Source organism: Bacillus sp. FSL K6-0073, from assembly GCF_038006085.1.
Classification (GTDB): Bacteria; Bacillota; Bacilli; order Bacillales; family Bacillaceae_G; genus Bacillus_A; species Bacillus_A cereus.
This window is the reverse complement of sequence record NZ_JBBOUN010000001.1, coordinates 1,146,200-1,261,542: the sequence shown is the minus strand read 5'-3', so window position 1 is coordinate 1,261,542 and position 115,343 is coordinate 1,146,200. Positions and strand designations below refer to the sequence as shown.

Here is a 115,343-nt window from a genome sequence, read left to right as displayed (position 1 = left end):
TACACAAAGTCTTTAGCTGTTACAGGTTCCCCATTCGACCATTTCGCATCTCTTCTTAATTTAAATATGTATTTCTTCCCATCATCTAGCTTTTCGACATCTTCTGCAACTCCAGGCATTCTCTTTTGATCTTTGCCAATACGATATAAACCTTCCATCGTATTATTTAATGCTGTAGAAGATGCAGAGTCAGATGCTAGCGATGCATCCATTGACGGAATTTCAGATAACTCTGTTAAATTAAGAGTCTGCTTTCCGTTACTACTACTCGTAGCGTTTTCTTTCCCTTTTGCTTTTGCGTCATCTTTTTGGTAGCTACACGCACCCAGCAACATACTTGCAGTTAAAGTCGATGCAAGTAATAACGGTATCTTTTTCTTCATGTTGTGTTGCCTCCCCTAATTGCACTTCCTGTACCCTCACTTGTTAAAAAGTAGAATTGAAAGAATAATCTCCAAGTTTCTACAATTTTCATTATACATATAATATAACAATTGTGAATATAGTTTTTTGTTTTTTTGTTAAAATTTTTAATAAAATATTTATATTTTTAATTTTTCGTAAAGGGATACATTAACATTGCTACCATCATCTTAAAATCAGACCTTTAATTGCGTATAATTTTCAAAAAATTAATCCTAGTACTTATTATAGCTTTTATAGTATAATAATTCTAGTAATATTTTGACGGAGGGGAATATTTTGAATAAAGTTTTTTTTCATACTTGTATACTAATTTTTATAGCGATGATTGCTTCTAGTATTGGTGCATTCCTCATTTCATCTCAATTTTTGTTGAACTTTGTCAACATTTTGTTTTATATTGCACTGTTTTTTATTCTTATCGGCGGTTTTTTATACATATTTCAAAATGGTTTTTTCAATGTAACCATTTACGCATTCCAAAGAGTATTTGGTACGAACAAAAAGATTGACTCTTTAATTGAAGAAGTCGAGGAACCTACAGATAAGAAAGAACGTATTTATAAAACATATTCATTCAAATGGACATATCCAATTTGTATTACAGGTATCTTCCTTGGGTTGTTCTCGACCCTCATTAGCTTTACTATTTTGATGTAGTTTGCAAACACTATCCCATATGATATAATAATCAGCAAAACATTTTGTTATAAAACTTTAGTTCTTTCATATTAAAAGAGCTCAAGTAACAATAAATAAATTTATATGTATGCGATGATAAAGAAGAGTACATATTGAGGCAATTTCAGAGAGCTTGTGGTTGGTGTGAACAAGTAATTGTACAGTATGGAATGGGCTTTTGAGCACCAAACCGAACCGAAAGTAGTAGGCTTTGGCGTTATATCCTAACGTTATTATGGATTAGAGAGATTTCACAGTAGTGAAATAATTAGGGTGGTACCGCGGTCCATTCGTCCCTATAGTTTTTGGGATGAATGGGCTTTTTTGTTTGCCTTCTCTTCCCCCCATCACGCATTCAATTTTAGGAGGAATTACTTATGTCAGTTATCTTTTCTGGTATTCAGCCAAGTGGAACGATTACACTTGGAAACTATTTAGGCGCCATGAAGCAGTTTACAGAGCTTCAAAATGAACACGACTGTTATTTCTGTATTGTAAACCAACATGCGATTACAGTACCTCAAGATCCCGTCGGACTTCGTAAAAACATCCGCAGTCTTGCTGCACTTTATGTAGCATGCGGCATCGATCCTGAAAAAGCTACTTTATTTGTACAATCAGAAGTACCAGCACACGCTCAATTAGGATGGATCATGCAATCTGTTGCTTACGTTGGAGAATTAGAACGTATGACGCAATATAAAGATAAAGCTTCGGGTAGAGATTCAGTTCCAGCTGGATTACTTACGTATCCACCATTAATGGCTGCTGATATTTTACTTTACAACACTGAAATCGTACCAGTTGGTGATGACCAAAAGCAACATATGGAATTAACACGCGACCTAGCAGAGCGTTTCAACAAACGCTTCCGTGAAGTGTTCACAATTCCTGAAATTCGTATTCCAAAAGTAGGCGCTCGCGTTATGTCATTAACAGAACCTACGAAGAAAATGAGTAAATCTGATCCGAATCCAAAATCAATGATCAGTATGCTTGATGAACCAAAAACAATTGAAAAGAAAATTAAGAGTGCTGTTACTGACTCTGAAGGTATTGTGAAATTTGATAAAGAAAACAAACCTGGTATCTCTAACTTATTAACAATCTACTCTTCATTCTCTGGAAAAACAGTTGAAGAAATTGAAGCAATGTACGAAGGAAAAGGATACGGCGACTTCAAAGGCGACCTAGCGCAAGTAGTCGTAGAAGCAATTCGTCCAATCCAAGACAAATATAACGAACTAATCAACTCACCAGAACTAGACGAAATTCTAGACAAAGGTGCAGAAAAAGCAAACCGCGTTGCATTCAAACAACTACGCAAAGTAGAAAACGCAATGGGACTAAGCAGAAAACGTAGGTAACATATAAAGCGGAGGCAGCTCGTTCAGCTCTGACTGGCTAAGGTTCTTTCGCATAGAAGACGCTTTTTGTCTTCTTATGCGAAAGGTTCTTAGACACGAAGAGCTTGCTGCCGGAGCTGGATTTCTACAAAAAGCGGAGGCGACTGTTTAGCCCTGACGGCTAAGGTTCTTTCCCATAGAAGGTGCTTTTTACCTTCTCGTGGGGAAGGTTCTTAGACGCGAAGGGCTAGGAGCCGGAGCTGGATTACATATAAAGCGGAGACGGTTCGCTTAGAATGTGAGGAGGATGGAGCTCCTGACGTAGAGGCGCTTTTTGCCTCGCAGGAAGGCGCGAAGCCACCGAACATTCTTGCCGCTGGAGCTGGATTACATATAAAGCGGAAGCGGCTCGTTTAGAATGTGAGGAGGATGGAGCTCCTGACGTAGAGGCGCTTTTTGCCTCGCAGGAAGGCGCGAAGCCACCGAACATTCTTGCCGCTGGAGCTGGATTACATATAAAGCGGAAGCGGCTCGTTTAGAATGTGAGGAGGATGGAGCTCCTGACGTAGAGGCGCTTTTTGCCTCGCAGGAAGGCGCGAAGCCACCGAACATTCTTGCCGCTGGAGCTGGATTACATATAAAGCGGAAGCGGCTCGTTTAGAATGTGAGGAGGATGGAGCTCCTGACGTAGAGGCGCTTTTTGCCTCGCAGGAAGGCGCGAAGCCACCGAACATTCTTGCCGCTGGAGCTGGATTACATATAAAGCGGAAGCGGCTCGTTTAGAATGTGAGGAGGATGGAGCTCCTGACGTAGAGGCGCTTTTTGCCTCGCAGGAAGGCGCGAAGCCACCGAACATTCTTGCCGCTGGAGCTGGATTACTACAAAATTAAAAAACCGCCAATTGGCGGTTTTTTAATTTACCTTTTGCTCATTTTCCATTTCCCATAACTTTTCAAAAAATGGCTGTCCTTTTACGAGACGCTCGCATAATTGTTCATGCTTATCAGACCAGCCTGTTTTCGCTTCATCATACAGCTTAACCCAAATATCTTCAAATTCCATATGTTGAACCATTCCATATGCTGATGGATCCCACTCTGTGAACCAATAGCGAATTTCTGCTGTATTTTTCGTTGTATGTAATTGATCTAACGCCATAAATAATAATTGTTTTAGCTGTCTTTCTTTACGAGTCAAGCCATTCATAATGAAAGGCGATGGTGATAAAATGTGATGTTCTTTTTCTGTTTCTTCTACTTGGAACTCATACTTTTCTGCTTGTACGTTTTCTACCATCTCATATACCATCTGCTCTTGGCGTGGTATAAGTCTGCTTTTGCGAATTGGTACATTGTAGCCAATTGTGTCAATCGCAATAATCCCTTTTCCATCTGTAACAACAAAGCAATACTCTTGCTGCAAACGTTCATGATTTTTACGAATATAAGCCTTATGATGTACGTCTTCCAGCATTTTTTGCGGAAGCTCTAACAATTCGTTCTCGATGTAATGATATAATGTGGCATCTACTTTTAATAATGGCACTTGATCTAATAGCTCAATCGTATCATCTTTCCGCCATTCGTAAAAATGACAAACGTTATACCCATTTTCTTCACCTTCAAACCAATTTACCCATACATCATGTAGATATAACATTCACTACCCCTCACTTCACTACTGTTTGTACCAATCATTATGTTCATTTTTGCTTAACTTTATTCCACTTGAGGAAATATATTCTAATTATTATTTTTTCTTCTATTAATACTAAAAAAACAGGAAATAGAAATCCTGTTTTTTTATATATGAAATGTACTTGCTTTATTCAATATTTCTTTTGCATCTATAGATAATAAAGAAAGTGTATCTTCTCCTTCCAAAGTTACACAATCTTTGACAATATGAAATCCAAGCGCATAGCCAAGCATCTTCGGATAAGAGTGAAAGCCATTTAATAAGATGTCATGTTCCCTTGTTCCTCGTTTTATACTTATTCTTTCATGTACAATATTTTTCCAATAATAAATAGCCTCTTCCTTTGAAAGATACGCCGTCCACGGTGCATTGTTTTTTTCTGTATACCTTTCTGTTACTGCTTGTTCAGCTAGCCCTTCCATAATCATCGTATCAAGTAATGTATATTCTGTTTCTTTCGTCTCAATTTGATGTAACCTGCATATGTGATGATATTCATGCGCTAATAACACTTTTAATTCTTCTACCGAATTCCGTCCACATACGAATAAGAAAATAACATGACGCATAGATAATCCAGCCCTACCGTTATACTCTTCTTGTACAGTTCGATTATAGGAATCTGATAATAAAATAAAGACAGGGACATCTGGACCTTTTAACCAGTTTTTCAGTTTATCATACTCCAGGCTCAATTCTTTCCAAATTTCCTTTTCCTCTAATTCTTTAATTTCCTTTTCTCCGCGCATGATCGGGCGATACATCCCTTTTGAAATTAAAAAGCGATACAACCTTTCTTTTGGCAACGGAATATACTTCGTAAATTTCTCACAAAGTTTTTCTGGCCGCCCATAATATAAATGTAGCCATTCAGCTGTTTCAACAATCCCCATCTTTATCCCTCCTTTTTCTTATGTATATGCTACAGGAGAAAAAGGCGTAAAAATAAATAAGGAGTTTTTTCGCAATATATTGCGAAAAAACTCCTTATTTTATCTATTATTTATACGATTTAAATACTAACACTGCGTTATGACCACCAAATCCTAATGAGTTACTTAATACTGCATTTACTTCTTGGTGTCTCGCTTGATTCGGTACGTAATCTAAGTCACATTCTGGATCTGGTGTCTCATAGTTAATTGTTGGCGGAATTACTCCGTCTGTAATTGATTTAATAGAGAAAATCGCTTCAACAGCACCAGCTGCTCCTAATAAGTGACCTGTCATTGATTTCGTTGAGCTAATCGCTACTTTATACGCGTGCTCACCGAAAGTTTCTTTAATTGCCATCGTTTCATATTTTTCATTCGCATCCGTACTTGTACCATGCGCATTAATGTAATCAATATCTTCTAGCTGTAGGCCTGCATCAGCTAAAGCTTGACGCATTGCACGCACTCCGCCTTCACCACCAGGAGCAGGCATTGTAATATGGAACGCATCTCCAGTTGCACCATAACCAGCAATTTCCGCGTAAATGTGAGCACCACGCGCTAATGCGTGCTCTAATTCTTCAAGAATTAGAATACCTGAGCCTTCACCCATTACAAAACCGCTACGGTTTTTATCAAATGGACGGCAAGCCGTTGCTGGGTCTTCATTAAATGTTAATGCTTTCGCTGAGCTAAATCCTGCGAATGCCATACTTGTTAGCGGTGCTTCTGCTCCGCCTGTAATCATTGCATCAGCATCACCACGCTGAATTGCTTTAAATGCATCACCAATTGAGTTTGCACCAGATGCACAAGCCGTTACAGAACAAGTGTTAATTCCTTTTGCTCCTGTTGCGATTGATACTTGACCTGCTGCCATATCCGGAATCATCATCGGTACGAAGAATGGGCTCACGCGGCGTGGGCCTTTCTCAGTAAAAATCTTAAATTGTTCTTCGTATGTTTCCATACCGCCAATACCTGATCCAATCCATACACCAATTCGAGGTCCGTTTTCTTCTGTAATTTCAAGCTTTGCATCTGCAACTGCCATTTTCGCTGCTGCTACTGCATATTGTGTAAAGCGGTCCATACGGCGCGCTTCTTTTTTATCAATATATTTCTCGACTTCAAAGTCGTTAATTTCCGCTGCTACTTTTGCTGGAAATAGTTCTGGATCAATTCTTGTAAGTCGCCCGATTCCAGATACACCCTTTTTAATGTTTTCCCATGCTGTTTCAACATCTGTTCCGACCGGTGTAACAGCTCCTAGTCCTGTAATTACGACCCTCTTTTTTTCCATACAAAATACACTCCTTTTTTTCTCTCAGTCCTTATTTACCCCAACGAAGAGCGACTGCTCCCCATGTTAATCCGCCACCAAAACCAACAAGTATAATTAAATCACCATCTTGAATACGTCCATTTTGCAATTCCTCTACCATTGCAATTGGAATTGAAGAAGCTGATGTATTACCAAACTTTTCAATTGTCATACTCATTTTTTCTTGTGGTAAATTTAATCTCTCTCTTGCAGATTCCATAATACGAATATTCGCTTGATGCGGTACTAAGAAATCCACATCCTCTTTTGTAAGACCAGCCTTATCTAAAACGCGAAGACAAGATTCACCAAGTTGACGAACGGCAAATTTAAAGACTTCTCTGCCATTCATCATAACATACTCGTCTTGATATAGATGCTTACCGCCGCTTCCGTCTGCTCCTAATTCGAAAGATAGAACGCCTCTTCCTTCTGAAACTGCTCCCATTACGATAGCACCGGCTCCGTCTCCAAATAATACCGCTGTATTTCGATCATTCCAGTCTACAATTTTAGATAGCTTATCACTACCAACTACTAATACGTTTTTATAAGTCCCCGTTTGAATAAATTGCTGCGCTGTAATCATTCCGTACATAAAGCCAGCGCATGCTGCACCTACATCCATTGCAGCTGCATGTTTCGCTCCAATCGCTTCTTGAATGACACAAGCTACTGCTGGAAACGCACGATCTGGTGTTACTGTCGCCACTAAAATAAGATCGATATCTTCTCCGCTAACCCCTGCATCTTCAAGTGCTTTTTTTGCAGCCTCTACGGCCATATATGAAGTATCTATTGTATCATCGGCAATGCGTCTTTCTGCAATTCCCGTTCTCGTACGAATCCATTCATCGGATGTATCCATTATTTTTTCTAAATCGTGATTTGTGACTACTTTTTCTGGCACATATCTTCCGATCCCTAAAATGCCCACGTTCACATCGCAGCCCTCCGTTTTATATCAATTATTATGACTTGGTACTAATTTTAAAACATAAATGTATTTTTGTCTAGAATATATTTCGCATAAAACAGAAAGCTAACGCATTATTCACGTTATTTTTCATTAAAAGAAACAGAAACATACCTCTCAAATATAAAAAGACTCAAACCCTTCTGTTCACGGTTCGAGCCTCTCTTCCATCTAAAAAGATGTTTTTTATTCTTTATCTGCTTTTCTTCTAAACTAGAGAGTTCTCCTCACTACCTTTCCTTTATCCTCTTCATATCTCTAGTTTTCCCCCAGGCGAGAATAAAAAAGGCTCTGACCGCTTCTATCCACGGTTCGAGCCTCTCTTCCACCTTAAAAAGATGCTTTTTATTCTTTATCTGCTTTCCTTCTAAACTAGAGAGTTCTCCTCACTACTTTTCCTTTATCCTCTTCATATCTCTGGTTTTCCCCCAGGCGAGAATAAAAAAGGCCCTGACCGCTTCTATCCACGGTTCGGGCCTCTCTTCCATCTTAAAAAGATGCTTTTTATTCTTTATCTGCTTTCCCAAGCTCATAAGCTTCGTTCATAACTTTCATTAACAACTCTAACACCGGCTGTGCCTTCTCCATATCAAGTGCAATTCCATTATCATCTAAAATTGCCTTTGCTTCCGGTAAATGCTTCATTGCGATTTGTAAAAACTGCATGCTTTTTTCGTTCATATTATGCTCTTCCTCTCCATTAAAACTTTCACATACAATAGTGTAACACGCGTACTACCCTTCGTATAACTCTTTATATTTTTTCATGTGTGCCAGTTGCTTATTTAAACCGTATTCTAACGGAGTATTTCTTTTTATTGAAATTACTTCGATAGCCTCATCTCTTACTTCGTTATTATTTTTATTTACTTTATCATCCGCGCGTAAAAGATTCATACCTTTTTCCCATAATGACTGTTTACCACTAAGTAAATTGTATATACCAAGATGCGCCCCGTTCGTTCCATGTTCCCATAAGTATTCACATACATCTTCAACGTAAAGTAAATCATTCCCCTTTTCCTCAATCGTACAACGCCACTCTTTTTCAACTAATTCTGATAAAATAAGCTGATGAAACATCATAAAGGACGGTTGCCACGGTCCATATAATGTTGGAACTCGAAATACACTATATTGTAAATTCCCTTTTTTCAATCCTTCTTCTACTTTCAAAAATAGGCGCTTATTTTCGGATTCATCTGTACTGCCTACTTCAATAGAAGAAATTAAATTTAACTTCACTTTTTGTTCTTCACACATTCTTATAATTCGCTTTAAATATTGTAATATGACTCTTTCATTCCGAAATCCACTTTGCTGATTTGGCTCATATAAGCAAAAATAAACAGTATCGAATCTCTCTTCCTCAACCGATCTCCATCCATCTTCATCTCTTATCGAATAATACGTAAATAACGCATTTCGCCCAATTAATAATAACTTCTCTTCATTAATTTTGGTCATACTATCGAATTCATCAAAATCAAGACCATAGACTTCCACTTCTTCTGCAATCATTTTATTTACAAGGTGATAACCTACAAACGTAAGTGCACCTATTATCAGCACGCGTTCCATACCACCAACCCTTTCCCTCTGAAACAAATAGCTCCTCATTTATGTATATGGGAGCTTCATAATTCTTCTTCATATTTTTTAAAGAAATCAGTCGTTTGCCTAACCATTTTATATTTCACATCTTGCAGATGGAACAAGACAGAAGTATCACATTGATTTAGTTGCCTCATTTTCTCATATCTACGCAACTGCTGTTTTCTTCCTCTTTTTTCTTGTGTTGATACGAAAATTTTAACAGGTACACAAGATGGAAGAAGCGTAAATGATTTCTTATTTATTTTTGATTCTACTTCTTCTTCTTTGGCATCATACGCCAAACTTAATTCCTTCACGAGTCTCTTGTAAAAAAATTTATGCTCTTTCTCAAAACTTACATATTCCGGTAAATCTAAACACGGATTTAGCATAACAACAGAACGAATACATTCAGGATATTTGTTCATCATTTCAAGTGCTACAAGCGCTCCCATACCATCTGCCATAATGTGCATTTTCGCATTTAACGTCTCTTTTCTCAAAACAACATCATATAAACGTTTTGCCAGACGAACAGATTGATCGTTTCCCCAATGTCTTCCGTATAAATTAGAGGAAAAGACCGTGTAGCCTTGTTCAATAAGACCATGTAAAAAATAAGATTTACCCGCATGTTGTGTCCATAAACTTGTACCATTCTCAATAAAGTAGTTATAATCACCGAGGAGCATAACAGAAAATCCATTTGGCTTCTCCGGTAAATAAATGACACATGGTTCTTTTTCTAAGTAAAAAAAACGTTCCGTAATACTCATTTTTCCCCCGCCTTATTTTCTAAACATATAAAAGTACTCTTTTATAATGTATGAACGGAATGCAAATTTGCGTTGAAAAATCTACAAATATTTTTCTATATTCTTTTTTCAATTGTGTTACAATAAGGACAGATTGAACGAATAGAGGTGTAAAATATGCGTTTCATTTGGGCATTAATTTGGTCGTTCTTACTTGTACACATGATGAGCTATGTAATCGGCTCTATGACTGGCGGTACATACGACTTTAACCAAGCGTCTATTTTCTCAGTTGTTCTTGCTGTGTTAGTACTAGCAATTTCAGCTGCAATTCCAAACGAGCCAGTAGAACAACACTAAAAAAAGAGTCCGGATTTTATCCGAACTCTTTTTTATTTTTATTTCACATGAACGACTAATTCGTTATTTTCTACATCAACAACTACGTGACTATTATCAGTAATTGTTCCTGCAATTAATTCTCGTGCTAATTTCGTTTCCACTTGACGCTGTACGTATCGTTTTAATGGACGAGCTCCGTACATTGGGTCGAAACCAGCTTCTACAACAAATTCTTTTGCTGCATCTGATAATTCTACTGTAATGTGACGGTCAGCTAGACGACCTTGTAGTTCTTTTACAATTTTATCAACAATGCCTTTAATTTCATTCGTTGTAAGAGGTTTGAATAAAATAATTTCATCAACACGGTTTAAAAATTCAGGGCGGAAATGTCCTCTTAATTGCCCCATTACAAGGTCTCTTGATTCCTCTTTAATCGAACCATCTTCTTCTAATCCATCTAGTAAATGAGCAGATCCGATATTTGAAGTCATAATAATAACTGTATTTTTAAAATCCACTGTACGACCTTGCGAATCTGTAATGCGTCCATCATCTAACATTTGTAATAAAATGTTGAATACTTCTGGATGTGCTTTTTCAATTTCATCTAATAAAACAACGGAATATGGTTTACGTCTTACCGCTTCAGTTAATTGACCGCCTTCCTCATATCCTACATATCCAGGAGGTGCACCAATTAAGCGTGACACTGCGTGTTTCTCCATATACTCAGACATGTCAATGCGAATCATTTGCTCTTCACTATCAAATAAAGACTGGGCTAACGTTTTTGCAAGTTCTGTTTTACCAACACCTGTTGGTCCTAAGAAGATGAAAGAACCAATCGGGCGGTTCGGATCTTTAATACCAGCGCGAGCACGAAGAACTGCGTCTGACACTAGGCTTACTGCTTCCTCTTGTCCGATAACACGCTCTGATAAGATTTGCTCTAAGCGTAATAATTTCTCGCGTTCACCTTCCACGAGTTTCGCAACAGGAATACCAGTCCAGCGTGAAACAATATCTGCAATTTCTTCTTCACTTACTTCCTCACGTAATAAACGATTTTCTTGTTTATTATGCCCGCCCATTTCTTCCGCTTCTTTTAACTCTTTTTCAATTGCTGGAATTTTCCCGTGACGAAGTTCGGCTGCTTTATTTAAATCGTAATTACCTTCTGCTTCTTCTAATTCACGACGCAGACGTTCTAAATGTTCACGTAAGTCACGAACTTTGTGAATTTCTTCTTTTTCTTTCTCCCATTTCGCTCTCATACCACTTGCAACTTCTTTTAAATCCGATAATTCACGTTGCAATGTTTTTAGACGCTCTTGGCTACCACGATCCGTTTCTTTTCCAAGAGCCGCTTCTTCAATTTCCAGCTGCATAATGCGGCGCGTTACTTCATCTAATTCTGTCGGCATAGAATCAATTTCTGTACGAATTGTTGCACATGCTTCGTCAACAAGGTCAATTGCTTTATCAGGTAAGAAGCGATCTGAAATATATCGATCTGATAAAACTGACGCTGCTACAATCGCACGGTCATGAATATTTACACCGTGATAAATTTCAAAGCGTTCTTTTAATCCACGTAAAATTGAGATTGTATCTTCAACAGTTGGTTCTTCTGCTAATACTTGTTGGAAACGTCTTTCTAGCGCTGGATCTTTTTCAATATATTTGCGATATTCATCTAGTGTTGTGGCTCCAATACAATGCAGTTCACCACGTGCAAGCATCGGTTTTAACATATTTCCTGCATCCATGGCTCCTTCTGTTTTACCAGCTCCAACTATTGTATGAAGTTCATCAATGAATAATAAAATGCGGCCCTCACTCTTTTTAATTTCATTTAATACAGCTTGCAGACGCTCTTCGAACTCACCACGGAATTTCGCACCTGCTACGAGCGCACTCATATCTAACGCAAAAATCGTTCTATCTTTCAATCCTTCAGGTACATCTTTTTTCACAATACGCTGTGCTAGCCCTTCAACGATTGCTGTTTTACCAACACCTGGCTCCCCAATTAAAACAGGATTGTTTTTCGTTTTACGTGAAAGAATACGAATTACACGTCGTATTTCACTATCACGGCCGATTACAGGATCGATTTTCCCTGCTCTCACTTCCGCCACTAAATCACGGCCATATTTTTCTAACGCTTCATAAGTTGCTTCTGGATTTTGACTCGTCACTCTTTGATTCCCCCGAACTGTCATTAAAGACTGTAATAAGTTATCTTTCGTAATATACAATCTTGTAAATAATTGATTTATATCGCCTTTTTCTTCAGAAAAAGCAAGCAATACATGTTCTACTGAAATGTAATCATCCTGCAGTTTTTCTGCTTCTTTCCCTGCTCTTACAAGCAGTTGTTGCAGAGCGCTCGTTACATACAATTTTCCAACTTCTGCACCGCTCCCCGTTACAGAAGGTTTCTTTTTAATTAAACTTTCAGCACCTTGCTTTAATGCTTCTATATCAACATTCATTTTTTGAAATATACGTACTGCTAATCCATCTTGCTCTTCTAATAATGCAAGTAATAGATGAACAGTATCCACCTCTTGGTGATGATGAGATACCGCTAAAGATTGGGCACTCATAATCGCCTCTTGTGTTTTTGTTGTCATTTGATTTAAGTCCATCTTTACAGCCCTCCAAAAGTTTGACTTTCTTTGACCTTTTATTTGATTATACGCCAACTGACTTTTTTATACAATAATTTTGCCTATGTATTTTCAAACTTATTATTTGAAAAAGAAAAAGAGAGCATTCATTATACTGCTAAAAATACGGTAAATGAAATTACAATGTGTAACGACAAAAAAGCCGCAATAATGATTGCGGCTTCTGTTACGGTTTTCTTTTATATGTCCACTGGCGGTTATGATTCGTGTTATCCGGAAACTTTTCACCGGCAGTTAATTTCACCATTTGCGGATCTTTCACCATACTTCCCGTTTCACCAATTTCTACGTAAATGCCATCATTCGGCGCTTTTTGTCCAGAACGAAACCTGCGATTTTGTCCCATCTTCATTCTCCTTCCATGACGTCTTGCCTCATTAGTATATCCATTTTAAAAGAAAGCTTTTCTGTCATGTTTAGGAAACAGTACTACATCTCATTCTTGTACATATATATGAATGACACAAGCGTAAGCAGGGATTTCTTTCTTACTTGTAGAAAAAAAAAGAAACCAACCTACCCTAGGCTAGTTTCAAAGGAGAGTCAAACATATACGAGAAGATTACATGTTCATTATATGTCTCATCACACGAGCAATGTAACCCTTTTCACAATTTGTACATAATGAAAGAAACATTGTTTGAACTTTCTAAAAAGATGTTGACTTTTCTTAATTTCCAACGATAAATAGTAGACACCACAGCACTTTGAGACGTAAGATGGATATATAGTGAAATTTCCATCTATGGTGATTTCACCAAGTCTAACCTCTTATTTCTGCATATTAAAAACGGAAATACAGATAGATACAAAAAAATTATTATAAGAGGTGAAATTATGAACAAACAACATTTAATCGCATTAGACTTAGACGGCACTTTATTAACAGACAACAAAATAATTTCCACTCGAACGAAACATACAATTGCAAAAGCAAAGGAACAGGGACATATTGTTGTTATTTCAACAGGACGTCCATTCCGTGCTAGTTACGATTACTATAAAGAACTTGATCTTAACACACCTATCGTAAACTTTAACGGCGCTTACGTACATCATCCTCTTGATTCAAACTGGGGAACACATCACTCTCCTCTTGAGCTAGCAACAGCGCAAGAAATTGTCCGAGCTTGCTTTGATTTTGGCGTAAAAAATATATACGCGGAAGTAATGGACGATGTGTATGTTCGTGAAATTGATGAAGATAAAAAACATATTTTCGAATTCGGCTCTCCTAAGATTTTTACCGGAGACTTATTAAATATTTTAAACGATCATCCAACTTGCTTATTAATTGACGCACATGACGAGCATTCTACTGCAATTCGTCAACATTTAACGGATATGCATGCGGAAGTAATCGACCATAGAAAATGGGGCGCACCTTGGCCGATTATTGAAATTGTGAAAAGCGGATTAAATAAAGCAGTTGGATTACAAAAAATTTCTAGTCATTACAACATTCCACAAGAGCGAATTATCGCTTTCGGTGATGAAGATAATGATTTTGAAATGATTGAATTTGCTGGTCACGGCATCGCAATGGGAAATGCCATCCCTGAATTAAAATCACTCGCAAACCATACGACGTTAACGAACGAAGAAGATGGTATTGCTTTATATTTAGAAGAGGTTCTTGGGTTGTAATCTAAAAATTCCCTACTTATAGTTTCCTGCCAAATGTCCATACTATAAGTAGACGCATGAGACATTGCGTCGATTGTTTTCAGCTAAATAAAGGGGGTTTTTCGAATGGGTAAAAAGAACAAATCAAAACGTTTTATCCAACAAGGAGCCGATGCTGTTATGAAGCATGATGCAAGATTCCCGTACAGAGGTACATTAGCTGAGGCAGAAAAAGCAAGAAGTAACTCTTCTTTTGGAGGGGTTTAAATGGGGAACTTACTATTCCAACAAGCTAGAGATGCTGTTGAAAATGCCGTATCTTGTTCAAGCGGTACTGAGCAACAAGATCTCGTGTATAGAGCAAAAAATGCTTTGCAATCCGCTTACGCAAACTCTTCAACTGCTGAAAAAGTTCAGCTCCGTGAAATGCAAGAGCAATTGCAAAACATCACGAATTTACATTAAAAAAGAGGACCAACTTTGGTCCTCTTTAATCTTTCCGAAACAATCCGAACACCCCAACTGTTTGCAGTATATTTGTAAATGCACCTGGGTCCACTTGTTTAATAATCCTCTCTAATTCGTATAACTCGTAACGGGTAATAACCATCATTAACATTTCTTTATTTTCATTCGTATAAGCACCTGTTGCTGGTATCGTTGTAATCCCTCTTACTAATCGCGAGTGAATCGCCTTTCTTACGTCTGCCCCATTCTTCGTAACAATTAATGCTGTAATCTTTACATGACGAGTATGAATTGCATCAATAATTCTCGTTGATACATATAAAGTCACTAGCGTATACAACGCTTTTTCCCATCCATATACATAGCCAGCAGCGATAATGATAATTGCATTAAAAAAGAAAAAGTATGTACCGACAGGCTTATCTTTTATTTTTGATAAAATCATGGCGATAATATCTAATCCACCTGTAGAAGCACCCCACTTTAAAGCAATCCCTACTCCAATTGCCGAAATAATCCCGCCAAAAATCGCATTTAATATGATATCATTCGAAACCGCTCTAACAGGGATGATCTCTAGAAACAAAGTCATAAATATAACACAAAGAAAACTGAAAAAGGTGAAGGCCTTTCCAACCTTTTTCCACGCTAAAATAACGACAGGAATATTAAATAAGCTAAACAATACTCCCGTAGATATGTGAATCGATAAAAAATCACCTAATATTTGTGATAATAATTGAGACAATCCAGCAAAGCCGCTCGCATACACTTTTGCTGGCGTTAAAAATAAATTCATCCCAATCGCGTTTAATAAACCTGCGATGATTACAACGATTAACTTCTTTATAAGTTCAGTATAATTCAACTTCAAATCCATTTCGAATCCACCTTTACCCTTCATAAATGCACCGCTATACATAGTCTTTACGAAAAAGGAAATGATAAACGTACAACGTTTAGAAATGGAGTTGATACATATGCCACATACGAGTGATAACGACAAAAAAGCACGCGATAATAACGCAAAACGCACACAAAAAAATGAGCAAGAGCAAAAAAATATTCAGCAAGGTAAACGTGCATACTCTAAAAAGACCGATCACCTTTGATTCCATCGTACATCAACAATTATGTTGATGTACTTTTTTACATTTTAAAGGAAAAAAACATTAAAAATTCACTTCATGTTCACTTCTATATTCTACAATAGCGATAACATATTCGGATGAGGTGTTGGCATGAGAGGGAAACATATTTTCATTATTACTGCACTAATAAGTATATTGATGCTATCTGCTTGCGAACAAAAAAATGGCTCAGCTACAGTCGCTACAGCAACAGACTCGACCATTACAAAGGATAACTTCGAAAAACAATTGAAAGATCGTTACGGAAAAGACATGCTATACGAAATGATGGCACAAGACGTCATCACAAAAAAATATAAAGTATCTGATGAAGAGGTAAATAAAGAAGTAGAAAAAGTAAAAAAACAATATGGAGATCAATTCAAAAAAGTATTAGAAAATAATGGTTTAAAAGATGAAGAGGATTTTAAAAATCAAATTAAGTTCAAACTTGCTATGAATGAAGCAATTAAGAAAAGCATTACAGAGAAAGACGTAAAAGACCACTATAAGCCAGAAATTAAAGCGAGTCACATTTTAGTAAGTGACGAAAATGAAGCGAAAGAAATAAAGAGTAAACTAGATGCTGGTGCTTCATTTGAAGAATTAGCAAAACAAGAATCACAAGATCTACTATCAAAAGATAAAGGCGGAGACCTTGGATACTTCAATTCAGGTACAATGGCTCCTGAATTCGAAACGGCTGCCTACAAACTAAATGTTGGACAAATTAGCAACCCCGTAAAATCATCAAACGGTTATCACGTTATTAAATTAACTGATAAAAAAGATTTAAAACCTTACGATGAGGTAAAAAACTCTATTCGCAAAAACTTAGAGGAAGAACGTACTGCTGATCCTGTATTCAGCAAAAAATTGTTACAAGAGGAATTAAAAAAGGCAAATATTAAAATAAATGATAGTGATTTGAAAGATACATTTACTCTTGTTTCTCCGCAAGGAAATTAAAAAAGCACAACCTTATTTTTTTAGATAAGGTTGTGCTTTTTAATCTTTTATCTTATTTCTTAAAGTAAGTCCAACCTTCTTCTTGGTAAACCTTTTCTTCTTTCATCAACTTACCAAGTGCACGCTTAAATGCAGCTTTACTCATGTTAAAGCGTTCTTTAATATCTTCTGGATGGCTCTTATCCCAAAACGGCATTGCTCCGCCTCGTTCTTCCATATATGCATAAATTACTGCAGCATCGTCTTCCATTCCTTCTTCTTTACGAGGAAGAAGTGAAATGTTAATTGTACCGTCATCTTTTACGTCAATAATACGGCCTGTTACACGCTGACCGATGCGGACTTGTTCTTTTCTTTCTGTATGGTGTAAGAAAGCACGGAAATGTTCATCTGTTAAAACGAATGAACCTACTTGAAGCGAACGATATACACGTCCATTTACGTTTTTATTACGCATAGATGGCGTTGCATCTACGATAATTTCTTGCATATCACTGTCTCTTGCCGGAAGAGCAATTAAACGATCACGATTCGTTAATTTTAACGTACAATATAATTCGTCGCCTACTTCTGGCCATACTGGCATATAAATCGGGAACTCATCAGCTGGAATTAGTATATCTTTTGACACACCAATATCAACAAACACACCTAAACTAGGAATAACTTCTACAACCTTTACCCAGTTCCAATCATAAGTTGTAATAATTGGTTCCTTCATTGTTGCTGAAATACGATTTTGGTGATCAAGGTATAAGAATACATCAATCGTATCGCCTTCTTCAATTTCTCCAGCTACTTCGTTTTTATGTAGGAAAATTTCTTCTTCTTCATTCCCAACCATATATCCGATTTCCGTTTCGCGTAAAACAGTTACCTGTTCAATCGATCCTATTTGCAAATACATATTTTTTAATTCCCTTCTATATATATAAAATTATCTTTTTTATCATTCCAAACAAAAGTTAATTATAACATGATTTTTCCTATATTTGTCCAACTGCCCAAAATTCACTATAATAAAATGAGGTTACATGAATATAAGTACGAAAACACTTAAGTCTAGACTCGTTTTCAGATATACTTTAGTATGTACAGTACATAACAAGATTAGAAATTTATTTGGAGGTGCTAACTATGGCAAAAGATAGTTCTTTTGACATCGTTTCGAAAGTAGAATTACCTGAAGTAACAAACGCAATTAACATCGCATTAAAAGAAATCCAAAACCGATATGACTTTAAAGGAAGTAAAAGTGATATTAAATTAGAAAAAGAAGTACTTGTTTTAACTTCTGATGACGAGTTTAAATTAGAGCAAGTAAAAGACGTTCTTATCTCTAAACTTGTAAAACGTAACGTTCCAATTAAGAACTTAGATTACGGAAAAGTTGAAGCTGCAACTGGCAACACTGTTCGCCAACGCGCAACACTTCAACAAGGTATCGATAAAGATAACGCGAAAAAAATTAACAACATCATTAAAGAAATGAAATTAAAAGTAAAAACACAAGTACAAGATGATCAAGTACGTGTTACAGCAAAAAGCCGTGATGACTTACAAGCAGTAATCGCAGCTGTTCGTAGCGCTGATTTACCAATCGACGTACAGTTCATTAACTACCGCTAAAAAGAAAACTCCTCTTAATTAGAGGAGTTTTCTTTTTTGTCTTGTAGAGACAATATTACGAGAACAAACTATAGAAAAAGGTATATGCGGTGAAAATTGCTAAGTGAACAGGGTCTAACCATACGCATACTTTACAAGTGACCGTATGATTAAACTAGGCCTTATTGTAGAATTTGTTTTATACATGTATTTAGCAGACCTTATTGAAAATAAGAAAAAGACACCTCAAGACGTTTCCCCCTTCGATTTGAATTACTTTTCTTAGTAACTACACCCTAGACCAAAGTCATCTTAAAAATCGCTGTAACTCATAATTCCTCCCCCGCCAAAACGTAACAATTTATGAGTATAAGAATATTTCCCAACCTTTAATGTAATGTAAAATTAATAAGGAACTTAAAAAATGTTAATTAAAAAAGAGTTAGAAGTGGTTATATGAAGAAATTAATACTCTGGTTTTTATTGGCCACATTCTCCCTAAATACTGTAGGATGTTCTAATAATGCGAATTCACTAACGGATAAGTCTAACTGTATCAACAAAGCTTGGTACAAAAAAACTATGTCATGTAATCATTTAAAAAAACATTAAATAGTTAATGATAAAGGTCTAAAGAAAAGACACCCCAAAGTGCCTTCCTCCGACTTGAACCAATAATATTCGGATGGATTTAAAAAGAAGCATACATCGTTAATAAAGATGCAGACTTCAAAATAAAAAGTACACTAAGTAAACTCTTATTCAAAAATTTATATTAAACACTAATATTTTAGAAGAAAGTTTATAAGTTTAGAACCTACAGGGATTTTCCCTGTAGGTTCTATTATATTTCAAGTAATCCCCAAATGAATTATGAGTGGCTTTTTTCATTTTGGTTTTCAAAATATTTTTCTTTAACCATTTTTATCAGATTTTCTTTTTCTGTTAGTTCAAATATAAATAATGCTTTTTTCATGTTATTTGCAATATCTTCTTCATTCTGTTGTTTAAATCTTAATAAATTCCATCCCTTTAAATAGTAAAGTTCACCTAATAAGTATAAAGTATTTAGATTAATAGCTAATTTGATTCCTTTATCAATGTATTTTACCGCCTCTTCATATTGATAGGTCATACCTAAACATTTCGCTAAATTAAAAATGATTTTTAATTTAATCGCTTTATCTCTCGGAAAATCTAACTTATTAAAATTAGTTAAACACCTTCTTAATATAGTAATACTTTTATCATATTCTTTATTTTCCGCATAAAATATAGACATTGTCTGCATAATATCTATTTCTCTTTCTGATAAAAAATCAACATTGGTTAAAGTTAGTTTTAATGCATTATTTAAAAGCTTTAAAGCAGTTTTTATGGATCTGTTCGCCTCAAATATAGCAATTGCTTCATGCCATAGGAGAAATTGTTTATCTTCTTTTGCCTGGAAATTCTTTTCATCTTTCTCTTTTTTCACGATTTCATAAAGTTCATTATATTGTTTTTGCTTTAAGCAATCTTTTATTACGCATTTTACATTTTCTACATATTTTAGTTTTTTGTTTTGAGTTAATGCAAATATATTATTTGGGTCAATACCAAGTCTTTCTGATAATTGATATAACAATATACTAGATGGATAAATCACACCTTTTTCTATTTTGCTAATTTGACTTTGCGAACATATTCCATGACATAATTCGGATTGTGATATATTTTTTTTAATTCTAAGCTCTTTAATGGTAATACCCAAATCGTAAAACTCCATTTGCTCACCTACTATTTAGCACTATATTAGTATAAGAGTATTCTCTAACTTTTAATGTAATGTAAAATTAATATAGTTGCAATTATTGATTGTTTCAAAGGTCTTCCTCTATCCGTATGAACACAAAAACAGGTTAGAAAGAAGACTTTTTCTCCCTAACCTGAAATCCCCCTCTCATTAGAGAAGTTTTCATTTTCGCATCGTTTCTCTTAAGAAATTTCATATCAACAGAATAAACACTATTGCCCCGCCGAACAAACTTACATATACAATAAGAAGACATGAACATAGAGCCAGCAACTTCTCATCTACGCTTCCTTTTAACTGCAATTAAAAACGCAATAAATAATACATTCACCCCAACGATTAAGGAGATAAATAACCAATTCACACCTGTTTCTCCTTTAACTTTATACACGTTTGATTCTTCACGCTTTAAAACGAGATAAAATTTTCCGTTTTCCTCTCTTATAATTTCATCCTGCAACAATCCTCTTAACTCTTGTTTTTCACCAATTGCACTTGCAGGTAAGGAGACTTTTTGTGTTTCTTTCGTATTATTAATTGCTACTAAAGTTACTTCATCTTTATATTTTCGTTTTAGTATACTCATCCCGCTCTTATCATACAGAAGCTCAAACGTACCGCGTCGTAAAGACGGTCTCGCCTGCCTAAGTTCACCTAGTTTTGCTATGTGTTGCATAAACTTTTCGTCTGACTTAAAATCCATTAATCGTCTATTATCGGGTACACTTCCTCCATCTAATGCAATTTCAGTTCCGTAATAAAAATTCGGAATTCCAGGTGATGTTAACAAATAAGTAAGCGCCAGTTTTAAACGTGATGGCGGATAATACATATGTTCTTTTGCAATACGCGCATATCTTTTTGTTTCTTGATTATCTAAGAACGTAACAAATTCTCCTTCTTTTTTACTCACATCGTATAACGATTTCACCGATACATCCGCTTTAGAAAACGACTCTACTATTTTTTCGTTGTATTCGCTATCCTCCTTTGTCATAATACGAAAATCTTTCTTTATCACTTGCATATCTTTTTGCGCGTTATCCCAAAAGGAACGCGGCTTTTTTTCACTATGTATAACATAACTTCCGTCTAAATCAACTTCTTTTATCCACCATTTCATTGCGTCAATTACCTGTTGTTCGTTTTCTCCAAGCGGAAATTGAAATACAACTTTCATTCCTTTTGCATGAACTTCTTTTACAAGTTCTTTCACATCATTGTCTGTCCCGAAATGTTCATTTACCTTTTTATAATTTCGCACGTCTAATCCATCGTACTTTCCACTTTCAAAAAGCGGCGAAAGCATAACGGTAGTAAAACCCATTTCTTTTATGTAATCCAACCTTTTTATAATTCCTCTTATATCCCCTCCTTGATACCCTTCTAAATTACCAACTTCTAACTGTTTGTCATTTTTCGGTTCTCCATTATTGAAGCGATCAATCATAATGGAGTATATAACTTCATCTCGCCACTCTCTTTTTTCGTCTGCAAAAGTATGTATTGGTACAAACAAAACAACAGCTAAGCAAAAACAAATGAATAGTTTCCTAGTCCGTATTTTTCCCACACGCATCCCCCAAGTTTTTTAATTGTAAGAATATTATACCAATTATCCGAATGAAACGCATATGTCGATTTTAATCCTCACAAAATAATTCATGTTAGGTTTCATGACATCATTCATATAATTTTCTGAATTTTTAGTTGATTTTCAGTTTAATTTCGAATATGATATGAAACATAACAAATAGATGATATTTTTTCTAACATTACAGGAGGAGAGATCATGGATATGGGAGATACAGTTTTTATGTTTGTAACGACAGTAATGGTCATGTTGATGACACCAGGATTGGCACTTTTTTATGGAGGTATGGTTCGCAGCAAAAATGTACTCAGCACAACGATGCATAGTTATAGCGCAATGGCTATCGTTTCGATTCAATGGATTGTTATCGGCTATTCTTTATCATTCGGACCAGATTGGCACGGGCTTATCGGTACACTTGATTGGTTCGGTCTAAACGGAGTTACCTACGCACCAAATCCAGACTACTCATCTACTATTCCTCACAATTTATTCATGATGTTTCAACTCATGTTCGCCATTTTAACTCCAGCTTTAATTTCAGGTGCATTTGCTGAAAGAATGCGATTTTCTGCCTTTCTTATTTTTATCCTTCTATGGACAACGATCGTTTACAATCCTGTCGCTCATTGGGTATGGGGCGTTGGCGGGTGGCTAAGAGAACTTGGTGCACTAGACTTCGCTGGCGGAAACGTCGTTCACATCACTTCCGGAGTTGCTGGTCTTGTATTAGCTATTTTCCTTGGAAAACGAAAAAACATAAATGGTTCTTCTCCTCACCATTTGCCATTTACAATGTTAGGTGCAGGCTTATTATGGTTTGGCTGGTTCGGTTTTAACGTCGGCAGCGCATTATCCTTAAACGACGTAGCTTTAACTGCATTTATTAATACAAATATAGCCGCCGCTGCCGCCGCTCTAACTTGGATGCTTTCTGAATGGTTCTTCCAATCAAAACCGACCGCAATGGGAGCTGCTTGCGGAGTTGTTTCTGGTCTAGTCGCTATTACACCAGCTTGCGGGTTCGTTACACCTTTCTCCGCCCTTCTTATCGGAGCAATTGGTGGCATATTATGCTTTGGCGCCGTTTTCTTCTTAAAAACAAAATTTGGGTATGACGATACACTTGATGCCTTTGGATGCCACGGCATCGGAGGAACTTGGGGCGGTATTGCAACAGGACTATTTGCAACTACTACCGTAAACGGGGATGGTGCGAACGGATTGTTTTACGGAAACGCCGCGTTACTGTTTAAACAACTTATAGCGATTGGCGCAACATATGCATTCACAATCATCATGACGTATGCCATTATTAAAGCGATCAACTTCTTCCTCCCTGTTCGAGTAGATGAACATGAAGAACACATGGGTCTTGATATTTCAATGCATGGTGAGAAGGCTTATGAACATGCAGAGCGAGCAAACTAAAAAAGAGATGCAATCTATCGATAGTAGATTGCATCTCTTTTTAATATACTGTCAGGAATATATCGACGTTCCGACACAGGATACCTATTTACCAAAAAATTCCAACATGAAGAAGATGAAAAATACCCCGGCATAAATTTACACACAAAAAAGACGACCGAAGCCCGGTCGTCTTTTCCTATTTATTTCGGAGCATTTCCTACATATTGCGTAATATCAACATTTAATGCCTGCGCTAAACGCATACCGTATTCTTGATCTGCACGGAAGAAGTTACAAACAGCTAATAATTTTGTGCGTTCATTTACGTCTTTTAGATCATTTGTTAAGTTTGCAATTAAGTTATCTTGCTCTTCTTTAGAGAATGAACGGTAACGCTCACCTGCTTGTTTGAAGTCATTTGGTTTCTCAATTTTTTCACGAGATACATAGCCTTCTACTTTCATAGTTGAATCGCGGTAAGCTTTGTCTTCAACTGGATTCTCTGCATGACGACTCGGTTCGTAGTTGATTGTAGATGGGTTTTGATTCACTTGCATCGCACCATCACGTTGTTGATTCTGAACAGCTGCGTATGGGCAGTTTACAGGAATTTGTAAGTAATTTGCACCAAGACGATAACGCTGTGTATCTGGGTAAGAGAATAAACGACCTTGTAATAATTTATCTTCCGATGGCTCAATACCATTTACAGTTGCACTTGGAGAGAACGCTACTTGCTCTACTTCTGCAAAGAAGTTTTTCGGATTACGATTTAACGTCATTGTCCCTACTTCCATTAATGGGAAGCGATCTTCTGGCCATACTTTCGTTGGATCTAGTGGATCAAAGTCTAAAGAGTCCATTTCATCTAATTGCATAACTTGTACGTGTAAATCCCATTTTGGGTAATTTCCTTTTTCGATTGCATCGAACAAGTCACGAGTTGCATGATTGAAGTCTTTCCCTTGTACTTCTTGCACTTCTTTCGCATTTAAGTTACGTACACCTTGCTGTGGTTTCCAGTGGTATTTAATATAAACAATTTTGCCTTCTTCATTAATCCATTTAAATGAATGGACGCCGAAACCTTCCATTTCACGATAGCTTGCTGGTGTACCGTAATCAGAAAATACCCATGTCATCATATGTGTAGATTCTGGACTTAACGTCATGAAATCCCAATAACGATCTGGCGTTTGAATATTCGTATCAGGTGCTGGTTTTAAGGAATGTACCATATCAGGGAATTTAATTGCATCACGAATGAAGAAAACTGGTAAATGATTACCTACGATATCGTAGTTTCCTTCTTCTGTATAAAATTTAACAGCAAACCCACGTGGGTCACGTGCTGTTTCAGGAGAACCTTGACCATGAATAACCGTTGAAAAACGAACAAATACAGGCGTTTCAGTTCCTTCATTTTGTAAAAATGCTGCTTTCGTATATTGCTTCATACTATTTTTCGTTACGAATACACCGTGAGCACCTGCACCACGTGCATGCACAACACGCTCCGGAATACGTTCACGATCAAAGTGCGCAAGTTTTTCTACTAAATGATAGTCTTCTAATAATACTGGTCCACGACGACCAGCTGTACGAGAATTTTGGTTGTCTCCAACTGGAGCACCTTGGTTTGTTGTTAAGCGATTATTTGGATTCATCTAGGGGGATCCTCCTCTTTCTTTCGTAGTAATCATTATTTATTTAAAATTATTATAAATTAATTATTATTCAAAACTAAATCTTTGTCAACTATTTCCTTCACTTTTTTGGAAACAATTTCAGCCAAACAGTCGATAAATGCAGATTGTGCATTCGGCATATTTGGTCTGAAATATTTGGCATTTAATTCATCCGTTACAACTTTACATTCATAATCGTTGTCATATAAAACTTCTAAATGCTCCGCTACAAAACCAACTGGGCAATATACGAAAGATTCGTACCCATGCTCTTCATATAAATCTTTCGTTAAATCTTGCACATCTGGACCAATCCACGGATCTGGAGTATTCCCAGCACTTTGCCAACCGATTGTATAGTTTTGAATATTTGCAGCTTCTGCAATTAAATCTGCCGTATGCTTTAGTTGTTCTACATATGGGTCTCCTGTTGCAATAATTTTTTCTGGCAAACTATGCGCTGAAAAAATTACGACTGCTTTCTCTTTATTATCAATTTCTGTAAACGTCTCTTTTATTTGGTCTGCCCAATACGAAATAAATTTCGGTTTATCATACCATTGTTCAATTGGTTCAATAACAGGACCACCAATTTCTTGCGAAAGACGAATAGCACGGTCATTATACGCTTTAATGCTAAATGTAGAGTAATGTGGCGCTAATACGATACTAATCGCTTGCTCAATCCCATCACGCTTCATTTCTTCTACCGCATCTTCTATAAATGGTGCAATATGTTTTAAACCTAAGTAACAAGTAAATTCATACTCTGTAAATATGTTATTCATTGAATCTGTTAATTTATGCGCCTGTTCTTTCGTAATTTTTGCAAGCGGCGAAATTCCACCAATCGCTTTATAGCGCTCGATTAAATCTTGGAGTGCCTCTTTGGAAGGTTTACGACCGTGGCGAATATGTGTGTAGTACGCTTCTACATCATCTAATGATTCTGGCGTTCCATACGCCATTACGAGTAAACCTATTTTTTTCTTTGTCATCTATATAACACCTCAATTTTATAAATGAGAATCTTTTTCAAGAACGTTTGTTTCCAATTATAACAAACAATAATAAGTACGTAAAGATAATTATTCTAAATAAGTATTTTTTCTAATATGATTTTAAATTTCATTTGACAATTTCTTTAATAAAAAGCGACTTACATAAAAGTAAGTCGCTTTTCCCTTATTCCCTAATATTTACCCCATACTCTTTAAACCAAACGTGAATTTGTGCTAAATGAGCTAAAAGTTGAGGACCTGTCATTAATTGCCCGAACCAAGGTGATTGAAATGCACTGCCGCCAGACTGAATCAATCCGCTCAACTGCTCTTTATCAAATAGTTCGTGTAAAATTGAACCTTTATCTGTTAATAAATCTTGTAGCCATACTGTGACTGCTTTCGTATAGTGCGGATTATGCGTTTTCGGATAAGGACTCTTCTTTCTATATAAGATGTCATGTGGAAGCACATCTTCTAACGCTTTACGTAATAGACCTTTTTCGCGGTTTTTATACATTTTCATTTCCCAAGGAATATTCCACGCATATTCGACAAGACGATGATCCGCAAATGGAACACGTACTTCTAAGCTTGCCCCCATACTCATGCGGTCTTTTCTGTCTAATAATGTTGTCATAAACCATACCATATTTAAATAAAATAATTGGCGTCTTTTCGCTTCTAGCGGACTTTCTCCCTCTAAAATAGGAACTTCTTGAATCGACTCTTCATAGCGCCTTTGTACATATTGTTGTAAATTTAATTTATTTCTCCATTCTTTTTTTAGAAGTTGTTCACGCGCTTCTGTAGAGCGCATCCACGGAAATGCACTCGATTGTAGATCATCTTCTCTATAAAACCACGGATATCCACCAAATATTTCATCTGCACATTCTCCAGATAAGCCGACGACAAAATCTTGTTTAATTTCGCGGCAAAACCATAATAATGACGAATCGATATCTGCCATACCAGGCAAATCACGAACGAGTACCGCCTCCGTTAAATACTCTGCTAGTTTTTCATTCGAAATGACGCAACGATGATGGGTTGTTTGAAACGTCTCTGTCATCAAATTAATAAACGGAGCATCTGAATTTGGCTGAAACGCATTCGCTTTAAAGTATTTGTCATTATCTTCGTAATCAATTGAATACGTGTGTAATTGTCCTTTTCCTGATCTCTCGTATTCTTTCGCCGCAATAGCTGTAATAGCGCTCGAATCTACACCACCTGATAAAAAGGTACATAGTGGTACATCAGAAACAAGCTGTCTTGTAATGGCATCTTGTAGTAAAAAGCGCGTTTTCTCTACTGTTTCTTCAAAAGAGTCTTCATGTTTTTTACTTTCTACATTCCAATATCTCCATATACACAAACCGTTCTTTGAAAATGTCATCGCATGACCTGGACGTAATTCTTTTATACCAGCATAAATACCGTGGCCAGGCGTTCTTGACGGTCCGAGTCCGAATATTTCTGATAACCCTTCTAATGTTACTTCCGCCTTCACATCTGGATGCGACAATATCGCTTTTAACTCCGAACCAAATAGTAAGCGTCCGCTATCATATTTATAAAAAAGTGGCTTTACACCTAATCGATCTCTCGCAATAAATACTTGTTCTTTCTGTTCGTCCCATACTGCAAACGCATATATACCGTTTAAATGATCGACACATTCTTCTTTCCATTCAATATAAGAAGCTAATAATACTTCTGTATCAGAATGACCTTTGAACGTATACCCTCTTCTTAATAATTCCTTTCGAATGTCTTCTGTGTTATAAAGTTCACCGTTATAGCAAATGGCGTAATTCGTTTCATCTTTTAAACAAGTCATCGGCTGTTTACCGCCCTCAGGGTCTACAACGATTAACCGTTTATGCCCAAATGCGACATTTCCTTTAATCCAAACTTTATTATCATCCGGCCCCCGCTTCGCTAACGTCTCAGCCATCTTCGTAACAACATCTCTTTCTCCTTCTAATGAGCGTTTATAATCCACCCATCCTGTAATCCCGCACATATAAATCATCCTTCCATCTTATTTCTTTTCTTGAACGTGCAGTAATCCCCACCCTAAGAGTGCGGATCAAAAAATGAAAAACTTGACGATAACCTACTATCCACATATGGAATAGCATTCTCACTCAGTAAAACGTGTTTTATTGTATGCCCACCTATGTCTAGATGTGTCTAGTTATAAAGAACGCACGAACTGTCTATAACAGGAATAACTACTTTTCATAAAGGAGAAATCGTATATGATACAACGTAAACATATTTTATATAACCAGCCCCGTGCTCATACAGTCGGTAATGTAGAATATATAAACAATGAATGGGTATTCTTTGATGATGAAAATGATGAAGCGTTTCTATTAGAAGATATTGCCGAAGATGGGTTTGAAATTTTGTATAATAACAATTGGTTACCAGCCCGTTTCTATGAACAAGATGTATTACAAATCGCCAACGAGCAACACCATTTGCAAAATGGTGAAATGGTACGTATTCGAAAAAAGTTACTTCTTAGCTATAATGAATGGCTCGAGGAATTACCTGACTCTGTCTTCACATTATTAACTGAATCATTGCAATCACTTCACTACTCTTTATATGATTGCATGTATTGTCATAATTATTTATCTTTCTTACCGAAAGAGGAGTCACGCGAAGGAGTAAATATTCTTTTGTTTGATAACGAAGAAATGATCTGTACACTGCAACACCATTTCGTCCGTCACACTACGTCAAATAAAAATATGTTCCGTTTTACGAAAGTAAATGGAGAAGAGTTGCATATCGATGCGACATAAAAAATAAAAACCACCTTATCTCCCAAGTCTTTGAGATTATAAGGTGGTTTTATTTTTATTTGAATACGTACCAGCCAAGTGGCAATTTCAGTCCTAAGTATAATACTGCTACTAGCGCAACAATAAATAAGCCCCAAACCGCCCCTGTTGGTTTGTTTTTGCTCATTTTTACAAGAACCATTTCCATTCCGCCGATAACTAAAATACCAGCTAACATTTTCAGGCCGTACCACATGTGCATGCTACCTGTTGCTGTCTTCACAATACTCATGTACAACATGAAGCCTGTCACAATAATGATGATATACATTAGGCGAAGCCCCATATGTACACCTTTACCTTTTCTTCCTGCTGAATAAAGTGAATACGCAACGAAGAATAAAATTAAACCTAACGCCCATGCTGTAATATGCATATGTACCATCGTATCCCTTACCTCCTCTTTTCACACTTTTTCACTCTATATGATAACATGTTCATTTATTTTCAGGAAATGTTTCGCTTTTTTACATTTAAATGATATAATATTTAGAGTATTTACAAACTTCTTGTAATAACAAAAGGGGGAACAATCATGATTCAAACTAAGGATATTATCGAACTTACAGACACATATGGAGCAAATAACTATCACCCACTTCCAATCGTTATTTCTAAAGCAGAAGGTGTTTGGGTAGAAGATCCTGAAGGAAACCGCTATATGGACTTATTAAGTGCATATTCTGCAGTAAACCAAGGTCATCGTCACCCGAAAATTATTAACGCTTTAATTGACCAAGCAAATCGTGTTACGTTAACTTCTCGTGCTTTCCATAGCGATCAATTAGGTCCTTGGTACGAAAAAGTTGCGAAACTAACTAATAAAGAAATGGTACTTCCAATGAATACAGGTGCTGAAGCTGTTGAAACTGCAATTAAAACAGTTCGTCGCTGGGCTTATGATGTGAAGAAAGTAGAAGCAAACCGCGCTGAAATCATCGTTTGTGAAGATAACTTCCACGGACGTACAATGGGTTCTGTTTCTATGTCTTCAAACGAAGAGTACAAGCGTGGATTCGGTCCAATGCTTCCTGGCATCGTTGTAATTCCTTACGGTGATTTAGAAGCATTAAAAGCCGCAATTACACCAAACACAGCAGCATTCATTTTAGAGCCAATTCAAGGTGAAGCAGGAATTAACATCCCGCCAGCTGGTTACTTAAAAGAAGCTTTTGAAGTATGTAAAAAAGAAAACGTTTTATTCGTAGCAGATGAAATCCAAACAGGCTTAGGCCGTACTGGTAAAGTATTTGCTTGTGACTGGGACGATGTAACTCCTGACATGTACATACTTGGTAAAGCACTTGGTGGCGGCGTGTTCCCGATCTCTTGTGTTGCAGCAAACCGCGATATTTTAGGTGTATTTGAGCCAGGTTCTCACGGTTCTACATTCGGTGGTAACCCACTTGCATGTGCTGTTTCTATCGCAGCTCTTGAAGTGTTAGAAGAAGAAAAATTAACAGAGCGTTCTCTTCAATTAGGAGAAAAATTAGTTGGGCAATTAAAAGAGATTGACAACCCAATGATCACTGAAGTTCGCGGTAAAGGTTTATTCATCGGTATCGAATTAAACGAGCCAGCTCGTCCTTACTGTGAACAACTAAAAGCAGCTGGTCTACTATGTAAAGAAACACATGAAAACGTAATTCGTATCGCACCACCTCTAGTAATCTCTGAAGAAGATTTAGAGTGGGCATTCCAAAAAATTAAAGCTGTATTATCGTAATGATAGAGAGGTTGTCCGACATGTTGGGACAACCTCTTTCTTTTTATATTCATTTATATTCATTTATATTAAGATGAAATTTTAATTTTCTGTATTTTAAAATCGTAAAGGAGGTGCGATATGCTATTAAGATATGGTAAACATATTAACTATTTAGCTACATCTTTTATTTTAGTTACATTCTTTGGCTTCCTACTTTCCACAACATGGCTTACTCACTACTCAACTCCTACTACATTCACACTACTGAAAGCATCATTTTGGACTGCTGTTATTCTTACTATCATTGGTTTTGGACGAGAAAAAAGCGCACTTACGGTTATACTATTTGGCATTTGCACACTTGCATTCATTGGTCTTTACACTTTTTCCGTTATTGATTACCTCTATAACCCAAGGCCATAAAAAAGAGCTATCTTTTAACAAGATAGCTCTTTTCTTCACTTCACTACATTTCGCAAAGTACCAATTCCTTCTACTGTAATAACCACTTCATCACCAGCATGTAAAAACTTCGGTGGTGTGAAACCTTTTCCGACACCAGCCGGGGTTCCTGTTGCGATAATATCGCCTGGTTCTAAAGTCATTCCTTTACTTATCGTTGAAATAATTTCTTCTATTGAAAAAATCATTTTATTTGTGTTGGAAGTTTGCCTTACTTCTCCATTTACTACCGTTTCAATGTGTAATGCATTCGGCGCATTAACCACCGATTTATGAATTAAATACGGCCCCATCGGACAAAATGTATCGAAGCTTTTCCCAAGGAAAAACTGTTTATGTTTTCTTTGAATGTCTCGAGCTGTTACATCATTGATAATCGTATAACCAAAAACATGCTCAAGCGCTTTTTCTTTTTTAATTTGTTTCCCTCGCTTACCAATAACGATAGCTAATTCTCCTTCGTAATCTAGTTCGTCCGTTGCATGAGGGTGACCATTAATTTGCTCATTTATGCCAATAACTGTTGTTGGTGCTTTCGTAAAGATCATTATATTTTCTGGAATAGACTCTACTCCACCCATTTCTACCGCATGCTCACGATAGTTTTTTCCAACGCACAAAATATTCTTTCTTGGCCTTGGAATCGGTGCTAATATTTTCACCTCTGTTAACGGATAATACGCCGCTTCCCCGTTTTCTTTTGCCCAATTTACAATTTCACATACTTTCTCAAAGCATTCAGTCCCTCTTTCAATACACTCTAACATTGTAATAGGGATTGTAACCTTTTCCCCTTTTTGTCTTTGCGCTTCTCTTAAGTGTAATACCTTTTCTTCTTCTTCATCCACAATACCTACAAATACCTTTTCTTCTTTCTTCGCCGTTACAAAACGCAATATTTCCACTCTCCATCCTAAAACTCATGCCCTTTAATTGTATTCGCATCCTTAAGAAAAAAACCTTCTCATGCACGCTAATTTTTACAATATTCTTCTCATACCCTATTCGTTACCCTTTATCATTTGGCATAAAATGTAGAAATTTTACTTTTTTTAGCGAATGCATTTCTTTTTTATGAAGTTTTTGTATAATATGTACTACATATATACTAAAAATTTCATTTAGAGATGGAGCCGATTTCAATGTTTGAGCAAGCGATTGAAAAAAAACGTGAAAAAATGATTTATTTTGCTGAACGCTATGGAATGACTTCTCAAAAAACAGTGGATTGTAGCCAAGAACTGGACAGGCTCTTAAATGTAATTTGTCATGTACATACGGATTTACACCCTAATCAAACATTCAAAACACACACGCAATAATGCGTGTGTTTCTTTTATTTCAAAAAAATACACATTTTATTGGAAACGCCCATACAATAGTAGAAAAGAAAATTTTAAAAACGAAGGGTGTTTTGTATGCCAGCTATGGTCGGACATATTCGTATCGTCAATATTGGATCAAGTGGTATTTTTCATATTGGAGATGTATTTGCGATTAGGCCTATTAGTTACTCACGTGCTTTCGCCGGGGCCGGCTCTTTTAATGTTGGAGATAACGTTTCTGTCTACAATTATCAAAGTGCAACGACTGTCAACGATTCAGATGTCGTCGATCAAGCGATAATTGGTTCAACTTAAAGGGGGCGATTGTATTGAATTTTTACGTAAACCAAAGCATCATCATTAACAGCATTAAAATTGATAGCATTACAACCTCTTCTGTGTTCCAAATTGGTACTGCCGGAAGTATTAAAGCCCTATCTAAATTTTCAAATACGGGCGGATTTACGGAGCCGCTTCGCCCATTACAAGCGAAAGGACAAATTATTTCTATCAAACCATCAACTAGTTCTTCTTAAGACATCCTTGTCATAAATATATAGCAGGAATATTTTTACCCTCCCTATTGAAAAGGAGGTTTCACAAATGAATCAAGATATATATACTTACTTACACCAACTTCAACAAGCTCTTCAAACACAACAAGCAGCCATCCTGAATTTAGAAGATCAAGTGCGCCAACTCCAAGAAGAGCTTAACGAATTAAAAAATCGCCCCTCCTCTTCTGTAGGAAAAGTGGAATACAAATTCGATCAATTAAAAGTCGAAAATTTAAATGGTACTTTAAATATTGGTTTAAACCCATTTTCAGCAAAAGGACAACAAATTGAAGACCTTCAAGTGGATACAGAAACATTGAAGGTAAACCCTGAAACCGAAACAAACCCAGACTTTTATCAAGGTATCCTCCAAGAAATGCATCGATACTTAGATGAAGAAGCATATAATCGTATTCTCCATTTTGAACAAGAAGAGCGAACACCGCTTGATGAAATGTATCGACAAATGATGGTGGATGACATAAAAAAACAGATGGAGCATCGACTCCCTTATTATTTATCACAAGCGCAATCATATGAAGGTATTTCAACAGATCCAGATTATTTACGAGATATCATTATTCAGGCAATGAAACAAGATATTGACAAAGCCTTTCTCTCCTTTATTCAGCACATACCGGGAAATTACCGAAAGGAGTAAGTATGTATGAACCTTAACGTTGTAAACCGTGAGTTAAAAGTCGGACAGATTAAAATGAACGGTGTATCGTCGTCCGCACTCTTTTTAATTGGAGATGCAAATCTCCTCATTCTATCTTCTATTCTCGATACACCATTTGAAACAGTTACAGAGGGTCCATTTGTACCATTAGTAACAGATGTCCCTCCTACTCCAGGTTAAGGAGACTGAGAAATTATGTTGCATCATGTGTCTATTGTCCAAAATGTTTCTATTATTTCTTTAGGGATTGCTGCTGTATTTCAAGTTGGAGATGCAAACCAAATGGAATTAAAAAGTAGAGCTATTGCCGTCCACCGTGAAATTCCTTTTTATATACGGGGAGAAGGTCGCTTTGATGCTTTTGAAATCTTTACAGATGAACACATTACAATTCCAAAACGAACGACAGATGTAAAATTAAACATTGTAAATGAATGCCCTTTTATTGAAGTTAATAACGTTGAATTACGCACACTTTTAAATTCTGGTTGCTTTCAAATTGGAAATGTTGATTATGGTTTTAATAACTCTCGTATTATACAAATCCGCCAATATATTACGGATGAACCTTCCGCACAATAATTCATATAGTAATTAAAAAGCTTAGTAAAGTAGGTGGATGGTATGCCTTCGGTTGTAGGAAATCTCGTCGTGCAAAACAGTAACGGCTCTTTCAACTTAGGAGATTTTTATAACGTATCTCCGAAAGAAAACACGAAAGCCTATAACGGATCTGGAGCTTCCAATGTTGGGTTTGTCGTGAATACGTTTAACGGTGTTAGTGCAACGAATACATTTGATTCTGATGTGGCAGATCAAGATCAGATTGGAACAGCGTAAAAAAAGTAGGAGAATATCTCCTACTTTTTTCTTTTATCTAATTCAAAATTATTAAAATAAAATTTTAATAAGCAAGAGCTTTACTGTCCACAAATAGTGGTATAAACAAGTAAGTAGTGAAGAGGCACTATTTCATTTTATTTAAATGATAACCCGCTCTCCTCCAAAGCCTTCCTAAGCTTCGGCAAAGACGCAGGCCCCATACCATGCAGTTTTGAAATTTCTTTTTCACTATATTTTGAGAGTTCTTCTACAGTTTGAATTCCATGGTGTTCTAATGCCCTTCTTGCTGGCGCTGAAAGAAGAGAGAGAAAACCTTCTTTTGGTTTTCTCTCTTTCTCACAGGTTGGGCAAGTTGGACAATCGCTACTTTTATAGTACTCGTGTCCCTGTTCACAAGTTCTTAACGTTTTTTCCGTTACCATTTTCAAGCCCCTCTATTCTTTAATATTTACAACGTGATTCCCATCAAAGAAATATAAACATTTCTCTTTCACAGGATGTTGTAAGCTTTTCTCCAGTGCTTTTGCATATAACGAAAGCTGCACTTTATATCGATCTTCTAAAATTGGTTTCGCTTGTTCGAATCCGCCTGGGAATTTCCCTTCAATCGTATCTGTTTTGAAGTCGATTAACGTAATGCCATCTTCCTCTTCAATCATGCAGTCGATAACCCCTTGGACAAGGATCGATTCCCCGCTATTCCCTTTCCAATCTTGATATGCTTCTTCTGCTGCAAGCATCATCGTAAATGGTACTTCACGCTCAACACTTTTCGCCGCTAATACCCTTTTGCCTAAGTCACTGTCAAAGAATGAAATTACTTTTTCAATCGCTATTTCTTCCGCCTGCTCGAATGTTAATAATTCCTTATTTACCATTCCAGCAATTTGCTCTTGAAGAACTTCAACCGTAATCGGCTTCTTCAAATCAACATGCTGCATAACGGCATGGACTGCTGTTCCGCGCTCTGCGTACGTTAACCCTTTTTTCTCCATAAAGCGCGGACGTGTTTTAATTGGTGCACGTAGTTTTTTAATAAAGGCGTTATCGCTACCTTCTTCAGATTGATAATTTCTCTTTATTTCTGTAACAGATTGCTTCGCACGATGAGATGTCGCATCCTCATATCCGTACTTCCACATTAATCTGTCGTACACTTCTTCTTTCCGTTCACTTTGTAATGGCACAGCCTTTTTCTCACGAAGCGCTTCTAATAATTCTTGTTTCTCTTCTTGAACTGGCTCTGGTGCAAGTAGCGTATTACCATCCACAACTTCTACTTTCCAGCTCGTGTCATACCCGTAAATTTCATCCGGAATGCTTCCTTGTCCTAATTCAAGAAGCATTTCACTATCACGGTGTCTATATAATGAAGGTGCAATCCAGTCTAAATAACAAGACGCCCCGGCACGTATATGATCTGGTAATAACCATTCACTATGTTCCCTCGCATCGAGCCATTTTTCCATTTCCTTATTTGCATCCTTAACTGTTCCAATTAAAATTAACTTCTCTTTCGCACGCGTCAATGCTACGTATAGTACGCGCATTTCTTCCGCAATTAATTCCATTTTCATTTTACGCTTAATCGCAAGCTGTGATAATGTTGTATATTTAATTCGTTTACGCGGATCGATAAATTGCGAACCGAAACCGAAATCTTTATGCAATAAGAAACGTTTCATTAAGTCTTGTGTATTAAAACGACGACCGAGTCCAGCTACAAATACAACTGGGAACTCTAGCCCTTTACTTTTATGAATCGTCATAATGCGAACAACGTCTTCTTGTTCACCGAGGGCCCTCGCCGTACCCATATCATCACCGCGTTCTAAAATACGTTCAATAAAACGTAAGAAGCGGAATAATCCTCTAAATGATGTTGCCTCATATTGTCTTGCACGGTCATATAGTACGCGTAAGTTTGCCTGTCTTTGCTTTCCAGCTGGTAAACCGCCAACAAAGTCGTAATAACCTGTCTCACCGTACACTTTCCAAATTAAATCAGAAAGTGATTGTTGGCGCGCGAATTCACGCCATCCTTGCAGTAAGTTATAAAACCACTCTAATTTATCATGAAGTTCTTGCTCCTCTTCAAGTGGTGCCCCTTTTAAGAATGAGCTCATTACTTCATAAAATGACCCTTTCTTTCCGTGAGCACGAAGCGTCGCAAGTTCTTCGTCATTTAATCCAACGATCGGTGAACGAAGTACTGCTGCAAGCGGGATATCTTGCATCGGATTATCAATAACGCGGAATACGTTCATCATAATATTTACTTCTGTCGCTTCAAAGTAACCAGTCGCAAGGTCTGCATATACTGGAATTCCTTGTAGTTTTAACTCTTCCATAATTTGCGGTGCCCACGGCATGGAGCGAAGTAAAATAACGAAGTCGCGGTATTGTACTGGGCGCATACTATCATTTTTACGGTCATACACTTCATAACCTGAATCAACCATCACTTTAATGCGCTGCGCCATAAGACGAGCTTCAAGCTGTGCTTTTTCGACTTCTGCACCTTCTTCTCCGTCTATTACTTCTTCTTCCGTTTGCTGAATGCACAGTAGTTCTGCCGCTACATCTTCACCTTCTGGATAGGTAGCACCTAACTTTAATTCAGCGTCTGCATCGTAGTCGATTTCTCCGACTTCTTCACCCATAATTTGTTTGAAGATAAAGTTCGTACCTGCTAGTACTTCATGACGACTACGGAAGTTTTTCGCTAAGTCGATCTTCATTCCACCGCCCAATCCTTCTTGTGTGAAGCGTTTATATTTTCCTAGGAATAGTCCTGGTTCGGCTAGTCGGAAACGATAAATCGACTGCTTTACGTCACCAACCATGAACAAGTTTCCTTCACTCTCAGAATCTTTCGTTACGAATTTAATAATCGATTCTTGTACGAAATTCGTATCTTGATATTCATCGACTAATACTTCAGCAAATTTATTACGATATTGAAGCGCCACTGCTGACGGATTCATTTCACCATTTTCACTTTGTTCACTTAAAATTTGTAAACAGAAATGCTCTAAATCTGTGAAATCGACCATTCCTTTATCTCGCTTCATCGCTTGGAAACGCTCTGTAAATACTTTTACAAGTTGAACAAGCTTTTCTAATACTGGGTGCATATCTTGAAAATCTCGTAAGAAACTTTCAGGTTTTCGGCTAAATAACTCTTCTTGTAATTTCTTCACTTCATCTTTCGCTTTATTACGAAGAGAGTCTACTTGTTTTACAACATCTTCATTGTAATCACTTTTCTTAATACGCTTTAACGTTTGCCACGATACGTTTTGCATCGCTTCATACAAACTTGTCCACGACTCATGAGCAGCTGATGATAGCGTTCCAAGTAAAGCTACATCTGCTTGCAGGGTTTCAATGCGAGGCGCTGGACCGTCAGGAAGCATTGCGAGTTCAGTTGCCTTACGAATATGCTGTTCCGCTGTTTCAAGCTGGAATTTCACATCTTCTAATAAATAAGAAGCATATACTAAATCTTCAATTGTCTTTCCTTCTACGTCATATGCTTCTACTAATTTATCAAGCCATTTTTCCGGATTTGGATGCGCTCTTGACTCTGTATGAAGCGCTAAAATCATACGTTGTAAGTCATCATCACTACGGTCACTCGTATAACGATCAACAAGTTCAAAGAAGATTGTATTATCTTCGATTCCGTACTCTTCTTCTAATATGTCATCTAGCACTTCTTCTTTTAACAATTCATTTTCTGTTTGATTCGCAATACGGAAACGAGGATCAACATCAAGCATGTAGTAATATCCTCTAATTACTTGTAAACAGAATGAGTGAATTGTTGAAATGGAAGCTTTATTTAATAGGCTCAGCTGCTTTCTTACGTGTTGAGAGCCTGGTTCATCAATTAATACCTTTTCTAACGCTTCCCCGATTCGGTTTTTCATCTCTTGCGCCGCTGCATTCGTAAATGTTACAACGAGCAGGCGGTCGACATCGACTGGATTCTCTTCATTAATAATCTTTTTAATAATACGTTCAACTAATACTGCTGTTTTACCTGATCCAGCTGCAGCCGCAACTAAAATATCACGCCCGTTCGCTACAACAGCTTTCCACTGGTCATCTGTCCATTGACTATCTTCTGGTTTTTTAGGCCAATTTTCTATCATTCTCCGCCAACCTCCTCTCTTATTTTCTCCATCGCTTCGCTATCTTTCATATCTTTTAACGATCGGAACTGATTATCTTCAAGCGACTCATCAAATTGACAAACAGATTTGAAGTTACAGAACGTACATGCTGCTTTATTTCCCATTTTATAAGGAGCAATATCGATAACACCTTCTGTAATATCTTTTCCGATATTTTCAAACGTATGGTGTACATATTTTTGCAGTACGTTAAACTCTTGCTCACTTGCAATACTTGAACGCGCACTAAAGCTACCGTCTTTTTTCAGGCCAGCAGAAATAATATCTGAACTTCCTGTTGAAAGTTTGTTATCCATTAAACGAACAACATCAGCATCTCCTAATACGAGTCCTTTCATTTTAAATTTCTTTAAAATTTCTTTTTCAATTTCAGCTTCAGATGCGTCACCTTTCATCTCAACGATTGGGTTATGAATATGGAAATACAATACACCAGCTGGTGATGCTGCGTGACCTTTTTTCATCCACGTCTGCGCATTCGAAGTAACAACATCTAAATACGTTAACATTTGAAGTGCTAATCCGTAATACACTTCCGTTAAATCTAACGCTTTTGAACTTGATTTATAATCAATAATACGTAGGAACGTCCCGTTTTCATCTTCTGCCTTATCAACACGGTCAATACGGCCGACAACTTCCATCTTCACACCATTTGGTAATGAGAATTCCATCGGCGGAAGTGAGCCTGTACCACCCATACCGAACGGCACTTCTAAATCAACTGGTACGAATCCGCTTGACTTCGCATGTTCACGAAGAATGATTGACGTACGGAAAATGATTTGTTGTAGTTTTTGTTTTAAATAGAAATGACGGTTTGAACTTAATAAAATTTGTCGTTGTAATAACGGTGCGATTTCTTCTATTACTAAAACAGAAAGATGCTCACACTCTTTTATGGATAAATCCGCCCAAGTACGGTTTTCACGCAATAACTTGTCCGCAATTTTCTTTAATGCCGCATGGAATAATTCGCCGATATCCGGCGCATCAAGCTTGAAAATATCACGCTCTCTAAGCGATAAACCGTGCTGCGCAAAATGAGCGTATGCACAACGGTTAAATAGTTCCATACGAGAGACGCTTCCTTTAATTATATCTCCGTATAAATCTCTACTTACTGCTGTACTTAGTTTCTTCGCACGATTTCGATAGAATAAACTTGATAAGACGCGGCTACTTTTTTGTTTCCATTCATCTGAAGTTACGTAGAAATTATATACGTCCCACCAAAAGTCTAAATTCCCTTCAAATCCGTATCGCTTCCACGTTTGTAGTTGCTGCATAACGTAAGATAACGTTACTTCTGGCGTTGCTACGTATGAAATTTGTTCTGAACGTGATAAATCGTTTACGTCATTCGTAATAAATGAATCTTTCACATTAGGGAACATTCTTTTTATTTTCTTAATAAAGCTAGACGCAAGTAACGTCTTTCCTTCTTCATCTGCAAGCGGGCATGAAATATATAACTTCTCAGATGCTCTCGTTACCATTTGATACATAACGAACTGTTCTTCTAACAAAGTTTGTCTCGTCGTTGGCGCTAATTCAATCCCTGCTGCACCAAGAACTTCTCTTTCTTCATCAGAAAGCATACCTTCGTCCATAGGTGCTGCTGGAATAACACCCTCATTTACACCTATAATAAACGTTGCTTTCACGTCAGATAACCTGGAGTGATCAATATTAGCAATTAACACTTGGTCTAATGACGGCGGAATGTTAGCAAATTGAAGTGCCTCAAGACCTGTCGACATAACGTCCGTAAACATAGAAAGAGACATTTTCTCTTCACCAAGCATCTCTACAAACGTATCAAGAAGGCTCATTACTTCTTCCCATACTTGTTCATGATCTGTCGCAAATAAGAAATCTCCACTTTCTTCTGCACGTATACGTAATTCTTCTAGTTTTTTCGGAACATCCAGCTCTTCTAGAAATAAGTAAACTGCTTCACACATTTGCATAACTGTTCCTGCACGCTTTAACCTTTTTTGCATGCGAATAACAGGTGTTCTTACAACGTCACGTAACCTATTTATTTTCTCTTCCATTTCACGTTCACTGTCTGTAATCATCCCGTTCGTATCATCAAGAGAACGATAACGGCGATACATCCATGGATCCTCTGAAGTCCACCTCTTTCCTTGTACACCGTACGCTAAACAGTAATTTTCAAATTCATCCATTTCTTCACGCATCGTTTCTTTTCTTACGTCTAATGGATATAAAAGCTCTGTTTTCACGCAGCGGAACACCGCATCATAACGCCAATTCCCACTAATAATCTCGAGTGCAGAACGAATACATTCTACTAATGGGTGGTGTGACATCGGGCGCTTTTCATCGATGAAGTGCGGGATATTGTAATCTGTAAATAACGTGCGCATCACATCGTAATAACTTTCCCCATTACGAAGAAGCACTGCAATATCTCGGTAACGATATTTTTCATTCGCAACAAGTTTACGAATTTCACGAGCAACACCTTCTACCTCCGCTCGTAAATTCGCAGCTGTGCTAATCGTTACACTCGCTTCACCGTTAAATTTTTCATTCGGACGCGCTTCATAATGAGCTTCTAAATGCGCTAATGCGGGAGAATGAAAACGCGGCTGTTCCATAAGTGGAATTGTTTTTTCAATTTCTATTTTCTCTTCACGCGCTACTTGTTTTATTTTTTCATACGTTAACGTCGTTTCATAAAATAAATCGAGTTCATTTACTGGCTGTGCTAACGTTTTTTCATCTATCGTTAACGTGATCGTAACTCTCGCTCCGCAAATCATAAGCTGTCTTACAATCTCTAACTCTTGCGGGGAGAATGAATGAAATCCATCTATATAAATTTCCGCACCATTTACATATTCAGACTGCGGAAGCTTTTCCACTAGCAATTGCAGGTAGTCTTCTGAATCTAAATATTTTCCAATTAAAGCACGTTCAAAATCATCGTATAATAGCTGTAAATCATACACTTTATTCGCTAGTAACTTTTGTTCGGCACTGCTACTATGCGCATCCAATTGTTGCCACATTTCATATACGTTAGATGGCGTTACATTGTAACGTTTAAACTCTGCAATCATACTGCCAAGATGTTCAAAGAAACCGTTTTGCTCCGCTGCTTTTTGGAACACCGATAATCCATCTTTACGAGACTCTACAATTTTACGGAGTAACATATGTACACCCGCTTCATCAATATGAAGACGACTCGCTCCGCCAACTTCTTGTAGTACCTTCCACGCTAATCGTGAAAAACTAAAAACTTGTGCCCGAATAGAACCTCTTACATCCTCACTTCCAATTAACGCCTGCTGCGTCTGGAATGTCATCTGTTCTGGCACAAGATATAATATTGTTTTCCCTCTCGGGCGTTGTTTTAACTCTTCTTGCACTTCGCGTAAACAAAGTGTACTTTTTCCACTTCCCGCTCTACCAATTACAAATCGAAGTGACATGTAACCCCACCTTTCACTTACATAACGAACGTTAGTTTGCTACTATAATTGTATTATAGTACACGAAAAAAGACAAACTGAGTTGTTTGTCTTTTCTATACTTCTACTTCATTATATCAACCTTTTGAAAAATTCGTTTGCACCTCTTGAATTGGCCAATATCGCAAATCAACTTTACCGACAACTGTATCAGCTTTTACAAAGCCAAAGTGTCTACTATCCCAGCTCCCGAGCCGGTTATCACCTACTACAAAAATAAACCCGGGTGGCACCAGCTTTTCTTTCGTTAACTCTTCTAATGTAAAGTCGCCTGTTAGTTGCCTTCCATTTATCTCTTTCTTATACTTCTCTAAATACGGCTCATCAATAAATTGACCGTTTATATATAACTTATCCTGCTTATATTCAATATGATCTCCAGGTAAACCGATAACCCGCTTTACATAGTCCTCTTTTTTATTCGCATGAAATACCACAACGTCAAATCTGTTCAAGTCCCCAACTTGATAACTCACCTTATTTACAACTAGCATATTGCCATCTTGCAATGTCGGCATCATTGACTTCCCCTCTACAACATACGTTGAAAAGAAAAACGTTCGAAAAAATACAGCTAATAATACACCAATTAAAATTGTTCGTATCCACTCTATGCCTTCTTTTTTCAAAGTTTTCTTCATCTGCTTCTCCCCTTATCCTTTAATACTGAAGCTTTCCTTTACAAAGAAGACTATTCTTAATGTAGTTCTAACTTTACTTCGATTTTCTTACCGACATACCATAAAATAAAAATACCAATCCCTACAATAACTGATTTCACTGGATTATGAATAAATGACATTAAATCATGACCGATATACGTTAAAATAAAAATCATCACAAGTTTTCCGAATGCTAACGCTAGACCAAACTGTTTTACACTAATTCGGGATAAACCAGCGACAACATTTATTAGCGCTGACGGTGTAAACGGAAAACAAAATATAACAAAAATCGGTGCGAATCCTTTCCTTTCAATCCACCCCATTGCTTTTCGTACTCTCTCATGCTTATTTACAAACGAAAAGAAACGACTGCGACCAAAATGGCGGATGATGAAAAAGACAAGTAATGCACCCATTACTGATCCAAGCCATGAATAAAGAAAACCGAGCCAAAAGCCAAATGCAACAGCATTCGCCAGTACAAATACAATAAGCGGTAATACCGGAATCAACGCCTCTATCATCGGTAAACCAATACCAAGAAGTGGTCCGAACGCTTTATAACTCTCAACAATATGATCCATATTTTCTGGTGAAAAATACTCTTTGATTGTCTGAAAATCCATTCTACACTTTACCCCTTTACTCTAAATACTATCCCTACTGTATCATTGCTTATATGAAAGAGGAAATGGTAGATACGACATACGGAGATGTATTTATTAAAGTTTCCATATCTTTCATAAGAATTCCTTCATTATTTAGCTATGATAATCTATCAATATTCGACAGGACGTGTCGTTCATTTTGTTATTTAGATTGTTTTTCGGTTTTTATCGGTAAATGAAATTATACTGGTGATTTTCTAAATATATCGCCTTATCTACAAAGACTGACTGACAAACAAAAAAAGAATGGGGATTCCCCCATCCTTTCACACTTCGCCTTCCTTCACAAAATACACCTTCTCATAAGCGGGTCTTAATGTTGATTCCTCTTTTTTATCGACCTCTTTAAAACAAGGATTCCCTTGTTTTTTCCTACGATCTTCATATTCAGTACGTAATTTCGCTGTACGATTTTGTTGATTTTCAAAACTAGTTTTTGATATTTCTAATTTCACAGCAAAGCCATTTATAAATCTAATAATAAGATTTCCATCTTCTAATTCTTTATTACTTTCAATATAAAAATGAGACAACCAAGCGCACTCTTTTCTAGAGTAAGAATAGGTAGGGAAAAAATAAAGTTGATCTGCTGGACTAATCGCAATCGGTGCTTTATGTGTAATATGAGTTAACTCTTTCGTTCCTTCTTTTCTGCCTAAGAAACTAGAGCCATGCTTGCGGCAACTTCTTTCTATAATATCTAGAGGTTTTTGAAATACGAAAAAAGAATCATTCATTTCAACGACTCGCGTAACAATTTTCTTTTCACTTAGAATAACAGGAAGTAAGGCCATCGTATTTTTCGTTACAACATAATTTTCGACATAGCGTTCCACTTTACTTTCCATACTCCATTATCTCCTTTTTTCCATTTATATTAGCAGCTGCATATATAATTTTAGCATCTATGAAAAGGAAATAGCTTACAAGTTCCGCTTTTTTACAATTTTTTATCATTTATCAAACATTTGTTAAACAATAAAATCAAAATATATAAATTAATTAATTTTAAAGTTATAAAAACAGCATTTATACTACCTATAAATATTTATTATCCATTCCTCATTTCACATCATTACAACAACTAACTTTGCTATAATTAAAATGTAAATCCAATATATGGAGGGCCACTATGGAAGAAAAAGAGATCCAACCATCGATTCAAATGAAAAATAGTAGCGTCATTATCGTGAAAAACTCAGCTAGTATTATATTCGGTTTATTTTTCATTCTGCTATTCTTTGCCAAACCGTTTCGTAAATCAAAATGTCCAGAATGTAAAAAACGTGAGAAGAAAAAATCAGGGCAAGAACAATAAAAGGCCTTCCTTTATGGAATGCCTTTTTACATTCGTAGTATCATTTTATTTATTCTTCTTCCCCCTAAAAAACGACTATATTTTCTTCCAAGGTTCTCTACATCTTTTTTGATTTGTAATATGATCCTTATATAAAACATGAGAAAGAGTATTTGTACTTGTTACCCGCTTTTAATTTTTATTAAAAAATTAAAATTTGTACATCTTTATCCATCACTAACAATTCGTTAATTAGTTAACTTTGCAATATAAGTTTTGTATATAATGTCATTCAAAAACACAATATATATAAGTAGCTATTTATAATTACATTGCTTTTTATCGAATTCTACAAAGGAGTTGTATACTATGGATAAAGAAAATCCATTAAATCAGCAGGTTAATAGCATTCCCTCAGATGCTCTGAATACCCCTAGTAAGGAACAAGAACAACTGTTAGAAACATCATCTCAAAACGTACAAAATTCCAACAACAACGCTAACAAAAAAGATGTTACTCAAGGTCTATCTGGAAAAGATTTCCCCATTTCAACAGAGAATACAAATTTATAGTTATTTACTATCATACGCAGCAAATGCTCTTGCTGAACTAATTCTTCTACAGAAACTAATACGCATTCCAGATAATTTTTTACCAGTTGTAACATCGAAAAAGAGATTTAGATATAAAAACAGGCTCTAAAAAAACTTTCTCCACAACAAAAAAAGGATGGCATTAGCCATCCTTTTTTCCATCATCAACTATAAAATTATAGTTTGATTACGTTTTTAGCTTGAGGTCCACGGTTACCGTCTTCGATTTCGAAGCTAACTTTTTGACCTTCTTCTAAAGATTTGAAACCGTCAGTTTCGATTGCTGAGAAGTGTACGAATACGTCGTTTTCGCCTGGAACTTCGATGAAACCGAAACCTTTTTCGTTGTTAAACCATTTTACTTGTCCTGTTACTGCCATAATTATTTCCTCCTAAGAAAATACAAATTTTAAATTTTTTAGTCTTCCTGTCTAAAAAAAGAATCCACACATTATCAAATACGAAACATAAACTAGTTCTCACATACTTTTTCTCGTTCGTTTTCAGCACTTGATAACATATGGATTGCTTAATTTAACTATTCAACTGACATCATCATAGCACATTAAAATAAAATGTACAATCTTTTTCGAAAATAGAATTTCTAATTTTTAGTATTTCTTATAAAATATAATTATCTCTATTCTAAATAAGGAGGAATTTATGACCAATAAAATTCCTAGAAAAACATTAAAAAGAATTGAAGAGGATATTGAAAATAATAATCTTGGAAAAGCAAGAGATAGGTTGCATGGCCTCATCTTTACATACCCAAATGAATTACATCTTCGAAAACAACTCGGAGATATTTATTATAAATTACAATATCCAGAAATGGCTGGACGTTACTGGTATCTAGAAGAGCATAAAACAGATATTATGCATGAATCATGTTTATTATTTGAAAAATCAATGGGAAATAGTCCTCATCATATTGCACGTGCTTTAAAGTTTAAAGGCGATTCTAACCATATAAAAGGTTTGTATAAAGATCAACCTTTATCTTCAGTGCAGAAGAAAGTAGCAGAGGAGTTAATTTATGAGTATAAAGAAACATGGAAAGATAAGCTAGTTCCTTTTGGCTGTCTAGCATTGCTTGCTTCCCTTCTCTTTTCTGCCGTTGTTGGTCTATTCACTATTTGGAATTGGATTTTTTAATCACAGGGGGAATTTTCACATGTCAAACTACGCTAAAGAAGAAAGGCTAACAGGGGGAAACGTCTCAAGCGTATATCGTTCTGAAAATACTGTTCGGCGAGAGTTAAAGCCAGGCAGTGAAAAGATTCATAAGCTATTGCAACATTTAGAAAACAAAGGATTTCATTATGCTCCAAAGTTTTTAGGTGTAGATGAAAAAGATAGAGAGATTTTATCCTTTATTGAAGGAGAAGCTGGCAATTATCCTTTAAAAGAATATATGCGATCTAATGATGTATTAAAAAAAATAGCAAAGATGCTCCGCCTTTACCATGATGCTGTAAGTGATTTTCCGTTATTAGCTGATTGGAAACCGATGGATCATACTCCAAATAACATTGAGGTTTTATGTCACAATGATTTTGCCATATATAACATTATTTTTAATAATGAGAAGCCAGTAGGGATTATTGATTTCGATGTTGCTGCTCCTGGTCCAAGACTATGGGATATCGCTTATACACTCTATACTTGTGTGCCTTTAAGTAGAGTGTATTATACTGAATCCGGTGAAGCCGTTCATTATGACTCATCGCAACATGCAGATCGTATTAAAGAGAGAGTGAATTTGTTCGTTCAGTCCTATGATAAAAATATGGATGAAGATTACTTAGGAATGGTGTTGCTTCGATTAGAAGGGTTATGTACATATATGAAACGAAAAGCTCAAGAAGGCGACTTGAATTTCCAAAGAATGATCGATGAAGGACATCTAGAGCATTATGAGAAAGATATGAAGTTTATTCGTGATCATAGGGCTGAGTGGAGTTGATTTAGTAATAAAGAAAAGTTAGTATCGTTTTTTGCCGACAACTCAATCTCTCTTTTCGAATCGTTTAGAAAATAACAAGGGGCACCTTTCAAAAAGGTGCCCCTTCCTTTTATTTCGTAAACTGTGCTTCTTCCGTAGATCCTTTTAACGCTGTCGTTGATGAAGTTCCGCCTGTAATCACTTGTGCCACTTCATCAAAGTAACCTGTTCCTACTTCGCGTTGATGACGTGTTGCAGAGTAGCCATGTTTTTCAGCTGCGAATTCTGCTTGTTGTAGTTCAGAGTATGCTGCCATGCCGCGCTCTTTATAGCCACGTGCTAGTTCAAACATACCGTAATTTAATGAATGGAATCCAGCAAGTGTTACGAATTGGAACTTGTAACCGTAAGATGCGATTTCCTTTTGGAAGCTTGCAATTGTTTTTTCATCTAGTTTTTGTTTCCAGTTGAATGAAGGTGAGCAGTTATATGCAAGTAGCTTCCCTGGATGCTCCTTATGAATTGCGTCCGCAAATCGTTTTGCATCTTCTAAATTTGGTTCTGACGTTTCACACCAAACGAGGTCTGCGTACGGTGCATACGCTAAACCGCGCGCAATTGCTTGATCAAGACCTGCATTCGTACGGTAAAACCCTTCTGATGTTCTTTCTCCTGTAATAAATGCTTTATCAACAGGATCAATATCGCTCGTAATTAAATCAGCTGCATCCGCATCTGTTCTTGCAACGATAATTGTCGGCACTCCCATTACATCTGCTGCAAGGCGTGCAGAAATTAAATTGCGTACTGCTGTTTGCGTTGGTAGTAGTACTTTTCCGCCTAAATGGCCACATTTTTTCTCTGAAGATAATTGATCTTCAAAATGCACACCTGATGCACCTGCTTCAATCATACCTTTCATCAGTTCGAATACATTTAATTGCCCACCAAATCCAGCTTCTGCATCTGCTACAATCGGTACGAAATAGTCTGTATCATCGCTTCCTTCCATATGCTGAATTTGATCCGCACGTTGAAGCGTTTGATTAATTCGTTTTACTACAGCAGGTACGCTGTTCGCTGGATATAAACTTTGGTCTGGATACATATGCCCAGAAAGGTTTGCATCAGCTGCTACTTGCCAACCACTTAAGTAAATCGCTTTTAACCCAGCTTTTACTTGTTGCATCGCTTGGTTTCCTGTTAATGCGCCAAGTGCGTTAATATAGTCTTCTGTATGAAGCGATGTCCAAAGCTTCTCAGCACCACGACGCGCTAACGTATGTTCAATATCAATTGACCCGCGCAGGCGAATTACATCTTCTGCCGAATATGGACGTGTGATCCCTTTCCAACGCTCATCTAATTCCCAGCTTTCTTGTAACTTCTCGATTCTTTCGTTTTTCATTTGTTCCATCCCCTTTTCATTTTTTATAAAATTTCATAACCCGGTAATGTTAAAAATGGTACGAATTCATCATTTCGAACGAGATTTGTAAACAACGTTGTCGCCTCTTGGAATCTCCCTTTCTTAAAGGCTTCCTTACCAATCTCTCTTTCTATTTTTGCTAATTCTTCTTCTTTTAATTCTTCCATTAATTCAAGCGTAATATTACGACCATCATTTAGTTTTCCACCTTCATGACGAATCCATTGCCATACTTGTGCTCTTGAAATTTCAGCTGTTGCCGCATCTTCCATTAAGTTATAAATGGGTGCTGCTCCCCGTCCGCTTAACCAAGATGCAATATATTGAATACCTACGCTAATATTCATGCGAAGGCCCTCTTCTGTAATCGTTCCCACCGGTACCTCTAGTAAATCGTTTTCTGTTACACATATTTCTTCACGTTTTCTAAAAATTTGATTTGGTGTTTTCATAATGTGATTAAACACTTCCATTGCAACCGGTACAAGTCCAGGGTGGGCAACCCAAGTCCCGTCATGACCGTCTAAAGCTTCGCGTTCCTTATCAGCACGCACTTTTTCAAAAGCTGCTTCATTTGCTTCTGGATTATTTTTAATCGGAATTTGTGCCGCCATTCCTCCAATTGCTGGTGCATTACGGCGGTGACATGTTTGAATTACTTTCAAAGAATACGAACGCATAAATGGCGCCGTCATCGTGACTTGTGCTCTATCTGGTAGTAAGAATTTATTATGATTACGGAAACTCTTTAAAAAGCTAAAAATATAATCCCATCTTCCGCAGTTTAAGCCAGCAGAATGATCTTTTAGCTCATACAAAATTTCATCCATTTCAAACGAAGCGTGAATCGTTTCCAGTAACACAGTTGCTTTAATCGTTCCATTTGGAATGCCGATATATTTTTGAGCAAATACGAATACATCATTCCATAATCTCGCTTCTAAATAACTTTCCATTTTCGGTAAGTAAAAGTATGGGCCGCTCCCTTTTGCTAAAAGAGCTTTCGCATTATGGAAAAAGTACAAGCCGAAGTCTACTAAGCTACCCGACATATTTTTCCCATCAACTTGCATATGCTTTTCCTCTAAATGCCATCCTCTTGGACGTACAATGAGTACAGCTGTTTTCTCATTTAATCTATATTCTTTCCCTTTATCATTTTCATGTGAAATCGTTCCCTTTACTGCATCTCGTAAATTGATTTGGCCTTCCACTGCATTTTCCCAAGTTGGTGAATTCGAATCTTCAAAATCCGCCATAAAAAGATGCGCTCCTGAATTTAAAGCGTTAATGACCATCTTTCTATCTACCGGTCCAGTAATCTCTACACGGCGATCCTCTAAGTCTTTTGGCAGCTTGGCAATTGTCCAATCCGCTTCACGTATGTGTTTTGTTTCTTCTAGAAACTTCGGAAACTCCCCTGCATCAATTCTCTTTTGTTTTTCTACACGTTTTTGTAAAAGTTCTATGCGGCGCTCATTAAAATTCTCATGTAGTTCCTTCAAAAAACTAAGCACCTCAGGTGTCAATATTTCGCTGTACGCTGGTAACATTTCTCCAACGAGTGTAACCCGTGAAGTTTGCGTCGACATATTAGCATCCCCTTCTTAAACTGTTTTATAACAGATTTGATTTCATGTTTTATATTATATAACAAATCTTCAGAAAAGGAAGTTTTTTTCGAAAATTCATTTCGTTTTTTTTCAAAACGCCATTCTTTCGCGCTTTATTTCATACAAAAAAGGCCGCTGTTATACAACAACGACCTTTTTGTATTATTTTTGAATTTCACTTTGACTAGTTAAACTTTATTACTGCCCTTGTTCCATATCATGCAATATTGCTCTATGTAAAAACTGTGCGTATTGTTCTCTCGTTACCTTCATAGACGGACCGAATTTACCTTCTCCGATTCCCATTGTAATACCATTTGTTTGTACTGCACTAATTGCATTCGTTGCCCATGAATTTGCTGAAACATCATTAAAGTTATGAGATCCCTTTGCCTGTAGGTCAAAAGCATTCGTAAGAACTTGTGCCATTTCCGCACGCGTTAACGTCGCCTTCGGTCTAAAGTTTCCATTCTCGTCTCCCTGGAAAATTCCGATTTCCGTTAGAGCCAATATCTCCTCGATAAAGCTTGTTGAATTTTCATCGATATCTCCATATGGGTTTTCATATTCATCTTGTTCTTCCATATCAAACACACGGTAAATTAAAGCTGCAACTTGCTCACGTGTTACATTATCCCCAAAACCGAATATTCCATCGCCATATCCCAAAATTATTTCTTGTTCCGCTAATTCATGAATTGCCTCATATGCCCAATGTCCTTTTGGTACATCTTTAAATACAATTGTATTTGCCTTTTGCAACGGTGCACTTTCCGCTTTTACACTATTACTCTCTGCTGAGAATAACACCCCACCCATAATTGTTAATGCTGTAGCTGTTTTTAATAATTTTTTGCTCATCAAATTATCTCCCCAATATGTATATGTTTTTTTAAAAATATACAGAATAAATGGTATAGTGACAATATATTTTCCGACACATTTCGTGACGGTTTTGTGAATCATATTACACATCATGTCTTTTTCATCGGGTTGATTAAAAGCTTGTTTATAACCATAAAAATACATAAATACGAATAATAATTCTTTTTTAAACAAACAAAAAAGCACAAATTTTTCTATTTGTGCTTTCATATTTCACTCTACTTCCAATCCTCTTTCAAATGATAATTAATAATCGCATTATTAATAAACTGAGCATATTGTTCTCTAGGTACAGGGCGATTTAATTCATACATGCCATTCCCAGTTCCTCTCACAACATTATTAGATTGTAACGCACTAATTGCATCTTCTGCCCAGTGACCTTTTGGAATATCTTTAAATGTATGTTTTTGTTTCGTTTCAAAATTAAATGCTCGTTTTAAAATGACAGCCATTTCCGCTCTAGAGATTGGTGCTTTCGGCCTAAAATTCCCTTGGCCATCCCCTGTAAAAACACCACGTTTTGTTAACGCTAAAATTTCCTTTTTAAAAGTGGTTGTACTATGAGAAACATCTTTATATGGATTCGCTACTGGCCCTTCTTCTTTTATCTCAAGTGTTCTGTAAATAGTCCCAGCTACTTGTTCACGTGTTATAAGATCGCCAACACCATACTTCCCGTTTCCATACCCTAATATAATTTTATGATACGCTAAATCCATAATAGCATCATATGCCCAAAATCCGTATGGAACATCTTCAAACACAATCATTTGTGGATACTCTTCCGCTTTTACAGGTGTCACATTCGCCCCTGCAAATATACCTCCTGCCATTGTCGCAATCATCATTACACCCAATATTTTTTTCTTCATTATCCTCTCTCCCTATTTCATTCAAATAAAATGAACTTCATTGTTTCAGGAGTACTATTTTTTGTGAATGTAAGATAAAATGCAAATCTTCTAGAAGAAATATTTCCACTACCTTTCTGCTTTATACCCCCTTCTTTCTTTTTCAAAAAGGAAGTTGTCACATCTAAGGTGTTATATACTAAAACATTCTACAATCTCTTTATAAACTCCTTTTCACTTTATAACTTCCCTTTATTGGCACCTAAAGGAGATGCCTAATGGAGGTTACTATATTCATGGTTTATATTTCAGAGGTAGCATTTTTCACTGAATTTTGAGGTGGGGGTCTTACTGCCCAGCAAATAACAGGATAAAAAAATCATCCTTTTTTCTTAAAAGAGGATGATTTTTTTATATTTATTAACACTCAAATATGCTACTACTTTTGAAGAGTAAATTGGGCAACTATTTGTTTTAATTTTCCTGCTGCGTTATGCATATGTTCAATTGAAACCGAAATCTCTTGAACAGATTTTTCTTGCTGTTGAATAGACTCTTTTACCCTATCAGTTCGGTCAGATGATCTTTGGGAAATTTGAGCCATGTCTTCTGCAGAAGCCGAGATTTCCTCACTACTCGCTGCAATTTCATCTGTAGACATAGATACCGTTTGAATTTGCTCAGATACTTGCTGTACTTTTTCTGTAATTGTTCCAAATACTTTTTCTGTATGCATTACTACTTGTGTACCTGCCTGTACCTCATTATCTACTTTCCCCATCATATGTACCGTATGGTTCGTTGTTCCCATAACTTGAGTAATAAGATTCTCAATTTGTTTTGCAGAATCACTAGATTGTTCTGCTAATTTCCGCACTTCATCTGCCACAATTGCAAATCCTCTACCACTTTCACCAGCACGTGCAGCCTCAATTGCGGCGTTTAATGCTAATAAGTTAATCTGGGAGGTAATACCTTGCATAACATCAATGATTTTAACAATTTCTTCTGATTGTTCTTTCATAGTCTCTACTTGTTTCACACCGCTATGTACCGAATTTTGGATTGTATCCATCTGTTGAATCATTTGTTTCATTAATTTGTTACCACTCTCTGCATCTAATGCTGATTGAGCAGATAATTCATTTACAGAGGATGATGTATTGACTATACTCTGCATTCCTTGCGTCAACTCTTCCATCGCACCCGCAGTTTGTTCCATTGCTTGCATTTGACTCTCTGCACCATTTGCAACTTCTTCAATATCCATAGTGATTTTCTTCGCTGCACTACTAGATACTTCTGATGCAGATACTACTCCGTCTGCATGTTGGAATAAAAGCTGAATATTATTCTCTACTTCTTGCATATTTGTTCTTAGCCCTGCAATCATCTCGTTAAAATTACTTACTAATATACCTAATTCATCCTTAGCAGTATAATCACCATGTACGGTTAAATCTCCTTCTTTCGCTCTTTCCATCATACGACTAACCGTTTGTAAAGGAGCAACTATGAGCTTGCTAATAATATAACTTACTATACATATAACGATTGTAGTAACTACTACAAGAATGATAAAGGTAATAACGGAACGATCAATCATTTTTTGAGAATCTTCAAATACTTGGTCAGCTAAATTTGAAACATACGATTCTAGATCCACTGCATAACCAGCTAACTCTATTCCCTTCGGTTTTAATTCCTTCTGAAATTCATTTACCATTTGTGGCTCATTTGTTACCTTCGCCTTTTCAAATAATTTTTTATATGTATCTTTATAACTTGGCAAAGATTTCTTCATCTTCTGAAATAGTTCATCCTCTTGCTTACTTAAATTAAAACCATCATCATATTCTTTTAATAAAGAATCATATTTTTTAAGATCCTTTTCAATATTATCAATTATCCCCTCTTTATTTGCCACTTCATTTTGTGATGCCGTAATTAATTCTAGTAAGTTATATTCTAATGAATTTTGTGTACGAAGCATTCCTTCTAATAAAATTGCAGAATATTGATAATCATCTACTACAACCTCTGTATCGTGCTTAATCTTATTAATAGAATGAATTGCTACACTGCTCATAATTACCATACCTAAAACTGCTAATGAAATAAGCGCTAATAATTTATATTTCACTTTTAAATTTTGTAAAAAATACATTTTTCCACCTTTATTCCTTTATATATAGATTTTTAGAATTTTATAGCTTATTATTTACAAAATCGCAATAAAAAGCAATGATAAATATTCCCAATATCAAACTTATATCCCTATAAAAAAAGAAGTAGCTATCATGCTACTCCTTTTTGCTTTGTTTCTCATATTGTTCAAACGTATGAATTCTTTCAAAAATTGGTGGGTGCGTGTATAAGAAAAATTTTACTAACGCAGGCGGATTTACTTGGCTTAAACTTGTTTTTGATAAATATTGAAAAGTTTTCACACCAGATTTCCCGTCCTTCGTCATATTTAAAGCATATTGATCTGCGGCTCTTTCTTCTATACGTGAAACGTAGTTTGTTGCTGGTTGTGCTGCAAAAGAGAGGACAGAAGAAATTAAGAAAAATAAAGGTAAAATGGAGAAACATGCTACTTTTGAAATTTGCAATGTATCTCCCCATTTGCGAATACACATATTTATAATACGACTAATTAAAAACATACCTATAAACGATAGCAATACATAACTTGCAACGCCAAAATATATATGTTTCATAACATAATGCCCCATTTCATGAGCCATTATAAATAAAATCTCTTTATCTTTTAACTGCTTAAGCGTTGTATCCCACATTACAATACGAGCGTTAGGACCAATTCCTGTTACGTAAGCATTTAATGCATTCGTTTTTTCTGACATGTTTACTTCATATACGTGTTTAGCAGGAATGTCCGCTTTGTCTGCTATCGCTAAAATTTTCGTTTCTAATTCTTTATTTTTCAGCGTCGAGAAGTCGTTATACAGTGGATCAATAACGACAGGCTGTATGAATGTTAAAAAGATTGTAAATGGAACAGAGAGCGCCCATCCTGCGAGCCACCATCTCTTCGGAAATTTACGGATAAGCCATAATAGAACGGTAACTACGATTAACATAGTCGCATAACTTTCCCAAAAACCGATAACATGATCTTTTATCCAGCTTTGTGTACTTTGTGTTGAAATGCCGTAATCAACGGACACTTTCCGGCCAATCCATTGCATCGGTAAGGCAAGCACTGTTGTCAATAATGATAAATAAAAGAAATAAATCGCAACTTGCAAAACACTTATTTTAGTCGTTTCCTTCGACCATTTCTCAAACTTTCTTGAAATACCTAGCACAAGTACAAATAATAAAATAATCCATTCAAGAGGCGTCGCTAAAAAGTATAGTAAATTTTTCACGCGCGAATAATCTTGGCTTAGCGTAAGCTCTCTAGCACTCATAAACGTTTCTGGATCTGCACTCGTTCCCTTATACATGTCCGGAATAAGTTCATGATTCCATCCAAATAAATACCAATATATAAGTAACGCAAATCCAACGTACAAAAAAAACGACCAACCGATAACCTTCCTCACGCTATTCCCTCCTCTATGCTGCCTGTCTATTATTATTGTAAGTTCGTATACGCTAAATTAGAACAAGCTTATTATGCGAATTGCTCGAGAGCCTTTTATTTACATAAAAAAACTCTTCTACAAATAGAAGAGTTTTACCTACCTTTAGACACTTTCTTCGGTTCACAATCCGTAATAAGGATCACACTTACAAACTAACACGTACCCTACTTGCTTTTTAGATAAAATAAAAAGCCTCTTTAAGGAAGTACATCTATTAATAAACTAAAATCTTGTAAAGAGAAAGAACTATATTTCATAATACCCTGTACAGCTAAAAGTAAAACAAGACCGATCACACACATATAGTTAACGCTTTCTTCATTCTTTTTTTCAGTAACCACTCCACCACTTATACATAAAATCCCTAGCAAATGGAGCGCTAAATACATGAAAAAATAAGCTTCCTCCCAGCGCAAAATAACATTCACTGTCGTTATTAACACTAGACTAAGTAAAATCAAATAAAAAAACTTATTTGATGATATCGTTTCATTCATATAATTTTATACATCCCTTTCAAATTTCGAATTAATGATGTTTCAAAGCTATAAAGTAAATGATTGTTTTCATACCATAAAACAAAAGGAAAGCCACCATTACTTTCTCGAATACTTTATGAATCCACATATACTTCTCTTCATTCTTTTTGAAGATGCGCTTCATCATTTCTTCTACAATTAGACCAAATATTAGTAAAACCCCGAACACAATAAGAAGAGAAATAATATTTTCTTTTAAATGAGTACTAGAAAATACGTAATACTCTGGAAACACAATCGTATCTACTACAGGTTGAAGCCAATGACAAACACTTCTATCACACATATCTGTAATAGACGTAGCATCTATAATGTCTTTTAATATTTTTTCAACCGTCTTCTTCATCTTATTTACTCCCGACTACATCTGAAAAGCTCTTTTTCTGCTCTGCATATATAACTGGCACTTCTTTACTCCAATATTTGCGATTAACAAATAAAAAGATAAGTACTAAGTTTAATCCTGTTATAAAAATAATAAGTCCAGGAAAGAATGTCGTATAATTTGAGAAATCGGCAAAACTCATAATTTTTTCTCTACTTATTAGAAAAGACGCACCTATTACAAATGCATTGTTTAACATATGTATTGCAATTGGCATGAGTAAACTTTTCGTACGAATATATACGATTGACAATACGATGCTGAATATGGCTGCACCGAGGAAATCAACATGTAACAACGCAAACAATATTGCTACAACGATGGTCGCTATGCTCGTTCCCCATTTTGTTGCAAAACGTTGAAGTAAAAATCCGCGAAAAACAAATTCCCCGATAATTGGTGCGATGAATACGACCCTAATGACTTGAGATACATATCCCCCAGTACTATCTACAATTGGTTCATGCAGGGCGTTCATAATAAAGTCCGGTGTAATCCATGCAAAACTATACATATACAAAATAAGATACCCGTAACTAAACATGCATAACATAACCGTAATGTATAAAACTTGTACCAAGTTAAATGTTTCATTTTTATTAACAAATAATGAAAATGAAATGTGGTGCTTTCTATACTCATAAGAAATCCATACCATCGGAAGGATATAGAATATAAGGATATTTATAAAAGAAGAATTTTGTATATGAAATATACTTGTTAGCAAATCGCCACTACTTCTCGCTATTAAAATTAATAGTGCAAATACAATTAAAAAATATCTAGCTCGCATCACTTGAAACGGGTTCACACTCATCTCCTCCCCTATGTTACTTTTATCATATCATTTGATTCTTAATTTTTTGCGAAAGAAAACCTTAAAATTTCCTTAAAAATTCCATAAGTTACAAAATGATGATATGATATTCGAGAAAATTAGGAGGGATATTTATGTACCAAGCAAATATTTTACTCGTTGATGATGAAACAGCAATTTTACAATTACTAACTACCATTCTTGAAAAAGAAGGCTTTTCTCATATTACAACTGCAACATCAGCTGAAATAGCTTTATCTCTAACTAAGCAAAACCATTACGATTTAATTATTTTAGATGTAATGCTTCCTGGACAATCTGGTTTTGATATTTGTCCAATCATTCGCCAACAAACAGATTGTCCAATTTTCTTCCTATCAGCAAAAGCATCTGATTTAGATAAAATATCCGGATTTTCATACGGTGCAGATGATTATATTACGAAACCATTTAATCCATTAGAAGTAGTAGCACGTATGAAAGCACAGCTTCGGAGACATATGAAACAAACCGTACCACACGAACAAAAACCACACTCAATTTCATTTGGAAGATTTGAAATTAATCAGCACTCTGCAGAACTAACAGTAGATGGGCACATTGTCGAATGCTCCGCTCAACTCTTTCAACTACTACTCTTCTTTTGCGAGAATCCGAACTACGTATTTTCGAAAGAGGAAATATATGAAAAAGTTTGGGGAGCACCTGCCTATAATGGCGATGACAACACTGTTATGGTCCACATTCGAAAACTACGTGAAAAAATTGAACACGATCCAAGTAAACCAGAATATATAAAAACCGTTCGCGGGCTTGGTTATAAGTTCGTTACAAAGTAGGGTGACGATATGAATTTTAATAAACGACTTATTATTCAATTTATCATGCAACACGTTTTTGTTTTAGTTACATTACTTATCGCTGTAGTTGCTGCTTTTACTTATTTAATTTTTCTTCTTACTAGTACTTTATACGAACCTAACATTCCGGATTCTGATAGTTTTACAATTTCAAGATACATCTCTTCAGAAGATGGGCATATTTCGTTACAATCTGAAGTACAAGATTTAATAAAGGAGAAAAATGATTGGCTCCAAGTTGTAGATGAAAACGGAAAGATCCTCTACCACTTTAATACACCAAATGATGTTCCGGATGCTTATACGAAGACATCTTTAGTCGCATATATACAACATCATATCGAAAGCAATTATAAATTTACATATTGGGAAATTGAATTAGAAGAAAAGAAAGCACTTGTTATTTATGGTGGTATGTTAAAAAGCAATGCGTTACTGACAGCAATTCAAAAGGAGCATTCCTCTTTAACGATGGATTCGTTCGCATTAACAGACCAAGAAAAACAGTTACTATCTAAAGAAAAAGCAACACTTCAAATATTTAATCAAAATGGCGAAGAGGTTTTTTCCTATCCAACTGGAAAGAAAAAAATATTTTCAGCAATACAAATTGCCCTTAATGAAAAAGAACCGTGGAATCATAAAGAAAACACTTCTAGCTTTTACGATGCAAATAGCGGCAACCTTCTCGTTGTAACTGCAAAAAATGAGCACTACTATCCAAATGACGAAATTGAAGATGTATTTACTAAGAAGTTTCTCATCGGATGCGGATTAATCCTTCTTATCGTATTTGTTTATTTAGTCATTCTTTCTATTTGGTACGGTAATAAATTCGGGAAACCATTATTACATGCGATGCGCTGGCTTAAAAATATCGCTGGTGGAAAGTATGAAGAACCTATTAGTAAAAAAGGAAAACCTGTCAGGTTCCGGCGATCTGGTAAAGAAAAATGGTCATTCCGTTTGTTTAGAGATGTAACAAGTTCACTAGAACACCTTTCTATTACACTCAAAAAAAATGATGCGATGAGACATGTCCTCCAGCAAACACGAGAAGAATGGATTACCGGTCTAACGCATGATTTAAAAACACCACTTAGCTCTATATATGGCTACGCATTATTACTCGAATCGAATCAATATAACTGGACTGATCGTGATATTCAGCAATTTGGTAGTGTTATGAAAGAGAAATCTCAATATATGACGACATTAATTGATGATTTAAGCTTAACGTATCAATTAAAAAATAACAGCCTTCCTGCCCAACACGTAAACGTTGAAATCAATCAGTTCGTTCAAAAAGTATTATTGCAATTTATTAACAATCCAACACTCCAAAATCAAAATATTGAATTCGTACCGAGCTCAAATAAAATTCAATATTTCATTGAAGAAAAATGGTTCCAGCGTATTATCGAAAACTTACTCGTAAACGCGGTAAAACATAATAACGAAACAACTACTGTCACCGTAAAACTATCACAAAACGCTAATTCCTTTACACTCTCCATTTCAGATGATGGAAAAGGAATGGATGAAAAAACGAAAGAACTTCTATTTGAACGATATTACCGCGGAACAAACACAGAAGAAAGCAACATTGGAACTGGACTTGGCCTAGCCATTACAAAACAGCTCGTTCATGCTCATAACGGGACAATTTCCGTTGATAGTGCACTCGGAAAAGGAACGACGATTATTCTTGTGTTTCCGTTTCGTTCGTAGGAAAGACGCTATGTGGCGTCTTTTCTTTTTGGGGAGTTCTTCGGTATATGAAATTATATCGGCGATTTTCTAAATATATCGGCGCAACTCGAATTATATCGGCGATTTTTCAAATATATCGGCGTAAATCAAAATATATCAGCGATTTTCAAGATATATCGACTTACCGACAAAAATCGTCAAATATAGCAGCATATATGAAAAAAGCGAACCACTCAGTGGCTCGCTTTTCTTTCTATTACTTCTTCTTCACTGGTATCCAAAGTTCAATTTGAGCGAACTCGCTTTTATCTGCATGAGAACGCTCATCGTATAGTTCAAACTCATTAACGCCGCAATGTTCATATCCTGAATGCGGGAACCATTCTGAGAATACTGCATTCCACGTTTGGTGAATAGACGATACCATTTCTTCATGAGGAACTTTCGGCGTTGTAAATACAGCATATGTCGCTGCTGGGAAAGTACGCTTCGCAACTTCGTTTGGTACATTTTCAAAGTCTGTAACTTCCATTCCGATAATATAAGTGAAATCGCCTGTTTCTAAATTAAAATCAGTACATAATCCAAGCTCTACCCATTGGCTCGTATCTTTACGATTCGGAATCGTTGTTCCAAGATCTTTTTGTAAATATTCTTGCCAAAATGCTGGGATGTCTTGATGGTTTTTCCCTTCTTTACTTGTCGTCTTCAGTTCATAACCTGCCATTAAAAATTCTGGTTTATTTACAATACGATATTCCATTTGTATGCCTCCTAAATACGGATTTAATTTTCTTTGCTTTACATTCACGCTGTAATACATCGGTGTTTCGATTTCTTGTTTTCGATATTCACTCGGTGTCATTTGAAATAATTTTTTAAAGGCTCTCGTGAACGTTTCGTGAGATTGAAAGCCATGCTCAAATGCGATATCAATAACTTTTTCATCCGTATGAGAAAGTTGATAAGCTGCCCGGGCTAACCTCCTCTTTCGAACATACTCCATTACTGTATCACCTACTAACGCCTGAAATACACGATGAAAATGCGACTCAGAAAAACCTGCAACCCGCGCTAAATTACGCAGCGTTTGTTTTTCCATTACATCTTCCTCAATATAATCAATTGACCTTTGAATTTGTGTTTCATAGCTTTCCATCTCTGTTCACCCGCCTTATATGTATTATGATAAAAGAGAACACAATCCAATTCTTGACGTTTTTTACTATAATTCCATAAAAAATTGTAACTTTTTTATATGTATTTCGTTGTTATGTATGAAGGGAGGGAAATGTAGTGAAACGCAAACAATCATTAGAAGAAATTTACTCCGGGCACATGCAAGATTTATTTCGCTATCTTCTCTCCCTAACCGGAGATTCCCACTATGCGGAAGATCTCATGCAAGAAACATTTTACCGAATGCTCGTCCATATTGATTATTATAAAGGCGAAGAAATTAGGCCGTGGTTATTTACAATAGCCTACAACGCCTTTATCGATTGGTATCGAAAAGAAAAAAAGTATAACACAACTACAGTGGAAGAATTCCATTTACCAAACGTGCCAAGTACAGAACATGAATATTTCGTAAAACATGAGATTGCTAGTTGGTTAGACAGTTTATCTTCTCTTCCGCTCGAAAGACGAAATGTCCTACTACTACGAGATTACTATGGATTCTCCTATAAGGAAATAGCAGAAATGACTGGTCTCTCATTAGCGAAAGTGAAAATTGAATTACACAGGGGACGAAAAGAAATAAAAAGCATAAAGGAGTGATACAGATGGGCTGTGCAGAATTTAAAAAACTATGGAAGAAGTATGAAAATGGAACGCTCACGCATGATGAACAAGAACTGTTAGAAAGTCATATTGAGTCATGTGAAGAGTGTGAAGCTTACTTAGATGAGCTGTTAACAAAAACAGAACCAATTAAGAAAAAGTTACCTCCAAAAGATCTTAAAATTCCTTTTTGGAGAATTAAGTGGAAACATCGTTTACAAACGTTTGGTTTTATATTATCAATTTGCATCGTTATCTATATAATCGGCGGGGTATTATCAGCCTTTTATTTTCAAGCTAATAATGATAAAAGGCTAAAAGAAATTAGAGAGGTTCCTTCGCTGGCACTTGAAGCAACTATCCCAAATAGCCGCGTTATGGGAGGCGGAACAAGTGTAGAAGCTTTTTTCCGTACAAATAGCCAATTTGATTTAGTAAGAACCGTCGGTAAAAAAGAAATGCCACTTGGTACAATAGAAACAAAAAGCTTCTTATCATCTGTAGATATCACGAAGCAAACTTGGATGAATCCGTTCTATCAACCAAAACTCTTCTTTGTTCATCCCAAAACAGAGCAGGGTGATTATTTAAAGGATTCATCAAAAAAAGTATGGGATACACTTGCAAAAGTACATGATGGAACCGTTGCAGAAGTAGCAATTTCTTTTGATAAAGCTTACACTTTAAAAGAATTAGAACCGCTTTTATATAGCATATTCGAGGCACAAGAACTCCCTCCAACTCCTGTATGGTACGCTTTAGATACAGGACAAGAAAGAAAAAATGTAGATGACTATATCCTACATGGCGGAGAAGCTATAGGGTTTCCAGAACATGTAAGATTCCTCGATAATGAAACTGACGGGCAGAAAACGCAAGAAGACAAAGTAACCGAAATGATGCGCGTCCTTTCTATCCATAAAAAAACGGTAAGCAAAATAGCAGCGCTTTCTGAGAAAGAACTAAACTTAGATAAACGTTATCAATATGTAAAGGATAACGGTGTAAAAGTATACGGAATTGTTATTACTGGCCCATCGAAAGAGTTATTAAAATTACAAAACTCCCCGCACGTACGTTATGCGACTCTTGGAGATATTGAGATTTGGAATTGGTTTGATAATTAATAAAAAAGAAGTAGCGCTCTAAAAAAGATGCGCTACTTCTTTTTTATTCCGAAATCAATTTCACATACATCCCTCTCACCGCTTTTTCATAAGCAATATCACTCATCTGTCTTATGTTTTCTGACACAACAGACGACTGAACGATTTTTCCTTCACGAAGTAACGGCGGATCAATAAGACGCACTTTATTTTTCTGATGTAAATCATAATCGTTTCTATCTTCTTTTACTTTTACATTTCGATGAACTTTGCTTAATAAAGCTTCTACTTCGGGGTCATTACATTGTTGCAATTTCGAAATAAGCTCCTCATCTTCAAGAAGAAAATCATCTGCATGAATAATCCTTTTATGAAGAGCTACCTTTAACGTTTTCGCTAACATATCATTTCCGTAAATATTCATTGGTTCCATAAAGAAATCGATTACTTCCTTGTAATACGTTTCTGTAAACCATTCTGCCATTTCGACACTTTGAACAACCATTTTCCCATCTACAGCGATGACATCTTCTAAAAAACTGTGAACTTCTTCTAAAGAAACATACCCATATGTATACATATCTCGTAATGTATAATCCACTCTGTCTGCGCATAATTCTGGTGCTGACCTTTCGAGTAACGTCCATTTCGAATCATCTAACAAAATATCTTCATAGTTATAACCATACTTCGCAAGAATCGCTGGAATTTCTGAGTTTTTCACAACAGAACTAAATATCTCTTCATGATAACTTTCATCTTCATTATCAAAAACGTAATCAATCACATGGGAAAAAGCAGTATGCGATACGTCATGCAGTAAACTAGCAATCTGTTCTTTTACTGAACCACCTAATTTTTTAACTAATAACATAACACCAACTGAATGATCAAAGCGCGTTACATTCCATTTCTCGTTCATTAAGTAACTTGCGCCATTTTGATGAATACCTTTTAGCCTTTGCATAGACTTACTTGAAATTAATTCTTCTACTACTTGATCCACTTCAAATTCTCCGTATAGTACATCTGATATGATCACTTACAATCCCCCTTTATTTTAATCGAGTCTTATAATCTTATCTCTTTTATGAAATTAGCACCAACATAAATATTTATTGTTATTTGTTTTTATTAAAAAAATAGAGAGCCATCAGCTCTCTATTTCATAACCCCTATTCAAATGTAACTTCTACCTGCACAATCTCCGACCTACTACCAAGTCTAAGCGGTGGTCCCCAAAACCCAAATCCAGAAGAAACAATTGCGTGGAACGCGCCTTTTTGTGCGTATCCCCAGTCTAATTCGTACATTCTTCTCGTTACAATATGATTCGGCGCCATTTGTCCGCGGTGCGTGTGACCTGATAATAGTAAATCAACACCCGCCTCCGCTGCTTGTTTCAACTCAAATGGCTGGTGATCCATTGCGATAACAGGCATCGATTTATCTACCGTACTCATTAATTGTTCAAAGCTTTGGCGATCTCGCTCTGTTTTATCTCTTCTTCCAACGAGATAAAAGTCACCTTCAATTGTAATTACTTCATCTAAAAGAATACGAATATCAATCTTATCCATCTCTTGTAAAAACTCTGGAACCGCTCTACCGTAGTATTCATGGTTTCCTAATACGCCATATACGCCTAATGGTGCTTTCATTTGTTTCATGATTGGTCCCATATTCTTTTGAATGAACACACCTGGATGATCATCGATAATATCACCTGGCAGTAAAATAATATCAGGTTCCATCTCATTTACATGACGAACAAGTCTTTTTAAATGCGAAACGCCAGACAGTTTACCGAAATGCATATCAGAAGCCATCGCCATGCGTAAACTTTTACGCCCCTCTACCTTTTTCGGTATGTGCACCTCGTACTTTCTTACTACCGGACTATACGCATTAAATACTCCATACGCAAAGATAAAGATAAATGCAGCTATCACAGCCGCCCCTGTCCAAATAATTGCCGCTTCTTTCTCTACTGAAAACTGTAAAAGAAAGACCATAATATTAGCTAATGGCAACAGCATAAGCGCATATTGTATAACCGCAAACCAAATCGAACCTATCGTTCGCAGAAATGGCAAAAACTTAAACACTTGCACGAGAATGTACGCATATGAAATAAATGCAACTATAAAAGCATAATATCCCCAAGATTCCCAGCCAAATACCGCATGAAGCCAAACCCATCCGTTCCAGCCGATGTAAAACATAAGTAGTGTGTATATAATTAATATGGTAAATATATTGAGATAACGAAGATTCTTCACAGCCAGCCTCCTTATTGATTTCTTCTATTATAACTTGTTATGCACTTATAACGTAAATATTAAGCGCTTCAATCTTCAGAATAAGAACATTGATAAACATATTGTCTTAAAATTTTTAAGAACGGCTGTAATGGACATTTTTGAGTCTTAAGTGTTGGATGAAATTCTATTATCTTTATCCTTCAAAACTCATCTATGCAATTATGCATAACCATCCATTCCGTTTTATTTTCATGTTACGATATAAATGTAATACGACATATATCGACAAAAATAAAAGGAAGTGATTGTATGAAACGTTCTAAAACATACTTAAAATGTTTAGCATTATCCGCTGTTTTTGCTAGTAGCGCTGTAACTCTTTCAACACCTGCTGCTTATGCTCAAACAACATCGCAAGTTGTAACAGATATCGGACAAAACGCAAAAACACATACGAGCTATAATACATTTAATAATGATCAAGCTGATAATATGACAATGTCTTTAAAGGTAACTTTTATCGATGACCCAAGCGCTGATAAACAGATTGCCGTTATTAATACAACTGGTAGTTTTCTAAAAGCAAATCCTACTATAAGTGATGCACCTATTGATAACTACCCAATCCCTGGCGCTAGTGCAACATTACGTTATCCTTCACAATATGATGTTGCATTTAACCTTCAAGATAACAGCGCTCGTTTCTTTAACGTAGCACCTACAAATGCTGTAGAAGAAACGACTGTAACATCTAGCGTATCTTATCAACTTGGTGGCTCTGTTAAAGCTTCTGTAACGCCTAATGGCCCTAGCGGTGAAGCTGGTGCAACTGGTCAAGTCACTTGGTCTGACTCTGTAAGCTATAAACAAACTAGTTATAAAACAAATTTAATTGACCAAACGAACAAAAACGTAAAGTGGAACGTATTCTTTAACGGATATAACAATCAAAACTGGGGTATTTACACACGTGACTCCTATCATTCTTTATATGGAAACCAACTGTTCATGTACTCTCGCACATACCTATATGAATCTGATGCAAAAGGTAATTTAATACCGATGGATCAACTTCCAGCATTAACAAATAGCGGTTTCTCTCCTGGTATGATTGCTGTTGTTATCTCTGAAAAAAATACAGATCAATCTAACTTACAAGTCGCTTATACAAAACACGCCGACGATTACCAACTTCGTCCAGGCTACACATTCGGAACTGCAAACTGGGTTGGAAACAACGTAAAAGACGTTGATCAAAAAACATTTAATAAATTGTTCACACTAGATTGGAAGAATAAGAAATTAGTAGAGAAAAAATAAAAAAAACGAACCGCTATTTAGATGGTGGTTCGGTTTTTTATGTGAACAGCAAACTTTTCATTTCTTTTAGGTAAAAATATATAATATTCATTTTTTCGTAACACAATCATCCTTATCCCCCCGACTGAATATCTACTGATAAAATATATTATGTTATTGTACTGCTTCCGCGCGGCTTACCTCTTCATCTGGAACCCAGCCCTTATCTGCTCCAATTGAAATATTTTCTTGAATTAAACTATTAACATACTTCGCACCCCAATAATTTTTTAAGCAGCACATTTTTTAGTAGTTTTATATTTTCATTTGTTTGCTCTTTATAAGTTTTAAAATTAACATCGTATGTATCAGCTGCTTCTATATGAATATACGCAACACAATCCCTTTATTGATAATAATTATCAATAAAAAATATCATTTCCTACACAAATACGCTTTCCGCTCATTTTTAAATAATAAATAATGAGCCGTGTGCACTTTTCTTTCCAAATAATCGATAGAATACGAGCTTGATGGATCAACTAAATCACCTATCGCACCTGAAAGTTGATCAATGACTTGCTGCAGTATTTCTAAGTTTTTCTTCTCACTTTCCGCGTTCATTTCATCCATAATGTCACAAATAAGGTATTGCACTCGCCGCAAACGTAATTCCTTCTGCTCCACTTATATCTCCTCCTTATTAGTCATATTACGGTTTAAATATATGGGGTTATAGCTTAACCGATTCTAAAAAATACAAAGGCAACCACCTTCATAAAGATGGTTGCCCCTATTTTTATACTTGCATCGCTTTCTCTCTCAATGCTCTTCTTAACAACTTACCCGTCGTATTCTTCGGCAATTCTATTAAAAACTCAATGCTTTTCGGCACTTTATATTTCGCTAAATGTAACGTGCAGTAATGCATTAGTTCTTCTTCTGTTACGTTTGCTTGCTTCAAAACGACGTACGCTCGCACAGCTTCTCCTAAGTTTTCATCAGGAACACCGATTACGACAACTTCCGCTACTGATTCGTGCGTATATAATACTTCTTCTACTTCACGAGGGTATACGTTATAACCGCCAACTAAGACGATATCTTTTTTACGATCCACGATATAGAAGTAACCTTCTTCATCCATTTTCGCCAAGTCACCTGTATATAGCCAGCCGTCTTTCAATGTCGCAGCTGTATCTTCTGGTGCATTATAGTATCCTTTCATAACGTTAGGTCCGCGAACGATTAATTCGCCGACTGCGCCGACAGGTACTTCTTCCCCAAGTTCATTTACAATTTTATTTTCTACATGCCAAATATTTGTGCCAATTGATCCTGGTTTACGAGGACGATCTAGCGGATTGAAACAAGTAACTGGTGATGCTTCTGATAAACCGTATCCTTCTGAAACAATAACGTTAAAACGTTTTTCAAAGTTTTGCAGAAGAGCAACAGGCATCGATGCACCACCGGAAATACAAAGACGAAGCGTCTTCACATCTTCTGCGCTTGCTTCTTCAAATAAATATAAATAATTGTACATTGTCGGTACGCCAGCAAAGATCGTTGGTTCGTACGTGCGACAAATACGGAATACTTCTTTCGGACTAAATTTCGGTAACATTAAAATCGTTGCCCCGTTCACAATCGGTGCATTTACCGCAACTGTTAAACAGAATACATGGAACATAGGCAGTGCCGCAACAACGCGGTCATCAGCCGTATATTGTAAATACGACGCCACATCGTTCGCATTACTATATAAATTTTTATGTGTTAACATAGCGCCTTTCGGTTTTCCAGTTGTGCCCGAAGTGTATAGAATAACCGCTACATCTTCTTCATCTAGTTCAGGACCTTCGTAAGTTGTATCTCCAGTCCCCACAAAACTAGTAAACGTTTTCATTTTTTCGGTTTCTGTATGGTTAAAATCTGATGAGGTTTCACATATGATGATGTTTTCTAATGAAGGAAGTCTTGTTGTAAGAGATTGTATAACAGGTAGAAGGACGTCGAGTACGATGATTGTTTTTACATCTCCATTTTGTAAAATATAATGCATTTCGTCTGCTGTATAAATTGGATTAACTGGAATAACAGTTGCTCCGGCTTTCATTGTTCCGTATAAACCGACCAAAAAATGTGGTGAGTTCCCAACAACTAATGCGACATTGTCCCCTTTTCCAATGCCCATTTCTGCTAAATTGCTAGAAAACCTTGTGACCATTTTGTTTAATTGGTCATATGAGACCGACTGATCCATAAATATATAAGCCGGTTTTTCCCCCTTCTTTTTTGCCGTTTCAGCCAAAGATTGAACGAGATTCACAAAAACCCCACCTTTATAAAATTTAGAATATTTAAAAATTCTAAATTAATTATATTAAAAGAAAATTAAAGTGGCAAGTGATATTCTATTAACTGCATATAGACAGATCACCTTCTCTTAGTTTACTTTGGAAAAATAAGGGGATTTTATTTACAAGTAATTTATAACACTAGACCAAAAATCATTTTAGGATAATATGCACTCATCTTTTTTCTAAGATTTTCAAGTTCCTCTTTATTTAAGCTCGTATACTCCCCATACAAATTCAAAACGTCCGCTCCATTTTCATGAAAATACACGGTAACATATAATGCCGGTAACCCTTTGTTGTCTTCATCTATTGATAAGACGACATCTGGTGTTTTATTAACAGTGCTGAATGTTTCATTTCTTTTCCACTTCTTATTTTGAAACATGTCTTGTATATCATGTATCTTTCGTTTGTTATCTGTATGCGTAAAATATATAACATTATCTCCGCTGGTTTTCCGATAGACAAAATTGTACGACTTGAGGGCGATCCACTGCTACACGCTGTCATTCCGACGACGAAGCTGAGTAATAATACAACGTACATTACCCTTTTCATTTCGATTCGCCTCCTTTTGAATATATATATTCCTTTACGAGGGGCAAATGTCCTGTGATTTTATGTTTTGTGGTAAATGAAATTATATGAGCGATTTTTCAGTTATATCAGCGCAGCTCGATTTATATCGGCGATTTTTCAAATATATCAGCGCAACTCGGTTTATATCGGCGATTTTTCAGTTATATCGACTTATCGACAAAACCTGACAATCTACACAAAAAGAAAGAGGCTGCCCGTTATGGCAACCTCCCTTATTTTTAGAAGAATAAATGTAAGAAATCTTCTGTTGTAATGTTACCGAAGTAACGTGCGATATCTACGCCTTCTAAAGCTGCAGTGAATGCATCTTTATCAAATTGTACACCTGTTAGACGCTCTTCAATGTCATGCACATCTAATGAACCGAAGAAATCACCATAAATTTTACATTCTGTTACTGTTCCTTTTTTCACTTCAAGACGAACGTCAACTTGTCCAACTGGGAAGCGGTGTGAATGTTGTAAGTTGAACTTCGGTGATTTTCCGTAGTTCCAATCCCAATTTCGGTAACGTTCTTCAGAAAGTTTATGGATCTCTTTCCAATCCTCTTCTGTTAATTCATACGTTGGGATTTCTGTTTCTCCTTCGAAAATTGTTTCTAGAAGAAGTTGTCTAAACTCTTCTGTCGTCATTTCTTCGTTTAGGAACTCTGTAATGTTCGCAACGCGGCTACGGATTGATTTAATACCTTTTGATTGGATTTTATCCATTTTTACTTTTAACGCTGATACGACGTGATCGATTTCAGAGTCAAATAGTAACGTACCGTGACTGAACATACGACCTTTCGTTGAGAACTGCGCATTACCCGAAATTTTTCTACCTTCAGCTAAAATGTCGTTACGACCACTTAGTTCTGCATTTACGCCTAATTTACTAAGCGCTTTCGTTACAGGCTCTGTGAATTTTTTGAAGTTGCTGAAACTGTCTCCATCATCTTTCGTAATAAAACTGAAGTTTAAGTTTCCTAAATCATGATATACTGCGCCTCCACCTGATAGACGACGAACGACATGAATACCTTTTTCTTTTACGTAATCTGCATTAATTTCTTCTACTGTGTTTTGGTTTTTACCAATGATTATCGAAGGCTCATTAATGTAAAACAGTAAATATGTTTCGTTAATATCTAAATTCTTCACACAATATTCTTCAATTGCTAAGTTTATTCTAGGGTCTGTAATTCCTTTATTATCAATAAATAACATCGTATCACCTCATGAGTTCCATACGTAGCCACTATGCGCTAGCGTAATATGGCCACTGAAAATTTGTTTTGCTTCTGTTACTAAATCAGCTGGGTTGCCTGTATGCGGTAAGTGCGTTAATAAAAGTTCTTTTACATTTGCATCTTTCGCAATACTTGCTACTTCTGTACTATTCATATGCCCTGCTTTTGCAGCCTCTTGATGTGCATACATATTACACTCACAAATGAAAAGATCAGCATCTTTCGTGAATGGAATGAATTCAGGAATATAACTTGAATCAGCGCTGTATACTACAGCATCATCTCCAGCTGTAATACGCATCGCAAAGCATGTAACAGGATGAACAGTTTTTAAGAACGAAATCGAGAACGGTCCAACTTGAAGTGTTTCTTCTGGATTGTACGCGATTCCTTTCGTATGTGGTTCATGTGTTAAAGAATGGAATCCATTCTCGTCAAACGTATGACCGTATATTGGTAATTCCGGTAGTTGCCTTGTTGTCGCACTCGTAATTAATCTTGCATATTGCAATACCCCGATATCCGCAACATGATCGTGATGATAGTGTGACAGTACAACTGCATCTATATGAGATGGTGTTATATATTTTTGAAGCTGTGCTAGTACACCACTACCACAGTCCACAAGTAAACGAAAACCATCGTGTTCAAACAAATACCCCGACGTTGCTTCTCCCGCTTCTGGAAAGCCGCCCCAAAAGCCGACAACAGTCATTTTCATATGTATCCATCCTTTCTAAAACCGAGTAGAAATGCATGTTTTACTTACATCCTACATTGTTAACTATAATCCATTTCCTAAACTTTTTCATTAATTTTCAATTTTGTTATAAAACAGTTGTTGACTTTTATTTTTTGTACTAATACAATGATAGTAAGAAATGGAAATGGAGGGATTGACATGATCGATCAACCAATGGAGTTTTTCAGAAATTTACCGACGAAAACTTGCGCACACTGCGGGAAAGAAATTGATGAGCAGCACGAAGCATACCATAACAAATGTGACGATTGCGTTCACGAAGAATAGTAGTTTGTGAACATAAAAAAACCTAGCAGACATAGTCTACTAGGCTAATAACATCTTATCCTTCATCGTTGAACCTTTCACCAAGAGCTCCAGTTCAAACTCATACAATTCTTTTTTTCGATAATTTTTCGTATGGATTTTATCCATCATTAGGTCGACAACTTTTCGGGCCATTTCATCAATTGGCTGTTCAATTGTCGTAATACCTGGTTCTGTAATCTGCGATAATATTTGATTATCAAAACCGATAACAGCGAGATCATCTGGAATGCTCCAGTTATGGCGTTTCGCCTCTGAGATAATTCCAGCTGCTACCTCATCGCCTCCTGCCAAAATCGCGGTAGGATTTTTTTTGTCCTTTAATACGTCATGGAATATTCGTTTTCCATCTTCCCAAGAGAAAGCGTTTTCAAGAAAGTCAATCGCTTCTACTTGGCGGCTCTTCTCAGTTATTGCACGTAAAAAGCCCATTTTTCGCTGCTGGCTAACGACTTTGGTTTCGTTACCACGGCAAAAAATAAGATTACGATATCCTTGATCTAACACATGCTTCGCAGCTATGTATGCTCCTTGCGCATGATCAAACTTCACTGTTGGAATATTTGCTTCCTCAATATATTCATTACACAACACGATTGGACCGTGCTGTAAGTATGGCTCTACATCTTCCCACGGATTTTCTAGTGAACATAGAATAATCCCATCTACTTGTTTCGTAGATAATAATTGTAAATACTCCATCTCTTTTTCCGGTAAATATCTTGTTTGACAAATAATCAGTTTATATTTATGTTCAGAAGCAGCAATCTCGATTGCTTCAATAAATCTACTGAAGAAAGGATTTGTAATCCTTGGAACTAGCACCGCAATTGTTTCCGTTTTTTGTTTACGAAGCCTTCTCGCCGCAGAATTAGGAACGAAGCCTAAATGCTTCATTGCTAATTGAACCCTTTTTTTCTTCTCATCTGAAACATATGGATGATTATTAATCACCCTAGAAACCGTTGTCCTTGATAACCCCGCTAATTTCGCCACGTCCTCTATAGTCGACACGAAATTCTCCCCCTTTGCATGAAAACGTTTTCTTAAATTGATTATATAGTATATTATTGGAAACTGCAATATCGGTTGTTATGATTTTACTATATTAATATTATACATAGGTAAAAGTCTGTTAATGCATGGACAATATACTGCTTTTAGAAATTTACGTTATGTACATTCCTTTTCTTAATACCATATATTCTTTATTCAATATAAAAGCCCATCAATACATCATCTCCATATGATCCATCTCCATATGATCCATCTTCATATTTAATTTGCTTTCGTTGTCTTCCTTCTTCTACAAAACCCATACGTTTGTACACTTTAATTGCCCGATCATTAACAGAAACTACACCTAAGCAAATTTTCTCTAAACCTTTCTGCCTTTTAGCCCAACTAATAAGAAATTCAATTAATTTCGTGCCGATGCCTTGATTACAATACGCCTCTTTAATCCCCATTCCCATTGTGCCTGCGTGTTGTAACCGTTCTAGTTCATATCGATTAAAGAGTAAAAAGCCGACTACCTTACTATCTATTTTATACACGATGTAAAGATTACCTTCCTCATTGCTTTTCCGTATCTTTTCTCTTTCTGCATTCATATCATTCGGTAACTTCTTTGGGGATACTATGAAAAATTTTGTAGTAGTTTCCGATAATATAATTTCTTTTCTAATATTCATAATTGCTTCTGCATCAGTCTCTTTTACTAACCGTATCATTGAATCACCTCGTACTTTTTCTTTTAAAAAATAATATTAAAACTATAAAACGTCCAATATGCAATATTGCATATTGAGAATCTTTTTACTCTTGATACAATATTCATACATCAAAATAAAAGGAATGTATGCAATGAATCCAATCTTAACAGCTGCAAAACAACTATTACATAAAGAAGAAAAAATTTTATCTACTTTAAAATGTTCACTTACTGGCTATATGATTACGCATAAAGTCCCGTATCCTGGCATGTTACTTGCTACTAATCAAAGACTTCTCTTTTTTAGCCAATATAAAAACACATTCATTGCCGAATTTGATTATGAAAAAATTCTATCCATAGAAACGAAGAGAAGAATCTTTGACAAAAAAATAATATTTTACTATGAAGATGAATATATAACGCTTGGGTACATTACAAGTTCGAATGTTGAAGCGTTCATAGACTTACTACAAAGAAACAGCAAGACTAGCACAGGCTTATAATCAGCGGGGATCCCCTCGCTGATTCATTATTTTAACTCCTCCCACTTCGTCCAAACTTCTCTCCCGTTTATACGGTACATATTATCCTCTCTATCCATAAACCTATGTACAATAAATTCACGTCTAATTGTACAAAAATCATCATGATATTGTTTTATAAATGTATTAATTTCTTTTTCTGTATATTGATTTCCAGCATCTAACTTGCTAATTAAAAGCTCTAACAATACTAGTTTCTTCTTCTTTTGACCTGGAATCGATTTTAAGCGCTCCTCTTTATCGAAAAAGTTACGAATGGTCGTATCACGGAATTTCATTTCACTTTCAGTCATTTTGTTGTCCTCCATCGATTTTTACGCCATAAAACTTTATTATTTGTCCTCACTATTCTTCTTCATTCTTTTACTTATAACATCCATAAAGTAATACCCGCTAATTAGCACATAGTAAACTAAAAGTATTCCTAGTGCATCTTTCATATTTATATATTTTTCTTTATGAAACAAGATAGGTGAAAGGGCGTAAACAAGAAAGATGATTAGCGGATTTAAGATAAAATAATAAGTAAGATTTCCTTTCATCATATCAACTCCTCTATTCTAGTTTTCTCTGTAAATTGTTGTAAATCCTTTTCTTTCGTTTAAACTGCACATGCGATATGGTGAAATTAAGGAGAAGGATGATTATAAATGATATTTCACTCTAAAATTGATAAATTTTTCTTATTCATTATCTTTTTTGCTATTTTTCACCATAGGTGCTTCAACACTGCTTCCTCTCTTATTCGATAATGAAGCTACTACGACAGACGTATATATTCTACTATCTATTTTCTTTGTATCTTCTGGTTTCCTATTATGGAATTCCTTTTCATTTTTACTCCTCTCACCCACACTTTCTTCAAACTGACTTACCACTTTTATATTTGCAACCTATTATTCAAATTAACAAATTAAAGATGGTAAATTATGTTACAATTAACTTATACATACTTTGGAGGGTACATAGTGAAAAAAGCTATTATAGTATTAAGCATTCTATATCTTATTTTAACCGTACATACAGGAGCTGTTCTTTTAGGAAAAGAACATTATAGAAGTGCTATCAATACATTAAAAGAAACGAAAGAAGTCTCTTCATTTCAATCTGCAAAAGACGGTGTGATTTTATTAAAAGGAGCATTAACTACTGCGCAACCTATTACAGAGGAAAAACTTCAAAATAAAGAATTCGCACTCCTTGAAATTAATACGTATAAACGACGAAAAGCAAATTGGATAAACATTGATACAGAGCAACATATTGCAAAGCAGCTCTTACTAAATAATGAGGTTCTTCCTGCATTAAAAGAAATTCGTTTTTCGATGGAACCAATTACACTGTCAGGAAAAGATATTTCCATCGAAGATTACTCACTAAAAAAGGATGATACTCAATTAACAATTAAAAGTAAAGGATACCGATATACGGGAATAGAAAACAAATCAGACACTCTTATTTTTGGCATAAAAAAGGGGGATACCCTTGAAGGGTATAGTGGTTCTGAAATTCTAATAGGAAAAACAAAAGAGGAAATTGCTAGTAATATGAAACTATATACTTTTGCTGAAAAATATGGTCCATTTATTTGGATTGTAGCTACAATTATTCTTATAAGTATCGTTATATACTTGTTCCGTAAAAACAGAAAAACAAATGAACTTTCTCAACCAATGAAGTGAAACTTTAATCAGTGGGGGTTTCTTCATCCCCCACTGATTATTAGCCCTCACCAATGGGGCTTTAATGGGCAGTTGATCCCCACCTAACTTCTTTGCTTTCGCTGAATTTTGAGGTGGGGTCTTACTGCCCATCATTAAAGCGGGATAAAACAAAACTAATAAAAAAAGCACCAAAAAGGTGCTTTTATCTACGCTTCAACCGATTGATTTTCAGCAACATTTTTAAATTGTCGTTTGTGCATCAAAGTTAAGGAAGCGATTGTTCCAAGTGATAATACAACGATAAAGATCATGAGCATTCCTATGTTTTGCCACATGAAGTCAAAGTCTCCACTCGATACGACTGCTTTCAATCCTGATACAGAGTATGTCATCGGTAACCAAGCATTGAATGGTTGTAAAAACTTCGGAATCAACTCTAACGGGAATGTTCCAGCACTTGTTGTAAGCTGCATAATTAATGTGATGATGGCGATAAAACGGCCCGCATCACCGAATGCTGTTACTAAACATTGAATTAATGCAATAAACGCTAAACTTGTAACGATGCTAAAGAGTATGAAGTACGGAATACTTTGTACTTCTACACCTAATCCGAACAGTAATATAACATCTGCTACTATCGCTTGAATAATACCGACGGATAGTAAAACACCGAACTTACTAATAAACCAGCTAAACCCTGATTTTGGAACACCGACTGTATCGCGTAATGGGTATACGATAGATAGTAGTAATGCCCCAACGAATAAACCAAGTGATAAGAAATATGGTGTAAATCCAGTTCCATAGTTTGGAACTTCCGCTATTTTTTCCGTCTTCACTTTTACAGGACTTGCAAACATATCATACGTTTTATCCGTCCCTTTTACTTCACCAGTTTTTTCTGCTCCTTCGCCAAGTTTCTCAGCAAGTTCACCTGAACCATCGTTTACTTTTACGAGACCATCCGTTACTTTTCCTGATCCGTCTGCTAGTTTATTAACGCCATCGATTAGCTGGGTTGAGCCAGTTGATAATGTGCCTAAGCCTGTTGTTACTTGACCGGAGCCGTCTGCTAATTGATTTACTCCACCTGCCATTTGATTTGCTCCTACAGATAATGTTCCTAAACCACCTGTTACTTGGCTTGAACCATCTGCTAATTTGGATACCCCTGCTGATAATGTTCCTAAACCGCCTGTTACTTGACCGGAGCCATCTGCTAATTTGGACACCCCTACAGATAATGTTCCTAAACCGCCTGTTACTTGGCTTGAGCCATCTGCTAATTGATTTACTCCACCTGCCATTTGGTTTGCTCCTGCAGACAATGTTCCTAAACCGTCTGTTACTTGACTTGAGCCATCTGCTAATTGATGTACACCACCTGCCATTTGATTTGCTCCTACAGATAATGCACCTAAACCGCCTGTTACTTGACCAGAGCCATCTGCTAATTGATTTATCGCATCAATTAATTGATCGGATTCATTTTTAAATTTATTTGCGCCTTCTTTTGCTACATTTAAATTCTTACCAAACCCTTGGAAATTTTCAACAAATCCTTTTTGTGCACTGGCTAATTTCTCAATACCCTCTGTTAAAGAGTCCAATTTCGCTGTATTCGGTAGTTTGTTTTGTGCATCACTTGTTTTTTGATTTATTTCGCCTTTTAATTGTTTTACTTCTTCATTTAATTTATTTGTTCCACCTGCTACTCCGGTAGATTTTTGTTGAACTGTAGCTGTACTTTTTGCAGCACTTGTTATAAATGGTTGTAACTGCTCTTGATATTCTTTCGGTAAACTCTCGATTTGCTTTTGTAAATTCGCTACATCTTGCGCTGCATTTTTTGCATCTCCTGCTGTTGATTGCGTAAGTTCATTTAACTGATTTACATTCGCCCCAGCTCCATCTATTTTCTCATTTACTGTATTCAATATAGAAGGGCCTTTCGACTGTATTTCCTCTAAACCTGCAGCAGAATTTTTCACTTTACTATTTAAATCTTGCAAACCCTTTTCAATTTTTTGAGAAGCTACCTCTAATTGGTTTTGTCCCCCAACCAGTTGTTCCATACCATTTGATAAATCAGTTGTTCCTGTTTTTAATTCACCGGATTTACTTACTAATTTGTTCAAACCACCGGTCACTTTCTCAGATCCATTACGCAATTCGCCAATACCTTTTTGCATTTCACCCGTTTTGTTATTTAACGTATTTAAACCGTCTGTTACTTTTCCTGACCCATCTACTAATTTTCCGATACCTGTTTGCAGCTCACTTGTTTTACTATTTAACGTATTTAAACCGTTCGTTACTTTTCCTGATCCATCTACTAATTTCCCGATACCTGTATTGCTATTTAGTGCATGTAAACCATCTGTTACTTTTCCTGATCCATCTACTAATTTTCCGATACCTGCATTGCTATTTAATACATGTAAACCATCTGTTACTTTTCCTGATCCATCTACTAATTTTCCGATACCTATTTGCATCTCACCTGTTTTACTATTTAACGTATTTAAACCTGCTGTCACTTTCCCAGATCCATCAAATAGTTTCCCAACGCCATCCTTCATCTCCCCAGATTTCCCTTGCAGTGTATGAAGGCCATCCGTCACTTTACTTGAACCATCATGCAGCTCACTTGATCCGTCGTGTAGTTTATTTGCTCCTTCCGCCCCATCTGCTAATCCTTTTGAGACGTCTTGAATGGAATCAAACATTTTCTCTGCATATGTTTTCGTTAACGTGCTTGCTACTTCACCTTTAATTTTTTCAATGGCTGTTCCGCCAATTTGTGAAGATAAGAAGTTCAAACTTTCGTTTGGAATATATTCTAAGTTTAATGGCTTCGGATCGTCTTTTAGTAACGTTGTAGCGTTACTTGAGAAGTCATCTGGAATGCGCACTAACATGTAATACTTTCTACCTTCCATTCCTTTCTTCGCTTCTTTTTCACTTACGAACTCCCATTTAAAACTTTTATTATCTTTTAAATTATCAACGAGCCCTTTTCCGACCTCAATTGGTTTCCCATCAAATACTGCGCCTTTATCTAAATTGACTACTGCAACTGGTAAGTCATCTAACTGTTTATACGGATCCCAAAAAGCCCACAAAAACATCCCTGCATATAAAATTGGTACGAATAAGACCGCAATAATTGGAATTAATATTTTTTTACTTTTTATAATTTCCGTGAACTCTTTCCGAAGTAACTGATTCCCTTTCATAATTTCTCCCCCTTTTATAAAATGACCAAAATGTTCATATAGTCATTTTCACCCAAACAAAAAGGCTATACTTGTTCATACATATGCCTTATCCCTGAATTTATTACTATGCAACTTTTTCTTATTATGATTATAATTTTTCTATATCCCCCCTTAACTTAAATATATGACCGTATTGTTCATTTGGTCATTTTTTATAAAATTAAAAGGATTATCTTAGTTTGACAATCCTTTTAGTAAATAAAGTTCAAATAACTCTGCAATTTTTTCTTTTTCTAGCGGTTCGTGATTTTTTTCCCAATCAAAAATAAGCGATACATATAGACGAAGCATAATAAATGCTGTAATTTCTGGATCACATTTGCTAATTTCACCTTTTTCAATCGCAATTTTTAAATACGATTGAATAACAGAAACGATTTCCACATCAACTTGTTGCATCACTTCTTGTACTTCTTTCGTTCCCATATCGCGCTCTTCTTGAATTAATTTAATCATGAGCTGATGTTCTTTTCTAAATTCCAAGATGCTATATAATGCTCTATGTACATTTTCAAAAAATGAAACATCTGAACGAATTGCACTTTCTGCAACTTGCTTCATTTCTGTAATTAAATTAGAAATAATTTCACCAAATAACTCTTCTTTATTTTTGAAAAAAGTATAAATCGTTCCTTTCCCTACATTCGCTAACTTCGCTACTTGATCCATCGTTGTTGCTTTATAACCGAACGCTGAAAAAGACTTTGTTGCAGCCTCAATAATAGAACGTTTTCGATCTATTGCCACATCATCACCTCCAAAAATGACCAATTGGATAATATAGTCAATCAGTACATCTTTGATATTACCACACGCTTACATTCTATACAAGTTCTCTTTTTATTATTTCCAGTATAAAAAAATTCCAGTCAGTGTATATCATACTTTCCATAGTTTATCAGAAGAAAAGAGAAAAGGAAAAGATGTTCTAGAGATATACATCTTAAGAACACCTTTTTGCTATTTCAACATAGAAAGCATAATTTTCTCTAATTCTTCTTTATTTACATTCTTATCGAATACTGCTTCTCCTGGGTTCTCTAAACTATGATTAATAATAACGATTTGGTATGCACTATTTTTCCCTTTTGCTGGAACAATCATCTTCATACCTTGTAAATTACTATCCGAGTGATGAGTAGCGTAGAATATTTGATTACCTTCTAATTCGTACTGTTCAATATTTTCTTCTACAACAAATAAAGCATGGAACGGATCTTTACTTTCTCCAAATACTTGTGATTGATAAGTTGTATAGTTTCCTTTTCCGTTTGTATACTCTAATTCTATAATTAACTCGGGTCTTCTCTTAATAAAACAACTTACCTTTTCATCCTTTAGATCGTAGCCTTCAATTGTGTAAGTTGGCTTCTTAATTTGAAAATCTACATGTTCCTGCGCTTCCTTTACCGTGTAATTTAAAGATTCTTCCACTTTGTCATTAAACGGTTTTGATTGATCATAAAGTGCATATAATTTTTCACGATCAGCTTCTGTTAAACGTTCTTCCCTAAAAAATATTGACTCGTAGTCAGAATCTCTCGGAGCACCTTTTTTCTGTATATTAATAATTTCTTTATACAATTTTATGTACTGTTGGAACTCATCTGTTGTTAAAGCCTTTTCAGCTAAATATAAATAATCTGTCTTATTTTCATACACTCTTGCTGAATACCTATATTCTTTTTTTGCATTTTCTTCTGTACCAAACAGCATATCTACAGCATTTTGGAAAGCATCCTTTGACTGCTCTACTTTATCCTTTTGTTTTTCTTTCCCTTCCGTTGCACGTGCGTTGAATAAAGAAAGAGATGCTATAGCAACTATGACAATAACTCCAAGTAAAGAAAGACGATACGATTTCTTTTGGAATTTTTTAATCATAATGATTCTCCTTTTTAGTGTTCGTTTATTTCTACTTAAATTTGCTAGGCTTGGTACTTGATAGGAATAGTGTTCTAAAAGGGTAATAATTGTATGACCGTATGCAATTTGTTCCTCTTTATCTATAAAAGTAAGTGCATATGCATCACAGGCTAATTCTTGATCTTCTCGCATACAAAAATAGGCGTACCAAAGAATTGGATTGAACCAATTTAATAGGATTAAACTGTACATAATCCAATTTACAGCTACATCGTTTCTCTTAATATGAGCTAACTCATGGTAAAAGACATATTGTAATTGTTGTTCATTTAATACTTTCATATGTTTTTTTGATAGTAATACTTTCGGGCGAAAGAAACTAAAAACCGTTGGACTTGCAATCTTTCCTGCAAGACGTAATGAAACTGCCTTCTTCATTTTCATAGACTGCTTACAGCGATTAAACACTGTAGTGACCTGTTCGTCCGTAATATCCGGTTGTTTCTTTATGTAAGAATATAAACGTCTATTTGTAAGAAACGTGATGGCTGCTAATATGATTACCCCAGCTAGCCACACATACAAAGCAAGTTTGTATAAAGAAAATGTAGTCTGTTTTTCCGAACTGACTTTTACTTCCGGTTCGCTAGTTTTTGTCACCATTTTAGAATTTGATTCCAATTCCACTTTTCGGTCGCTTTCTATGTTCACTATATTCTCAGTAGCCGGCATATTTTTTGGAATAACTTCCGATACGCTAGAACTATAAGAAAGTAATGAGTAAATGCTATAAGAGCTATCTGGCGACCACGGTAAAAGGAGTCTTATCATTAATACGATCCACAGCATATATTGCCACCGGGGGGTTAATTTATTTCTAAATAGAACTTTTATACATAAAATAAATCCGACTAATATGCTAGCCATAAGTGACGTTTCTATAAGCCAATCAAAAAAATGAGGAAGGTATACATTTATAAGCGTGTTTATCATTTTTATCGATCCTTCCTCTTATTCTCCTCTGTCTTCTCATCTAAAATGCGTTTTAATTCATTAATATCTTCTGAAGATAATTTCTCCTCTTTTAAGAAATTAACAAGTAATGGCTTAAACGCTGCACCGCAAAAACGTTTTAGTAAAGATTTCGTTTCCACTTGCAAATAATTATCTTGTGATACTAACGGGTAATAAGCGTACATACGCCCTTTATCTTGATGGTAAGAAACGGCTTCCTTTTGCACTAATCGATTAATTAATGTGCGGATTGTTTTCGGTTTCCAGTCCATTGCATCTTCCAGTTCTTCTATAATTTCATTCGCTGTTTGCGGAGAACTCGACCAAAGTACTTTCATAATTTCTAATTCCGCTTCAGATATTTTAGGTAATTGATTTGTCATCGTCTGTTTCACTCCTAAGTATTACATTTGTAATCTATAATTAAGATTACAAATGTAATACTTAATTGTCAACCATATTTTAGAAAAATTAATTTCAGCTAAACCTTACTTCACAACAACAAAATTCCTCTTTTTCAAATAATCAAATAAAAAAACAAGAAAATCTTTACAATTAATAGTAATATAGAAAATAGACAAGTTTATCAAAACAGTGGAGGCTTTTTCAGTCATGATGCGTGCACTTCGTTTAAATATAAAGCAAGCTTTTTGTAGTCGTATTTCTTTAATTATGATGCTTAGTGGATTCGTTCTTATTTGCATTTATCACTATTATTATGTAATTCGTTATTTAGGAAACGCAGCAAATGGTCCTATATCAACAGATTTAAAATGGATTGGATTTCGCGACAATGAAATGGATGTTTATTTATTATTAATGCCAGTTATTGCGAGTTTCCCCTTTAGTACAAGTTACAATTCGGATAAGTCCGATGGTTTTAAACCGTTTGTGAGTAAGGGGATTTCTATATTTCCTTATTCAGTAGCGAAATATATCGTTACTTTTTTTTGCGGAGGATTTCTTTATACACTTCCATTCATCTTATCGTTATTATTTTGCAAATTAACCATTCCAGACGGAACACCTACGGTTGGTTCAGGCATCATAAATGCTGATGGAATGTTCGCAAACCTATATTTTGATGCGCCTCTCACTTACATTGCTGTATATATCGGAATTAATTTTTTATTTGCAGGTTTAATGGCCCTTTTAGGACTTGCTGCATCTGTATGGTCACAAAAAGACTATATGGCAATTCTCTTTCCATTTGCAGCCGCCTCCATTCCTTACGTCCTGCTAAATACAATACTTCCTTCAATAGGCGGAGCACCTTTTCATTTATATGATCCGAAACAACCATTGCAAGGCATGTCACCATATATTTTAATGACGCAATGTGCTTTCTTCCTTTTCGTTAGCTTACTTATGTATATACAAGGAGTAAAGCGGGATAGAAAAAAATATAAAAGAAGACTGCAAAAAAGAGAGCGGTGTAGAAAAGCTTTTCAAGTATAATAAAACCCTAATTTCCTTACTATATTGGAAATTAGGGTTTATTTACTATTCACTTATGGCGTACCTGCCAACCCCCATAAAATAACGACCGCTACAAAATAAATCGCTTTAATACCTACAACTAAACATAATGAAACAATTGCATATTTACTTAATTCTCTTCTTGCACCTATTAAAGTGAAAATAACCGCCAAACTAAATGTTATATAAGAAGCTGCTGTATGTATTAAGTTATACGTAATATCTAGATTGCTTGTAAGTCCTGTTATATCAGCTACAAACTGAAGCATGATGATCGTACTAAAAAAAATTGCAAACTGATTCATTACCTTTCCATTTATTTGTAACTGCATTGTTGTCCCCCTTATTAAAAACTAAATATTCAATCAATTTTATCATTAGATTACAAAAAAAGGAATCATCTCTTTATACTATTCTATAACGATGCAAAAAAAGAACGCTTAGTCACCTAAGCGTTCCCCACTTTAAGAAGCCTTCTTCAAATCAATTTGAGCAAGTACTGGGTCGTGGTCACTTACACGTCCGTGTTCTTTCATAATGTTTGAGTTTAAGTGTACTGGGTCTACAATTGTGTGTGGTGCGATATTGTTTGTTACTAAAATATGATCTAACACTTGTGCATTTCCTTCATGAATGTACGTGTAGCGGTTCTCTTTCGGCACTGTGTTTAACATATCTTTTAAGATTGTTCCCTCTAGTGTTTTTAGTGGTTTAGAGAATTCGAAATCGTTCATATCACCTAACACAACAACTGGTGCATTCGTATTCTTTTTCTGAATTCCTTGCACGAAATGATTTACTTCTTGCGCTAACTGAATTCGTTTGTCTTCACTCTTTAATACGAGCGGCTGCACTTTTCCAAATGGCGTTGCATCTCCTAGTTTTGAGTTTAAGTGATTTGCAACGACAACAATGTTTTGTCCTTGGAACATAAATTCTGCCGCTAGCGGTTTACGTGTACTTTCAAACAATGGATTTTCGTCTCCAATACGAACAACATTTTTATCAAGTAACTTCGGTACCGGCGCTAATTTCACACGTGATGGATTATAGAAAAAGCCGACGCGAATATTCGCTCCTGGTGCTCCTCCGTCTTGATTATTGTTTGGAGCGATTTCGACATACTCATACTTCGGTCCACGAATTTCTAGAACTGCATCAATGATACGTTTTGCGCTTAATGACGCATCTGTTGTACCGTCATTAATTGATCCGTTATTATCTTGCATTTCCTCTACACCGATAATATCTGGCATTTTTAAGTTGTATTTAATAGAATACGCTAACGCTTTTACCTTTTCATCTGTTGTTTCTTTTTTATTCGCTGAGAAGTTTTCAATGTTATATGTAGCAACCGTTAACTTATCAAGACGTGGCTGAATATTTGCCCCTACTTGCTTAAATCCACCATCCACTACAGCTGGCAGTTCTGTTATTGGCGAAATACGGAAAGAACCGTAATCATATCCTACTACCCCTGTTATATCTCCAGTGAAAGTATCTCCTACTTTTGCTACATAATCGCGAGGTACTTTTACAGAAAGGCGCTCTGGGTTTAATTGATTTTCATCTAATAGAGGTGTGCCATATTGTGTTACTATTTTATCTCCACCATTTTTTACTGTTACATATAAATTTCCGTTTTTCTGAGGTGTAATAATTTTTGGTGTTGGCATCGTAACACGCATACCTTCTATACTTTCATAGAAGTCGATTGCATCTTCATTTGGATCAAATAAACCAAATGCATCATTATCAATAATCTGGTCCGGGATTTTCACACCGTTTTCCCCAAGTACAATCGGTGCTGGCAAAGATTGATCTTTTGCGATTACAGCAACGCGGCTCGCTTTAATTTCAGTCGTCGTTAAGTCTGTTTCAAATCGTTCTGCATATCCTGGTCCAACATATTCTTCTACTACTCCATCAACTTGAATAAGATCTCCTACTGCTACATTCGCATCTTTTTTATATACGTACATACCTTCTGAAGTAGCTGGATCATTATCTGGCTGATTATCTTCTATATAAAAGCCGTTTTTATCAAGCGCTGTGACAACGCCTTCCACATTGTTTACTTTCTTCCCGTTGTAAGGAGACATATGTGATTTCCCTTGAATGTCATGAATACGAACCTGTTCATTATTTACGATAATAAATGAAAATGTCGAAATTGCTGAAGAAGTAAGTCCTTCTTTTTCTGCGATTGCTTTCACTACACTATTTTCATTCACTACAATTTGTCCATTATAACGAACGCTTTTATTAGTAGGATTAGAGCCATCTAACGTATAGTAGATTGTTGCGCCTTCTGTATTCGTCGTTAATGTTACCGCTGTTCCTTTAGCAACTTCTCCGCCGTTCGGTGAAGCTACTACATCGCTAACACGGTTCTGGCCTTCACCTTGAAACTTATAAGCTGTCACTGATTTTAGACCTGGGTTACTAAAATATAATTCAAGAGTCCCAGTCAAATTAACTTTCTTCCCGATATTTTCAGGGTGATCTTTTACATTCACTGCCGTTCTCACATCACCTTTTGGCAACTGAACGGGCATGATTTTGTCTGGATTCGTTTCGTTTGGCGAATCTGCAATTGCTACGTTTGTATCATCAAACTTAGCGGGATCTTTCGTGTATTTAGAAGAACTTTGCGTATATCCGACAATATATCCTTCCACAATCCCCTTCGTTTTCCCTTGCTGCTTAAATACTTGAATTGCTTTTTCTACTGACATAGAAGCAGTTTCTTCTGCTTGCGCTAAAGTTCCAGTAAATGAAAGCAATAGCAAGAATGATAAAAAGACACTTAACAATTTCTTCACAGCCATTTTCCTCTCTCTATTTCATATTTTCTCAGCATTTCTATCATAACAAATGATTCGTTATATAGAATGATATTTCGACAAATTTTACAAAAGATTTATTTAATTTACACGCTTTCAAACTATAATACAAAATAATAATTTTACACCTTCTACAAATGCACTCTATAATGTTAGAGAGAGAAAACAGAAAATATCGACATTTAATTGGCATGTAAAATGAATTCATTTGAATAGGAGTGATTGGATGGAAGTGCAAACAGAAACATACCGCGCAGCTATGAATGGAACATTAGAACGTCATTTTTCAGATATGATTGCCGTTATACCAACTAGAATTACAATTGAGCAGTTAAAACAGCGACTAGAAACTATCGCTACTAAAGTTGATGATTTAAAAATTGTTTATAGTGATGAGACAAGCCTTATTGTTGAATTACATATGGGTGAAACAGTCATACCGTATGAACTGCATATTGATGAGGCGAGCGATCCAGAAGGATATAAAATGTACAATAGACAAGATGCTACAATCGTAGATCGTAATTTTGAAGATGCAGCTTTCGGCACTGAAATTTTCAATCGTACGCTATTTGTAGGCGATGTACTGGACTGCTTTTTCCAGCAGTTACAGTTCTTATGGAATCTCGCCCCAGATTTGTTATTTGTAATCGATTCAAGTGCAGCAATGAAAGTGATATCTAGAAGCTATATTGAATATCACGTTGAAAATGAATTATTACCTGACATTCCTGACTTATACGTTATTCATTCCGTTTATGAAGACGATAAAGACGGTGAGCCTACGCAATATTGGTTTCATACACATGGTCTTTTAAGAGCAGGCGTAACTGAAATAGAGTTAATTATTCCAAATCGCATTTCTTCCTACTACGGCATTAGCGATCTCTTTCAAACATTTGCTAATAATGCCGTTGAGAATGGACAAGTCCCTATGAATGAGCCTATCGTTATCGCACATAGTCAGCAAGGTTCTATACATACAGTCGCTGTTCCGTGGGAAAAAGGATTATCTTATATAGGGCATAAAACGAGTATGGACCAATTATCTTCAATCGAGGATGAAGAAGTGAAACTACAACCAATAGATGCACAAAATACATTCTTAGGCGGAATGGATGCCCGAGATGAATACCATCAATCTCCATCCGTTCTCTTATTCAAATTTAATACTTCAGGAGAATATATTGAAAGTTTTTTCAAAGAACACGAGGAAGCTACAGGGCTCATGTTCTATAAAACAAATAGTGAAACCGATCGTATGGCTTACAATGCGAAAAATACTTTCGGGTATTTCAGCAACATTTTTCACATTGAACAATCAAATGAAGATTTTCGTTTCCTTGCTAAGTTTGGTGTCTCCTACGAAGAAGGAAAAAGTGAACATATGTGGTTTGAAATGCAAAACGTTACGGAAGATTTCATTCAAGGAATACTTATTAATGAACCATATTTTATAAAAGATATGAGTGAAGGAAATAGTTATCATTTAGATTTTGATAACTTAACAGAGTGGGTTATTTATGCAGGAGATGCTGTTATAAAGCCAAATAACTTATATATGTTTATTGGCGAATAAGTATTTTATATAACAAACGAAACGCCTTCAATATGATTGAAGGCGTTTCGTTTATTGTGCGATTAATTCAGCATCTATTACTTTCTCCAAATGAGATAATACACGCTTTGCAGCTTCCTCACCTTGATTAATACAGTCTGGAAGTCCAGCGCCAGCATAGGAGCTACCTGCCAAGTATATACCTGGCAACTCTTTCTCCATAAATGTTGTGAGCTGTTTCATTCGCTCGTTATGGCCTACTGTATATTGAGGCATCGCTTCTTTCCAGCGACTTACGATTGTAAACTCTGGATCCTCTGTAATGTCCATCGTCTTTCGTAAATCTTCTAGTACGAGCTGAACGAGTTCTTCTTCAGTTTGTTCTACAACCGCTTCATCACCAGCACGCCCAACGTAACAGCGAAGGAGTGTTTTTCCTTCTGGCGTTGTATGCGGCCATTTTTTATGCGTCCACGTACATGCTGTAATCGTGTAATCGCTATTTCGTGATACGACAAATCCTGTACCATTAATATCACGCTGGATTGCGGATTTTTGGAAAGCAAGTGCGACATTGGCAACGGATGTGGATGGAATATTACGGAAGAAACGAAACTGCTTGTACTGAGCAAACATGGACGGCAATACTTTATGCGAAGTTGCCACTACGATGGCGTCCGCTTCTATTTCTTTTCCGTTACTAAGAGTAATCGTATAACCATCACCCTGTTTTGCAACTTTTTCAATGCGAGTTCCCTTTATTATCGTACCTTCATGCATCTTTACTTCGAGAGATTCTACGATAGATTCTAAACCTGTTTTCACTGTTTGGAAGATTCCCTTTTTCGGTTCAGCTTTCTCTTTTTTCGGAGCGAGCGTACGCATACCGAGCGAAATACTACGATGTTTCTGCTCAATCTGATACATTTGCGGGAATGTTGACATTAAGCTCATTTCATCAATATCCCCTGCATAAATACCCGATAGTAACGGTTCTATTAAGTTTTCAACCACTTCGTTTCCAAGACGATGTCTGAAAAATTGTCCGAGTGATTGGTCAGATACTGGCTTTGATCTCGGCATTAATAGATCAAAACCAGCTCTTAATTTACCAATTGGGGAGAATAACCCGGAAAATAGAAACGGAGTAATTTGCGTTGGAATTCCCATCATTGATCCGCTCGGCATTTTATGTAACCGATTTTTTACGAGGATAAATGATTGACCAGTCGTATTTTCTACAATTTCATCGCCAAGACCTAATTCTCTCGCTAATCTAGCTGCACTTTCTTTTCTTGCTAAGAAAGAATCCGGTCCGCGCTCAATTGTAAAACCATCTTTTCGAACGGTTTGAATTTTTCCACCAAGTTTACCCGATGCTTCTATAAGTAATGTATCAATCGGCAAGTTTTTTTCATGAATATTTTTTTGTAAGTTATACATTGCTGTTAATCCAGTGATGCCTCCGCCGACGATCACAACTTTTTTCCTCAAGCAGGCTCCCCCTTTCTTCTTACAGTACAGATTCTTTTTTCTTTAATACAACATCTGTTAAACAATCAATAAATGCGTCCGATGCATTTGGCATTTCTGGACGATAATATTTCGCACCAATTTCATCCGTTACAACTTTACACTCAAAGTCGTTATCATATAAAACTTCTAAATGTTCCGCAACAAATCCAACTGGTGCATATATGAATGAAGTATAACCGTGCTTTTCATTTAGTTCTCTCGTTAAATCTTGTACATCTGGACCAATCCAAGGATCTGGTGTGTTCCCTGCACTTTGCCAGCCTACTGCATAGTTTGCTACTTCCGCTCCGCGCGCGATATAATCCGCTGTTTCATTTAATTGATCTGGATATGGATCGCCCATTGCAATAATTTTCTCTGGTAAACTATGTGCAGATACGATTAATACTGCTTTTTCACGCTCTGCATCTGACATACCGTTATATATACCTTTCACTGCATCAACCCAGTACTGGATGAATTTCGGCTCTTTATACCAGCTATCAATGCCGTGAATTGTTAAGTTTCCAAGTTTCTCAGCTTCTTCTTGTGCTCGTCCAACGTATGATTTCACGCTAAACGTAGAATAGTGAGGTGCAAGAACAAGTGCGATTGCATCTTGTATTCCGTCGTTATGCATATCTTTGACCGCATCTTCAATAAACGGTTCAATATGTTTTAAGCCAAGATACATATGGTACTCTACTTCATCTTGTACTTCATTTAAACGCTTCTCTAACTTCTTAGCTTGCTCTAATGTAATAGTAGCTAAAGGAGAAATACCACCAATTGCACGGTAACGCTCTGTTAAATCTTCTAGCATTTCAGGACTTGGCTTTCTTCCTCTGCGAATATGTGTATAGTAACGTTCAATATCTTCTTCTTTATATGGCGTTCCGTATGCCATTACAAGCAAACCAATTTTCTTTTTCATACAGCAATTCTCCTTTACTTCGCTAACTGCCCTTTAGAGTATTCATGAATAAATGTAGTTAAACGTTTTAATGTATCCGGATTTACTTCTGGGAATACACCGTGACCTAAGTTAAAGATATAACCCGGCTGTTTCATCCCTTGATCTAAAATACCTTTTACATGTTCTTCAATAACAGACCATGGCGCAAGTAAGAATGAAGGGTCCATATTACCTTGTACCGCCTTATGAACGCCACGTGCACGTGCTTCTTCAATCGGTAAGCGCCAGTCTAAGCCGACTACATCAAGCGGTAAGTCGTGCCACTCATTCACTAAGTGTGCAGCTCCTACGCCGTGCATAATCATCGGTACACCCATCTTACGAACTTCTGCAAAAATACGCTCCATTGCTGGTTTAATAAATACGCGATAATCTGCTACATTTACTGTTCCAACCCAAGAATCGAAAATTTGAACTGCTTTTGCTCCTGCGTTTATTTGCGCTTTTAAATATGTAATAACCATATCTGCTAGTTTATCCATTAAAGCGAACCAAGCTTTTGGCTCTGCATACATGAACGCTTTCGTATTATGGTAGTTACGAGATGGACCGCCTTCAATCATATAGCTCGCTAATGTAAATGGAGCTCCTGAAAAACCGATTAACGGTACGTCTAACATTTCTGTCGTTAATAAACGAATTGTATCTAGTATGTACGGTACGTCATCTTCTGGATTGATTTCCCCTAGTTTTTCTACGTCTTGTAAAGAACGGATTGGATTATCAATAACTGGGCCAATACCTGATTTAATTTCTACATCCACACCAATTGCAGGTAGTGGTGACATAATATCTTTATAAAGAATTGCTGCGTCTACGTTATACTGATTAACCGGCAATTTTGTAACGTAAGCACATAACTCTGGATTATGTGTAATTTCAAATAAAGAATACTTTTCTTTAATCTTTCTATATTCCGGCTGTGAACGACCTGCTTGACGCATATACCATGCTGGTACATAATCGGTACGTTCCCCCCTACATGCTTTTAAAAATGTCTCATTTATAGTTCTTACCAAGACCCTTGCTCCCTTCCTTACCAATGCTTCGAATACGTTCGATATTTATCTTTTTTTACTATACAGCTTGTAAAAACAAAATGCATAATATTATGTACGTTGTTCATTAAATTGACACAAACATTCTTAAAAACGCTTACTATTTTCACAACATTCTTATTATAACACAGAGAAAAACTATGGTTTAGCTACTTTTGACTTTTCTCCTTCACGATTCGTTTGTGTATTATATGGTACAACGTAAAAGCTCGGTTTTGAAAATATGTTAACGAACTTTTCCTCATATTCCCCAGCACCATTTACAGTGCTAACATGTGTATGAATTCCGTTCTCCACTCTATAGATTCGGTACATAATTCTGTTATCTGGAAGTGGCGTCCAACTTAATTTTGCTTTAAATAAACCGAAAGGGCTAAATGCTAGTTTCATTTTTACATCTTCAATTTTGCGCAGCCGAATCGGAGCGCCGATTGTTTCCACACCTTCAGGCTTCATAAACTTCTCTTTATGTTCTACATTAGCCTTCGTTAAAATTTTCTTAAACAATTTTGTCGCAGATGCACTTTCTCCTTGCAACTGATGCTCCTTATCCGTGCGATCATAACCAATCCAAACAGCGCCTACTAAGTTAGGTGTATAGCCGACGAACCACATATCTCTTGCTCCCTTATCGTCATTTGGCAATGAAGTTGTACCCGTTTTTCCAGCTAACGCACCGTTATATACACCAACTCTCGCTGTTCCTTCCTTCACAACTCCTTCTAACATTTTCGTCATATACCATGCTGTCTGCTTCGAGAAGATTTTCGTCTCTACTTTTGGAGATTCCCCAATGACTGCACCGTGTCTGTTTAATACTTTATCAATAACGTGCGGCTCAATAATATTTCCATTTGCTAAAAATGAACGATACATTTTTACAAGATCAAATGTTGAAACGCCATTTTTTAGTCCCCCAAGCGCTGTACTTAAACCAGCATCTGCAATATGGACATTTCCTTTTTCTAAATATTGCTTTCCTTCTTCTACCCCTAACTCATTTAATAAAGAAACTGCCGGTACGTTTGCCGACTCTAAAATCGCATCATACATCGTCATTTCTTTTGAATACTCATGATTATAATTTCGAGGTTCATACCCTTCAAAAGAATTTCTTTCATTTGTTAATAAAGAATACGGATTATACTTTTTCGTTTCTAGTGCTGGTGCATAGACAATAAGTGGTTTAAGCACAGAACCTGGCTGTCTTTTTGCGAAAATACGATTAAAACCTCTCGGGACGTACTTTCTTCCGCCAATCGCCGCTTTAATTCCGCCCGTACGATTATCCATTAATAAAAATGCACCTTGCGCCCCTTCTTCTTTCCCAGGAAAATTCCTTGCATCTTGAAACTGGTTATATGCTACCTTTTGAATCTTTTCATCCATAGGTACGACAAACGTATATCCTCCGCGAAGTACTTCTTGATGAGACAACCCGTATAAACGAGCGGCTTCATCTATGACCATATCAATATACGGCATATATGCAAGCTCATTTTCGTCTAAGTTTTTATATAAAGCAATCGTCTTTCCTTGATAACGAACGCTATCTTCGGCAGTCAAATAGCCTTGTTTATGCATAAGTGACAATACTAGATCGCGGCGTTCCTTACTCTTCTCTGCAGAATAGTACGGTGAATATCCGTTTGGTGACTTCGGAAGGCCTGCAAGCATTGCCCCTTCCTCTACTGTTAAATCCTCAACATTTTTATTAAAATACAACTTTGCTGCCGCTTGAATACCGTAAGCCCCATGACCAAAATAAATATGATTCATATACATTTCAAGAATTTGTTGCTTCGTATATTTTTGCTCTAATTGAAGAGAAATTGCGACTTCCTTCAATTTGCGCGTAAATGTTTTTTCACGAGTTAAAAAGACGTTTTTAGCGAGTTGCTGCGTAATGGTACTACCGCCCTCTACCTTCTCTCTAGCTAACGTATCTTTATAAAGAGCACGGAATATAGAGGGATAATCAATCCCTTGATGCTCATAAAAACGAGAATCTTCCACCGCAACAAACGCCTGCTGCACATACTTCGGAATTTGCTCGATCGGTACGAGGTCTCTATTTTCTACGTATAATTTCGTAATTTCTTTCCCTTTCTGGTCAACGATACGTGATGAAGAGTGGAAAACGAGCTGCTTTTCATCCATCATATAGCCACCAGCTAACACGATAAGTTTATAGAGTACAATCGCTACTACGAACGTTGCGACGCCGCCTAATAAAGTCCACTTTACTTTCTTCATACATCGTCCTTCTTTCCAAATGATGGTACATTTATTATTTGAAAAAGAAGTATCTTTATGTATATAATCTTCGAAGTTTTTTAAGAGAGTTGATATAATAGAAACAAACTAGTAAGGGGGCATTAAAATGAAGGCTATTATTTCATACGAAACACCTCTAGAACAAGCACATTTCACTGCAAAAAATGATGAGAAAAATATGTTTTATAAAGAAAATACAGAAGAATCTGTAGAAGGCTCACTTCAGTATGACGTACTAGATGCTGTCGGTGAATTTAAAGGACAACCTGGCTATATCGTTTGTAACAATATTTCTGTAACAGACGAAGGTCGCCCTGTATTTGAAAACCGCTTTAAAAACCGCGCAGGCCTTATTGAAAACGAACCAGGATTCCAAGCGATCCGTGTTCTACGCCCATTAAGTAACGATACATATGTCATCTTAACGATGTGGGAAACAGAGCAAAACTTTAAAGATTGGACAGAATCACGTTCATTCGAAAACGCTCATAAAAAACGCCCTGCACAAGCAGAAGGACAAGCTCAGGCTCAGGCGCATCCACATGCGGAACATCAGAAAAGTATTTTCTCTCGCCCTTCTTTTGTGACTACTTTTGATGTATTAGTTTAATTTTTTTGAGTTTGGAGTTCGGAAACCGCGGTATGTGAAATTATATCGGCGATTTTTCGAATATATCAGCGCAACTCGAATTATATCAGCGTTTTTCTGAATATATCAGCGCAACTCGAATTATATCAGCGATTCTTCGAATATATCGACTTATCGACAAATCATGACACAAAAAGGAAACACCATTACACACCGGTGTTTCCTTTTTCTTTGTACCAATTATATATACGAAGTGAATCTTTTTTTCTCATATGCTTTACTTCATAACCTCGCCCAGCTATCGCTACAAGAGTTGTACATAATTCATCCTTTCTTTGAAAATACGATTGATTATAACCTACTGCTTGAACATGTCTTCTTCGCATTATTCCTGTATATTTCGAAAAATTACGATATACAACCGTTAGTTGATTTTCTCTTAATTCATAACCGCCACTTTTATATCTAGCATACGCAAGTAACGAAAACACGATAAATAACGGTAATATAACAAACAATGCAATATATTGTTTTAAATATATACTCACGCTAGCAATTAGAACTGTGAGTATGATACTTATTAACCAGCCCATAATAAAATAACGACGCAACGCTGTTTTTGGTAAGTGAGCGATCTCCGCTTCAATTTCATAAGGTAACTCTAAATATGTGAGCAGGTGCTGTACATCTTTTTTCTTCATAAAAGGATGCAGCATCACTTCATTACTTGCTGCTCCAATACTGTGAATTGCTTCCACTTCAACAGCGCAATAACCAAATGGCTGGCGAAGCATACATTCTTTTACAGTAATCGCTTGAATTCGGTGCAATTTTAAGACAAACTCTTTCTTTTCAAATAACCCTTGAACGATACGAATTTCTTCCCCTTTTCGCTCAATTTTAAAGTTTGCATATTTCAACACATATCCAGCCGTGGAAATAATCCATGAAATTGCCATTAAAATTAATGCTATTACAATTAGTTTATAAACACCGTTTCCCATCACATACGCTTCTACTTTACTTGTGAATCCTTCAGGAAGAACAAAATCAAACTTTGTGTAAAGAAGTACCAGTCCAGAAAACACTAGTCCGAACCGAGCAGATGTAATCGCTGCTGCTAAAACCTCTTTCGCTGTTAACTGATAAACCGTCTTGCTTTCTTCCTCTTCTATTTCTTCTTTTACAGTAGTTTCTTTCTTATGTAATAAAGAGATTAAATGTTTTGCCTCGTCTTCTTTAATACCAGCCAACATCACTTCTGGTTCACTACCACCACCCGCTACTTCTATATTTAACTTCATAAGCCCAAGCATCTGATAAATGACGTTAGAAGACGTACTAACATTTTGCACACGTTCTTTATTTAAATAACTTTCCTTCTTTACAAAAACACCGTGCTTTATATGTAAAATATTATTCTCAATCCAGTACACTTTAAAATACCATTTAATTGCTGAAAAAATAGCCATGATGAATAAAACAACCAGAAGAAAAAGATAAAATAAATACCAAGGTTCCACTTGTTCATCAGGTTTAAATAAAACAAGAATGATAAGAGGCAACAAACTCGCAACTCTAATACCTAACAATATCGTAATCGGATGTTGCCTCTTATACATCCTTATCACTCACTTTCGCAAGTTCTCCAATTTGTCTTTTTAGCTGTTCTGCTTCTTCTTTCGTTAAACCTGGAATACTATGAGAAGTTGCGGCTGTTGAAATGTGTAATTCTGCTAAATTATACTTTCTCATGATCGGCCCTTGCTCAATCGTTACGTGTTGCACACGGATCATCGGAATAAGTACGCGTTTTACAACGAACATTCCCTTTTGAATCTCAATCTCTTCTTCATTTAATCTGTAACTATAATAGCGCTGACGTAAATTTGGAAACACAAAATAATCAAGTGGAATAAATGTAATAGCTCCTGTTACTAATAGTCCAAACAACCAGCCCCACCAGTTAAAGTTAATCATAAAAAAGAAATACGCAATTACGACTGTTAGTATAACTGCCGTCCCAATTAAAGCGTGAATTCGCCACACTTTCAGCATATTAGAATGAATCTCCCTTTCTAACGGCTGCATCTCATCACTCCAATTCTATAAATTTATTACTTATATATTATCAAAAAATAAGATTTTATATACATTTTTGTAAATTTATAGTCAAATAAAAATATATGAATTAAAAGCATATTAAAGAAACACACACCTCAGTTTTGAAAATTATATATTATACATATGAATTATATTGAACTAAAATAAACCTTACATGATTCATGCAAGGTTTATCGTTTTATACACAATATATTTCATTATTGTTGAGATATACTAGCATCGCTTTCAATTCGCTTTTCTTTTTGGCTCAGTTTTTTATCTTTAGATTTTTTTAATGTTAAAGTCATACCAATAAAAATAAAAAGAATTCCTGTTATTTGCATTAAAGTTGGACGGAATCCAGTAAGTACAGTATCTAATAATATTGCCACTGCCGGATCCAAAAAAACTAATATTGAGATTGTTTTTGTAGATAAATAGCGTAAACTATCAAAAAACAGATAATATACTATCCCTGTGTGAATAAAACCAGTAGCTATAATATATGTCCAATTACTTTGAGTGAGGCCACTAAAAGCATCTAAATCTATAAATGGTATTAAAAGAAATATCCCCAAGAATGTTTGTAAAAATGTCATTGCATACGCACTCATTTTGTTAATCCCTTTACCAAATAAAGTTGTAAATGCATAAAAGAGAGCTGCAAGAAATCCCCATATCATACCTGAAGACATTAATGAACCGACAGAGAAACTTCCATCGATACCAGCAATTAATAAAGCTCCTGCAAAACACACAACTATTGAAATGATAGATATTAATGTTAATTTTTCTTTAAAGACGATACTTCCAATTAACAGTACAATTACTGGTGCAAGATGATAAACCGAGATAGCAATTGTAACTGACATATTTTCAAAGGCTTTAAATAAGAAAACCCAATTAAATACTAAGAAAAAGCCACATATTAAAACTTGAATAACTTCTTTTCGTTCCCATTTATCTTGTTTATATTGCCCTGTAAGCAACCAGCATACACTTAAAAATATTGTCGCAAAAATACACCTTACAAACACTAATTCAAACGAAGGTAAGTTTGTTTGAACTGAAAAGAATCCAACTGATCCAAAGATAACCATTGATGCTATCATCTTTAAAGCCGGTACCGTTTTCTCTTGCTTAAAACTTTTTTGAAGCAAATTAATCCCCCTCCAATAAAAACTCGGTTTATAGTGAGAAAAACACCAGCCTAAAAAAGGACAGGTGCTTTTCCTCAAAAACACTCAATTATAAATTTTTCCCAGCAGTCCAACCACCATCAATTACAAAATTAGAACCAGTAATAAAGCGGGCCTGATCAGAAATCAAGTACTCAATACATGAAACAATATCCTGCGGCAACCCCCAAGTATCTAAAGATTGATTACTTTTTATCATAGACATCAAAGCTGTATTACTAAAGTATTCTTCTGTAAGTTCAGTTCTAATAACACCGGGAGAAATGCTATTCACCCTTATATTTTGCTTCCCAAATTCCATAGCCATCTGTTTAGTCAATCCGATTAAAGCATGCTTTGATGCAACATAAGCAGCTCGCTCTGGTTCAGCCATTAATCCAGAAACCGATGCTATATTCACAATACAACCTTTTATTTTCGATTCACACCATCGCTTAGCTACTTCCCTAGAAAGGATAAATGGGGCTACTAAATTTACATCAATTACTTTTTTAAACATATCATCGGATAAATGTAAAACAGGTGTTATCTCTCGAATACCAGCTGCATTTATTAATATATCAGGAGAAAGCTTTTCTAAATCTAATTGAGTAAAAAGATTATGAATCGCTTCGCTATTACTTAAATCAATTTGCACTACTTTCAAAGGCATATCTGTTTTCATATAATCTATTAAGTTATTATTATTAATATCAAGCGCTATTACATGAAATGATTTTTCTAAAAAGTATTTTATACAAGCATGACCTATACCGCTATTGGCTCCAGAAATCATAATTATTTTATTCTCTCTCATTTTGTCTCCTTATAAGAAAATGTTACTAATAAAATATCACGAAAAGCTTCAGTACTACATTCTGTTCCAAGTGGCGTTACGGCATGGAAGACCTTTTGTCCAAATACTAAAGTTTCTAAAGGCTCCTTCAAACTTATAAACTGATTAATTTCCCGTGGAGAATTAGCTATTAAATTATCTCCGCCAATAGCTGTATTACTTAAATTCATAAGGTGTAAAAACACTACTGGTTCATCATCTTTATGTAACCAAATAGGCGAACTAAAAGATGGTCTTTCTTTAGTAGCTTTATACCTTACTTGATGTAACCCTATAATTAAATCTTTACTTGTATCTATTATATTTGTTTTAAATGCAAATTCAGTATCGAAACGCACGATATTTTGAATTAAAGGATTATATAAAAAGCTATCATTTATGCTATTGAACTGTCTAACTTTCCCGCCATCGTCATAGTTATATTCTTTAGATTGGAAGTAATCATTACTATTATCTAAAATATAATCTGGTGAATCAACATACTTTATATACCTTGAATAAGATCTAGCACGGCATTCACCGTACGCATCATCTTCCAAATTATAATAATCTAACTGTGCTTGTGTTAATAAACGATGATTCTCTTCCTCTTGTAAAAAGATTTCATTTGAGATTTCAAGGAATCCTTTAGATTCAAATTCATGTACCTTTTCTTCTATGCTAAAGCCACTCATTTTACTAAGAACAAACGTCATTATAAAAACCTCCACACTATTGTATTTTTCTATCTCACCCTATGTTAGAAATGCAATAAGTAACCGAGATTCTTGCTTAATAAAATTAAAAATTATGATATTCAATTAATACACCAAATGAAATATACGTAATTCATTAAAATTATTTATTAAGCAATATTATATATCCTTTCGGATATTTTTTCTAATTATCTGAAGATTTATCAACATTAGTCTTAATATTCAAAAATAAAGAAATAGATTTTTCAGAAAGATAAAACTGCGCGTATTGCAATTATTTATGTATATAACTTTTTTAAAAATTATATTTTAAATATAGCTAGTTTTTTATAAATTTTTTGATATAATTACATACGGGAAAAGGGAAGAATTTTGTCTTCCCTTGTGTTTTTATTTGCATCTAGTACTTTTGCTAGATGCTTTTTTTTATGCTAAAAAAGGTATCCTCAAATACTTTGAGGATACCTTTTCACCTTTATTATCTCTGCTGTTTTCTACCTAATATGAGTAATCCAAAACTCATCATTACAAGAAGTGCTCCCATATATGGTTCCACAGGCATTTTCTGCCCTGTCTTCGGTAATTCTTTTTCAAGTTTCTCTGGATTCGGTGTTCCAGGCTTTTCTGGATCTGGTGTTCCAGGTTTTTCTGGATTCGGTGTTCCAGGCTTTTCTGGATCTGGTGTTCCAGGCTTTTCTGGATCTGGTGTTCCAGGTTTTTCTGGATCTGGTGTTCCAGGCTTTTCTGGATCTGGTGTGCCAGGTTTTTCTGGATCTGGTGTTCCAGGCTTTTCTGGATCTGGTGTTCCAGGTTTTTCTGGATCTGGTGTTCCAGGTTTTTCTGGATCTGGTGTTCCAGGCTTTTCTGGATCTGGTGTTCCAGGTTTTTCTGGATCTGGTGTTTCAGGTTTTTCTGGATCTGGTGTTTCAGGTTTTTCTGGATCTGGTGTTTCTGGGCCTGGTGGCGCTAAATGATTCAATTTGTTTAATACTTCTAATTGAACTGCATTTATCATTCCATTTGTAATTTCAAATGGAATTGGATTAGTTAATTTTTCATATCCTTTTGGTGCTTCTACTTCTACTAGTGTGTAGTTACCTACAGATAGATCTGTGATTTTTGCCTTTCCATCTTTATCTGTTGTTACTTTCACTACTATTTTTCCCTTTTCATCATGAACTTCAAACACAGCTCCTGATAAGACTTCCTTGCTTTCAGCAGCCATTTTTGTAATCTCCACTGAACCTTTGTCTAACTGTTCATTCTCTACTTGCAATGATAAGACTTTCGTCATACCTTTTGTAATTTCGAATGAAACTGGCTTTTCTAGTGGTTTGTAGCCTGCTGGTGTTTCTACTTCTACTAACTCATACTTTCCAATAGATAAATCTGAAACGTTTGCTTTTCCTTCTTTATCCGTTGTTACTTTTGCAACTACTTTTCCTTTTGAGTCACGTACTTCAAATACAACATTTTCTAATGGTGCTTTACTGTCTTTATCTATTTTTGTGATTTCTACATTCCCCGTATCTACCATTTCATTTTCTACAGTGAACGTTAAAGATTTTGTCATACCTTTTTTAATTTCAAATGGTACAGGCTTTTCTAATTTTTTGTAGCCTGGTAAACTCTCTACTTCTACTAACTTGTACTTTCCTACTGATAAATCTGAAACTGTTGCTTTTCCAGCTTTATCTGTCGTTACTTTCGTTACTACCTTGCCTTTGTCGTCTTGAACTTCAAAGACTACACCTGCTAACGGTGCCTTATTATCTTTATCTATTTTTGTAATTTCTACATTTCCCGTATCTACCATTTCATTTTCTATGTTTAATGATAGAATTTCTGTCATACCCTTTTTAATTTCGAATGATACTGGCTCTGTTAGTTTTTTGTAGCCTGGTAAGCTTTCTTTCTCTACTAATTTGTACTTTCCTACAGATAAGTCTGAGATTTTTGCTTTACCATTTTTATCTGTTTTTACTTCCGTTACTACTTTTCCTTGTTCGTCTTGTACTGCGAAGACTACGTCTTCTAATACTTTTTGACTATCTTTATCTACTTTTGTGATTTCTACTGAACCTTTGTCTAACTGTTCATTCTCTACTTTTAATGATAAGACTTCTGTCATACCCTTTTTAATTTCGAATGATACTGGCTCTGTTAGTTTTTTGTAGCCTGGTAAGCTTTCTTTCTCTACTAATTTGTACTTTCCTACAGATAAGTCTGAGATTTTTGCTTTACCATTTTTATCTGTTTTTACTTCCGTTACTACTTTTCCTTGTTCGTCTTGCACTTCGAAGACTACGTCTTCTAATACTTTTTGACTATCTTTATCTACTTTTGTAATTTCTACTGAACCTTTATCTACTAGTTCATTCTCTACTTTTAGTGATAAGACTTCTGTCATACCTTTTTTGATTTCAAATGATACTGGTTTCGCTAGTTTTTTATATCCCGGTAAGCTCTCTACCTCTACTAGCTTATATTTTCCTACTGATAAATCAGCAATCTTTGCTTTTCCTTCTTTATCTGTCGTTACTTTTGTTACTACTTTATCTTTTTCATCTTGCACTTCGAATGTTACGCCCGCTAATACTGCGCCACTTTCTTTGTCTACTTTTGTAATCTCTACTGAACCTTTATCTAACAGTTCGTTCTCTACTTTCAATGATAAAACTTTTGTCATACCCTTTTTGGTTTCAAACGATACTGGTTCTGTTAATTGTTTGTAGCCTGGTAAGCTTTCTTTCTCTACTAATTTGTACTTTCCTACAGATAAGTCTGAGATTTTTGCTTTACCATTTTTATCTGTTTTTACTTCCGTTACTACTTTTCCTTGTTCGTCTTGTACTTCGAAGACTACGCCTTCTAATACTTTTTGACTCTCTTTATCTACTTTTGTGATTTCTACATTTCCCTTGTCTAACATTTCGTTTTCTACTGTTAAAGCAAGAGATTTTGTCATGCCTTTTTCAATTTGGAAAGTAATCGGATCTACTAATTGTTTATATCCTTTTGGTGCTTTTACTTCTACTAACTTGTATGTGCCGACTGATAAATTAGTAACTTGTGCTTGTCCTTTTTTATCTGTCGTTATTTTAGCGACTACTTGTCCTGCTTCATCTTGAATTTCAAAGACTGCATCAGCTAAAGCATCTTTATTTTCTTTATCTACTTTTGTAATTTCTACATTTCCTGTATCCACTAATTCATTTTCTACTGTTAGCTTTAGCGCTGTTACTCTACCCTTTTCAATTTCGAATGAAATTGGCTTTTCTAGTGGTTTGTATCCTGCCGGTGTTTCTACTTCCACCAACTCATACTTCCCGATAGATAAATCTGAAACGTTTGCTTTTCCTTCTTTATCCGTCGTTACTTTTGCAACTACTTTTCCTTTTAAATCACGTACTTCAAATACAACATTTTCTAATGGAGCTTTACTATCTTTATCTATTTTTGTTATCTCTACATTCCCTGTATCCACCATTTCATTTTCTACTTTTAATGATAGAACCTCGGTCATGCCTTTTTTGATTTCAAATGATACTGGTTTTTCTAGCTTTTTATAACCAGGTAAACTTTCTACCTCTACTAATTCATACTTTCCTACAGGTAAATCTGAAACATTTGCTTTTCCATCTTTATCTGTCGTTACTTTTGTAACTTCATTACCCTTTTCATCTTGGACGATGAATGTTACTCCCGCTAACGGTGCTTTATTATCTTTATCTATCTTTGTTATCTCTACATTTCCCGTATCTACCATTTCATTTTCTATTTTTAATGATAGAACTTCAGTCATGCCTTTTTTGATTTCAAACGATACTGGATCTGTTAGTTTCTTATAGCCTGGTAAACTTTCTTTCTCTACTAATTTGTACTTTCCTACTGATAGATCTGAGATTTTTGCTTTACCATCTTTATCTGTTTTTACTTCCTTTACTACTGTTCCAGCTTCATCTTGCACTTCAAAGACTACGCCTTTTAATGCTTTTTTGTTGTCTTTATCTACTTTTGTAATTTCTACTGAACCTTTATCTAACTGTTCATTTTCTACTTTCAATGATAGGACTGTTGTCATACCTTTTGTAATTTCGAATGATACTGGTTCTGTTAGCTTTTTGTAGCCAGGTAAACTTTTCGTCTCTACTAATTTGTACTTCCCTACTGATAAATCAGAGATTTTTGCTTTACCATCTTTATCTGTTTTTACTTCTGTTACTACTTTGCCTTGCTCATCTTGCACTTCGAAGACTACGCCTTCTAATACTTTTTGGCTATCTTTATCTATTTTTGTAATTTCTACTGAGCCTTTGTCTAACTGCTCATTTTCTACTTTTATTGCTAAAGCTTTTGTCATACCTTTTGTAATTTCAAATGGTACTGGTTCTGTTAGCTTTTTATAACCTGGTAAGCTTTTCGTCTCTACTAATTTGTACTTTCCTACTGATAGATCTGAAACGTTTGCTTTTCCATCTTTATCTGTTACTACTTTTCTTACTACTCCATCATTCTCATCTTGGACTTCAAATTCGACACCCGCTAATACTGCCCCGTTTTCTTTGTCCACTTTTGTGATTTCTATATTCCCTTTGTCAACCATTGCATTTTCCACTTGTATTGGGAATATGCCGTCCCCTGTTACATTTACTTCGAACTCTGTTTCTTTTAATTGGTATCCTTCAGGTGCTTTCGTTTCTTTTAAAATATATTTTCCTAGTGCTAACGGTTTAGAGGTTGCCTTACCATCTTTATCTGTAACAATATGTTCGACTACTACACCGTCTTTTACTATATCAAACTCTGCATTTGCTAATGGTTTTTCACCATTTTCCGAATCAATTTTCTTTATTTCAATTTGACCCTTTTGCACAGTATTTTTAATTTCAATTGTTTTTGTTTCTCCAGCTTGAAGTGTAACCTCTACTGGGCTTGTTAATTTTTGATATCCTTCTGGTGCTACTGTTTCATAAACTTTATACGTCCCCGGAGCTAAAGTTTGAGGTACTGAAAAACCTTTTTCGTCCGTTGTCAGTTTTGCAACAACTTCATTTGCACTATTTCGAACTTCAAATTCGGCACCTTTTAACCCTTTGTTCGGATTCTCAGAATCTATTTTATGAAGCGATACTGTACCATCTTTTGGAGCTTCAGGCGGTGTAATAGTTACTTCTTTTGATGTTAATGTTTTATCATCAAAATGTAATTCCGCTTTATTAGGAATCTTCTTATCTACGTAAGAAGATAAGTCTGCATTATTTTTAATTTTCGCCTTGATACTAAGATTAATTATCTGGTCTTCATATGACTTATAGTCAAAATTCTCATCAAACGTAAATGTTACTTCACTTCTTTGTTTATCTATCTTTAGCGTTCCTTTAGAAGTAATATCTTGGCCATTTTGATCATACACTTTTGCCTCTAATACTTCTAAAACATCTTCTAAATCATCACTAATTACCATTGATGTGTATTTAGGAGGATCGTTTGGTATATGTGTACCAACTTGATATTGAATAACTTGATTCATTTGTGTTAGCTGCTCATTCTCTACAAGCTTGCCATTCTCATCAACTATATTTTTTTCAATGCTAGGTGGATTATCGTCACCTGAACCGGTTCCCCCTCCACCACTTACAAATACTTGTCCTACTTTTTCTTCAGTTTTAATATTTTTACCTTCTAATTTCACAGTATTTTTATGAGGCTTTGCAGCAGGATTAGTAATCTTTGTTTTATATCTTAAAATATAACCTTTTGAACTGTCTGGAAATTCAATTGTAAATCCAGCCTTTGTTGCATTTATTTTAATGTTAGATAAATCTGCTGGCTTAATATTTGTTGGTGCATAACCATCTTCAAATACAGCCTCTTCTAATACTACGCTGTCTGTAATTAACTCATGCCCAGGTCCTAATGTATCTGTTAATTTAAGATCTTGCATTTCTGTTCCAGTCGCATTTACATATACAAGCCAATCAGCAATGGACGGATCTTCTTGATTATAAGAACCCCATTTCAATAGATTATCTGTATTGGGCTGTGGCTTCGGTCTCTCTGTAGTATTACTTACATTTACTTCTTTATTTACGATTTGACCATCAACGTTAAATTCTAATGGAATTTCTTTAACACCATCATATGCTTCTAGACCAAAGTAGAATTCTACGAATAAAGAACCTTTAATGTTATTCTTTCCTTCTACGTAATCACCCATAGTACACGTTAATAGACCCTTTTTCATCTCACATGTACCAACTGTTTTTCCTTCAGCATCTTTTAAAGGAAAACTCATATTCATAAGGTCTTTTCGAAACTCTTTTGGCATATCAATTGTGAATTGATCTCCACTTTTTATTTTTTCTTTAGCTGACCACTTCACTTCTACTTTCATACCATCTGAGGCTTGATATGGTTCAGATGTCGTGCCATCAGTACGGGAAATATTAATTTCGTCCACTGGACTTTTCATCACAGCAGCTTGAATAACTGGAGCCCACACATTCAGCACTGAAAATAATACTAGAAAAACTAATGAAACCATTGAAATATGTGTTTTAGTACTTTTCATTTGCATAGTTCCCTCCTATTTTTTTATATTTATATAACAAAAAAAGACCGTCCGGTTGCATCAAAAATGTGCAACCAGACGATCTTAGTAACCAATATGTATTACCGTAGACTCTAAGCTTTGCGGCCTATCCTTTCGAATAGTGTGCTAAAAATATCTTTTATTCTTTTTTTGTTTCATTTTCCTCTTAAACCAAATATTACTATACCGTCTGGACGGTTATAATTCAATACTCTATAAAATTGTTCTATTTTTCTAATAAAAAAAATAATTCACCACTACATTAAAGAAGCAATGGTGAATCATTTTAAAATTATATAGTTCGTATATTCTATTTATATGAATTACTAATAAGAGCTTGAATCACTTTTTCTCTTAACTCGGGGCTTAGTCTTCCAACCCCTAAATATTCCGAATACCATAATCCATCTGCTGCTAATCTAATAATTGTTGCACAAACTGAATCTATCTCATCATTTTCTATATTTTTTTGCAGTTGCTGAAATGATTGTTGTAATGGCTCAAGTAATTCAGGTTTTAACATGAGTGCTGCCATCATACTGCTAGACAACTCTTCTGTTCTTCTCTCATTACTTAATCTTTCCTCTACAAAAGAGCGAACCCATCTCCCTTTCCTCTCTGAGTCTTCCGCTACTTTATTGTAAATGGCCCCTTCATAATCCTCTACCCCTCGGACTATCATACCTTCTATTAAAGCTTCTTTATTTGAAAAGTGATACAATAATCCACCTTTGCTTAAACCCGCCTCTTTTGCCACTGCTTCTAAAGTTAATTTAGCAACCCCTTTACATTGTACAATTTGAGAAGCGGCCGCCAAAATCTTTTGCCGCGTTATGCTTATACTCATTCCTTTTTAAAACCCCATTTCTACTAAATTTATATAAATACGAATCTTATTTTTAATATTGTTGATTACTACTAAGTATTTTCTTTATACAACAAAAGCTTCATTACCTTTGAATTTTTAGTTACTTATTCTATTAAAAATTTCCATATCATTCAATATGATAACATCAAATACACAACATTGACTATACATCTATACTTTCATATTCATTCCTAATATATCCATTAATAAAATTTACCGATTTAGTCCTTCTTATTACTTTATAAGACGGCAGTAATTCTTTCAGCACTAAATAAAAAATGTTATTACTCCCATTGAATTGAGTAATAACATTTTACTTAACAAATTCGCTGCCAACTAGCATCCTTCACATCTTCACTAGTCGGTTTTCTAACTGATCCAATAAAGTGAAACTTTATATCCGCAACATGGACAGGTGTATTTCATTTTGTCACTCCATTATTAACTTGTTTTCCCATATATTCCGAATCACAAAGAATGTAACAGCACAAATCATAGTTATCCCCATGAAAAATGTATTAGAATCTTCATATGTAGTTGGAATGCCTACCGTTACGAAAACAATACTAAAAGCTAAAAATAGATATAATAATAAAGATATAATATAGCTTAGTTTAAATCGTAAAATGATACCTCTAAACAATAGCTCACCAAGTAGACAGCCACCTAAAATAATAGGTACTCCGAAATACAATGTAAGGACTCCCATTTGCTCAGTAGATTGAATTATCTTTCCAATTATGTTCGGCGAAACCAGCTCACTATTGTTTCCCATCCTATCATATAAATCAAGTGCTGTTGCTGAAATAAAGAAACTTAATATAGAAAATGAATACGGTATTAAAAATTTGCTCACTCTCATTCACCTCGCTTTTTTCTTTACATATATTATTCATTATTTCCTATCATTTTCACATAAAAAAATAACCCTCTATGATAAAACATAGAGGGAAGCATTTCTATATAAAAATCTATACCTTATCCTGAAGTGAATCCCGAAAATAGGACAAATATCAAAACACCTAAACCATCTGCTATCTGCTCCCTACATTCTTTAGGGTAGATAGTTTATATGTTTTATTAGAAAGTAGTGCCTTCTTTTTTATAATATTCTTTTGAAATCTCTTCATAAAATGCGGCTGATGTCGCGTAGAAATAAGGTGCTAACCATAAGAAACCGATTCCTATAGTAAGAATACTTAATATGAACCAGCCTAAGAAACTTAAGCATAGTAAAAAGTAATCCATTTTATGTCCATTCATCATATGACGACTCTCAGTAATTGCTTGATTCGCTGTATATTCTGGATGATCATTCAAAATAAAATATGTCATAGAATAAGAAAATGATTTAATAATACCTGGAATAATAAGAAGTAATGTCCATAGAGTCAAGTATACATACATTAGTAAATATGTTAAAAACGACTTCATCAACTTACTTCCATCGCTAAACCATCTAAATATATGACCAATGCGAGCATCAGTCCCACGAATTGCATTTAAAACAAGATAATAGGCACCTATTGTTAATGGACCAATAACAAGCATTACAATAATACTTACTGTAAGTGAATCACTTGCTTCTTCCCAACCCCAAAATATCGAAAAAATACCTGTGGTTAGCATTTCAACAGCTCCAATAAGGATCCCGATTAATAAGGTTGCCCCTACCGCTAATCCCCATCTTCCTTTTAATGCATCAAGTGCTTCTCTTTTCAACTGACTTATCATATATAACCTCCTAATACTATTTATATTTTAGTATACCATTTATATCAAAAACCCCATAGATTTTCCTTAAATAGAAGCAAATTACCTTTTTTCATATACTGTAGTTGTACTAATATATGGATTAAACCACTCTTTTCCCTATAACAAAAAAGCTTGCCCTTCATAATAGGCAAGCTTTCTCTGGTTAATTCTCACTTAACTTCTTCTTATACCAATCCTGCATTCTCTCCGCATCTTCTACTCTCGTATGCTCTATTTTGTAACTAGATGATGCACTCGAAAACTTATACGTACATAAATCCGCACGGCGCTGAAAATATGATTGTGTCTTCTCCATTGATTGGACATGTCTTCTTCTAATAAGTCCTGTATATTTTCCGACGCTACGATAGACAAATGTAATTTGTTCTCCGTTAACACTGTAACCATTTGTTTTAAATGTTGCGTATCCAAGTGTAAAGATAAGGATTGCGAGCGGAATTAATGCCCACATGATGAAGTGCTTTTCAGAGTATATACTTATTCCAAGAAGCGGGATTGCTAGCATTGCGAAGAAGATAAAACTATCAATGAGATAGCGGCGCAATGCTGCTTTTGGTAATGCAATAATGTTTGCATTCAGTTCGTATGGTAATTGTAAATGGGCGAGTAACTGTTGTACTCGATCTTTTCGAATGATTGGGTGCAGTGTAACCTTTTCTTTTTCGTCACCCATTCCTTTACTTTGAATGACTTCTACTTGCACAGCACAATAACCGAATGGTTGGCGTAAAATACTTTCTTTTATCGTAATACCTTGAATACGATGCAATTTTAGTACGAGCTCTTTTTTCTCAAGTAATCCTTGTGAAATGCGAACTTCGTCATTTCTTCGATTCACTGTGAAATCGCCATGTTTTAACGCGTAACCGATTGTAGATATAATCCAAGAAAGAACGAGTAAAATGGCTACCATGAAAATCCAGCCATATATATCATGTTCCATTACATACGACTTTACGCCATTCTCTATCCATTTCGGAATGTACTTATCTACTTGGTGATAAACGAAAAAGATTAAAGAGAATAATAGTCCAAATTGACCAGATGTAACAGATGCTAATAAAATCTCTTTCCAAGTTAATTTATATTCTGTCGTTTGTTTTTCCTCTGTAACAATTGCTTTTTCTACTACATTTTCTGTTGCTTCGTCTAACGTTCCTTCTGCTTTCACTTCTGGAGTTGGCTCATTTAGCAAAGCAATAAGCTCCGCCGCTTCTTCTGCCGTAATACCAGCTAAGCTAACTTCTGCTTCATCGCCCCCACCAGCTGTTTCAATCTGAATTTTTTTCAAACCGAGCATTTGATATAGTACGTTAGAACTTGTATTAATCGTTTGAACACGTTCTTTATTTAAGTAGCTTTCCTTTTTCACGAAGAGACCTTTTTTCACATGTAATACGTTATTTTCAACCCAATATGTTGTGTAATACCATTTTTCAAATGCTGAAAAAACGGTGAGTAAACCAAATGCTGCAGGAATTAAATACCAAAACGGGAATTTTCCGTTTAAGCTAAACATGAAAATAATGAGTGGTATAAAATCTGTTATTTTTAATTCTAATAACATCGTGATTGGATGCTGCCTCTTATACATCCTCATCACTCACTTTCGCTAATTCTGCGATTTTCGTTTTCAACATTTCTGCTTCATACATCGTTAAGCCTGGGATGCTGTGAGAAGTTGCTGCCGTTGAAATGTGTAATTCTGCTAAGCCATATTTTCTCATAATTGGTCCTTGTTCAATCGTTACGTGCTGCACACGAATCATCGGTACTAATACGCGCTTTACGACAAAAAGACCATGCTGAATTTCAAGTTCTTCTTCATTTAGTTGGTAGCTGTAATAACGTTGACGTAGTTTCGGGAATAAGAAGTACGCAAATGGTGCGAACACAACTGTTAGCCCAATCATCACATACAAAATCCACGCCCACCAATCAAACTTTATCATGAGGAAAAGGTAAGCTAAAATAACGAGTATACCGATCCCTTCTTCAATTACAGCACGAACTTTCCACACCTTGACCATGTCAGGGTGAATTTCATTTTTCAATGGATCCATGTAACCACTCCAAATCTAGTAATCTAATATATGAATTCTCTCAATCTATATTTTACGTAACTTTACAGAAAATTGAAATTTAATCTTCTTTCTTCTCAGGAATAAAATATCCGAACCAAAGTAGCCAAATGAAACCGATTAACTTCATCCAATTTCCATCCGCTTGAAAAGCTTCAATCATACCTGGTATTTTATAAACCCCAATAAATCCAAGAAAACCGAGCCACCAGTTTTTTTGCATTTTCATTTTTACTCCTCCTTCATGACGTTTTTCACATTTCGAATCCAAATTTCTTTATACTTTAACTGGAATCCCATGAGCATATAGTTGCTCATATTATCGATCACGAGTGCTAGCGTATGAGCATTTTCTTCCGTTTCATGTTGTGACACTACGTCAAGTTCTACGCCTTTCTTCAATAAATCGTGGAAACCATTTAAGAAATCTTCTTGTATTTCAAATAAGCGTTTCTGATACTTTTCATTTCGCGATGCAGTTACGATAAATTCGTTGATAACGCGTAATATCCCTTCTTGCCCTTCATATTCAGAGAGCATATGTAAACCATCAGCAATTAACTTTTCTGCAAAGTTTTCTTTCGTATATTGCTCTTTATCGAAATAACTCACGAAATGATATCCAGAGAAAATTTCTTCAAATAAAAAATCGATTAACGCTTCTTTAGAAGAAAAATGATAATAAATAGCCGGTTTTGAAATACCTACCTCTTTCGCAATCATGGAAAGACTCATCTTCTCAATGCCGTGTTCTGCCATAAGTTTAAATGATGCCTCTACAATGTTTTGCGATGTTTGTAAATTCTTCGTCATACTGTACCTCACTTGTTTTTACTTACCGGTCGGTAAGTAAATTATAAAATAAAACGAAATGATTTTCAATTTAGTTAGCGTTCTAGAAGGTGTTTATTGGAAATTACAGAAAGTTATAAAGTAAAAGCAACATATAACAATAAGGAGGATATCATATGGGACTTGGTGGTAATGGCGGTAGTGGTGGTAATGGCGGCGGTGAAGCAGGACAAGCTGGTAAGAGCGGATTTTCATTAATCATTGTACTTTTTATCGTATTGATTATAGTTGGAGTTAGCTATATCGGACTTGGCTTCTAAGAAAAGGCGTCCTACGTTACACATGTAGGACGCCTTCTTTTTAATCCCTATTCAGCAATCGCATACGATAACAATTCATCGTCACTTCTCCAAGTCTTTGTAGCAATTGATAGTTCGCATATGCGCCGACTGGGGCACCGATTACCGGGACGAGCTGAAGCATTTTTGCTAAATCGATATAGTCTCGGTATTCTGTTTGGAACTTTTCCCAGTCCATATGATTTTCTTTTTCTGTATCCCACGTTTCAATTGCTTTCCATATTTCTTTTCTGTGATTGTCACTTGAAAAGGCGAGCTGGAAAACGTGAAGGATAAAAAGACGCTCTTCTTGTTTACTCGTATCAAATCCGTACAACGTTGCTGCATCGAATAAAAATTTAATTTTAATTGTAAGTAGAAGCGGAAAGTCAGCAAGACCGAGGAGAATACCGCCAGCCCCCGTCCCTGCCCCTTCTGCCGCTGCTATTTTTTTGTACTCATCCATTTTTTTACGTACTTCATCGTCTCGTCTTTGCAATGACCATGTCGTCTCTTTTAGCTTCGGCTTTATAAAGTTTGACCCGGCGCTGATCGTTTGCACCATCATACGAATCGTCTCTGTTAGTACCTTTTGTACTTTCGCCGGAATGAGCTGTTGCACTTTCGTCTGCACTTTTTTGGAGAACCGTGTCATCATAGAAGAATCTTTCATGAATGTAGCTTTCCACTGCTCCAATTCTTTTATAACCTTCTCTTCGTATGTAATCATGGGTTCATTCCTTTCAATTTAAACGCTCAATGCGCTTCGCCCCGTATTGGTAAACAAAACCGATACTAAATAATATGCTTACGATAAGTAAAATTCCTGTCATCATGAAATCTTTCGTTGCTAGTGCAAATATAACTGTAAAGATTACGCTCCCGATGATTAGAACCGCGTTTAATAAAGTAAGAAAATCTTTCTTCTTCTCTTCTCCCCGTACTGGATACAAATCAAGCCAAATTTTCATGCGGTGATGTTTCCATAAAGTTAAGAGCTGATAGCCGATTAAATATAGGAAGATAAAACTTACGATAAATCGCCCGTATAAAAATGGAATGAAGTAAAGAATAACTCCTCCAAGAGCGAGCAAACGCACATATAATCCAAAATAGTTACCAGATCGTAAAAATGTTCTCGTATATAAGTATAAATATGTACGCTTTTCACCGATTATCGAAAGAATGAAATCGAGCCATTTTCTCCGTGCTACTCTTTCTTTTAATGCTGGTACATCAACGAACATGTTCGCGATGCGGTACAGCAGCATCATCTTCTTACCTTCTTCAGAAATTAAATACTCCCAGTTTAGTGGCTTTCCCTTTACCATTTGATGCATGATAGCAAGGTATAACACCATGAGAAGGACGATTCCACCAATGAAAAGAACTGAAGTACGTTCTACAAGGAAATATACAAATAAACCGTTTAGGATAAAGCGAATGAACCAATCCGCTCTTTGTATATTTTGATCTGTTAAAAATGACTTTTCCCACGCTACAAATAAATTCCACGCTTTTACAATGACAAATGCAAGTACGATCCATATGTAGCCAGCTCCTGTTTGCTTCATTTGCTGGAAGTATAACGGAGCAAGCGCAGCTGCTACGATTGCGATTATGTATAACTGAATCATAAATGTAAAAAGAAATGCCTTTGTGAAGTAAGGTTTTAACTTTTCTTCAACTGGCAGTAAGTAAACGAGATCCGCTTCTTTTAATAATGTTTGAATGGATCCAGCCGTTAACACGAGTCCAATTAATACTGCCATTACGAGCGCCACCGGAAACGAAGGTGTTAACGTTTGTAACCATTGCTGGTAATAATACGCTCCCGCACCAATGATGAACACGAAAATAAATTTCAAATGATCATTAAATACGTATTTACTATATGTACGAACTTCTTTTAGAAAGTGACGAAATCGTTCTTTCCATAACGCTGTGCTATTCATAATCTTCTTCCTTTGTTAGCGCGATGTAAATATCATCTAACGTTGCACCTGGCATATTAAACTGTGATTGCAGTTCAGATAGCGTTCCCTTCGCTCTTACTTCACCTTGATGCAAAATAATGAACGAATCACAATAACGCTCTGCCGTCGCTAAAATATGTGTGCTCATTAAAATACCGGCACCACTCTTTTTCATTTGGTCCATCATTTGAAGAAGGGATTGAATCGCTAACGGATCTAATCCAACGAAAGGTTCATCTACTATGTAAAGAGATGGCTCCACTAAAAATGCGCTCATAATCATTACTTTTTGTTTCATTCCTTTTGAGAAATGAGATGGAAACCATTTTAAACGATTTTTCATACGAAACTCTTGTAGTAGCTGTCCTACACGTTCTTCATATTGTTTTTCATCAACGCCATACGCCATAGCTGTTAATTTCAAATGCTCTTCTAACGTTAATTCATCATATAATACTGGCGTTTCCGGAATGAATGAAAAGCTAGAACGGTACGCTGTCATATCATCACGAATTGTTTTCCCATTAATTGTGACAGTTCCTTTTTTCGGTTCCATTAAACCGATAATATGTTTAATCGTCGTACTTTTACCAGCTCCATTTAAACCGATTAAGCCGACAAGTTCGCCTTTATTAACAGAGAACGAAACGTCTTTTAATACAGGTCGTTTCGTATATCCTCCTGTAACATTTTCTACACGCAATAACTCGCTCATACGACACCACTTTCTTCATTAGTATTCATTCTATATTCATCTTACCAAAAATTATGCTGTACTACATAGTATCCATGTACTCAAAAAAAATTTTTAAATTTATTAGCATATATTTTTCCGAAAGCGGACATCATAATTATTGAAGAAGGAACACATTGAAAAAGCAACCACCAATTGATGAGTACAACAACATAGTGAAGTCATCATGAAATGGGGTGTCCAAGTTGGACAATGAAATTTACACATAACCAGATTATTTGTTTCATTTTCGAAACGGGGTGTCTCTGAAAGAGCATATACTGTTTTAAAAAATAAACAATTTCATTTTAAAAAAGATTGCAATTCATTTCACTTGAAAATGGGGTGTCTACGGCAGAAACTTTAGCCGATTTACCGTGCATTTCTTAAATAAATGAGGTGTCTGCGAAACGTAAATTACGATAATGCTTTTTCAATCCCTCTTCAGAAAACAGGAAGCTGAGTCAGCTTCCTGTTTTTCGTGTTTGTTCTCTTATGTAATTATGGTAAAATACGGCTAAGGATATTTGAAAGGATGAGATCAATGAATCATACAGCAGACAATTGTATTTTTTGTAAAATCATTGACGGGCAAATCCCTTGCTCAAAAGTATACGAAGATGAACATGTGCTTGCATTTTTAGATATTAGTCAAGTAACAAAAGGACATACTCTTGTTATTCCGAAAGTTCACAAACAAGACATTTTTGCGTTAACGCCAGAAATCGCATCACACATTTTTTCTGTCGTTCCAAAAATCGCAAATGCGATTAAAGCAGAGTTTAATCCAGTTGGCTTTAACCTACTTAACAATAACGGTGAAAAAGCTGGACAAACTGTGTTCCACTTCCACCTTCATTTAATTCCACGCTACGGTGAAAAAGATGGTTTCGGTGCTGTTTGGAAATCACATCAAAATGAATACACTATGGAAAATTTACAAAACATCGCAAGTACAATTGCAAATAGTGTGAAATAATGACACTATAAGAAGGCGTAATACATAACAAGCCACTTCCCTGAAGTCATCAAATTCCGCATGGCTTGTTTCTTTACTTAAAATGCTCAGGGATGATTGTTTGTGCATAGCACATATAAGAAAGATATGCATATTTTTCCCATCATGAATACGAACAAAAAATAAGGAGGT

110 protein-coding genes, 3 pseudogenes, 1 riboswitch and 1 other annotated feature (1 of these 115 cut by a window edge) are annotated in these 115,343 nt (G+C 35.8%); of the genes and pseudogenes, 38 read left to right on the top strand and 75 right to left on the bottom strand.

All coding sequences use genetic code 11. The annotated features are described in order from the left end of the window. Nucleotides 1–383, bottom strand: the start of a protein-coding gene (locus tag MHB52_RS06630) for a peptide ABC transporter substrate-binding protein (RefSeq protein ID WP_000727212.1). The gene continues 1,273 nt to the left of window position 1, outside the view; 383 of the gene's 1,656 nt are visible here — the first part of the coding sequence; the start codon lies at nt 381–383; its stop codon lies beyond the left edge, outside the window. Nucleotides 384–702: 319 nt separating this feature from the next. On the opposite strand from MHB52_RS06630, the gene MHB52_RS06625 reads away from it, so the two are divergent. Beyond that, nucleotides 703–1,083 carry a DUF3899 domain-containing protein gene (locus MHB52_RS06625; RefSeq protein WP_001044997.1) on the top strand — a complete coding sequence of 127 codons (381 nt, stop codon included), beginning with the start codon at nt 703–705 and terminating at the stop codon, nt 1,081–1,083. Between the two features lie 105 nt (nt 1,084–1,188). Beyond that, nucleotides 1,189–1,405: a binding site (T-box leader), on the top strand. A 76-nt stretch (nt 1,406–1,481) separates the two neighbouring features. Then, on the top strand, nt 1,482–2,471 hold the full coding sequence (gene trpS, locus MHB52_RS06620; RefSeq protein ID WP_000110985.1) for a tryptophan--tRNA ligase: 990 nt from the start codon (nt 1,482–1,484) through the stop codon (nt 2,469–2,471). Between the two features lie 891 nt (nt 2,472–3,362). Here the strand turns inward: trpS and MHB52_RS06615 are convergent. The 7 genes from MHB52_RS06615 to MHB52_RS06585 form a co-directional block, all read right to left on the bottom strand. Further along, nucleotides 3,363–4,109, bottom strand: coding sequence for a YjbA family protein (locus MHB52_RS06615; protein ID WP_000966128.1), 747 nt, complete (start codon nt 4,107–4,109; stop codon nt 3,363–3,365). Nucleotides 4,110–4,252: 143 nt separating this feature from the next. After that, nucleotides 4,253–5,041, bottom strand: coding sequence for a DUF2268 domain-containing protein (locus tag MHB52_RS06610; protein ID WP_000513275.1), 789 nt, complete (start codon nt 5,039–5,041; stop codon nt 4,253–4,255). A gap of 106 nt (nt 5,042–5,147) precedes the next feature. Then, on the bottom strand, nt 5,148–6,386 hold the full coding sequence (gene fabF / locus MHB52_RS06605; RefSeq protein ID WP_061663897.1) for a beta-ketoacyl-ACP synthase II: 1,239 nt from the start codon (nt 6,384–6,386) through the stop codon (nt 5,148–5,150). A 31-nt stretch (nt 6,387–6,417) separates the two neighbouring features. Continuing rightward, nucleotides 6,418–7,350, bottom strand: coding sequence for a beta-ketoacyl-ACP synthase III (gene fabH, locus MHB52_RS06600; RefSeq protein WP_001100533.1), 933 nt, complete (start codon nt 7,348–7,350; stop codon nt 6,418–6,420). A gap of 537 nt (nt 7,351–7,887) precedes the next feature. Beyond that, nucleotides 7,888–8,064 (bottom strand): ComZ family protein, encoded by a 177-nt coding sequence (locus MHB52_RS06595; RefSeq protein WP_001986215.1) that lies wholly within the window; start codon nt 8,062–8,064, stop codon nt 7,888–7,890. Between the two features lie 54 nt (nt 8,065–8,118). Further along, complete coding sequence (locus MHB52_RS06590; protein WP_002102826.1) at nt 8,119–8,991, bottom strand: NAD-dependent epimerase/dehydratase family protein; 873 nt, start codon at nt 8,989–8,991, stop codon at nt 8,119–8,121. A gap of 29 nt (nt 8,992–9,020) precedes the next feature. Beyond that, nucleotides 9,021–9,755 carry a hydrolase gene (locus MHB52_RS06585; protein ID WP_000028692.1) on the bottom strand — a complete coding sequence of 245 codons (735 nt, stop codon included), beginning with the start codon at nt 9,753–9,755 and terminating at the stop codon, nt 9,021–9,023. Between the two features lie 156 nt (nt 9,756–9,911). Here MHB52_RS06585 and MHB52_RS06580 point away from each other — a divergent pair, with 156 nt between their 5' ends. After that, nucleotides 9,912–10,094 carry a YjzD family protein gene (locus tag MHB52_RS06580; RefSeq protein WP_001211116.1) on the top strand — a complete coding sequence of 61 codons (183 nt, stop codon included), beginning with the start codon at nt 9,912–9,914 and terminating at the stop codon, nt 10,092–10,094. Between the two features lie 38 nt (nt 10,095–10,132). Here MHB52_RS06580 and clpB read toward each other — a convergent pair whose 3' ends face one another. Further along, nucleotides 10,133–12,733, bottom strand: a complete 2,601-nt coding sequence (clpB, locus tag MHB52_RS06575; RefSeq protein ID WP_000365407.1) for an ATP-dependent chaperone ClpB — start codon at nt 12,731–12,733, stop codon at nt 10,133–10,135. A gap of 208 nt (nt 12,734–12,941) precedes the next feature. Further along, nucleotides 12,942–13,121 carry a YjzC family protein gene (locus tag MHB52_RS06570; RefSeq protein WP_000531421.1) on the bottom strand — a complete coding sequence of 60 codons (180 nt, stop codon included), beginning with the start codon at nt 13,119–13,121 and terminating at the stop codon, nt 12,942–12,944. Nucleotides 13,122–13,612: 491 nt separating this feature from the next. On the opposite strand from MHB52_RS06570, the gene MHB52_RS06565 reads away from it, so the two are divergent. The 3 genes from MHB52_RS06565 (at nt 13,613) to MHB52_RS06555 (ending at nt 14,866) form a co-directional block, all read left to right on the top strand. Next, on the top strand, nt 13,613–14,422 hold the full coding sequence (locus MHB52_RS06565; protein WP_001041232.1) for a Cof-type HAD-IIB family hydrolase: 810 nt from the start codon (nt 13,613–13,615) through the stop codon (nt 14,420–14,422). Between the two features lie 105 nt (nt 14,423–14,527). Next, a complete protein-coding gene (locus tag MHB52_RS06560) occupies nt 14,528–14,668 on the top strand; it encodes a hypothetical protein (RefSeq protein ID WP_000516816.1) in 141 nt (46 codons plus the stop codon). Continuing rightward, complete coding sequence (locus tag MHB52_RS06555; RefSeq protein ID WP_000527407.1) at nt 14,669–14,866, top strand: DUF3813 domain-containing protein; 198 nt, start codon at nt 14,669–14,671, stop codon at nt 14,864–14,866. It begins immediately after the preceding gene. Between the two features lie 25 nt (nt 14,867–14,891). Here MHB52_RS06555 and MHB52_RS06550 read toward each other — a convergent pair whose 3' ends face one another. Continuing rightward, on the bottom strand, nt 14,892–15,749 hold the full coding sequence (locus MHB52_RS06550; protein WP_000364431.1) for a YitT family protein: 858 nt from the start codon (nt 15,747–15,749) through the stop codon (nt 14,892–14,894). A gap of 100 nt (nt 15,750–15,849) precedes the next feature. Here MHB52_RS06550 and MHB52_RS06545 point away from each other — a divergent pair, with 100 nt between their 5' ends. Together MHB52_RS06545 and prsA are read left to right on the top strand one after the other, a co-directional pair. Then, nucleotides 15,850–15,981 (top strand): DUF3941 domain-containing protein, encoded by a 132-nt coding sequence (locus MHB52_RS06545; protein ID WP_001120851.1) that lies wholly within the window; start codon nt 15,850–15,852, stop codon nt 15,979–15,981. A gap of 129 nt (nt 15,982–16,110) precedes the next feature. Beyond that, complete coding sequence (prsA, locus tag MHB52_RS06540) at nt 16,111–16,968, top strand: peptidylprolyl isomerase PrsA (RefSeq protein WP_016117415.1); 858 nt, start codon at nt 16,111–16,113, stop codon at nt 16,966–16,968. A 52-nt stretch (nt 16,969–17,020) separates the two neighbouring features. On the opposite strand, the gene MHB52_RS06535 is transcribed toward prsA, so the two are convergent. Beyond that, a complete protein-coding gene (locus MHB52_RS06535) occupies nt 17,021–17,875 on the bottom strand; it encodes a CvfB family protein (RefSeq protein ID WP_000281262.1) in 855 nt (284 codons plus the stop codon). 230 nt (nt 17,876–18,105) lie between these two features. Between MHB52_RS06535 and MHB52_RS06530 the strand changes: the two genes are divergently transcribed. Beyond that, nucleotides 18,106–18,597: a YajQ family cyclic di-GMP-binding protein gene (locus tag MHB52_RS06530; RefSeq protein WP_001040149.1), complete on the top strand. Its 492-nt coding sequence runs from the start codon at nt 18,106–18,108 to the stop codon at nt 18,595–18,597. Nucleotides 18,598–19,447: 850 nt separating this feature from the next. Here the strand turns inward: MHB52_RS06530 and MHB52_RS06525 are convergent. Beyond that, entirely contained in the window at nt 19,448–20,344 is an 897-nt protein-coding gene (locus MHB52_RS06525; RefSeq protein WP_000397894.1) for a helix-turn-helix domain-containing protein, read from the bottom strand. A gap of 304 nt (nt 20,345–20,648) precedes the next feature. Beyond that, a complete protein-coding gene (locus tag MHB52_RS06520; protein WP_044796128.1) occupies nt 20,649–21,950 on the bottom strand; it encodes an alpha-amylase family glycosyl hydrolase in 1,302 nt (433 codons plus the stop codon). Between the two features lie 213 nt (nt 21,951–22,163). Here MHB52_RS06520 and MHB52_RS06515 point away from each other — a divergent pair, with 213 nt between their 5' ends. Continuing rightward, nucleotides 22,164–23,396 (top strand): ammonium transporter, encoded by a 1,233-nt coding sequence (locus tag MHB52_RS06515; protein WP_000367131.1) that lies wholly within the window; start codon nt 22,164–22,166, stop codon nt 23,394–23,396. Between the two features lie 182 nt (nt 23,397–23,578). On the opposite strand, the gene katB is transcribed toward MHB52_RS06515, so the two are convergent. From katB to asnB, 3 genes are all read right to left on the bottom strand, one after another. Continuing rightward, nucleotides 23,579–25,045 carry a catalase KatB gene (katB, locus tag MHB52_RS06510; RefSeq protein WP_001069181.1) on the bottom strand — a complete coding sequence of 489 codons (1,467 nt, stop codon included), beginning with the start codon at nt 25,043–25,045 and terminating at the stop codon, nt 23,579–23,581. Between the two features lie 59 nt (nt 25,046–25,104). Next, nucleotides 25,105–26,064 (bottom strand): ferrochelatase, encoded by a 960-nt coding sequence (gene hemH / locus MHB52_RS06505; protein ID WP_061663896.1) that lies wholly within the window; start codon nt 26,062–26,064, stop codon nt 25,105–25,107. Between the two features lie 187 nt (nt 26,065–26,251). Continuing rightward, nucleotides 26,252–28,099 carry an asparagine synthase (glutamine-hydrolyzing) gene (asnB, locus tag MHB52_RS06500; RefSeq protein ID WP_000334002.1) on the bottom strand — a complete coding sequence of 616 codons (1,848 nt, stop codon included), beginning with the start codon at nt 28,097–28,099 and terminating at the stop codon, nt 26,252–26,254. Between the two features lie 238 nt (nt 28,100–28,337). Here asnB and MHB52_RS06495 point away from each other — a divergent pair, with 238 nt between their 5' ends. Then, nucleotides 28,338–28,892, top strand: coding sequence for a DUF2777 domain-containing protein (locus tag MHB52_RS06495; protein ID WP_000616050.1), 555 nt, complete (start codon nt 28,338–28,340; stop codon nt 28,890–28,892). A gap of 55 nt (nt 28,893–28,947) precedes the next feature. Here MHB52_RS06495 and MHB52_RS06490 read toward each other — a convergent pair whose 3' ends face one another. Then, nucleotides 28,948–29,316, bottom strand: coding sequence for a YisL family protein (locus MHB52_RS06490; protein ID WP_000233495.1), 369 nt, complete (start codon nt 29,314–29,316; stop codon nt 28,948–28,950). Nucleotides 29,317–29,466: 150 nt separating this feature from the next. Between MHB52_RS06490 and rocD the strand changes: the two genes are divergently transcribed. Both rocD and MHB52_RS06480 read left to right on the top strand, forming a co-directional pair. Next, nucleotides 29,467–30,657: an ornithine aminotransferase gene (gene rocD / locus MHB52_RS06485; protein ID WP_000616657.1), complete on the top strand. Its 1,191-nt coding sequence runs from the start codon at nt 29,467–29,469 to the stop codon at nt 30,655–30,657. 120 nt (nt 30,658–30,777) lie between these two features. Then, on the top strand, nt 30,778–31,062 hold the full coding sequence (locus MHB52_RS06480) for a hypothetical protein (protein ID WP_000926864.1): 285 nt from the start codon (nt 30,778–30,780) through the stop codon (nt 31,060–31,062). A 35-nt stretch (nt 31,063–31,097) separates the two neighbouring features. On the opposite strand, the gene MHB52_RS06475 is transcribed toward MHB52_RS06480, so the two are convergent. Continuing rightward, the gene (locus MHB52_RS06475) at nt 31,098–31,997 is read right to left on the bottom strand and encodes a fumarylacetoacetate hydrolase family protein (protein WP_001213075.1); all 900 of its coding nucleotides are present in this window, start codon (nt 31,995–31,997) and stop codon (nt 31,098–31,100) included. A 246-nt stretch (nt 31,998–32,243) separates the two neighbouring features. On the opposite strand from MHB52_RS06475, the gene MHB52_RS06470 reads away from it, so the two are divergent. The 7 genes from MHB52_RS06470 (at nt 32,244) to gerPF (ending at nt 34,505) form a co-directional block, all read left to right on the top strand. Beyond that, a complete protein-coding gene (locus tag MHB52_RS06470) occupies nt 32,244–32,423 on the top strand; it encodes an aspartyl-phosphate phosphatase Spo0E family protein (RefSeq protein ID WP_000462841.1) in 180 nt (59 codons plus the stop codon). Nucleotides 32,424–32,519: 96 nt separating this feature from the next. Further along, nucleotides 32,520–32,741 carry a spore germination protein GerPA gene (gerPA, locus tag MHB52_RS06465; protein ID WP_001111188.1) on the top strand — a complete coding sequence of 74 codons (222 nt, stop codon included), beginning with the start codon at nt 32,520–32,522 and terminating at the stop codon, nt 32,739–32,741. 14 nt (nt 32,742–32,755) lie between these two features. Then, a complete protein-coding gene (gene gerPB / locus MHB52_RS06460) occupies nt 32,756–32,962 on the top strand; it encodes a spore germination protein GerPB (protein WP_001012508.1) in 207 nt (68 codons plus the stop codon). 67 nt (nt 32,963–33,029) lie between these two features. After that, a complete protein-coding gene (gene gerPC / locus MHB52_RS06455) occupies nt 33,030–33,644 on the top strand; it encodes a spore germination protein GerPC (RefSeq protein WP_061663895.1) in 615 nt (204 codons plus the stop codon). 6 nt (nt 33,645–33,650) lie between these two features. Then, the gene (gerPD, locus tag MHB52_RS06450) at nt 33,651–33,845 is read left to right on the top strand and encodes a spore germination protein GerPD (protein ID WP_001052807.1); all 195 of its coding nucleotides are present in this window, start codon (nt 33,651–33,653) and stop codon (nt 33,843–33,845) included. Between the two features lie 15 nt (nt 33,846–33,860). After that, nucleotides 33,861–34,247, top strand: coding sequence for a spore germination protein GerPE (locus MHB52_RS06445; RefSeq protein ID WP_000902319.1), 387 nt, complete (start codon nt 33,861–33,863; stop codon nt 34,245–34,247). 42 nt (nt 34,248–34,289) lie between these two features. Then, on the top strand, nt 34,290–34,505 hold the full coding sequence (gene gerPF, locus MHB52_RS06440) for a spore germination protein GerPF (protein ID WP_001141566.1): 216 nt from the start codon (nt 34,290–34,292) through the stop codon (nt 34,503–34,505). Between the two features lie 137 nt (nt 34,506–34,642). Here gerPF and MHB52_RS06435 read toward each other — a convergent pair whose 3' ends face one another. The 6 genes from MHB52_RS06435 to MHB52_RS06410 all read right to left on the bottom strand — a co-directional run bounded on the left by MHB52_RS06435 (nt 34,643) and on the right by MHB52_RS06410 (nt 44,400). Then, the gene (locus tag MHB52_RS06435) at nt 34,643–34,930 is read right to left on the bottom strand and encodes an RNA polymerase alpha subunit C-terminal domain-containing protein (RefSeq protein WP_000255724.1); all 288 of its coding nucleotides are present in this window, start codon (nt 34,928–34,930) and stop codon (nt 34,643–34,645) included. 12 nt (nt 34,931–34,942) lie between these two features. Beyond that, the gene (gene addA / locus MHB52_RS06430) at nt 34,943–38,668 is read right to left on the bottom strand and encodes a helicase-exonuclease AddAB subunit AddA (protein ID WP_061663894.1); all 3,726 of its coding nucleotides are present in this window, start codon (nt 38,666–38,668) and stop codon (nt 34,943–34,945) included. Then, nucleotides 38,665–42,180, bottom strand: a complete 3,516-nt coding sequence (addB, locus tag MHB52_RS06425) for a helicase-exonuclease AddAB subunit AddB (RefSeq protein WP_000058600.1) — start codon at nt 42,178–42,180, stop codon at nt 38,665–38,667. The genes addA and addB overlap by 4 nt, the downstream gene beginning before the upstream one ends. A gap of 116 nt (nt 42,181–42,296) precedes the next feature. Beyond that, on the bottom strand, nt 42,297–42,860 hold the full coding sequence (gene lepB, locus MHB52_RS06420) for a signal peptidase I (RefSeq protein WP_000751910.1): 564 nt from the start codon (nt 42,858–42,860) through the stop codon (nt 42,297–42,299). A 56-nt stretch (nt 42,861–42,916) separates the two neighbouring features. Continuing rightward, the gene (locus MHB52_RS06415; RefSeq protein WP_000347520.1) at nt 42,917–43,510 is read right to left on the bottom strand and encodes a TVP38/TMEM64 family protein; all 594 of its coding nucleotides are present in this window, start codon (nt 43,508–43,510) and stop codon (nt 42,917–42,919) included. A gap of 308 nt (nt 43,511–43,818) precedes the next feature. Further along, a complete protein-coding gene (locus MHB52_RS06410; protein WP_000444439.1) occupies nt 43,819–44,400 on the bottom strand; it encodes a competence protein ComK in 582 nt (193 codons plus the stop codon). Between the two features lie 284 nt (nt 44,401–44,684). On the opposite strand from MHB52_RS06410, the gene MHB52_RS06405 reads away from it, so the two are divergent. Both MHB52_RS06405 and MHB52_RS06400 read left to right on the top strand, forming a co-directional pair. Then, entirely contained in the window at nt 44,685–44,870 is a 186-nt protein-coding gene (locus tag MHB52_RS06405; RefSeq protein ID WP_000391373.1) for a hypothetical protein, read from the top strand. Between the two features lie 348 nt (nt 44,871–45,218). Then, complete coding sequence (locus MHB52_RS06400) at nt 45,219–45,422, top strand: hypothetical protein (protein WP_000356922.1); 204 nt, start codon at nt 45,219–45,221, stop codon at nt 45,420–45,422. Between the two features lie 197 nt (nt 45,423–45,619). On the opposite strand, the gene cspA is transcribed toward MHB52_RS06400, so the two are convergent. Then, the gene (gene cspA / locus MHB52_RS06395) at nt 45,620–45,823 is read right to left on the bottom strand and encodes an RNA chaperone/antiterminator CspA (protein WP_000301518.1); all 204 of its coding nucleotides are present in this window, start codon (nt 45,821–45,823) and stop codon (nt 45,620–45,622) included. A 283-nt stretch (nt 45,824–46,106) separates the two neighbouring features. Here cspA and MHB52_RS06390 point away from each other — a divergent pair, with 283 nt between their 5' ends. Both MHB52_RS06390 and MHB52_RS06385 read left to right on the top strand, forming a co-directional pair. Beyond that, a complete protein-coding gene (locus tag MHB52_RS06390) occupies nt 46,107–46,601 on the top strand; it encodes a DUF6584 family protein (RefSeq protein WP_000182391.1) in 495 nt (164 codons plus the stop codon). A gap of 19 nt (nt 46,602–46,620) precedes the next feature. After that, nucleotides 46,621–47,412, top strand: a complete 792-nt coding sequence (locus tag MHB52_RS06385) for a phosphotransferase (RefSeq protein ID WP_000073796.1) — start codon at nt 46,621–46,623, stop codon at nt 47,410–47,412. Nucleotides 47,413–47,521: 109 nt separating this feature from the next. Here the strand turns inward: MHB52_RS06385 and aceA are convergent, their stop codons facing one another. The 10 genes and pseudogenes from aceA to MHB52_RS06340 form a co-directional block, all read right to left on the bottom strand. Then, nucleotides 47,522–48,799 carry an isocitrate lyase gene (gene aceA / locus MHB52_RS06380; RefSeq protein ID WP_080451632.1) on the bottom strand — a complete coding sequence of 426 codons (1,278 nt, stop codon included), beginning with the start codon at nt 48,797–48,799 and terminating at the stop codon, nt 47,522–47,524. Between the two features lie 23 nt (nt 48,800–48,822). After that, entirely contained in the window at nt 48,823–50,412 is a 1,590-nt protein-coding gene (gene aceB / locus MHB52_RS06375; protein ID WP_000107347.1) for a malate synthase A, read from the bottom strand. Between the two features lie 219 nt (nt 50,413–50,631). After that, on the bottom strand, nt 50,632–51,399 hold the full coding sequence (locus MHB52_RS06370) for an S-layer homology domain-containing protein (protein WP_114159535.1): 768 nt from the start codon (nt 51,397–51,399) through the stop codon (nt 50,632–50,634). 137 nt (nt 51,400–51,536) lie between these two features. After that, nucleotides 51,537–52,193 carry an S-layer homology domain-containing protein gene (locus MHB52_RS06365; RefSeq protein WP_061663892.1) on the bottom strand — a complete coding sequence of 219 codons (657 nt, stop codon included), beginning with the start codon at nt 52,191–52,193 and terminating at the stop codon, nt 51,537–51,539. 418 nt (nt 52,194–52,611) lie between these two features. Continuing rightward, entirely contained in the window at nt 52,612–53,403 is a 792-nt protein-coding gene (locus MHB52_RS36770) for a methyl-accepting chemotaxis protein (protein WP_404978265.1), read from the bottom strand. Between the two features lie 156 nt (nt 53,404–53,559). After that, a pseudogene (locus tag MHB52_RS36765) lies at nt 53,560–54,339 on the bottom strand (MCP four helix bundle domain-containing protein); the annotation flags it as partial. A gap of 136 nt (nt 54,340–54,475) precedes the next feature. Next, nucleotides 54,476–55,744: a M48 family metallopeptidase gene (locus MHB52_RS06355; RefSeq protein ID WP_001233273.1), complete on the bottom strand. Its 1,269-nt coding sequence runs from the start codon at nt 55,742–55,744 to the stop codon at nt 54,476–54,478. 239 nt (nt 55,745–55,983) lie between these two features. Beyond that, nucleotides 55,984–56,283, bottom strand: coding sequence for a DUF2101 family protein (locus tag MHB52_RS06350; protein ID WP_001006050.1), 300 nt, complete (start codon nt 56,281–56,283; stop codon nt 55,984–55,986). A gap of 31 nt (nt 56,284–56,314) precedes the next feature. Beyond that, nucleotides 56,315–56,671 (bottom strand): hypothetical protein, encoded by a 357-nt coding sequence (locus tag MHB52_RS06345; protein ID WP_000754331.1) that lies wholly within the window; start codon nt 56,669–56,671, stop codon nt 56,315–56,317. A gap of 1 nt (nt 56,672) precedes the next feature. Then, nucleotides 56,673–57,521 carry a CPBP family intramembrane glutamic endopeptidase gene (locus MHB52_RS06340; protein WP_001067986.1) on the bottom strand — a complete coding sequence of 283 codons (849 nt, stop codon included), beginning with the start codon at nt 57,519–57,521 and terminating at the stop codon, nt 56,673–56,675. A 140-nt stretch (nt 57,522–57,661) separates the two neighbouring features. Here MHB52_RS06340 and MHB52_RS06335 point away from each other — a divergent pair, with 140 nt between their 5' ends. Both MHB52_RS06335 and MHB52_RS06330 read left to right on the top strand, forming a co-directional pair. Further along, nucleotides 57,662–58,366 (top strand): response regulator transcription factor, encoded by a 705-nt coding sequence (locus MHB52_RS06335; RefSeq protein WP_000283862.1) that lies wholly within the window; start codon nt 57,662–57,664, stop codon nt 58,364–58,366. 9 nt (nt 58,367–58,375) lie between these two features. Further along, a complete protein-coding gene (locus tag MHB52_RS06330; RefSeq protein WP_001010438.1) occupies nt 58,376–60,118 on the top strand; it encodes a sensor histidine kinase in 1,743 nt (580 codons plus the stop codon). A 238-nt stretch (nt 60,119–60,356) separates the two neighbouring features. Here the strand turns inward: MHB52_RS06330 and MHB52_RS06325 are convergent, their stop codons facing one another. Continuing rightward, a complete protein-coding gene (locus MHB52_RS06325; protein WP_061664464.1) occupies nt 60,357–61,259 on the bottom strand; it encodes an AraC family transcriptional regulator in 903 nt (300 codons plus the stop codon). A gap of 137 nt (nt 61,260–61,396) precedes the next feature. Between MHB52_RS06325 and MHB52_RS06320 the strand changes: the two genes are divergently transcribed. Then, the gene (locus tag MHB52_RS06320; RefSeq protein ID WP_061664465.1) at nt 61,397–61,882 is read left to right on the top strand and encodes an RNA polymerase sigma factor; all 486 of its coding nucleotides are present in this window, start codon (nt 61,397–61,399) and stop codon (nt 61,880–61,882) included. Nucleotides 61,883–61,887: 5 nt separating this feature from the next. Next, nucleotides 61,888–63,012, top strand: coding sequence for an anti-sigma factor (locus MHB52_RS06315; RefSeq protein ID WP_025966997.1), 1,125 nt, complete (start codon nt 61,888–61,890; stop codon nt 63,010–63,012). Nucleotides 63,013–63,055: 43 nt separating this feature from the next. Here the strand turns inward: MHB52_RS06315 and MHB52_RS06310 are convergent, their stop codons facing one another. After that, a complete protein-coding gene (locus MHB52_RS06310; RefSeq protein ID WP_000587072.1) occupies nt 63,056–64,033 on the bottom strand; it encodes an HD domain-containing protein in 978 nt (325 codons plus the stop codon). A 133-nt stretch (nt 64,034–64,166) separates the two neighbouring features. Beyond that, complete coding sequence (locus MHB52_RS06305; RefSeq protein ID WP_016117401.1) at nt 64,167–65,273, bottom strand: metallophosphoesterase; 1,107 nt, start codon at nt 65,271–65,273, stop codon at nt 64,167–64,169. Nucleotides 65,274–65,307: 34 nt separating this feature from the next. Between MHB52_RS06305 and MHB52_RS06300 the strand changes: the two are divergent. Both MHB52_RS06300 and cytK2 read left to right on the top strand, forming a co-directional pair. After that, a pseudogene (locus MHB52_RS06300) lies at nt 65,308–65,421 on the top strand (TetR family transcriptional regulator); the annotation flags it as partial. A 143-nt stretch (nt 65,422–65,564) separates the two neighbouring features. Further along, nucleotides 65,565–66,575, top strand: coding sequence for a beta-channel forming cytolysin CytK2 (cytK2, locus tag MHB52_RS06295; protein WP_000830629.1), 1,011 nt, complete (start codon nt 65,565–65,567; stop codon nt 66,573–66,575). A gap of 414 nt (nt 66,576–66,989) precedes the next feature. Here the strand turns inward: cytK2 and MHB52_RS06285 are convergent, their stop codons facing one another. The 5 genes and pseudogenes from MHB52_RS06285 to MHB52_RS06265 form a co-directional block, all read right to left on the bottom strand. Continuing rightward, on the bottom strand, nt 66,990–67,241 hold the full coding sequence (locus MHB52_RS06285) for a hypothetical protein (RefSeq protein ID WP_061664466.1): 252 nt from the start codon (nt 67,239–67,241) through the stop codon (nt 66,990–66,992). A 112-nt stretch (nt 67,242–67,353) separates the two neighbouring features. Continuing rightward, complete coding sequence (locus tag MHB52_RS06280) at nt 67,354–68,886, bottom strand: fatty acid--CoA ligase family protein (RefSeq protein ID WP_001055200.1); 1,533 nt, start codon at nt 68,884–68,886, stop codon at nt 67,354–67,356. A gap of 161 nt (nt 68,887–69,047) precedes the next feature. Next, nucleotides 69,048–69,475, bottom strand: a pseudogene (locus MHB52_RS06275) (hypothetical protein). Between the two features lie 260 nt (nt 69,476–69,735). Continuing rightward, a complete protein-coding gene (locus MHB52_RS06270) occupies nt 69,736–70,725 on the bottom strand; it encodes a lipoate--protein ligase (RefSeq protein WP_061664467.1) in 990 nt (329 codons plus the stop codon). 9 nt (nt 70,726–70,734) lie between these two features. Next, nucleotides 70,735–71,469, bottom strand: a complete 735-nt coding sequence (locus MHB52_RS06265) for an MBL fold metallo-hydrolase (protein ID WP_061664468.1) — start codon at nt 71,467–71,469, stop codon at nt 70,735–70,737. A 180-nt stretch (nt 71,470–71,649) separates the two neighbouring features. Between MHB52_RS06265 and yhfH the strand changes: the two genes are divergently transcribed. Next, nucleotides 71,650–71,778: a protein YhfH gene (gene yhfH / locus MHB52_RS06260; protein ID WP_000567010.1), complete on the top strand. Its 129-nt coding sequence runs from the start codon at nt 71,650–71,652 to the stop codon at nt 71,776–71,778. A 39-nt stretch (nt 71,779–71,817) separates the two neighbouring features. On the opposite strand, the gene MHB52_RS06255 is transcribed toward yhfH, so the two are convergent. Then, a complete protein-coding gene (locus MHB52_RS06255; protein ID WP_061664469.1) occupies nt 71,818–72,831 on the bottom strand; it encodes a LacI family DNA-binding transcriptional regulator in 1,014 nt (337 codons plus the stop codon). Nucleotides 72,832–73,025: 194 nt separating this feature from the next. Next, nucleotides 73,026–73,550: a GNAT family N-acetyltransferase gene (locus MHB52_RS06250; protein ID WP_061664470.1), complete on the bottom strand. Its 525-nt coding sequence runs from the start codon at nt 73,548–73,550 to the stop codon at nt 73,026–73,028. 133 nt (nt 73,551–73,683) lie between these two features. On the opposite strand from MHB52_RS06250, the gene MHB52_RS06245 reads away from it, so the two are divergent. Then, nucleotides 73,684–74,037, top strand: a complete 354-nt coding sequence (locus tag MHB52_RS06245) for a PH domain-containing protein (RefSeq protein WP_001068220.1) — start codon at nt 73,684–73,686, stop codon at nt 74,035–74,037. Nucleotides 74,038–74,063: 26 nt separating this feature from the next. On the opposite strand, the gene MHB52_RS06240 is transcribed toward MHB52_RS06245, so the two are convergent. The 3 genes from MHB52_RS06240 to MHB52_RS06230 form a co-directional block, all read right to left on the bottom strand. After that, nucleotides 74,064–74,369: a DUF2087 domain-containing protein gene (locus MHB52_RS06240; protein ID WP_000140301.1), complete on the bottom strand. Its 306-nt coding sequence runs from the start codon at nt 74,367–74,369 to the stop codon at nt 74,064–74,066. Nucleotides 74,370–74,408: 39 nt separating this feature from the next. Continuing rightward, nucleotides 74,409–74,621 carry a hypothetical protein gene (locus MHB52_RS06235; RefSeq protein ID WP_002093902.1) on the bottom strand — a complete coding sequence of 71 codons (213 nt, stop codon included), beginning with the start codon at nt 74,619–74,621 and terminating at the stop codon, nt 74,409–74,411. A gap of 138 nt (nt 74,622–74,759) precedes the next feature. Further along, the gene (locus tag MHB52_RS06230) at nt 74,760–74,954 is read right to left on the bottom strand and encodes a hypothetical protein (protein ID WP_042890589.1); all 195 of its coding nucleotides are present in this window, start codon (nt 74,952–74,954) and stop codon (nt 74,760–74,762) included. Nucleotides 74,955–75,005: 51 nt separating this feature from the next. Here MHB52_RS06230 and MHB52_RS06225 point away from each other — a divergent pair, with 51 nt between their 5' ends. Further along, nucleotides 75,006–75,758, top strand: a complete 753-nt coding sequence (locus MHB52_RS06225) for a hypothetical protein (protein WP_061664471.1) — start codon at nt 75,006–75,008, stop codon at nt 75,756–75,758. 188 nt (nt 75,759–75,946) lie between these two features. On the opposite strand, the gene MHB52_RS06220 is transcribed toward MHB52_RS06225, so the two are convergent. The 4 genes from MHB52_RS06220 to MHB52_RS06205 all read right to left on the bottom strand — a co-directional run bounded on the left by MHB52_RS06220 (nt 75,947) and on the right by MHB52_RS06205 (nt 82,287). Then, nucleotides 75,947–78,982 carry a YhgE/Pip family protein gene (locus MHB52_RS06220; protein ID WP_061664472.1) on the bottom strand — a complete coding sequence of 1,012 codons (3,036 nt, stop codon included), beginning with the start codon at nt 78,980–78,982 and terminating at the stop codon, nt 75,947–75,949. Between the two features lie 216 nt (nt 78,983–79,198). Next, nucleotides 79,199–79,771 (bottom strand): TetR/AcrR family transcriptional regulator, encoded by a 573-nt coding sequence (locus tag MHB52_RS06215; RefSeq protein ID WP_000963381.1) that lies wholly within the window; start codon nt 79,769–79,771, stop codon nt 79,199–79,201. A gap of 213 nt (nt 79,772–79,984) precedes the next feature. Next, a complete protein-coding gene (locus MHB52_RS06210) occupies nt 79,985–81,883 on the bottom strand; it encodes a M56 family metallopeptidase (RefSeq protein WP_061664473.1) in 1,899 nt (632 codons plus the stop codon). Nucleotides 81,884–81,885: 2 nt separating this feature from the next. Next, nucleotides 81,886–82,287 carry a BlaI/MecI/CopY family transcriptional regulator gene (locus MHB52_RS06205; protein ID WP_000184509.1) on the bottom strand — a complete coding sequence of 134 codons (402 nt, stop codon included), beginning with the start codon at nt 82,285–82,287 and terminating at the stop codon, nt 81,886–81,888. 229 nt (nt 82,288–82,516) lie between these two features. Here MHB52_RS06205 and MHB52_RS06200 point away from each other — a divergent pair, with 229 nt between their 5' ends. Next, on the top strand, nt 82,517–83,362 hold the full coding sequence (locus MHB52_RS06200; RefSeq protein WP_000984174.1) for a hypothetical protein: 846 nt from the start codon (nt 82,517–82,519) through the stop codon (nt 83,360–83,362). A gap of 53 nt (nt 83,363–83,415) precedes the next feature. Here MHB52_RS06200 and MHB52_RS06195 read toward each other — a convergent pair whose 3' ends face one another. Further along, nucleotides 83,416–83,715, bottom strand: a complete 300-nt coding sequence (locus tag MHB52_RS06195) for a hypothetical protein (protein ID WP_001176844.1) — start codon at nt 83,713–83,715, stop codon at nt 83,416–83,418. A 132-nt stretch (nt 83,716–83,847) separates the two neighbouring features. Then, entirely contained in the window at nt 83,848–86,214 is a 2,367-nt protein-coding gene (locus MHB52_RS06190) for a DUF6359 domain-containing protein (protein WP_033693815.1), read from the bottom strand. Between the two features lie 241 nt (nt 86,215–86,455). On the opposite strand from MHB52_RS06190, the gene MHB52_RS06185 reads away from it, so the two are divergent. After that, a complete protein-coding gene (locus MHB52_RS06185; RefSeq protein WP_016117387.1) occupies nt 86,456–87,808 on the top strand; it encodes a DUF4026 domain-containing protein in 1,353 nt (450 codons plus the stop codon). Nucleotides 87,809–87,859: 51 nt separating this feature from the next. On the opposite strand, the gene hemY is transcribed toward MHB52_RS06185, so the two are convergent. The 4 genes from hemY to MHB52_RS06165 form a co-directional block, all read right to left on the bottom strand. Beyond that, complete coding sequence (gene hemY, locus MHB52_RS06180) at nt 87,860–89,281, bottom strand: protoporphyrinogen oxidase (protein WP_001228096.1); 1,422 nt, start codon at nt 89,279–89,281, stop codon at nt 87,860–87,862. Nucleotides 89,282–89,300: 19 nt separating this feature from the next. Further along, on the bottom strand, nt 89,301–90,236 hold the full coding sequence (gene hemH, locus MHB52_RS06175; protein WP_000726774.1) for a ferrochelatase: 936 nt from the start codon (nt 90,234–90,236) through the stop codon (nt 89,301–89,303). Nucleotides 90,237–90,250: 14 nt separating this feature from the next. Then, nucleotides 90,251–91,297: a uroporphyrinogen decarboxylase gene (hemE, locus tag MHB52_RS06170; protein ID WP_061664904.1), complete on the bottom strand. Its 1,047-nt coding sequence runs from the start codon at nt 91,295–91,297 to the stop codon at nt 90,251–90,253. A gap of 177 nt (nt 91,298–91,474) precedes the next feature. After that, nucleotides 91,475–93,592 (bottom strand): transglycosylase domain-containing protein, encoded by a 2,118-nt coding sequence (locus MHB52_RS06165; RefSeq protein WP_016117385.1) that lies wholly within the window; start codon nt 93,590–93,592, stop codon nt 91,475–91,477. Between the two features lie 127 nt (nt 93,593–93,719). Between MHB52_RS06165 and hmoB the strand changes: the two genes are divergently transcribed. Next, complete coding sequence (gene hmoB / locus MHB52_RS06160) at nt 93,720–94,223, top strand: heme-degrading monooxygenase HmoB (protein WP_016117384.1); 504 nt, start codon at nt 93,720–93,722, stop codon at nt 94,221–94,223. Nucleotides 94,224–94,408: 185 nt separating this feature from the next. On the opposite strand, the gene MHB52_RS06155 is transcribed toward hmoB, so the two are convergent. From MHB52_RS06155 to MHB52_RS06095, 13 genes are all read right to left on the bottom strand, one after another. Continuing rightward, nucleotides 94,409–95,824, bottom strand: coding sequence for a PH domain-containing protein (locus MHB52_RS06155; protein WP_016117383.1), 1,416 nt, complete (start codon nt 95,822–95,824; stop codon nt 94,409–94,411). Then, nucleotides 95,817–96,293 carry a PH domain-containing protein gene (locus MHB52_RS06150; RefSeq protein ID WP_001182725.1) on the bottom strand — a complete coding sequence of 159 codons (477 nt, stop codon included), beginning with the start codon at nt 96,291–96,293 and terminating at the stop codon, nt 95,817–95,819. The genes MHB52_RS06155 and MHB52_RS06150 overlap by 8 nt, the downstream gene beginning before the upstream one ends. 230 nt (nt 96,294–96,523) lie before the next feature. Then, entirely contained in the window at nt 96,524–97,465 is a 942-nt protein-coding gene (locus tag MHB52_RS06145) for a DMT family transporter (RefSeq protein WP_000939630.1), read from the bottom strand. 88 nt (nt 97,466–97,553) lie between these two features. Continuing rightward, a complete protein-coding gene (locus MHB52_RS06140) occupies nt 97,554–98,300 on the bottom strand; it encodes an SDR family NAD(P)-dependent oxidoreductase (RefSeq protein ID WP_001208941.1) in 747 nt (248 codons plus the stop codon). Beyond that, nucleotides 98,297–99,034 carry a 2OG-Fe dioxygenase family protein gene (locus MHB52_RS06135; protein ID WP_000144820.1) on the bottom strand — a complete coding sequence of 246 codons (738 nt, stop codon included), beginning with the start codon at nt 99,032–99,034 and terminating at the stop codon, nt 98,297–98,299. Before MHB52_RS06135 ends, MHB52_RS06140 begins: the two co-directional genes overlap by 4 nt. 478 nt (nt 99,035–99,512) lie before the next feature. After that, nucleotides 99,513–105,614 carry a SpaA isopeptide-forming pilin-related protein gene (locus MHB52_RS06130; RefSeq protein WP_340767539.1) on the bottom strand — a complete coding sequence of 2,034 codons (6,102 nt, stop codon included), beginning with the start codon at nt 105,612–105,614 and terminating at the stop codon, nt 99,513–99,515. A gap of 60 nt (nt 105,615–105,674) precedes the next feature. Then, nucleotides 105,675–105,767, bottom strand: a riboswitch (cyclic di-GMP riboswitch). 172 nt (nt 105,768–105,939) lie between these two features. Beyond that, nucleotides 105,940–106,476 carry a TetR/AcrR family transcriptional regulator gene (locus MHB52_RS06125; RefSeq protein WP_000028010.1) on the bottom strand — a complete coding sequence of 179 codons (537 nt, stop codon included), beginning with the start codon at nt 106,474–106,476 and terminating at the stop codon, nt 105,940–105,942. A gap of 451 nt (nt 106,477–106,927) precedes the next feature. Further along, nucleotides 106,928–107,353 carry a hypothetical protein gene (locus MHB52_RS06120; protein WP_033682783.1) on the bottom strand — a complete coding sequence of 142 codons (426 nt, stop codon included), beginning with the start codon at nt 107,351–107,353 and terminating at the stop codon, nt 106,928–106,930. Nucleotides 107,354–107,577: 224 nt separating this feature from the next. Next, complete coding sequence (locus MHB52_RS06115; protein WP_000625399.1) at nt 107,578–108,231, bottom strand: DUF975 family protein; 654 nt, start codon at nt 108,229–108,231, stop codon at nt 107,578–107,580. A gap of 184 nt (nt 108,232–108,415) precedes the next feature. Continuing rightward, the gene (locus MHB52_RS06110; protein ID WP_061663873.1) at nt 108,416–109,867 is read right to left on the bottom strand and encodes a PH domain-containing protein; all 1,452 of its coding nucleotides are present in this window, start codon (nt 109,865–109,867) and stop codon (nt 108,416–108,418) included. Further along, a complete protein-coding gene (locus MHB52_RS06105) occupies nt 109,860–110,336 on the bottom strand; it encodes a PH domain-containing protein (protein ID WP_000371357.1) in 477 nt (158 codons plus the stop codon). The genes MHB52_RS06110 and MHB52_RS06105 overlap by 8 nt, the downstream gene beginning before the upstream one ends. 79 nt (nt 110,337–110,415) lie before the next feature. After that, entirely contained in the window at nt 110,416–110,583 is a 168-nt protein-coding gene (locus MHB52_RS06100; RefSeq protein WP_000783813.1) for a hypothetical protein, read from the bottom strand. 2 nt (nt 110,584–110,585) lie between these two features. Next, on the bottom strand, nt 110,586–111,167 hold the full coding sequence (locus tag MHB52_RS06095) for a TetR/AcrR family transcriptional regulator (protein WP_000164831.1): 582 nt from the start codon (nt 111,165–111,167) through the stop codon (nt 110,586–110,588). 155 nt (nt 111,168–111,322) lie between these two features. Between MHB52_RS06095 and MHB52_RS06090 the strand changes: the two genes are divergently transcribed. Further along, the gene (locus tag MHB52_RS06090) at nt 111,323–111,466 is read left to right on the top strand and encodes a YjcZ family sporulation protein (protein WP_000522760.1); all 144 of its coding nucleotides are present in this window, start codon (nt 111,323–111,325) and stop codon (nt 111,464–111,466) included. A 40-nt stretch (nt 111,467–111,506) separates the two neighbouring features. On the opposite strand, the gene ecsC is transcribed toward MHB52_RS06090, so the two are convergent. The 3 genes from ecsC to ecsA are packed head-to-tail and all read right to left on the bottom strand — an operon-like array spanning nt 111,507 to nt 114,175. Next, the gene (gene ecsC / locus MHB52_RS06085) at nt 111,507–112,214 is read right to left on the bottom strand and encodes an ecs operon protein EcsC (protein ID WP_000634143.1); all 708 of its coding nucleotides are present in this window, start codon (nt 112,212–112,214) and stop codon (nt 111,507–111,509) included. 13 nt (nt 112,215–112,227) lie between these two features. Then, a complete protein-coding gene (gene ecsB / locus MHB52_RS06080) occupies nt 112,228–113,439 on the bottom strand; it encodes an ABC transporter permease EcsB (RefSeq protein WP_061663874.1) in 1,212 nt (403 codons plus the stop codon). Beyond that, complete coding sequence (gene ecsA / locus MHB52_RS06075) at nt 113,432–114,175, bottom strand: ABC transporter ATP-binding protein EcsA (RefSeq protein WP_001292603.1); 744 nt, start codon at nt 114,173–114,175, stop codon at nt 113,432–113,434. Before ecsA ends, ecsB begins: the two co-directional genes overlap by 8 nt. A 562-nt stretch (nt 114,176–114,737) precedes the next feature. Between ecsA and MHB52_RS06070 the strand changes: the two genes are divergently transcribed. After that, nucleotides 114,738–115,172 (top strand): HIT family protein, encoded by a 435-nt coding sequence (locus MHB52_RS06070; protein WP_001016835.1) that lies wholly within the window; start codon nt 114,738–114,740, stop codon nt 115,170–115,172. Nucleotides 115,173–115,343 lie beyond the last annotated feature (171 nt).

What these genes read in the sequence shown, in the direction of transcription:
- trpS (WP_000110985.1), top strand. Translation starts at nt 1,482, where the DNA reads ATGTCAGTTATCTTTTCTGGTATTCAGCCAAGTGGAACGATTACACTT.
- MHB52_RS06615 (WP_000966128.1), bottom strand. Translation starts at nt 4,109, where the DNA reads ATGTTATATCTACATGATGTATGGGTAAATTGGTTTGAAGGTGAAGAA.
- MHB52_RS06610 (WP_000513275.1), bottom strand. Translation starts at nt 5,041, where the DNA reads ATGGGGATTGTTGAAACAGCTGAATGGCTACATTTATATTATGGGCGG.
- fabF (WP_061663897.1), bottom strand. Translation starts at nt 6,386, where the DNA reads ATGGAAAAAAAGAGGGTCGTAATTACAGGACTAGGAGCTGTTACACCG.
- MHB52_RS06595 (WP_001986215.1), bottom strand. Translation starts at nt 8,064, where the DNA reads ATGAACGAAAAAAGCATGCAGTTTTTACAAATCGCAATGAAGCATTTA.
- MHB52_RS06585 (WP_000028692.1), bottom strand. Translation starts at nt 9,755, where the DNA reads ATGAGTATTACGGAACGTTTTTTTTACTTAGAAAAAGAACCATGTGTC.
- MHB52_RS06580 (WP_001211116.1), top strand. Translation starts at nt 9,912, where the DNA reads ATGCGTTTCATTTGGGCATTAATTTGGTCGTTCTTACTTGTACACATG.
- clpB (WP_000365407.1), bottom strand. Translation starts at nt 12,733, where the DNA reads ATGGACTTAAATCAAATGACAACAAAAACACAAGAGGCGATTATGAGT.
- MHB52_RS06570 (WP_000531421.1), bottom strand. Translation starts at nt 13,121, where the DNA reads ATGGGACAAAATCGCAGGTTTCGTTCTGGACAAAAAGCGCCGAATGAT.
- MHB52_RS06565 (WP_001041232.1), top strand. Translation starts at nt 13,613, where the DNA reads ATGAACAAACAACATTTAATCGCATTAGACTTAGACGGCACTTTATTA.
- MHB52_RS06560 (WP_000516816.1), top strand. Translation starts at nt 14,528, where the DNA reads ATGGGTAAAAAGAACAAATCAAAACGTTTTATCCAACAAGGAGCCGAT.
- MHB52_RS06555 (WP_000527407.1), top strand. Translation starts at nt 14,669, where the DNA reads ATGGGGAACTTACTATTCCAACAAGCTAGAGATGCTGTTGAAAATGCC.
- MHB52_RS06550 (WP_000364431.1), bottom strand. Translation starts at nt 15,749, where the DNA reads ATGGATTTGAAGTTGAATTATACTGAACTTATAAAGAAGTTAATCGTT.
- MHB52_RS06545 (WP_001120851.1), top strand. Translation starts at nt 15,850, where the DNA reads ATGCCACATACGAGTGATAACGACAAAAAAGCACGCGATAATAACGCA.
- prsA (WP_016117415.1), top strand. Translation starts at nt 16,111, where the DNA reads ATGAGAGGGAAACATATTTTCATTATTACTGCACTAATAAGTATATTG.
- MHB52_RS06535 (WP_000281262.1), bottom strand. Translation starts at nt 17,875, where the DNA reads ATGTATTTGCAAATAGGATCGATTGAACAGGTAACTGTTTTACGCGAA.
- MHB52_RS06530 (WP_001040149.1), top strand. Translation starts at nt 18,106, where the DNA reads ATGGCAAAAGATAGTTCTTTTGACATCGTTTCGAAAGTAGAATTACCT.
- MHB52_RS06525 (WP_000397894.1), bottom strand. Translation starts at nt 20,344, where the DNA reads ATGGAGTTTTACGATTTGGGTATTACCATTAAAGAGCTTAGAATTAAA.
- MHB52_RS06520 (WP_044796128.1), bottom strand. Translation starts at nt 21,950, where the DNA reads ATGCGTGTGGGAAAAATACGGACTAGGAAACTATTCATTTGTTTTTGC.
- MHB52_RS06515 (WP_000367131.1), top strand. Translation starts at nt 22,164, where the DNA reads ATGGATATGGGAGATACAGTTTTTATGTTTGTAACGACAGTAATGGTC.
- katB (WP_001069181.1), bottom strand. Translation starts at nt 25,045, where the DNA reads ATGAATCCAAATAATCGCTTAACAACAAACCAAGGTGCTCCAGTTGGA.
- hemH (WP_061663896.1), bottom strand. Translation starts at nt 26,064, where the DNA reads ATGACAAAGAAAAAAATAGGTTTACTCGTAATGGCGTATGGAACGCCA.
- asnB (WP_000334002.1), bottom strand. Translation starts at nt 28,099, where the DNA reads ATGTGCGGGATTACAGGATGGGTGGATTATAAACGCTCATTAGAAGGA.
- MHB52_RS06495 (WP_000616050.1), top strand. Translation starts at nt 28,338, where the DNA reads ATGATACAACGTAAACATATTTTATATAACCAGCCCCGTGCTCATACA.
- MHB52_RS06490 (WP_000233495.1), bottom strand. Translation starts at nt 29,316, where the DNA reads ATGGTACATATGCATATTACAGCATGGGCGTTAGGTTTAATTTTATTC.
- rocD (WP_000616657.1), top strand. Translation starts at nt 29,467, where the DNA reads ATGATTCAAACTAAGGATATTATCGAACTTACAGACACATATGGAGCA.
- MHB52_RS06480 (WP_000926864.1), top strand. Translation starts at nt 30,778, where the DNA reads ATGCTATTAAGATATGGTAAACATATTAACTATTTAGCTACATCTTTT.
- MHB52_RS06470 (WP_000462841.1), top strand. Translation starts at nt 32,244, where the DNA reads ATGTTTGAGCAAGCGATTGAAAAAAAACGTGAAAAAATGATTTATTTT.
- gerPA (WP_001111188.1), top strand. Translation starts at nt 32,520, where the DNA reads ATGCCAGCTATGGTCGGACATATTCGTATCGTCAATATTGGATCAAGT.
- gerPC (WP_061663895.1), top strand. Translation starts at nt 33,030, where the DNA reads ATGAATCAAGATATATATACTTACTTACACCAACTTCAACAAGCTCTT.
- gerPD (WP_001052807.1), top strand. Translation starts at nt 33,651, where the DNA reads ATGAACCTTAACGTTGTAAACCGTGAGTTAAAAGTCGGACAGATTAAA.
- MHB52_RS06445 (WP_000902319.1), top strand. Translation starts at nt 33,861, where the DNA reads ATGTTGCATCATGTGTCTATTGTCCAAAATGTTTCTATTATTTCTTTA.
- gerPF (WP_001141566.1), top strand. Translation starts at nt 34,290, where the DNA reads ATGCCTTCGGTTGTAGGAAATCTCGTCGTGCAAAACAGTAACGGCTCT.
- MHB52_RS06435 (WP_000255724.1), bottom strand. Translation starts at nt 34,930, where the DNA reads ATGGTAACGGAAAAAACGTTAAGAACTTGTGAACAGGGACACGAGTAC.
- addA (WP_061663894.1), bottom strand. Translation starts at nt 38,668, where the DNA reads ATGATAGAAAATTGGCCTAAAAAACCAGAAGATAGTCAATGGACAGAT.
- addB (WP_000058600.1), bottom strand. Translation starts at nt 42,180, where the DNA reads ATGTCACTTCGATTTGTAATTGGTAGAGCGGGAAGTGGAAAAAGTACA.
- lepB (WP_000751910.1), bottom strand. Translation starts at nt 42,860, where the DNA reads ATGAAGAAAACTTTGAAAAAAGAAGGCATAGAGTGGATACGAACAATT.
- MHB52_RS06415 (WP_000347520.1), bottom strand. Translation starts at nt 43,510, where the DNA reads ATGGATTTTCAGACAATCAAAGAGTATTTTTCACCAGAAAATATGGAT.
- MHB52_RS06410 (WP_000444439.1), bottom strand. Translation starts at nt 44,400, where the DNA reads ATGGAAAGTAAAGTGGAACGCTATGTCGAAAATTATGTTGTAACGAAA.
- MHB52_RS06405 (WP_000391373.1), top strand. Translation starts at nt 44,685, where the DNA reads ATGGAAGAAAAAGAGATCCAACCATCGATTCAAATGAAAAATAGTAGC.
- MHB52_RS06400 (WP_000356922.1), top strand. Translation starts at nt 45,219, where the DNA reads ATGGATAAAGAAAATCCATTAAATCAGCAGGTTAATAGCATTCCCTCA.
- cspA (WP_000301518.1), bottom strand. Translation starts at nt 45,823, where the DNA reads ATGGCAGTAACAGGACAAGTAAAATGGTTTAACAACGAAAAAGGTTTC.
- MHB52_RS06390 (WP_000182391.1), top strand. Translation starts at nt 46,107, where the DNA reads ATGACCAATAAAATTCCTAGAAAAACATTAAAAAGAATTGAAGAGGAT.
- MHB52_RS06385 (WP_000073796.1), top strand. Translation starts at nt 46,621, where the DNA reads ATGTCAAACTACGCTAAAGAAGAAAGGCTAACAGGGGGAAACGTCTCA.
- aceA (WP_080451632.1), bottom strand. Translation starts at nt 48,799, where the DNA reads ATGAAAAACGAAAGAATCGAGAAGTTACAAGAAAGCTGGGAATTAGAT.
- aceB (WP_000107347.1), bottom strand. Translation starts at nt 50,412, where the DNA reads ATGTCGACGCAAACTTCACGGGTTACACTCGTTGGAGAAATGTTACCA.
- MHB52_RS06370 (WP_114159535.1), bottom strand. Translation starts at nt 51,399, where the DNA reads ATGATTCACAAAACCGTCACGAAATGTGTCGGAAAATATATTGTCACT.
- MHB52_RS06365 (WP_061663892.1), bottom strand. Translation starts at nt 52,193, where the DNA reads ATGAAGAAAAAAATATTGGGTGTAATGATGATTGCGACAATGGCAGGA.
- MHB52_RS36770 (WP_404978265.1), bottom strand. Translation starts at nt 53,403, where the DNA reads ATGCAAGCAATGGAACAAACTGCGGGTGCGATGGAAGAGTTGACGCAA.
- MHB52_RS06350 (WP_001006050.1), bottom strand. Translation starts at nt 56,283, where the DNA reads ATGAATGAAACGATATCATCAAATAAGTTTTTTTATTTGATTTTACTT.
- MHB52_RS06345 (WP_000754331.1), bottom strand. Translation starts at nt 56,671, where the DNA reads ATGAAGAAGACGGTTGAAAAAATATTAAAAGACATTATAGATGCTACG.
- MHB52_RS06335 (WP_000283862.1), top strand. Translation starts at nt 57,662, where the DNA reads ATGTACCAAGCAAATATTTTACTCGTTGATGATGAAACAGCAATTTTA.
- MHB52_RS06330 (WP_001010438.1), top strand. Translation starts at nt 58,376, where the DNA reads ATGAATTTTAATAAACGACTTATTATTCAATTTATCATGCAACACGTT.
- MHB52_RS06325 (WP_061664464.1), bottom strand. Translation starts at nt 61,259, where the DNA reads ATGGAAAGCTATGAAACACAAATTCAAAGGTCAATTGATTATATTGAG.
- MHB52_RS06315 (WP_025966997.1), top strand. Translation starts at nt 61,888, where the DNA reads ATGGGCTGTGCAGAATTTAAAAAACTATGGAAGAAGTATGAAAATGGA.
- cytK2 (WP_000830629.1), top strand. Translation starts at nt 65,565, where the DNA reads ATGAAACGTTCTAAAACATACTTAAAATGTTTAGCATTATCCGCTGTT.
- MHB52_RS06270 (WP_061664467.1), bottom strand. Translation starts at nt 70,725, where the DNA reads ATGTTATTTATTGATAATAAAGGAATTACAGACCCTAGAATAAACTTA.
- MHB52_RS06265 (WP_061664468.1), bottom strand. Translation starts at nt 71,469, where the DNA reads ATGAAAATGACTGTTGTCGGCTTTTGGGGCGGCTTTCCAGAAGCGGGA.
- yhfH (WP_000567010.1), top strand. Translation starts at nt 71,650, where the DNA reads ATGATCGATCAACCAATGGAGTTTTTCAGAAATTTACCGACGAAAACT.
- MHB52_RS06250 (WP_061664470.1), bottom strand. Translation starts at nt 73,550, where the DNA reads ATGATACGGTTAGTAAAAGAGACTGATGCAGAAGCAATTATGAATATT.
- MHB52_RS06245 (WP_001068220.1), top strand. Translation starts at nt 73,684, where the DNA reads ATGAATCCAATCTTAACAGCTGCAAAACAACTATTACATAAAGAAGAA.
- MHB52_RS06240 (WP_000140301.1), bottom strand. Translation starts at nt 74,369, where the DNA reads ATGACTGAAAGTGAAATGAAATTCCGTGATACGACCATTCGTAACTTT.
- MHB52_RS06235 (WP_002093902.1), bottom strand. Translation starts at nt 74,621, where the DNA reads ATGATGAAAGGAAATCTTACTTATTATTTTATCTTAAATCCGCTAATC.
- MHB52_RS06225 (WP_061664471.1), top strand. Translation starts at nt 75,006, where the DNA reads ATGTTACAATTAACTTATACATACTTTGGAGGGTACATAGTGAAAAAA.
- MHB52_RS06220 (WP_061664472.1), bottom strand. Translation starts at nt 78,982, where the DNA reads ATGAAAGGGAATCAGTTACTTCGGAAAGAGTTCACGGAAATTATAAAA.
- MHB52_RS06210 (WP_061664473.1), bottom strand. Translation starts at nt 81,883, where the DNA reads ATGATAAACACGCTTATAAATGTATACCTTCCTCATTTTTTTGATTGG.
- MHB52_RS06205 (WP_000184509.1), bottom strand. Translation starts at nt 82,287, where the DNA reads ATGACAAATCAATTACCTAAAATATCTGAAGCGGAATTAGAAATTATG.
- MHB52_RS06200 (WP_000984174.1), top strand. Translation starts at nt 82,517, where the DNA reads ATGATGCGTGCACTTCGTTTAAATATAAAGCAAGCTTTTTGTAGTCGT.
- MHB52_RS06195 (WP_001176844.1), bottom strand. Translation starts at nt 83,715, where the DNA reads ATGCAGTTACAAATAAATGGAAAGGTAATGAATCAGTTTGCAATTTTT.
- MHB52_RS06190 (WP_033693815.1), bottom strand. Translation starts at nt 86,214, where the DNA reads ATGGCTGTGAAGAAATTGTTAAGTGTCTTTTTATCATTCTTGCTATTG.
- MHB52_RS06185 (WP_016117387.1), top strand. Translation starts at nt 86,456, where the DNA reads ATGGAAGTGCAAACAGAAACATACCGCGCAGCTATGAATGGAACATTA.
- hemH (WP_000726774.1), bottom strand. Translation starts at nt 90,236, where the DNA reads ATGAAAAAGAAAATTGGTTTGCTTGTAATGGCATACGGAACGCCATAT.
- MHB52_RS06165 (WP_016117385.1), bottom strand. Translation starts at nt 93,592, where the DNA reads ATGAAGAAAGTAAAGTGGACTTTATTAGGCGGCGTCGCAACGTTCGTA.
- hmoB (WP_016117384.1), top strand. Translation starts at nt 93,720, where the DNA reads ATGAAGGCTATTATTTCATACGAAACACCTCTAGAACAAGCACATTTC.
- MHB52_RS06155 (WP_016117383.1), bottom strand. Translation starts at nt 95,824, where the DNA reads ATGTATAAGAGGCAACATCCGATTACGATATTGTTAGGTATTAGAGTT.
- MHB52_RS06150 (WP_001182725.1), bottom strand. Translation starts at nt 96,293, where the DNA reads ATGCAGCCGTTAGAAAGGGAGATTCATTCTAATATGCTGAAAGTGTGG.
- MHB52_RS06140 (WP_001208941.1), bottom strand. Translation starts at nt 98,300, where the DNA reads ATGAGAGAGAATAAAATAATTATGATTTCTGGAGCCAATAGCGGTATA.
- MHB52_RS06135 (WP_000144820.1), bottom strand. Translation starts at nt 99,034, where the DNA reads ATGACGTTTGTTCTTAGTAAAATGAGTGGCTTTAGCATAGAAGAAAAG.
- MHB52_RS06130 (WP_340767539.1), bottom strand. Translation starts at nt 105,614, where the DNA reads ATGCAAATGAAAAGTACTAAAACACATATTTCAATGGTTTCATTAGTT.
- MHB52_RS06125 (WP_000028010.1), bottom strand. Translation starts at nt 106,476, where the DNA reads ATGAGTATAAGCATAACGCGGCAAAAGATTTTGGCGGCCGCTTCTCAA.
- MHB52_RS06115 (WP_000625399.1), bottom strand. Translation starts at nt 108,231, where the DNA reads ATGATAAGTCAGTTGAAAAGAGAAGCACTTGATGCATTAAAAGGAAGA.
- MHB52_RS06110 (WP_061663873.1), bottom strand. Translation starts at nt 109,867, where the DNA reads ATGTATAAGAGGCAGCATCCAATCACGATGTTATTAGAATTAAAAATA.
- MHB52_RS06105 (WP_000371357.1), bottom strand. Translation starts at nt 110,336, where the DNA reads ATGGATCCATTGAAAAATGAAATTCACCCTGACATGGTCAAGGTGTGG.
- MHB52_RS06100 (WP_000783813.1), bottom strand. Translation starts at nt 110,583, where the DNA reads ATGAAAATGCAAAAAAACTGGTGGCTCGGTTTTCTTGGATTTATTGGG.
- MHB52_RS06095 (WP_000164831.1), bottom strand. Translation starts at nt 111,167, where the DNA reads ATGACGAAGAATTTACAAACATCGCAAAACATTGTAGAGGCATCATTT.
- MHB52_RS06090 (WP_000522760.1), top strand. Translation starts at nt 111,323, where the DNA reads ATGGGACTTGGTGGTAATGGCGGTAGTGGTGGTAATGGCGGCGGTGAA.
- ecsC (WP_000634143.1), bottom strand. Translation starts at nt 112,214, where the DNA reads ATGATTACATACGAAGAGAAGGTTATAAAAGAATTGGAGCAGTGGAAA.
- ecsB (WP_061663874.1), bottom strand. Translation starts at nt 113,439, where the DNA reads ATGAATAGCACAGCGTTATGGAAAGAACGATTTCGTCACTTTCTAAAA.
- ecsA (WP_001292603.1), bottom strand. Translation starts at nt 114,175, where the DNA reads ATGAGCGAGTTATTGCGTGTAGAAAATGTTACAGGAGGATATACGAAA.
- MHB52_RS06070 (WP_001016835.1), top strand. Translation starts at nt 114,738, where the DNA reads ATGAATCATACAGCAGACAATTGTATTTTTTGTAAAATCATTGACGGG.